This window comes from Sphingomonas sp. Leaf9 (assembly GCF_001421355.1).
GTDB lineage: Bacteria > Pseudomonadota > Alphaproteobacteria > Sphingomonadales > Sphingomonadaceae > Sphingomonas.
In genome coordinates this window covers 224,926-340,268 of the sequence record NZ_LMKC01000003.1, presented here as the reverse complement: position 1 = coordinate 340,268, position 115,343 = coordinate 224,926, and the positions used below count along the sequence as shown (strand labels likewise).

General features: G+C 66.5%; 99 protein-coding genes, 2 tRNA genes and 1 pseudogene (2 of these 102 only partly in view). 40 read left to right on the top strand and 62 right to left on the bottom strand.

Translation table 11 applies throughout. From position 1 onward, the window contains the following. From ASE58_RS09475 to ASE58_RS09435, 9 genes are all read right to left on the bottom strand, one after another. Positions 1-51, bottom strand: the start of a protein-coding gene (locus ASE58_RS09475; RefSeq protein ID WP_055820358.1) for a FemAB family XrtA/PEP-CTERM system-associated protein. 999 nt of this gene lie to the left of the window's left edge; the window shows 51 of its 1,050 coding nt (coding positions 1-51); it begins with the start codon at positions 49-51; the stop codon falls past the left edge of the window. Further along, positions 48-887 carry an XrtA system polysaccharide deacetylase gene (locus tag ASE58_RS09470; RefSeq protein WP_200909330.1) on the bottom strand — a complete coding sequence of 280 codons (840 nt, stop codon included), beginning with the start codon at positions 885-887 and terminating at the stop codon, positions 48-50. The genes ASE58_RS09475 and ASE58_RS09470 overlap by 4 nt, the downstream gene beginning before the upstream one ends. 19 nt (positions 888-906) lie before the next feature. Next, on the bottom strand, positions 907-2,079 hold the full coding sequence (locus tag ASE58_RS09465) for an ExeA family protein (protein ID WP_055820352.1): 1,173 nt from the start codon (positions 2,077-2,079) through the stop codon (positions 907-909). Positions 2,080-2,326: 247 nt separating this feature from the next. Continuing rightward, positions 2,327-3,934 carry a hypothetical protein gene (locus ASE58_RS09460; protein WP_055820350.1) on the bottom strand — a complete coding sequence of 536 codons (1,608 nt, stop codon included), beginning with the start codon at positions 3,932-3,934 and terminating at the stop codon, positions 2,327-2,329. Next, positions 3,931-4,848, bottom strand: a complete 918-nt coding sequence (locus ASE58_RS09455; protein ID WP_055821054.1) for an AAA family ATPase — start codon at positions 4,846-4,848, stop codon at positions 3,931-3,933. The genes ASE58_RS09460 and ASE58_RS09455 overlap by 4 nt, the downstream gene beginning before the upstream one ends. A 14-nt stretch (positions 4,849-4,862) precedes the next feature. Then, on the bottom strand, positions 4,863-6,386 hold the full coding sequence (locus ASE58_RS09450) for an XrtA system polysaccharide chain length determinant (RefSeq protein WP_055820347.1): 1,524 nt from the start codon (positions 6,384-6,386) through the stop codon (positions 4,863-4,865). Position 6,387: 1 nt separating this feature from the next. Next, positions 6,388-6,987 (bottom strand): XrtA/PEP-CTERM system exopolysaccharide export protein, encoded by a 600-nt coding sequence (locus ASE58_RS09445; RefSeq protein WP_235513551.1) that lies wholly within the window; start codon positions 6,985-6,987, stop codon positions 6,388-6,390. A 174-nt stretch (positions 6,988-7,161) separates the two neighbouring features. Beyond that, positions 7,162-8,394: a pyridoxal-dependent decarboxylase, exosortase A system-associated gene (locus tag ASE58_RS09440; protein ID WP_055820340.1), complete on the bottom strand. Its 1,233-nt coding sequence runs from the start codon at positions 8,392-8,394 to the stop codon at positions 7,162-7,164. Then, the gene (locus ASE58_RS09435; RefSeq protein WP_055820336.1) at positions 8,391-9,893 is read right to left on the bottom strand and encodes an AMP-binding protein; all 1,503 of its coding nucleotides are present in this window, start codon (positions 9,891-9,893) and stop codon (positions 8,391-8,393) included. The genes ASE58_RS09440 and ASE58_RS09435 overlap by 4 nt, the downstream gene beginning before the upstream one ends. Before the next feature lie 264 nt (positions 9,894-10,157). On the opposite strand from ASE58_RS09435, the gene ASE58_RS09430 reads away from it, so the two are divergent. The 3 genes from ASE58_RS09430 to ASE58_RS09420 are packed head-to-tail and all read left to right on the top strand — an operon-like array spanning position 10,158 to position 11,886. Beyond that, positions 10,158-10,430, top strand: coding sequence for an acyl carrier protein (locus ASE58_RS09430; RefSeq protein WP_055820334.1), 273 nt, complete (start codon positions 10,158-10,160; stop codon positions 10,428-10,430). After that, a complete protein-coding gene (locus ASE58_RS09425; RefSeq protein WP_055820330.1) occupies positions 10,427-11,095 on the top strand; it encodes a hypothetical protein in 669 nt (222 codons plus the stop codon). Before ASE58_RS09430 ends, ASE58_RS09425 begins: the two co-directional genes overlap by 4 nt. Next, positions 11,080-11,886 carry a hydrolase 1, exosortase A system-associated gene (locus ASE58_RS09420; protein WP_055821050.1) on the top strand — a complete coding sequence of 269 codons (807 nt, stop codon included), beginning with the start codon at positions 11,080-11,082 and terminating at the stop codon, positions 11,884-11,886. The genes ASE58_RS09425 and ASE58_RS09420 overlap by 16 nt, the downstream gene beginning before the upstream one ends. On the opposite strand, the gene metH is transcribed toward ASE58_RS09420, so the two are convergent. From metH to ASE58_RS09400, 4 genes are all read right to left on the bottom strand, one after another. Then, the gene (gene metH / locus ASE58_RS09415) at positions 11,840-14,530 is read right to left on the bottom strand and encodes a methionine synthase (protein WP_055820326.1); all 2,691 of its coding nucleotides are present in this window, start codon (positions 14,528-14,530) and stop codon (positions 11,840-11,842) included. The genes ASE58_RS09420 and metH overlap by 47 nt on opposite strands. 176 nt (positions 14,531-14,706) lie before the next feature. Next, a complete protein-coding gene (locus ASE58_RS09410; RefSeq protein ID WP_055820324.1) occupies positions 14,707-15,756 on the bottom strand; it encodes a homocysteine S-methyltransferase family protein in 1,050 nt (349 codons plus the stop codon). A 12-nt stretch (positions 15,757-15,768) separates the two neighbouring features. Beyond that, positions 15,769-16,710 (bottom strand): methylenetetrahydrofolate reductase, encoded by a 942-nt coding sequence (gene metF, locus ASE58_RS09405; protein WP_055820320.1) that lies wholly within the window; start codon positions 16,708-16,710, stop codon positions 15,769-15,771. After that, entirely contained in the window at positions 16,707-17,660 is a 954-nt protein-coding gene (locus ASE58_RS09400; RefSeq protein ID WP_055820318.1) for an ArsR/SmtB family transcription factor, read from the bottom strand. The genes metF and ASE58_RS09400 overlap by 4 nt, the downstream gene beginning before the upstream one ends. Positions 17,661-17,789: 129 nt before the next feature. On the opposite strand from ASE58_RS09400, the gene ASE58_RS09395 reads away from it, so the two are divergent. From ASE58_RS09395 to ASE58_RS09385, 3 genes are all read left to right on the top strand, one after another. Next, positions 17,790-18,131 carry a hypothetical protein gene (locus tag ASE58_RS09395; RefSeq protein WP_082456884.1) on the top strand — a complete coding sequence of 114 codons (342 nt, stop codon included), beginning with the start codon at positions 17,790-17,792 and terminating at the stop codon, positions 18,129-18,131. A 73-nt stretch (positions 18,132-18,204) separates the two neighbouring features. Next, positions 18,205-18,387, top strand: a complete 183-nt coding sequence (locus ASE58_RS09390; RefSeq protein WP_055820316.1) for a hypothetical protein — start codon at positions 18,205-18,207, stop codon at positions 18,385-18,387. Then, positions 18,384-19,340, top strand: a complete 957-nt coding sequence (locus ASE58_RS09385) for an aldo/keto reductase (RefSeq protein ID WP_055820313.1) — start codon at positions 18,384-18,386, stop codon at positions 19,338-19,340. The genes ASE58_RS09390 and ASE58_RS09385 overlap by 4 nt, the downstream gene beginning before the upstream one ends. Before the next feature lie 33 nt (positions 19,341-19,373). Here ASE58_RS09385 and trxB read toward each other — a convergent pair whose 3' ends face one another. The 5 genes from trxB to alaS all read right to left on the bottom strand — a co-directional run bounded on the left by trxB (position 19,374) and on the right by alaS (position 26,054). Next, positions 19,374-20,321 (bottom strand): thioredoxin-disulfide reductase, encoded by a 948-nt coding sequence (gene trxB, locus ASE58_RS09380; protein WP_055820310.1) that lies wholly within the window; start codon positions 20,319-20,321, stop codon positions 19,374-19,376. A gap of 248 nt (positions 20,322-20,569) precedes the next feature. Then, a tRNA-Met gene (locus ASE58_RS09375) sits at positions 20,570-20,646 on the bottom strand. A gap of 52 nt (positions 20,647-20,698) precedes the next feature. Next, positions 20,699-21,214 (bottom strand): 2'-5' RNA ligase family protein, encoded by a 516-nt coding sequence (locus tag ASE58_RS09370; protein WP_055820305.1) that lies wholly within the window; start codon positions 21,212-21,214, stop codon positions 20,699-20,701. After that, entirely contained in the window at positions 21,211-23,136 is a 1,926-nt protein-coding gene (locus tag ASE58_RS09365; RefSeq protein ID WP_443024652.1) for a potassium transporter Kup, read from the bottom strand. The genes ASE58_RS09370 and ASE58_RS09365 overlap by 4 nt, the downstream gene beginning before the upstream one ends. Positions 23,137-23,408: 272 nt before the next feature. Further along, entirely contained in the window at positions 23,409-26,054 is a 2,646-nt protein-coding gene (gene alaS, locus ASE58_RS09360; protein WP_055820302.1) for an alanine--tRNA ligase, read from the bottom strand. A gap of 111 nt (positions 26,055-26,165) precedes the next feature. Between alaS and ASE58_RS09355 the strand changes: the two genes are divergently transcribed. The 4 genes from ASE58_RS09355 to ASE58_RS09340 are packed head-to-tail and all read left to right on the top strand — an operon-like array spanning position 26,166 to position 29,816. After that, positions 26,166-27,500 (top strand): dicarboxylate/amino acid:cation symporter, encoded by a 1,335-nt coding sequence (locus tag ASE58_RS09355; RefSeq protein WP_055820299.1) that lies wholly within the window; start codon positions 26,166-26,168, stop codon positions 27,498-27,500. Next, a complete protein-coding gene (locus ASE58_RS09350; RefSeq protein ID WP_055820296.1) occupies positions 27,500-28,324 on the top strand; it encodes a tryptophan 2,3-dioxygenase in 825 nt (274 codons plus the stop codon). The genes ASE58_RS09355 and ASE58_RS09350 overlap by 1 nt, the downstream gene beginning before the upstream one ends. After that, positions 28,321-29,547, top strand: a complete 1,227-nt coding sequence (gene kynU / locus ASE58_RS09345) for a kynureninase (protein WP_082467856.1) — start codon at positions 28,321-28,323, stop codon at positions 29,545-29,547. The genes ASE58_RS09350 and kynU overlap by 4 nt, the downstream gene beginning before the upstream one ends. 50 nt (positions 29,548-29,597) lie before the next feature. Continuing rightward, entirely contained in the window at positions 29,598-29,816 is a 219-nt protein-coding gene (locus tag ASE58_RS09340; protein WP_055756099.1) for a DUF3072 domain-containing protein, read from the top strand. Between the two features lie 32 nt (positions 29,817-29,848). Here ASE58_RS09340 and ASE58_RS09335 read toward each other — a convergent pair whose 3' ends face one another. The 6 genes from ASE58_RS09335 to ccmC form a co-directional block, all read right to left on the bottom strand. Continuing rightward, on the bottom strand, positions 29,849-30,493 hold the full coding sequence (locus tag ASE58_RS09335) for a hypothetical protein (RefSeq protein WP_055820293.1): 645 nt from the start codon (positions 30,491-30,493) through the stop codon (positions 29,849-29,851). Next, positions 30,490-30,894, bottom strand: coding sequence for a cytochrome c-type biogenesis protein (locus ASE58_RS09330; RefSeq protein WP_055820290.1), 405 nt, complete (start codon positions 30,892-30,894; stop codon positions 30,490-30,492). The genes ASE58_RS09335 and ASE58_RS09330 overlap by 4 nt, the downstream gene beginning before the upstream one ends. Further along, positions 30,891-31,418 carry a redoxin family protein gene (locus ASE58_RS09325; protein ID WP_055821046.1) on the bottom strand — a complete coding sequence of 176 codons (528 nt, stop codon included), beginning with the start codon at positions 31,416-31,418 and terminating at the stop codon, positions 30,891-30,893. The genes ASE58_RS09330 and ASE58_RS09325 overlap by 4 nt, the downstream gene beginning before the upstream one ends. Next, entirely contained in the window at positions 31,415-33,334 is a 1,920-nt protein-coding gene (locus tag ASE58_RS09320) for a heme lyase CcmF/NrfE family subunit (RefSeq protein WP_055820287.1), read from the bottom strand. The genes ASE58_RS09325 and ASE58_RS09320 overlap by 4 nt, the downstream gene beginning before the upstream one ends. Further along, complete coding sequence (gene ccmE / locus ASE58_RS09315) at positions 33,331-33,759, bottom strand: cytochrome c maturation protein CcmE (RefSeq protein ID WP_055820284.1); 429 nt, start codon at positions 33,757-33,759, stop codon at positions 33,331-33,333. The genes ASE58_RS09320 and ccmE overlap by 4 nt, the downstream gene beginning before the upstream one ends. A 100-nt stretch (positions 33,760-33,859) precedes the next feature. Further along, positions 33,860-34,585, bottom strand: a complete 726-nt coding sequence (gene ccmC / locus ASE58_RS09310) for a heme ABC transporter permease CcmC (protein WP_055756883.1) — start codon at positions 34,583-34,585, stop codon at positions 33,860-33,862. 126 nt (positions 34,586-34,711) lie between these two features. Here ccmC and ASE58_RS09305 point away from each other — a divergent pair, with 126 nt between their 5' ends. Next, entirely contained in the window at positions 34,712-35,461 is a 750-nt protein-coding gene (locus ASE58_RS09305; protein WP_055756088.1) for a Crp/Fnr family transcriptional regulator, read from the top strand. Positions 35,462-35,503: 42 nt separating this feature from the next. Here the strand turns inward: ASE58_RS09305 and ASE58_RS09300 are convergent, their stop codons facing one another. Then, complete coding sequence (locus tag ASE58_RS09300; protein WP_055820279.1) at positions 35,504-36,508, bottom strand: ferritin-like domain-containing protein; 1,005 nt, start codon at positions 36,506-36,508, stop codon at positions 35,504-35,506. Positions 36,509-36,526: 18 nt separating this feature from the next. Beyond that, positions 36,527-37,492 (bottom strand): ferritin-like domain-containing protein, encoded by a 966-nt coding sequence (locus ASE58_RS09295; RefSeq protein ID WP_055756083.1) that lies wholly within the window; start codon positions 37,490-37,492, stop codon positions 36,527-36,529. 141 nt (positions 37,493-37,633) lie between these two features. Here ASE58_RS09295 and ASE58_RS09290 point away from each other — a divergent pair, with 141 nt between their 5' ends. Next, positions 37,634-38,359 carry a Crp/Fnr family transcriptional regulator gene (locus ASE58_RS09290; protein WP_055756081.1) on the top strand — a complete coding sequence of 242 codons (726 nt, stop codon included), beginning with the start codon at positions 37,634-37,636 and terminating at the stop codon, positions 38,357-38,359. Positions 38,360-38,366: 7 nt separating this feature from the next. Here the strand turns inward: ASE58_RS09290 and ASE58_RS09285 are convergent, their stop codons facing one another. Continuing rightward, positions 38,367-39,677 (bottom strand): sigma-54-dependent transcriptional regulator, encoded by a 1,311-nt coding sequence (locus tag ASE58_RS09285; protein ID WP_055820275.1) that lies wholly within the window; start codon positions 39,675-39,677, stop codon positions 38,367-38,369. Further along, positions 39,674-41,437 (bottom strand): sensor histidine kinase, encoded by a 1,764-nt coding sequence (locus ASE58_RS18440; protein ID WP_268795069.1) that lies wholly within the window; start codon positions 41,435-41,437, stop codon positions 39,674-39,676. Before ASE58_RS18440 ends, ASE58_RS09285 begins: the two co-directional genes overlap by 4 nt. A 192-nt stretch (positions 41,438-41,629) precedes the next feature. Here ASE58_RS18440 and ASE58_RS09275 point away from each other — a divergent pair, with 192 nt between their 5' ends. From ASE58_RS09275 to ASE58_RS18310, 4 genes are all read left to right on the top strand, one after another. Further along, positions 41,630-42,970 (top strand): dicarboxylate/amino acid:cation symporter, encoded by a 1,341-nt coding sequence (locus ASE58_RS09275; RefSeq protein WP_055756076.1) that lies wholly within the window; start codon positions 41,630-41,632, stop codon positions 42,968-42,970. An 84-nt stretch (positions 42,971-43,054) separates the two neighbouring features. Beyond that, the gene (locus ASE58_RS09270; protein WP_055820270.1) at positions 43,055-44,554 is read left to right on the top strand and encodes an alginate export family protein; all 1,500 of its coding nucleotides are present in this window, start codon (positions 43,055-43,057) and stop codon (positions 44,552-44,554) included. 74 nt (positions 44,555-44,628) lie between these two features. Next, positions 44,629-46,242, top strand: a complete 1,614-nt coding sequence (locus ASE58_RS09265) for an NAD-dependent malic enzyme (RefSeq protein ID WP_082467852.1) — start codon at positions 44,629-44,631, stop codon at positions 46,240-46,242. 115 nt (positions 46,243-46,357) lie between these two features. After that, on the top strand, positions 46,358-46,732 hold the full coding sequence (locus ASE58_RS18310) for a hypothetical protein (RefSeq protein ID WP_055756071.1): 375 nt from the start codon (positions 46,358-46,360) through the stop codon (positions 46,730-46,732). A 36-nt stretch (positions 46,733-46,768) separates the two neighbouring features. Here ASE58_RS18310 and ASE58_RS09255 read toward each other — a convergent pair whose 3' ends face one another. Then, positions 46,769-46,969 carry a hypothetical protein gene (locus ASE58_RS09255; RefSeq protein WP_082456876.1) on the bottom strand — a complete coding sequence of 67 codons (201 nt, stop codon included), beginning with the start codon at positions 46,967-46,969 and terminating at the stop codon, positions 46,769-46,771. Positions 46,970-47,012: 43 nt separating this feature from the next. Next, positions 47,013-49,220 carry a TonB-dependent receptor gene (locus ASE58_RS09250; RefSeq protein WP_055820267.1) on the bottom strand — a complete coding sequence of 736 codons (2,208 nt, stop codon included), beginning with the start codon at positions 49,218-49,220 and terminating at the stop codon, positions 47,013-47,015. A gap of 88 nt (positions 49,221-49,308) precedes the next feature. Here ASE58_RS09250 and ASE58_RS09245 point away from each other — a divergent pair, with 88 nt between their 5' ends. After that, complete coding sequence (locus ASE58_RS09245) at positions 49,309-51,759, top strand: sulfite reductase flavoprotein subunit alpha (RefSeq protein ID WP_055820264.1); 2,451 nt, start codon at positions 49,309-49,311, stop codon at positions 51,757-51,759. A gap of 13 nt (positions 51,760-51,772) precedes the next feature. Here the strand turns inward: ASE58_RS09245 and hspQ are convergent, their stop codons facing one another. Then, positions 51,773-52,147, bottom strand: coding sequence for a heat shock protein HspQ (gene hspQ, locus ASE58_RS09240; RefSeq protein WP_055820261.1), 375 nt, complete (start codon positions 52,145-52,147; stop codon positions 51,773-51,775). Positions 52,148-52,279: 132 nt separating this feature from the next. On the opposite strand from hspQ, the gene ASE58_RS09235 reads away from it, so the two are divergent. Then, positions 52,280-52,369: transfer RNA gene (locus tag ASE58_RS09235), tRNA-Ser, on the top strand. Positions 52,370-52,448: 79 nt separating this feature from the next. Continuing rightward, positions 52,449-52,901, top strand: a complete 453-nt coding sequence (locus ASE58_RS09230) for a tRNA (cytidine(34)-2'-O)-methyltransferase (protein ID WP_055820258.1) — start codon at positions 52,449-52,451, stop codon at positions 52,899-52,901. 39 nt (positions 52,902-52,940) lie between these two features. Here the strand turns inward: ASE58_RS09230 and ASE58_RS09225 are convergent, their stop codons facing one another. Next, complete coding sequence (locus tag ASE58_RS09225; protein WP_055820255.1) at positions 52,941-53,795, bottom strand: fumarylacetoacetate hydrolase family protein; 855 nt, start codon at positions 53,793-53,795, stop codon at positions 52,941-52,943. Between the two features lie 163 nt (positions 53,796-53,958). Here ASE58_RS09225 and ASE58_RS09220 point away from each other — a divergent pair, with 163 nt between their 5' ends. From ASE58_RS09220 to glgX, 6 genes are all read left to right on the top strand, one after another. Then, positions 53,959-54,921 carry an alpha/beta hydrolase gene (locus tag ASE58_RS09220; protein ID WP_055820252.1) on the top strand — a complete coding sequence of 321 codons (963 nt, stop codon included), beginning with the start codon at positions 53,959-53,961 and terminating at the stop codon, positions 54,919-54,921. A gap of 104 nt (positions 54,922-55,025) precedes the next feature. Continuing rightward, positions 55,026-57,455, top strand: coding sequence for a glycogen/starch/alpha-glucan phosphorylase (locus ASE58_RS09215; RefSeq protein ID WP_055820250.1), 2,430 nt, complete (start codon positions 55,026-55,028; stop codon positions 57,453-57,455). Then, on the top strand, positions 57,452-59,602 hold the full coding sequence (gene glgB, locus ASE58_RS09210; protein WP_055820247.1) for a 1,4-alpha-glucan branching protein GlgB: 2,151 nt from the start codon (positions 57,452-57,454) through the stop codon (positions 59,600-59,602). Before ASE58_RS09215 ends, glgB begins: the two co-directional genes overlap by 4 nt. 22 nt (positions 59,603-59,624) lie before the next feature. Next, the gene (gene glgC / locus ASE58_RS09205) at positions 59,625-60,884 is read left to right on the top strand and encodes a glucose-1-phosphate adenylyltransferase (protein WP_082467850.1); all 1,260 of its coding nucleotides are present in this window, start codon (positions 59,625-59,627) and stop codon (positions 60,882-60,884) included. A 152-nt stretch (positions 60,885-61,036) separates the two neighbouring features. Further along, the gene (gene glgA / locus ASE58_RS09200; RefSeq protein WP_055820241.1) at positions 61,037-62,452 is read left to right on the top strand and encodes a glycogen synthase GlgA; all 1,416 of its coding nucleotides are present in this window, start codon (positions 61,037-61,039) and stop codon (positions 62,450-62,452) included. Next, positions 62,449-64,218 (top strand): glycogen debranching protein GlgX, encoded by a 1,770-nt coding sequence (glgX, locus tag ASE58_RS09195; protein WP_055820238.1) that lies wholly within the window; start codon positions 62,449-62,451, stop codon positions 64,216-64,218. The genes glgA and glgX overlap by 4 nt, the downstream gene beginning before the upstream one ends. Here glgX and ASE58_RS09190 read toward each other — a convergent pair. From ASE58_RS09190 to ASE58_RS09165, 6 genes are all read right to left on the bottom strand, one after another. After that, positions 64,205-65,710, bottom strand: a complete 1,506-nt coding sequence (locus ASE58_RS09190; RefSeq protein WP_055820235.1) for an MFS transporter — start codon at positions 65,708-65,710, stop codon at positions 64,205-64,207. The two genes, glgX and ASE58_RS09190, sit on opposite strands and share 14 nt — an antisense overlap. Before the next feature lie 143 nt (positions 65,711-65,853). Next, entirely contained in the window at positions 65,854-67,899 is a 2,046-nt protein-coding gene (locus tag ASE58_RS09185; RefSeq protein ID WP_082467848.1) for a glycoside hydrolase family 97 protein, read from the bottom strand. A 29-nt stretch (positions 67,900-67,928) separates the two neighbouring features. Then, complete coding sequence (locus ASE58_RS09180) at positions 67,929-69,551, bottom strand: alpha-glucosidase family protein (RefSeq protein WP_055820230.1); 1,623 nt, start codon at positions 69,549-69,551, stop codon at positions 67,929-67,931. Then, positions 69,551-71,338, bottom strand: a complete 1,788-nt coding sequence (locus ASE58_RS09175) for an alpha-amylase family glycosyl hydrolase (protein ID WP_443024656.1) — start codon at positions 71,336-71,338, stop codon at positions 69,551-69,553. Before ASE58_RS09175 ends, ASE58_RS09180 begins: the two co-directional genes overlap by 1 nt. Beyond that, positions 71,338-72,858: a tryptophan halogenase family protein gene (locus tag ASE58_RS09170; protein WP_055821040.1), complete on the bottom strand. Its 1,521-nt coding sequence runs from the start codon at positions 72,856-72,858 to the stop codon at positions 71,338-71,340. The genes ASE58_RS09175 and ASE58_RS09170 overlap by 1 nt, the downstream gene beginning before the upstream one ends. 58 nt (positions 72,859-72,916) lie before the next feature. After that, positions 72,917-75,670 (bottom strand): TonB-dependent receptor, encoded by a 2,754-nt coding sequence (locus ASE58_RS09165; protein ID WP_055820225.1) that lies wholly within the window; start codon positions 75,668-75,670, stop codon positions 72,917-72,919. Positions 75,671-75,854: 184 nt separating this feature from the next. Here ASE58_RS09165 and ASE58_RS09160 point away from each other — a divergent pair, with 184 nt between their 5' ends. Next, positions 75,855-76,877: a LacI family DNA-binding transcriptional regulator gene (locus ASE58_RS09160; RefSeq protein ID WP_055820222.1), complete on the top strand. Its 1,023-nt coding sequence runs from the start codon at positions 75,855-75,857 to the stop codon at positions 76,875-76,877. 289 nt (positions 76,878-77,166) lie between these two features. Here the strand turns inward: ASE58_RS09160 and ASE58_RS09155 are convergent, their stop codons facing one another. From ASE58_RS09155 to ASE58_RS09130, 6 genes are all read right to left on the bottom strand, one after another. Then, positions 77,167-78,057, bottom strand: a complete 891-nt coding sequence (locus tag ASE58_RS09155) for an SMP-30/gluconolactonase/LRE family protein (protein ID WP_055821038.1) — start codon at positions 78,055-78,057, stop codon at positions 77,167-77,169. Position 78,058: 1 nt separating this feature from the next. Then, on the bottom strand, positions 78,059-78,853 hold the full coding sequence (locus ASE58_RS09150) for an SDR family NAD(P)-dependent oxidoreductase (RefSeq protein ID WP_055820219.1): 795 nt from the start codon (positions 78,851-78,853) through the stop codon (positions 78,059-78,061). Between the two features lie 23 nt (positions 78,854-78,876). Beyond that, the gene (locus ASE58_RS09145) at positions 78,877-80,016 is read right to left on the bottom strand and encodes a fumarylacetoacetate hydrolase family protein (protein ID WP_055820215.1); all 1,140 of its coding nucleotides are present in this window, start codon (positions 80,014-80,016) and stop codon (positions 78,877-78,879) included. A gap of 12 nt (positions 80,017-80,028) precedes the next feature. After that, positions 80,029-81,810 (bottom strand): IlvD/Edd family dehydratase, encoded by a 1,782-nt coding sequence (locus ASE58_RS09140; RefSeq protein ID WP_268795067.1) that lies wholly within the window; start codon positions 81,808-81,810, stop codon positions 80,029-80,031. Between the two features lie 56 nt (positions 81,811-81,866). Further along, a complete protein-coding gene (locus ASE58_RS09135) occupies positions 81,867-83,276 on the bottom strand; it encodes a sugar porter family MFS transporter (protein WP_082467844.1) in 1,410 nt (469 codons plus the stop codon). Between the two features lie 134 nt (positions 83,277-83,410). Further along, complete coding sequence (locus tag ASE58_RS09130; RefSeq protein ID WP_055820209.1) at positions 83,411-84,466, bottom strand: LacI family DNA-binding transcriptional regulator; 1,056 nt, start codon at positions 84,464-84,466, stop codon at positions 83,411-83,413. Positions 84,467-84,738: 272 nt separating this feature from the next. Here ASE58_RS09130 and ASE58_RS09125 point away from each other — a divergent pair, with 272 nt between their 5' ends. Beyond that, positions 84,739-87,033 (top strand): glycoside hydrolase family 3 N-terminal domain-containing protein, encoded by a 2,295-nt coding sequence (locus tag ASE58_RS09125; protein ID WP_082467930.1) that lies wholly within the window; start codon positions 84,739-84,741, stop codon positions 87,031-87,033. A gap of 1,127 nt (positions 87,034-88,160) precedes the next feature. On the opposite strand, the gene ASE58_RS09120 is transcribed toward ASE58_RS09125, so the two are convergent. The 5 genes from ASE58_RS09120 to ASE58_RS09100 form a co-directional block, all read right to left on the bottom strand. Then, positions 88,161-88,532: a tetratricopeptide repeat protein gene (locus tag ASE58_RS09120; protein ID WP_235513549.1), complete on the bottom strand. Its 372-nt coding sequence runs from the start codon at positions 88,530-88,532 to the stop codon at positions 88,161-88,163. A gap of 150 nt (positions 88,533-88,682) precedes the next feature. After that, positions 88,683-89,111 carry an ExbD/TolR family protein gene (locus ASE58_RS09115; RefSeq protein ID WP_055820200.1) on the bottom strand — a complete coding sequence of 143 codons (429 nt, stop codon included), beginning with the start codon at positions 89,109-89,111 and terminating at the stop codon, positions 88,683-88,685. A gap of 12 nt (positions 89,112-89,123) precedes the next feature. After that, positions 89,124-89,609, bottom strand: a complete 486-nt coding sequence (locus ASE58_RS09110; RefSeq protein ID WP_055820197.1) for an ExbD/TolR family protein — start codon at positions 89,607-89,609, stop codon at positions 89,124-89,126. A gap of 75 nt (positions 89,610-89,684) precedes the next feature. Beyond that, the gene (locus ASE58_RS09105; RefSeq protein WP_055756014.1) at positions 89,685-90,479 is read right to left on the bottom strand and encodes a MotA/TolQ/ExbB proton channel family protein; all 795 of its coding nucleotides are present in this window, start codon (positions 90,477-90,479) and stop codon (positions 89,685-89,687) included. An 86-nt stretch (positions 90,480-90,565) separates the two neighbouring features. Beyond that, entirely contained in the window at positions 90,566-91,258 is a 693-nt protein-coding gene (locus tag ASE58_RS09100; protein ID WP_055820194.1) for an energy transducer TonB, read from the bottom strand. A 223-nt stretch (positions 91,259-91,481) separates the two neighbouring features. On the opposite strand from ASE58_RS09100, the gene ASE58_RS09095 reads away from it, so the two are divergent. After that, on the top strand, positions 91,482-92,342 hold the full coding sequence (locus ASE58_RS09095; protein ID WP_055820192.1) for a hypothetical protein: 861 nt from the start codon (positions 91,482-91,484) through the stop codon (positions 92,340-92,342). Positions 92,343-92,349: 7 nt separating this feature from the next. On the opposite strand, the gene ASE58_RS09090 is transcribed toward ASE58_RS09095, so the two are convergent. Next, positions 92,350-93,099: an SDR family oxidoreductase gene (locus ASE58_RS09090; protein WP_055820189.1), complete on the bottom strand. Its 750-nt coding sequence runs from the start codon at positions 93,097-93,099 to the stop codon at positions 92,350-92,352. Continuing rightward, complete coding sequence (locus ASE58_RS09085) at positions 93,096-93,467, bottom strand: dihydroneopterin aldolase (RefSeq protein WP_055756007.1); 372 nt, start codon at positions 93,465-93,467, stop codon at positions 93,096-93,098. The genes ASE58_RS09090 and ASE58_RS09085 overlap by 4 nt, the downstream gene beginning before the upstream one ends. A 141-nt stretch (positions 93,468-93,608) precedes the next feature. On the opposite strand from ASE58_RS09085, the gene ASE58_RS09080 reads away from it, so the two are divergent. The 4 genes and pseudogenes from ASE58_RS09080 to ASE58_RS09070 all read left to right on the top strand — a co-directional run bounded on the left by ASE58_RS09080 (position 93,609) and on the right by ASE58_RS09070 (position 96,456). Then, positions 93,609-94,106: a GNAT family N-acetyltransferase gene (locus ASE58_RS09080; RefSeq protein WP_055820186.1), complete on the top strand. Its 498-nt coding sequence runs from the start codon at positions 93,609-93,611 to the stop codon at positions 94,104-94,106. A gap of 41 nt (positions 94,107-94,147) precedes the next feature. Beyond that, a pseudogene (locus ASE58_RS17905) lies at positions 94,148-94,711 on the top strand (DUF1285 domain-containing protein); the annotation flags it as partial. Positions 94,712-94,756: 45 nt separating this feature from the next. Further along, positions 94,757-95,263, top strand: a complete 507-nt coding sequence (locus ASE58_RS17900; protein WP_082467924.1) for a CoA pyrophosphatase — start codon at positions 94,757-94,759, stop codon at positions 95,261-95,263. 32 nt (positions 95,264-95,295) lie between these two features. Beyond that, positions 95,296-96,456, top strand: coding sequence for a CCA tRNA nucleotidyltransferase (locus tag ASE58_RS09070; RefSeq protein ID WP_235513592.1), 1,161 nt, complete (start codon positions 95,296-95,298; stop codon positions 96,454-96,456). On the opposite strand, the gene ASE58_RS09065 is transcribed toward ASE58_RS09070, so the two are convergent. The 3 genes from ASE58_RS09065 to ASE58_RS09055 form a co-directional block, all read right to left on the bottom strand. Then, entirely contained in the window at positions 96,426-98,102 is a 1,677-nt protein-coding gene (locus ASE58_RS09065; RefSeq protein WP_327196337.1) for a putative bifunctional diguanylate cyclase/phosphodiesterase, read from the bottom strand. The two genes, ASE58_RS09070 and ASE58_RS09065, sit on opposite strands and share 31 nt — an antisense overlap. 128 nt (positions 98,103-98,230) lie before the next feature. After that, complete coding sequence (parC, locus tag ASE58_RS09060; protein WP_055820180.1) at positions 98,231-100,483, bottom strand: DNA topoisomerase IV subunit A; 2,253 nt, start codon at positions 100,481-100,483, stop codon at positions 98,231-98,233. A 60-nt stretch (positions 100,484-100,543) separates the two neighbouring features. After that, the gene (locus ASE58_RS09055) at positions 100,544-101,125 is read right to left on the bottom strand and encodes a TetR/AcrR family transcriptional regulator (RefSeq protein ID WP_156347681.1); all 582 of its coding nucleotides are present in this window, start codon (positions 101,123-101,125) and stop codon (positions 100,544-100,546) included. A 144-nt stretch (positions 101,126-101,269) separates the two neighbouring features. On the opposite strand from ASE58_RS09055, the gene ASE58_RS09050 reads away from it, so the two are divergent. The 3 genes from ASE58_RS09050 (at position 101,270) to purC (ending at position 103,867) form a co-directional block, all read left to right on the top strand. Further along, positions 101,270-102,133, top strand: coding sequence for an alpha/beta hydrolase family protein (locus ASE58_RS09050; protein ID WP_200909329.1), 864 nt, complete (start codon positions 101,270-101,272; stop codon positions 102,131-102,133). 74 nt (positions 102,134-102,207) lie between these two features. After that, positions 102,208-102,993 (top strand): hypothetical protein, encoded by a 786-nt coding sequence (locus tag ASE58_RS09045; protein ID WP_055820174.1) that lies wholly within the window; start codon positions 102,208-102,210, stop codon positions 102,991-102,993. Positions 102,994-103,087: 94 nt separating this feature from the next. Next, positions 103,088-103,867 (top strand): phosphoribosylaminoimidazolesuccinocarboxamide synthase, encoded by a 780-nt coding sequence (purC, locus tag ASE58_RS09040; protein WP_055755990.1) that lies wholly within the window; start codon positions 103,088-103,090, stop codon positions 103,865-103,867. A 61-nt stretch (positions 103,868-103,928) separates the two neighbouring features. Here the strand turns inward: purC and ASE58_RS09035 are convergent, their stop codons facing one another. Genes ASE58_RS09035 through ASE58_RS09020 form a run of 4 tightly spaced genes read right to left on the bottom strand, consistent with a single transcriptional unit; the run spans position 103,929 to position 107,353 of the window. Beyond that, positions 103,929-105,731 carry an acyl-CoA dehydrogenase C-terminal domain-containing protein gene (locus ASE58_RS09035; protein ID WP_055820172.1) on the bottom strand — a complete coding sequence of 601 codons (1,803 nt, stop codon included), beginning with the start codon at positions 105,729-105,731 and terminating at the stop codon, positions 103,929-103,931. 4 nt (positions 105,732-105,735) lie between these two features. Continuing rightward, positions 105,736-106,179: a MerR family transcriptional regulator gene (locus ASE58_RS09030; protein ID WP_055820169.1), complete on the bottom strand. Its 444-nt coding sequence runs from the start codon at positions 106,177-106,179 to the stop codon at positions 105,736-105,738. Between the two features lie 31 nt (positions 106,180-106,210). Next, positions 106,211-106,675: an EF-hand domain-containing protein gene (locus ASE58_RS09025; RefSeq protein ID WP_055820166.1), complete on the bottom strand. Its 465-nt coding sequence runs from the start codon at positions 106,673-106,675 to the stop codon at positions 106,211-106,213. Between the two features lie 39 nt (positions 106,676-106,714). Beyond that, entirely contained in the window at positions 106,715-107,353 is a 639-nt protein-coding gene (locus tag ASE58_RS09020; protein ID WP_055755982.1) for a squalene/phytoene synthase family protein, read from the bottom strand. A gap of 109 nt (positions 107,354-107,462) precedes the next feature. Here ASE58_RS09020 and ASE58_RS09015 point away from each other — a divergent pair, with 109 nt between their 5' ends. From ASE58_RS09015 to ASE58_RS09005, 3 genes are read left to right on the top strand one after another with little or no spacing between them, the layout of a single operon-like run. After that, complete coding sequence (locus ASE58_RS09015; RefSeq protein WP_055755981.1) at positions 107,463-109,439, top strand: TadE/TadG family type IV pilus assembly protein; 1,977 nt, start codon at positions 107,463-107,465, stop codon at positions 109,437-109,439. Beyond that, the gene (locus tag ASE58_RS09010; protein ID WP_055820162.1) at positions 109,436-110,020 is read left to right on the top strand and encodes a TadE/TadG family type IV pilus assembly protein; all 585 of its coding nucleotides are present in this window, start codon (positions 109,436-109,438) and stop codon (positions 110,018-110,020) included. Before ASE58_RS09015 ends, ASE58_RS09010 begins: the two co-directional genes overlap by 4 nt. Then, positions 110,011-110,715, top strand: a complete 705-nt coding sequence (locus ASE58_RS09005; RefSeq protein WP_055820159.1) for a TadE/TadG family type IV pilus assembly protein — start codon at positions 110,011-110,013, stop codon at positions 110,713-110,715. The genes ASE58_RS09010 and ASE58_RS09005 overlap by 10 nt, the downstream gene beginning before the upstream one ends. Positions 110,716-110,763: 48 nt before the next feature. Here the strand turns inward: ASE58_RS09005 and ASE58_RS09000 are convergent, their stop codons facing one another. The 3 genes from ASE58_RS09000 to ASE58_RS08990 all read right to left on the bottom strand — a co-directional run bounded on the left by ASE58_RS09000 (position 110,764) and on the right by ASE58_RS08990 (position 113,712). Beyond that, positions 110,764-112,203, bottom strand: coding sequence for a pyruvate dehydrogenase complex E1 component subunit beta (locus ASE58_RS09000; protein ID WP_055820156.1), 1,440 nt, complete (start codon positions 112,201-112,203; stop codon positions 110,764-110,766). Between the two features lies 1 nt (position 112,204). Further along, entirely contained in the window at positions 112,205-113,254 is a 1,050-nt protein-coding gene (pdhA, locus tag ASE58_RS08995; protein ID WP_055820153.1) for a pyruvate dehydrogenase (acetyl-transferring) E1 component subunit alpha, read from the bottom strand. A 101-nt stretch (positions 113,255-113,355) separates the two neighbouring features. Continuing rightward, a complete protein-coding gene (locus ASE58_RS08990) occupies positions 113,356-113,712 on the bottom strand; it encodes an FtsB family cell division protein (protein WP_055755971.1) in 357 nt (118 codons plus the stop codon). Positions 113,713-113,775: 63 nt separating this feature from the next. Between ASE58_RS08990 and ASE58_RS08985 the strand changes: the two genes are divergently transcribed. Beyond that, positions 113,776-114,144: a tRNA-binding protein gene (locus ASE58_RS08985; protein WP_055820149.1), complete on the top strand. Its 369-nt coding sequence runs from the start codon at positions 113,776-113,778 to the stop codon at positions 114,142-114,144. A gap of 156 nt (positions 114,145-114,300) precedes the next feature. Beyond that, on the top strand, positions 114,301-115,026 hold the full coding sequence (locus tag ASE58_RS08980) for a hypothetical protein (RefSeq protein ID WP_055820144.1): 726 nt from the start codon (positions 114,301-114,303) through the stop codon (positions 115,024-115,026). Between the two features lie 61 nt (positions 115,027-115,087). On the opposite strand, the gene eno is transcribed toward ASE58_RS08980, so the two are convergent. Further along, positions 115,088-115,343, bottom strand: the final stretch of a protein-coding gene (gene eno / locus ASE58_RS08975; protein WP_055755964.1) for a phosphopyruvate hydratase. 1,019 nt of this gene lie beyond the right edge of the window; only the last 256 of its 1,275 coding nucleotides appear in the window; its start codon lies off the right edge, out of view; it ends in the stop codon at positions 115,088-115,090.

The window sequence follows — 115,343 nt, the reverse complement described above, 5'->3', positions numbered from 1 at the left end:
CGCCGCACGCTCCGCCGGATTGGCCAGATCGGCCCGCCGGACGACGGTCACAACGAAACCGCGCGCTCGGCGACGATCCGGTCGGCCCGGCCCCAGTCATGGTGCGCCATCAGCCGTTCGAGCTTCCCCGCCATCGCCCCCAATCGCGAATAATGCCGCACCTTCGACTTCAGCGGTGCATTCCACACGCGCGGCTGACCGGGGTCGATCTCCCACGGGTGGAAATAGAAGATCGCCGGATGTGCGTCCGCACGGTTGCTGCGCACCACCGCATCCTCGACCACCCGGTTCGGCAACAGCCGGAAAAAGCCCCCGCCCGCCGACACTTCGCGCCCCAGCACCTTCGCCAGCGTGATCGGCCATTCGATCAGGTCCGATCCCGCGACCGGCCGGTGCAGCATCCGCGGCGCATCCACCCAGCCATAATGGTCATGGGCGATCGGCGCGACCGACGAGGAATAGGCATAGCCTTCCTCCGCCAACACATCATGCGCCCACGGCGTCCGCCGATCGATCGAGAAGCTCGGCGCGCGATACCCCGTCACCGCCTGCCCCCCGGCGTCTTCCAGCGCTGCCCTGGCGCGGGCCAGATCGGCGCGAAATTCCTCGGCGGTGAAGGTAAAGACCCGCTTGTGGTCCCAGCCATGGCTCGCCAGCTCATGCCCGCCATCGACGATCCGCCGCATCAGCGCCGGAAAGCGATGCGCCACCCAGCCGAGCGTGAAGAACGTCGCCTTGACCCCGCTGGCGGCGAACAGGTCGAGCACCGCATCGGTATTCGCCTCCACCCGACATTCCAGCGCGTCCCACTCGCCCCGGTCGATGACCGTTTCGAACGCGCCTACCTGGAACCAGTCCTCGACATCGACCGACATCGCGTTGCGCATGGCAGGGGGCACGCCGCGTTCAGCCGGCGGCGCGGATCGACGACAGGTCGGGGCGGCGCTGCTCGCCCTCCACCCAGTCGACCAGCAGCGTCAGCACCCGGCGCAGCGCCGCATCCTGGTCCTCCAGCCGTTCCTCCAGCGCCGCGATCCGCGCGACCAGCGCCTCGCGATCGGCCGTATCCACCGGCGCGAGCGCGGGTGCATCGGCGACAGCCGCACTCCAGCTCGGCGCATCGACCACCGACAGGTGGATCGGGCGCGGCGGCATCGGTGGCGGCGGCGGGGTCATCGGCAGCGGATCGGCGTCGACGATCGGCATCGCCTCGGCAACCGGCGCCGCCTCGACGCGAGCGGCAGGCTCAGGCGCAGTCGCCCCCATCCCGTCGCCGTCCAGATCCTCGATCACCTGTTCGATGTCCAGCGATCCGAACTCTTCGATCCCCTCGATCGCGCCATAGAGCAGCACGCGCCCGGCCAGCTGGTTCAACCGGCGCGGCACGCCGCCCGACCAGCGGTGCAGCGCGGCCAGTGCGTCCATGCTGAAGCTCGGCGTGCCGTTCCACCCGACGACCGCGAGGCGGTGTTCGAGATACGGCCCAACCTCCTCGACGCCCATCGGGTCGAGGTGGTGCATCGCGATCACCCGCTGGCGCAGCTGCTCCAGCCGATCCGACCCGTGCAGCCGCTGGCGAAATTCCGGCTGGCCCAGCAGGAAAATCTGCAACAGCGCATAGCCGCCCGCCTGAAAATTCGACAGCATCCGCAGCTCTTCGATCGACCCGACCGGCAGCGACTGCGCCTCGTCGATCACCAGCAGCGTCCGCCGCCCCGACCGCGCGACATTGTGCAAGCCCCGCTCGATCCCTTCGAGCAACTGTGCCTTGGTCAGCCCGTGATGGTCGACGTCGAGGCCTGCGGCGACCAGCCGCAACAGGTCGTCCGCCTCGATCTGGGTCGTGACGATGCGGATGACGTTCAGCCGTTCGGGATCGATCGTCTCCATCAGGTGACCGAGCAGCGTCGTCTTGCCCGTCCCCGGATCGCCGGTGATGACGATGAAGCCCTCGCCCTGGCTTAACCCATAGCCCAGATACGCCATCGCTTTGCGATGGGTGGCGGTGTCGAACCAGAAGGCCGGATCGGGCGTCAGCTGGAACGGGCGACCGGTCAGGCCATAATGATTGTCGTACATCATCGTCTCCAATGGAGGGCTTGTACCCGCCAATCGGTTGAATGTTCGTTTAAATCGGGCGAATTTACCTTGTTCCGTTCCCGGCCGGTAGGGGTAGCCGCCTGCACGAACGACGTTGGCGATAGACTCGCCCACCCCTCCGTCACCCCGGGCTTGACCCGGGGTCCCGCTTCTTCTTCGACGGCGGGTAAACAGCGGGCCCCCGGATCAAGTCCGGGGTGACGGTAGGAAATTCTACCTGTCGAACCTAGAACCGGAACCCCACCGCCAGCAACGCCTGCGCGATCAAATCCGACTGGCTGCGTTCGACATCATAGCCGTACACGCCGGCGGTAAGGCTGCCATAGGCCCGGCCGAAGCTGCGATAATAACCGCCCTGCGCACCGCCGCCCCATGCGTCCAGCCCGCCCTCGATCCCGCTCGCGAAGTAATTGGCGTACAGGTCGGCGCTGACCGACGACCGGCTGTCGAGCGCCCATTGGCCGAAGCCCTGGACATAATAGCTCTCGTCGCGCGTGCGATAGATGACCGCACCCGGCACCGGCGGGACATAATAGCGCCGGCTGGCATAGCCCGCGCCCAGCCCCAGCCGGGTCGGCCCACGCGTGATCGAATAGACCGCATCGATCCCCTGCGCACGGAACGTCGCCGCACTGACCGACTGGAACACCGGGGTCAGGCAGCCACCGGCATTCGACGCGCCCTCGGGCGTCACGCCGCCACCGAACACGCACCCGCCATAGCGCGCACCGAACGGGTCCTCGCCGCCGATGTAATTGATCGGCAGCTGCGACAGCGATCCGGTCAGTTGCCGCCCGAACGTGGTCACGCTGTCATATACGCCGACCTGCACCGCCGATGCCGGGCTGACCTGCCATTGCAGCGACCCGGTATAGCTCATCGCCCCGTACCGCCGCCCCAGCCGCGCCTCTAGCGCGGTGCGCGGGGACGGCCGCCATAATACGCCCGCGTCCCAGATGATGCCGTCGGTGTCGTACGCGATGCGCGGTGCCGATGCCGGATCGGTCACGAACCGCCCCGCCCCATCGGTCACCGGAATATTATTCGCATCGACCAACGGATCGCGCTGCGTCACCTCGATCTTTTCATATCCGACGCCCCCGACCGCGGCGAGGGTCGGCGTGATCGGCAAAACCGCATCGACCCGGCCATACGCGCCCTCGAACTTCTGGTCGAGCTGCCCGGCATCCTCACTAACCCATGCGCCCGACACGGTGAAGCCTATCGGCAGCAGCGTGCCCGCGCGCGTGCCGGCGCTGGCCATCACCAGATGGCTGGTCGCCTCGTCATAATAATCCAGCCGCCGCTGGCCCGGTGCCAGGTTGACGACGCCCGGCGTCTCCGCCTTCACATAGCCGAACTGATAGGTGCCGTTGACCGCGAACGGCCCGACCCGCGTATTGATGCTCGGCCCGGCGTACAGGCCATAGACCTGCGCGGTGTTGACGTTGCTGGCATTGACCAGCGAGCCGAAGCCTCCGCCGCGCGTATCGCCCTGCGCCCGCGTGGCGATCGCGCCGCCCTCCAGGTTCAGCCAGCGGGTGATCTGCACATTGGCGCGCGCCAGCCCCGAATGGACGTCGCCGCTGCCGAAGTTATCGCCCCAGTCCAGCAGCCGCTGATACTGGTAATTGGCCTGCACCTGCACCCGCTGCGTCGTGATCGTCGCATCGACCCCGGCGGTCAGCTGGGTAAAGGTAACGACGTCGCCATCGTTCAGATCGGCGAGCAATGTCTGCCCGACCTCGACATAGGGCGACACCTCGACGCGCTGCGCCAGCGCCGGGCTTGCCGACGCCACGACCGCCACCGGCAGGGCCACCCACCGCATCATTCCTGATCCTGCCCGTAATAACCGAAGCGCGCGCCCTCCGCCCGGTACGTCGTCGCGTTCAGCAGCAACTGGATATCGTCGCATCCATCCAGCAGCGCGACCGCTTCGCGCAGGTCGGATTCGCTGCTGCGGTCGGCGCGGACCACCAACACCGTCTGCCCGACCAGCGACGCCAGCACCGCCGCCGGCGATGCGGCAAGGGCCGGGGGCGAATCGAAGATGACGATCCGGTCGGGATCGGCGGTCAGCAGCCGCTGCATCACATCCTGCGCATGGTCGCTGCGCAGCAATTCGGTGTCGGCATTGGTCCGCTTGCCCGCCGGCAGCACCGACAGCTGCGGCACGTCGGTCGGGATCACCAATGTCTCGACATCGATCGCCGGATCGCCCAGCGCGTCGAGCAACCCCTTGCCCGCCGGCAGGCCTAGCCGGTCGAGAATGTCGGGCTTGGGGAAATCGGCATCGACCAGCAGGATCTGCAGGTCGCGTTCCGCCGCCAGCGACAGCGCAAGGTTGATCGCGCAGAACGTCTTGCCATCGCCCGGCTGTGCCGAACACACTAGGATCATGCGCGCGGCATCGGGATCGCGCTTCTCGATATCGGCGGCGGTGGTCAGCAGCTGGCGCTTCACCAGCCGGAATTCCTCGGCCAGCGCGGTAACCGGGCCGCCGGGCACCAGCATTCCTGCCTCGGCCAGCATCTCGCGATCGATCCGCGCCGGATCGACCGGGCGGATGCGCGCGGACGGCATCTTGCGGGGACTCGCCTTGGCAACCGGCGGCACGACCGGCGGCGCCGGCGGCAGGTCGGGCATGGCGACCGGCGGCAGGTCGGGCTTCGGCCCCAGCTGCCAGCGATCCGCCGCGCGCTCCAGCAACGACGCGCGTATGGCCCGGTGCGATTGATCGTTCACCTTGTCATCCCCACTCACGCCACCAGCCCGCGCCGGGCGAATTCCATGCCCAGCAACAACACGAATGCCGCAACCAGCGCGCCCGCGCCACCCGCGAACAGCTTCAACCGCTGCTTGCGTGTCGCCCGTACCGTGTCGGTCACCACCTCACCGATCGACCCCAGCACCGGCATCCCGCTGATCTTCTCCAGCTTCTGCGCGGTGGCAAAGCTGGTCTTCAGCCGGCTGAGCGCAAAGGCCAGTGCAACGCCCGCGCCGATGCCCACGACCAGCACGCCCAGCAGCAGCAACGGCCGGTTCGGCGCGGTGGGCTTGCTGGGTTGGGTGGGCGGATCGATCACGTTGAACTGTACCGCGTCGGTATCGGTCTGCACGCTGCTGCGCAGGCGCACCTGTTCGCGGTCCTGGAACAGCGAGTCATATTGCTGTTTCAGCGACGCGATGTCGCGGTCCAGCTGCGACTGCTGCGCCGCCGCCTGCGGATCGGCCGCGATCTTGGCCTGCAGCCCGTTCAGCTGGCTTTCGATCTGGTTCTTGCGCTGCTGCAATTCGGCCACCCGCGCCTGCCGGTCGCCCTGCGTCGCGCGCAGCTGCAGGTAGAACGGGTTGGGCGACGCCGCCGTGCCCCCGCTGACCCCGCCACCCTCGCCGCGCGCCGCCGCGCGGGCGGACGCCAGCTGGCGATTGAGCGCCACCATGTCGGGATGCTGATCGGTCCAGCCGCGGCTGCGCCCCTCGGCAATCTGCCCCTCGATCGCGTTCAGCCGCGCGCGTGCCGGCCCGACCATCGCCGTCCCCGCCGTGCCGGGCAGCGTCGCGGCGGTCCCCGCCATCTGCGCATTGGCCGCGCTCAGGCTGGTCTGCGCCGCCGCCAGGTCGCCGTCGATCTGCGCCAGCTCGCTGCGCGCGTTCGACATGCGATCGTCGAGCGATCCGGTGCCGGGCAGCATCGCCATATACTGCGCCTGGAACGCCTGCCGCCGCGCCTCGGCATCGGCCAGCTGCTTCTGCCGCTGCGACAGCTGCTGGTCGAGGAACCGCAGCGACTGCACCGTCGCATCGCGGTCGCTCGCCAGGTTATCCTGCACAAAAATGTCGATCATCTTCTGCACGACTTCCCGCGCGACCTTCGGATTGCCCGACGTCGCCGAAATCTCGAACAGATTGTCCTGCTGCTGCGTCAGCTTGATCGCGTTCTGCAACGACGCGATCCGGTCGGCGACGTCACGGTCATTGGCGACCGTTTCGTTCAGCGACGTACCGCGCACCACTTTTTCAAGGTTCACCGCCGACGTCAGCGTCTGGCGGATACGGTCGATATTCTTCGCCTGATCATTCTGCGCGACCGCCGCCTCGGCGCCGGGCAGCACCTGCCGCATCTGCACCATGACCCGCGCGGTCGATTGATAGCTGTTGGGAATCTGGCTGACCGCCAGCCACCCGGCGAGGCACACGACCCACGCCACCGCCAGCGCGATCCAGCGCCGCTGCCAGACCGCGTGGAGGATCAGCTTCAGCTCGTTATACAGCCCATCCATCTCAGAACATGCTCTCTGGAATGATGATGACGTCGCCCGGCTGCAACTTCACGTTCGCGCTGGCATCGCCATTCTTCAGCAGGCTGGAGATACGTAAGCCAAATTCCGACTGCTTGCCCGTCGCCCGGTCGTACCGCACCAGCCGCGCCCGGTTGCCCGACGCATATTGGTTGAGGCCCCCGACCGCGATCATCGCGTCGAGCAGCGTCATATTGGCCCGGTACGGGATCGATGCCGGTTTTTCGGTCGCCCCCACCACGCGCACCTGCTGGCTGAAGGTGCCGGAGAAATTCTCGACGATCACCGAAACCAGCGGGTCCTTCACATATTCGCCCAGCGCCAGCTTCAGATCGTCGGCCAGCATCGCCGGCGTCTTGCCGGTGGCGGGCATGTCGTTGATGAGCGGCGTGGTGATCCGCCCGTCGGGGCGCACCTGCACCTTGGTCGACAGTTCGGGGTTGCGCCACACGAAGATGCTCAGCTGGTCGAGCGGCCCGATGACATAGGCCTCGCCCGGCGCTTCCTTCGCCTGCACGAACGGTGCGGGCGGCAATTCGGGGCGCGTCGCCCCACCGGCGCACCCGCCCAGCAAGGCCGCCATCGCCACACCCGTTCCAAAACCATGCCTGCGACGCATTACATTACCTCGTTCCGAACGAGCGCAGCCGCATCGGGACTGCGCAGGACCGCCCCTGCTATGCTGCCAAAGGGGTAAAGATAGGGTTGAGTATAGCGAACTTCCGCCGCCCCGCATCCCATAAGGCGTACCGTTCGATCAGTCCCGCAATGGGACAAGGACCTCGCGCGCCGGCGGATGGCCCAGAAACGCCGCCGGGCTGGCCGTCGCACCGTAAGCCCCCGCCTGGAACAGGACGATCGTATCGCCGACCGCCACCTCGGGCAGCGCCACCCGGTCGGCCAGCCGGTCGAGCGGGGTGCACAGGCACCCGACCACCGACGCAGTCATGACCGGCGCGGCAGCCATCCGCTCGGCCACCGCCACCGGATAATTGCGCCGCACCACCGTCCCGAAATTGCCGCTGGCCGCCAATTGATGATGCAGCCCGCCATCGACCACCACGAACGTCTCGCCCCCGCTGTCCTTCACATCGACGACGCGCGTGCAATACACCCCCGCCTCCCCCACCAGCCAGCGGCCCAGCTCCACCGCAAAGCCGGTATCGGCCAGCACCGCGCCCCGCCGGTCCAGCGCCGCGCCCAGCGCCTGCCCGATGCCCTCGACATCGACCGGGGTATCGCCCGCGAAATAGGGGATGCCGAACCCGCCGCCCAGATTGACGAACGCCGGCGCCGCGCCCGCTTCCTCGCCCAGCCGCTCGGCCAGCGCCAGCGTCGCGGCCTGCGCCTCGATGATCGCGGCGCTGTCCAGCGTCTGCGATCCGGCAAAGATGTGGAAGCCGTGCCAGTCCGCGCCCGCCGCGACCAGCCGCCGGACCAGCGCCGGCACCCACACCGCATCGATGCCGAAGGGCGACGCGCGCCCACCCATCCGCATCCCCGACCCGCGCAATTCGAAATCGGGGTTCACCCGAACGGCGATGCGGGGACGCCGCCCCAGCCGATCACCGATCGCCAGCGCCCGATCGGCCTCGCCCTCCGATTCGACATGCAGCGTCGCCCCTGCCGCAATCGCCTGCGTCAGCTCATCGTCGCGCTTGCCGGGTCCCGCAAAGCTGATCGCCGCAGCCGGCTTGACGGTCAGCGCCAGCGCAAGTTCGCCGCCCGACGCCACGTCCAGCCCGTCGACCAATGCCGCCATCGCCGCCAGCACGTCACGGTGCGGATTGGCCTTGATCGCATAATGCACGCGCACCTGCTCGGGCAGCGCCGCGCGCAGCCGCGCGACCCGCGCCGCCATTGCCCCGCCGTCATACAGGAACGCCGGGGTATCACCCGCCCGTTCGAGCAGTTCGGCGAAATCCACGCCGCCGACCGTCAGCCGCGACTGTCCGGCAAAGCCCGCCGGGATCGGCCCGACCGGCTTCACGACTGCACCGCCGCTTGTGCCAGCGCGCGCACCGCCACCCGGTCCAGCTTGCCGTTGGCATTGCGCGGCAACGCCTCGACCCAGACATAGTGCGACGGCTGCTGAAAACTCGGCAGTTCGCGTCGCAGCCGCGCCCGCACCAGCGCCTCGGCATCCGCCACCAACGCCCGCGCGACCACCGTGATCGCCTGCCCCTGCCGTTCGTCGGGCAGGCCGACCGCGACCGCCTCCGCCACTTCGCCGCCCGCCAGCACCGCTTCCTCCACTTCGGTCGGGCTGATCCGGTTGCCCGCCACCTTCATCATCTCGTCATCGCGCCCGACGAAGCGCAGCAGCCCATCGCTGCCCAGCGCCACCGTGTCGCCCGACCACACCGCCATGCCGCCACTATCCATCCATTCCGGGGCCGGCCGAAACCGCGCCGCCGTCCGCGCGGCATCGCGCCAATAGCCTTGCGCAACCAGCGGCCCGGCATGGACCAGCTCGCCCGCCTCCCCGGCATCCGCCCGGCTGCCATCGGCGCGCACCACCGCCACCTCGGCAAAGGGGATCGCCGACCCGATCGCATCGGGATGTGCATCGATCAGCGCCGGATCGAGATAGGTCGATCGAAACGCCTCGGTCAGCCCGTACATCGCATAGAGATCGGCGCCGGCGAACCGCTCCCGCAGCGCCCGCACCATGCGCGGGGTCAGCGCTCCACCCGAATTGGTCAGCCGCTTGAGCCGCGCCGCCGTGTCCGCCGGCCAGTCCACCTCCAGCAATTGCGTCCACAGCGGCGGCACCCCCGCCAGCGTCGTCACGCCGAACCGCTCGACCGCCTTCACCACGTCGCGCGCGGTTAGGTAATCGAGCGGAACCACCGCCCCGCCCGCGGCCCACGTCGACAATAGCTGGTTTTGCCCATAGTCGAAGCTGAGCGGCAGCACCGCGAGTACCCGGTCGTCGGGGGTCAAGCGCAAATAGCTTGCCACCGAGACTGCCCCGAGCCACAGATTGGCATGGCTCAGCATGACGCCCTTCGGCCGGCCGGTCGAACCGGACGTATAGAGAATGGCCGCCAGAGCACGGGAATCATAATCCTGGGGTCGGACGGAATCGCCCTCCGGCGGCTCGGTCAACACCCGGCACCCGTCCGGCACATCGCCCGCCTCCAGCGCCGCGACCCGCGCCCCTTGCGTCACCAGCACCGCCGCACCGCTGTCCGACAGGATATGCGCGACCTGTGCCCGTTTGAGCGCCGGATTGACCGGCACATGCACCAGCCCCGCCCGCGCCGTCGCCAGCGGCATCAGGCACGCGGTGCGCGTCTTGGGCAGCCACGTCGCCACCCGTGCGCCCGGCGCAAGGCCCAGCGCAACCAGCCCCCCCGCCATCCGCGCTACCGCCGCCTCCAATGCGGCAAAGCTCAGCGCGCCCTCCCGATCGATCAGCGCCGGCGCCTGCGCCGCCCCCAGCGAAGGCAGATGATCGATTGTCCGGGCACGCGGAAATTCCATGTCGCCTCCTAGCGCCGATCCGACGCCAGATACAGGGGGTGCCCCCCCCCACCCACAACGTCACCTCGGGTCAAGCCCGGGGTGACGAAGCGGGCGACGCGACCGTCGCCCCTCGCACCCAACCCGACCCGACCCCTGCGCAGGCAGGGGTCCAGAGCCACGGAAAGCACCATCAGCGTCCAGCAGGCCCGCCCCCGGACACAGCCCGCTTGGCAGCACCCCCAACACCCCCTAAACCGCCCAGGTAACAGGGGGAGTGTACGGGTGATCCAGACGGGTACGGGTTCGATCGAGGAAACGGTGCGCGGGGTATTGCGCGACGTGCTCGGCCTGTCGGACGAACGCGCGGCGGCGTTCGAGGATGCCACGCCGCTGTTCGGTGCGCTCCCCGAACTCGATTCGATGGCGGTGGCCGGTGTCCTGACCGAATTGGAGGATCGCCTCGGCATCCTGATCGAGGATGACGATATCGACGGCGACACGCTGGAAAGCTTCGGTTCGCTGGTCGCCTTCGCCCGCGCCAAGGTTCCCGCTTGATCGACCGCTACGACTGGCCCGGCGGGCAGGAGGCGCTGTGGCGCTTCGGCCCTGCCGAGGGGCCGGTCGTGATGCTGCTGCAGCCCCCGTTCGAGGAGGCGAACCGCACCCGAACCTTCGCGGTCGGGCTGCTCCGGGCGCTGGCGACGCGCGGGATCGCGTCGATCCTGCCCGACCTGCCCGGACAGGGGGAAAGCCTGCTTCCGACCGAGGCCGCAAACCTTGCCGACTGGCGCGCCGCCGTCACCGCGCTGGTCGCGGCGAGCGACCGTCCGGTGATCGGCGCCGCGATCCGCGCCGGGGCGTTGTTCGACACCGACGCCGACCTCGCCGGGCGCTGGCACCTCAGCCCCCAGTCGGGCGCCGCGCTGGTCCGCGAGCTCGCCCGCATCGCTCGTCCCGTCGGCATCGATCGCACCGCGCCGGTGGTGGAGATCGCTGGCAACCGCATCGCCACCGCGCTGCTCGACGAACTCGACGCCGCGACGCCCTGCGACGCCCATCCCCGCCGCATCGTCCGCCTCGGCACCGATCCGGAGGATGCCGACCTGCGCATCGACGCCGCGCCGCTATGGCGTCGCGCCGAACCGGGCGACGATCGCGTGCTCGCCGAACAGCTTGCCGACGACCTCTTCGCATGGAGCCGCGCATGCGTCGGCTGGTGACCTTTGCCTGCTTAAGCGAGACGCTGGCGGGCACGCTGGACGACGCGGCCGGTACCACCGGTCTGCTGATCGTGTCGGGCGGCAACGAACTGCGCGTCGGCGCGCATCGCGGGCAGGCGCTGCTTGCCGCCACGATTGCCGCCGCCGGCTATCCGGTGCTCCGGTTCGATCGGCGCGGTATCGGCGATTCGACCGGGGTGAACGAAGGCTTCCGCGCGAGTGGCCCCGACATTGCCGCCGCGGCCGCGGCCTTGCGTGAACACACCGGCGTCACGCGGATCGTGGCGTTCGGCAATTGCGACGCCGCGACCGCGCTGGCGCTGTTCCATGGCGATGCCGGTATCGACCGCCTCGTTCTCGCAAACCCCTGGATCGTCGAGCCTTCCGGCGACCTGCCCCCCCCGGCGGCGATCCGCGCAACCTATGCCGCGCGGCTGTCCTCACCCGCCCAATGGCGGCGGCTGCTGACCGGAGGCGTCAACTTCCGCCGCCTGGCGCAAGGATTGGCAGTGCTGGCAAAGCGTCGCCCGGCCCAGACCGAACTCGTCCTCACCTTCACCACCGCCCTGTCCTCGGGAACGCCCACCGACATCCTGCTCGCAACCCGCGATCACACGGCGGTGGCATTCCTCGATGCGTGGCACCTTCGCCACCTTGCCGCCATGCACCACCGCGACAGCGACAGCCACAGCTTCGCCCGCCCCGGCGACGCCGACTGGGTGCGTGACCGGCTGCTCGACGCGCTCAGTCGAGATTGGGCCGCAGCCACCGCTCCGCCTGCTCGATGCTGACGCCCCGCCGCGTCGCATAGTCCTCCAGCTGGTCGCGCCCGACCCGCGCCACCCCGAAATAGGCGCTGTCGGGGTGCCCGAAATAGAAACCCGACACAGCGGCGGTGGGTAGCATGGCAAAGCTGTCGGTCAGCGTGATCCCCGTGGCTTCCGTCGCGCCCAGCATGTCGAACAGGATCGGCTTCTGGCTATGGTCGGGACATGCCGGATAGCCCGGCGCGGGACGGATGCCGCGATACTGTTCGCGGATCATCGCCTCGTTGGTCAGTTGCTCGTCCGGCGCATAGCCCCAGAGGTCGGTGCGGACATGGTGGTGCAGTCGCTCGGCAAACGCCTCGGCCAGACGATCGGCCAGCGCCTTCAGCAAGATGTCCTGATAATCGTCATTCTCGGCCTTGAACCGCGCGATATGCGGGTCGATCCCATGGATGCCGACCGCGAAGCCGCCCATCCAGTCGCCCGCCGGATCGATGAAGTCGGCGAGGCACATATTCGCCCGCCCCTCACGCTTCTTCACCTGCTGCCGCAGGAACGGCATCCGGATCGCATGGGTGGCATGGGTCGTCTGCATCGGCGTCGCAAAGTCGTGCGGCACGCCCGACAGCGGCGAGACCCGCCCGGCCTCCATCGCCGGCTCCAGCTGCTCGGCGGGTACGTCGAGGATCACATCGTCCCCGTCGCGCCGGCAATGCCACAGCGCCGCAACCCCACGCGCCGTCAGCCATTTCTCGGCGATGATCCGGTCCAGCATCTCCTGCGCATCGGCGTAGAGCGACGTCGCGCTCTCGCCCACCACCTCGTCGGTCAGGATCGCGGGGAAGTTGCCGGCCAATTCCCATGCGCGAAAGAACGGCGTCCAGTCGATATAGTCGCGCAGGTCGGCGAGGTCCCAGTCGTCGAAAACATGCCGCCCCGGCCTGGCCGGAGCCGCCGGCTTCTGGGCGAAATCGACAACGGCGGCGTTGGCCCGGGCCTCGGCGATCGGGGCTAGGTCGCTCTGCCCCTTGCCGGCGCGCGCGATGCGTACCGCCTCGTAATCCGCGGCGACCTGCGCGACATAGGCGTCGCGGCCGGTGTCGCTGACCAGCGTCGTCGCGACACCCACCGCGCGCGACGCGTCGAGAACGTGGACGATCGGCCCGTCATAGGCCGGCGAGATGCGCAGCGCGGTATGCACCTTAGACGTGGTGGCACCGCCGATCAGCAGCGGCATGGTCATGCCCGCGCGCTTCATCTCCTCGGCCACCGTCACCATCTCGTCCAGCGACGGGGTGATGAGGCCGGACAGGCCGATCATGTCGGCGTCATTCTCGTTCGCAGCTTCGAGGATCTTCGTCCACGGCACCATCACGCCCAGGTCAACGACATCGAAGCCGTTGCACTGCAGCACCACGCCGACGATGTTCTTGCCAATATCATGCACGTCGCCCTTCACGGTCGCCATGATGATCTTGCCCTTGCCCTTGGCACCGGGCTCCTTGGCGGCCTCGATGAAGGGCAGCAGGTGGGCGACGGCCTTCTTCATCACCCGCGCCGACTTGACGACCTGCGGCAGAAACATCTTGCCCGACCCAAACAGATCGCCAACAACATTCATCCCGTCCATCAGCGGCCCTTCGATCACCTCGATCGGCCGGGCGAATTGCTGGCGGCATTCCTCGGTATCGTCGACGACATGCGCGTCGATGCCCTTCACCAGCGCATATTCCAACCGCTTGACGACCGGCAGCGAGCGCCACTCGGCCGCCGCCTTTTCGGCGACCGCATCGGTGCCCTTGTACTTCTCCGCCAGCGCGATCAGCCGTTCGGTCGCATCCGGATCGCGATTGAGGATGACGTCCTCGCAGGCGGTGCGCAGTTCCGCATCAATCGTGTCGTACACGTCGAGCTGCCCGGCATTGACAATCCCCATGTCCATCCCCGCCGGAATGGCGTGATAGAGGAAGATCGAATGCATCGCGCGCCGCACCGGCTCGTTCCCGCGAAAGCTGAACGACAGGTTCGATAGTCCGCCCGAGATATGGCAGTGCGGACAGCGCGCCTTGATCTCACGGCAGGCCTCGATGAAGTCGACGCCGTAGTTATTGTGCTCCTCGATCCCCGTCGCCACCGCGAAGATATTGGGGTCGAAGATGATGTCCTCGGGCGGGAAGCCGATGCCGGTGAGCAGCTTGTACGCGCGCTCGCAAATCTCAACCTTGCGCGCCTGCGTGTCGGCCTGCCCCACCTCGTCGAATGCCATGACGACGACCGCCGCGCCGTAATTCATGCAGATGCGGGCATGGTGGAGAAACTGCTCCTCGCCCTCCTTCATGCTGATCGAATTCACGATCGGCTTGCCCGACACGCATTTCAGCCCCGCCTCGATCACGTCCCACTTCGAACTGTCGACCATCACCGGGATGCGGGCGATGTCCGGTTCGGCCTGGATCAGCTTCAGGAACGTCGTCATCGCGTGGTGCGCGTCGAGCAGCCCCTCGTCCATGTTGACGTCGAGGACCTGTGCCCCGCTCTCGACCTGTTGCAGCGCGACCTCGACCGCGGCGGCATAGTCGCCCGCCATTACCAGCTTCTTGAAGCGGGCAGAGCCGGTCACGTTGGTGCGTTCGCCGATATTGACGAAATTGGTCGAGGCGTTGGTCATATTCTCTCTCGATCCTTCCCGGCATGGAAAGGGGGACCGCCGCCGACAGGCGGTGGTGGAGGGGGGTCTCCACGGACGAGACGGTAGCGACGGCGGAGACCCCCCTCCACCATCCTGCGAATGGTCCCCCTCCCAGTGGCCGGGGAAGATCTGCTGCCCCCTCCCGGCGGCGGCCCTTACGCCGCCATCGTGAACGGTTCCAGCCCGGCGAGGCGCGTCTGCACCGGCACGTTGGGTACCTTGCGCGGTACGACGCCGCGCACGCGTTCGGCCATCGCCTTGATATGCGCCGGCGTCGATCCGCAGCAGCCGCCCAGCACATTCACCTGCCCGTGATCGGCCCAGTCACCGACCAGCGCCGCCGTCGTCGCCGGTGCCTCGTCATAGGCACCCAGTTCGTTGGGCAGGCCGGCATTGGGATAGACCATGATAAGCGTGTCGCAGATTTCGCTCAGCGTCTTCACATGCGGGCGCAGCTGCTCCGCGCCGAACGAGCAGTTCAGCCCGATCGTCACCGGCTTCGCATGGCGGATCGCGTGCCAGAATGCCTCGACGGTATGACCCGACAGGTTGCGGCCCGACAGGTCGGTCAGCGTCATCGACAGCATGATCGGCAGGTCCCGGCCCAGCGCCTGCCCCGCTTCGATCGCCGCCAGCACCCCGGCCTTCGCGTTCAGCGTGTCGAACACCGTCTCGATCAGCACGAAATCGATGCCGCCCACGACCAGCGCGTCGATCTGTTCGCGGTACACGCCCTTCAGATAGTCGAAATCGATCTCGCGATAGCCAGGATCGTTGACGTCCGGGCTGAGCGAGAGCGTCTTGTTGGTCGGCCCGATCGCGCCGGCCACGAAGCGCGGGCGACCATCGCGCGCGGCATAATCGTCGGCCAGACGGCGGGCGATCTTCGCGCTCTCGATATTGATGTCGGCAACCAGCGCCTCCGCGCCATAATCGGCCTGGCTGATGAGGTTTGCGCTGAACGTATTGGTCGATACGATATCCGACCCGGCGTCGAGATAGGCGCGGGTGATCGTCTCCGGCACCTCCGGCTTGGTGATCGCCAGGATATCGTTATTGCCCTTCTGGTCGTGACCCAGCGTCAGCGCGCCGGCATAATCGGCCTCGGACAATTTCCAGTTCTGGATTTCGGTGCCGAACGCACCATCGGTGATGAGGACGCGCTGGGCGGCTTCGGCGTTAAGCCGTTCGCGGGCATTGGTCATGGCAGTTTCCCCTCAGGCCGCCGCGGCGACCGGCGTCGCCTTCGGCCGCAGCCCCAGCAGGTGGCAGATGGCGTAGGACAGTTCGGCGCGGTTGAGCGTGTAGAAATGAAAGTCGCGCACGCCGCCGGCATACAACTTGCGGCACATTTCCGCCGCAACGGTCGCGGCGACCAGCGCGCGGGCACCGGGATGGTCATCCAGCCCTTCGAACAGGCGGTCCATCCACGCCGGGATCGATGCGCCGCACATATCCGCGAACTTGCGCACCTGCGCCACGTTCGACACCGGCAGGATACCCGGTACGAGGTCGGCATTGATGCCGGCCGCCGCCGCCGCGTCGCGGAAGCGGAAAAAGGCTTCGGGCGTAAAGAAGAACTGCGTGATCGCCCGGGTCGCCCCCGCATCGATCTTGCGCTTCAGATTATCGAGGTCCGCGGCCTTATGCTCCGAATCCGGGTGACATTCGGGATAGGCCGCGACCGAAATCTCGAACGGATGCAGCTTCTGCAGCCCCGCAACCAGCGCGGCGGCATTTTCATAGCCGTCGGGATGCGCGACGAACTTCTGCCCCATGGTCGGCGGATCGCCGCGCAGCGCTACGATGTGACGCACCCCGGCGGCCCAATATTCCTGCGCGACCTGATCGATCTCGGCGCGGCTCGCCTCGACACAGGTCAGATGTGCAGCAGCGGGCATCGACGTATCACGCGCGATGCGAGCGACGGTCGCATGGGTCCGCTCACGCGTCGATCCACCGGCGCCATAGGTGACACTGACGAACTTCGGCGCCAGCGGTTCGAGCGCGCGCACGGTGTCCCACAGCGCCGCCTCCATCTTCTCGGTCTTGGGCGGAAAGAATTCGAAGCTGACCGCGCAGTCGCCCGCCAGATCAGCGAACAACGGCGCGTCGAGCGCGCGGCGCGCCTCTTCGAGATCGGAAATCGTAGGAGTCATGCCGCCTTCACCTCTTGTACGTCATAGGCGCGCCGCGCCATCCACAGCTTCACCGTCAGCTCGCCGCCGCCCAGCGTCTCGATCGACACCGGCGACAATCCGGTTTCCGCGAACCAGCGCCGCATCTGTTCATCGGAAAAGCCCAGCCGCGCATGGGCATCGCGCACCCGCAATTCCTCACGCTCGTGCGGCGCGAAATCGCAGATCAACAGCCGCCCACCGGGCCGCAGCACCCGTGCCGCCTCCGCAATGGCGGCGCCTGGATGCTGTACGAAATGCAGGACGTGATGCAGCACGGCCGTGTCCGCCGCACCATCGCCCAGCGGCAGCGCCTGGATATCGGCCTGCCGCAGCTCGGCATGGTCCAGCCCGCGCTCGGTCAGCTTGGCACGGGCCAGCCGCAGCATTTCCGACGACCGGTCTATCCCGATCGCCTGATCCGATTGCGGCGCGAACAGCTCCAGCATCCGCCCGGTGCCCGTGCCGATATCGACCAGCATCCCGATCCGCGCACTGCCCAGCGCTGCGAGCATCGCCCGTTCGACCTGTTCCTCGGCGACGTGGAGAGAGCGGATCGCGTCCCACTCGCCGGCATGCGCCTCGAACCACGCGGCGGCGGCGATGGCCCGATCGGCCCGCACTTCGGCGAGCCGCGCGCTGTCCGCGTCGCGCCAAGGATCGTCGGCCGCCACCCATGCGTCGAGCGCTGCCAGCAACGGTCCCACGATCGCCGCCTGACCCAGGGCAACGAAAACCCAGCTGCCCTCCTTGCGCCGGATCGTCAGCCCGGCATCGCACAGGATCTTGATATGGCGACTGACGCGCGGCTGGCTCTGCTCTAGCACCTGCGCCAGTTCGCCGACCGACAACTCCATCGACCGCAACAGCCACAGCACCCGCAAGCGGGTCGCGTCGCTGGCCGCGCGCAATATGTCGAGAGCCGGTGTCATGTCGCATGATATAAAGAAATCTTTATATCAGGTCAATTGGCGATAAGCTGCGTCGGACATGGCGACTTTGATGCAACCGCAATGGTGATGGCGCGTTGTGCGCCCGATCATAACGGAAGGGAAACCGCCATGAAGAAGCTCATTCTGCTGCCGCTCGCCGCAGCCGCATTCTCGATCGGTGCCTGCAGCCAGAAGGCGCAGAACGAAACCGGTGAGGCGGCCGATGCCGTTGCCGCCGACGTGAATGCCACGATGGGCGAAGCCGTCAGCGACGTGAAGACGGCCGGCGACCGTGCGTTCGGTGCCGCCGAGAACGCCGCCGACCGCGCAGGCGACAAGATCGAAAACGCTACCGACCGCGCCGGTGCGGCGATCGATCGCGGCGCAGCCAAGGTCGATGCGGCCACCGACAACGCCCAGCGCGAAACCGGTGAAGCACTCGAAAATGCCGGTCGCGACCTGAAGCGCTGATCGCATTAGGTTACGAAAAGGAGGCCGCGTCCCGATGCAACGGGGCGCGGCCTTTTTCGTTGGGAGACTATCGATGCGCCCTGCCCTTATCCTGATCGCGCTATTCCTTGCCGGATGTAGCGGCTCCGACGACCGATCCGCACCGGGCGGCGTAACGCAGGGTGAGGCGGCGGCGCTGAACGATGCCGCCGCGATCCTCGACAACGCCGCGCTCGACGCAAACGCCACCGCCCCCGATCCGAAGGAACGTCCATGACCGATATCCCCCACCGCACGCTGGGCGCGACCGACCTCGCAACACCGCCGATGATCCTCGGCGGCAATGTGTTCGGCTGGACTGTCGATCGCGACGCCAGCTTCCGCATTCTCGACGCCTTCGTCGATGCCGGGGGGACGATGATCGATACCGCCGACGTCTATTCGGCATGGGTCGACGGGCATCGCGGCGGCGAATCGGAAACGATCATCGGCGAATGGCTGCGTCGATCGGGCAAGCGCGACCAGGTGCTGATCGCGACGAAGGTCGGGATGCTTCCCGGCGATGGTGGCGAGAAACTTGCCCCGGCGCACATCGCGGCGGCGGCGGAAGCATCACTGCGCCGGCTCGGCACCGATCGGATCGATCTCTATTACGCGCATCAGGATGACGAGGACACGCCGCAGGCGGACTATCTCGCAGCGTTCGGCCGGTTGATCGATGCGGGCAAGGTTCGGGTGCTGGGCGCCTCCAACTTTCGCGCGATGCGGCTGAAATCCGCGCTTGATCTGGCAACGGCGGAGGGGCTGCCCCGCTTCCACGTGTTGCAGCCGGAATATAATCTGGTGAGCCGGCACAAATATGAAGGCGAGCTGCAGAATCTCTGCGTCGAACATAATATCGGCGTTGCGCCCTATTATGGCCTCGCCTCGGGCTTCCTGACCGGGAAATACCGCTCGGAGGCCGACCTTCAGAAGAGCGTGCGGGGCGGCAACATGGCGAAGCTGCTGGCCGGCAAAGGAGCGGCCGTGCTGGCCGCCATGGATGCCGTCGCCGCCGAAACCGGCGCCACGCTGGCCCAGATCGCGCTGGCATGGCTGGCGGCGCAGGAGGGCGTGACTGCCCCGATTGCGAGCGCCACCAGTGTCGAGCAGTTGCAGGAACTGGTCGACGCGTGGCGGCTTTCCCTCACCGCCGAACAGCTCGCCCGCCTGACCGACGCGGGCGCCTGAAGCGCAGGGCCGGGCTGCGCGCCCGGCCCTACCTCACTCGGCTGCTTCCGCCACGCCCTCGAACTCCGCGGCCTGGAGGAATCGTTCCGCGTCCAGCGCCGCCATACAGCCGGTGCCGGCTGCGGTCACCGCCTGGCGATATACCTTGTCCATCACATCACCGCACGCGAACACGCCCGGAACGCTGGTCCGGGTCGATCCGGTCTCGACCGCGATATAGCCGTCGTCGTCGAGCGCGAGGTGCCCCCGGAACAGTTCGGTCGCCGGGTGATGGCCGATCGCCACGAAGCCGCCATCGACCTCCAGCATCGATAGCTCGCCGGTCACCGTGTCCTTAAGTTCGATCCCGACCAGCCCGTGCGGTTCACCGCCGCCGACGAAGCGCTCGACCTGCTTGTTCCACAGCACGCTGATCTTGTCGCTGGCGAACAGCCGCTGCTGCAGGATGCGTTCGGCGCGGAAGCTGTCGCGGCGATGGATGATCGTCACGTCGTCGCTGTGGTTGGTTAGGTACAGTGCCTCTTCAACCGCGGTATTGCCGCCGCCGATCACCGCAACCTTCTTGCCGCGATAGAAGAAGCCGTCGCACGTCGCGCAGGCCGACACGCCTTTGCCCTTCAGCAGTTCCTCGCTGTCGAGCCCCAGCCAGCGCGCCTGCGCGCCTGTGGCGATCACCAGCACCTCACCCTCGTACACATCGCCGCTGTCGCCGGTCAGGCGGAATGGGCGCTGCGATACGTCGACATCGACGATCGTGTCCCACATCATCCGCGTGCCGACATGCTCGGCCTGCGCCTGCATCTCGCCCATCAGCCACGGCCCCTGTACGACGTCGCGGAAGCCCGGATAGTTTTCGACATCGGTCGTGGTCATCAACTGGCCGCCAGGCTGGATGCCCTGCACCACGATCGGCTCCATGCCCGCGCGTGCGCCATAGATGGCGGCGGAAAGGCCCGCCGGTCCCGAACCGAGGACGAGCATGCGGGTGTGGTGCGTAACAGCCATGAGATCAGATTCCGTTCGAAGCGAGCGGCACGTCTATGCCGGTAGCGGGGTCGAACGCAACATGGGGACACTCCGCTAGCGCACAAGCCGCGCGCTGATCGCACGGGAAAACCCGCCGTGCAGGACGTCATCGCAGGGTGAGGGAACGAAGCAAAAATCGCGATTTCCGCTCAGGTCGGCAACGCTCCGATGGCGGCGACCGAGGGCACGAATGCCGTGGCGGGTGGTAGCGAAGGAGGGATTTGAACCCCCGACCCCAGGATTATGATTCCCGTGCTCTAACCAACTGAGCTACTTCGCCCCGCCGTTTCCCCATCGGGGAGGCGGCCCTATACGAACGCGAATCGCGTCGGTCAAGCGAACTTGTGTCGGGAAAGTTCTTCCCATGGGCCGCCGCGATACCACCAGCTTGCCAGACCGGCGATTTTCAATGGCCTGGGGCTGAATCCGGCCGACAGTTCGGCCAGCAATGCCCTAGCGGCGGCGGGTTCGACCTTGTTCTGGATCGTGACGTGCGGACGCCAGCCGGCGCGGTCCTGCGGCGTCAGCATCGATGCGAACGCATCGGCCAGTTCGGCGCGCACCGATTCGAGTTCGGGCGATTCGATGCGATAGGCGACGCCGCGCCCCAGATTCATCAGCCCGCCGACCCGCGCGACCGGCGCGGCCACGCCGCGCGTCAGCGCATTCAGTCGCTGCTTCAGTTCCGGCCCCAGTTCCGGGGCGAGGTGATGGAACATCGTGCAGTGTGCCGCCAGCACGTTGCGTTCGGCCGGGAAATAGGCGCGACGTTGCCGATCGAACCACGCCTGATCCTCATGCCCGAACAAGGCGGTCACGACGATCGGCGCGGGTCCGGGCGGCGTCAAATCTCCACCTGGCTGCCGAGTTCGACCACGCGGTTGGTCGGCAGGCGGAAGAACTCCATCGCGCTTTCGGAATTCTGCAGCATCCACGCGAACAGCTTTTCGCGCCAGATCCTCATGCCCGGCCGCGACGACGGCAACAGCGTCTGGCGGGCGAGGAAGAAGCTGGTGTCCATCATGCGGAAGTCACCGCCACAGCATCCCACCGCCTTCAACGCGCCGGGCACATCGGGGTCCTGCATGAACCCGAATTTCAGGATCATGCGGTGGAAGCCCTGACCCAGATCCTCGTTCTTCGTGCGAAGCTCCGGATCGACATAAGGCGTGTCGGCGATCTTGACGGTCAGCAGGATGACGCGCTCGTGCAGCACCTTGTTGTGCTTCAGGTTGTGCAGCAGCGCGTGCGGCACGCCATCCGGCGTCGAGGTCATGAAGACGGCGGTGCCGGGCACGCGCGTCGCGCTACTGGCCGCCGACTGGATGAAGACCTTGATCGGCATCGCCGCCTCACGCATCCGCTCGATCATCAGCTTGCGCCCCTTGGCCCAGGTCGTGAGCAGGACGAAGACGATGAGCCCGACCAGCAGCGGGAACCACCCGCCATCGGGCACCTTGGTCAGGTTCGACGCGAAATAGGCGCCGTCGATGCACAGGAAGATCGCCATGAACGCGGCGACCGCCGCGACCGGCCAGTTCCACACCCGCTTCACCAGCACCGCGATCATGCAGGTGCTGATGAACATCGTGCCGGTCACCGCAATGCCGTAGGCGGCGGCGAGGTTCGACGATTCCTGAAAGCCGAAGATCAGCAGCAGGACCATGACCAGCAGCGCCCAGTTGACCGCCGGAATATAGATCTGCCCCGCCGCATCGGCGCTGGTATGTTCGATCCGCAGGCGCGGCATGAGGCCGAGTTGCACGGCCTGCTGCACCACCGAGAACGCACCGGTAATCACCGCCTGGCTGGCGATGATCGTCGCCAGCGTGGCGAGGATGACCAGTGGGAGACGGAAATCCTCCGACGCCATGAAGAAGAACGGGTTCGACGCCGCATCGGGATTTTCGAGCAGCAGCGCGCCCTGCCCAAGATAATTGAGCATCAGCGCGGGAAATACGACATAGAGCCACGCGACGGAGATCGGGCGGCGGCCGAAATGGCCCATGTCGGCGTACAGCGCCTCGGCCCCGGTCACCGCCAGCACGACGGAGCCGAGCGCGAGGAACGCCATGATCCCGTCCTGCGCGAAGAATCGCACCGCCCAGATCGGATTCAGCGCCTGGAAAATATCGGGCCGTTCGAGAATGTTGAGCACGCCCAGAAACGTCAGCGTCGCGAAATAGGCGATCATGATCGGCCCGAACAGCCGCCCGACGCTGGCCGTCCCGACCGCCTGCAGCCAGAACAGCCCGATCATGATGACCACCGCGATGGGAATCACGAACGCGTTGAAGCCGGGATTGACCGTCGCCAGCCCCTCCACCGCCGACAACACCGACACTGCCGGCGTGATCATGCAGTCGCCGAAGAACAACGCGGTCGCCAGTACCCCGAGGATGACGAGGCTGGACGTCCAGCGCCCGCCCCCGCTCTTGCGCTGGATCAGCGCGAGGAGCGCGAGGCTGCCGCCTTCGCCGTTATTGTCGGCGCGCATGATGATGAAGACGTATTTCAACGTCACGATCAGCATCAGCGACCAGAAGACGAGACTGACCACGCCGAAGATGTTCAGCTGGTCGACCGGCAGCCGGTGATGGCCGACGAACGTCTCCTTCATCGCATAGAGCGGCGAGGTGCCGATATCGCCGTACACGATGCCGAGCGCGCCGAGCGAGAGCTTGGCGAGCGACTGACGCGGACCATGATGGCCCGCGCCCGTATCGGGCAGGTCGGTGGCTTCCGATGAAGCCTCTCGGGAGAAGATCACGGGCGCGGGAACCGCGCCAAGGAGGCAACGAGTTTGGTCATGTCGACCGCGTCCCAGTGGTTCAAGGCCGGGCCGTTAGCACGCGCAATATGGCTGTGCAATCGTCCACGGTGGATGGTGAGGGCTGCATGGAAGATGAACGGAAGCATCCTCCGTTCCGGCACGCCATCTTTTCGGAGAAAAAGCGGCGACCTTTGATGCGCTCGGCGTCTGGCAGACACCGTACGTCACCCCGGCCATGCACCGGGGTGACGAAGAGCGTGGCGAGCCGATCAGCCCGCCAACAGCGCGCGAATCGCGGCAAGCGCGTCTTCGCCCTTGCTGCCATCGGGCCCGCCGCCCTGCGCCATGTCCGGGCGACCGCCGCCGCCCTGCCCGCCCAGCGCCGCGACCGCCGCCTTGACCAGATCGACCGCGCTGATGCGGCCGGTCAGGTCGCTCGACACGCCGACGCCGACCGAGGCACGACCATCGTTGACCGCCACCAGCGCGACCACGCCCGACGGCACGCGCGCGCGCGCTTCGTCGATGGTGCCGCGCAGGGCCTTCGCATCGAGGCCGTCGATCACCTGGCCCAGGAACGCGACGTCGCCGACCTGTTCGGGACCGGCCGGTGCCGCGCCGGCACCGCCGCCCATCGCCAGCGCCTTCTTGGCCTCGGCCAGTTCGCGCTCCAGCCGGCGACGATCCTCAACCAGCTGCGCAACACGTGCGGGTACTTCATCCGGGGTCGCCTTGAGCGCGGCCGCCGCCTCACGCAGCTTGGCGTCGCGATTGCCGAGCCACTGACGCGCAGCCTCGCCGGTCAGCGCCTCGACGCGGCGGATGCCGGAGGATACCGCCCCTTCGGACACGATCTTGAACAGGCCGATCTCGCCCAGTGCATTGACGTGGGTGCCGCCGCACAATTCGATCGAATAGGTGCCCTCTGCATCCTGTCCCATCGACACGACGCGCACCTCGTCGCCATATTTCTCGCCGAACAGCGCCATCGCGCCCATTTCAATCGCATCGTCGGGGGTCATCAGCCGGGTCGTCACCGCCCCGTTGCCACGCACCTGCGCGTTGACGTCCGCCTCGACCAGCGCCAGCGCATCGGCGGCAATCGGCGAAGGCTGCGAAAAGTCGAAGCGCAGGCGCTCAGGTGCGACCATCGACCCCTTTTGCGCGACATGGGTGCCGAGCCGTTCGCGCAGCGCCTCATGCAGCAGGTGCGTCGCCGAGTGATTGGCGCGAATCTGGGCACGGCGCACGGTATCGATGGTCAGCGCGACGCTGTCGCCGACCTTCAGCGAGCCTGCCTCGATCGTCACGACATGGGCGTGGAGCTTGCCGAGCTGCTTGGCGGTGTCGGTGACAGTCGCCTTCAGCCCCGCGTCGGTCGCCATGGTGCCGGCATCGCCGACTTGGCCGCCGCTCTCGGCGTAAAAGGGCGTCTGGTTGGTCAGCACCAGCACCTCGTCGCCGGCCGCCGCCGATTCGACGCGCGCGCCGTCCTTGACGATAGCGACGACCTGCCCCTCGCCCGCCTCGACCGAATAGCCGATGAATTCGGTGGCGCCGGCGGTTTCGAGGACGTCGAACCAGACGTCGTCCGATGCCTTGGCCCCCGAGCCCTTCCATGCGGCGCGGGCAGCACGCTTCTGCTCGGCCATCGCCGCGTCGAAGCCCGCCCGGTCGACGCCATAGCCCTGCGCACGCAGCGCATCTTCGGTCAGATCGTAGGGGAAGCCGAAGGTGTCATAGAGCTTGAACGCGGTCTCACCAGCCAGCGTCGCGCCATCCGCCAGATCGGCGGTCGCTTCGTCGAGGAGCTTCAGCCCCTTGTCGAGCGTGCGGCGGAACTGGGTTTCCTCCTGTTGCAACGTCGCTTCGATCAGCGGCTGAGCGCGGACCAGTTCGGGGTACGCCGCGCCCATTTCGGACACCAGCGACCCGACGAGGCGGTGCATCAACGGTTCCTTCGCGCCCAGCAGATGCGCGTGGCGCATCGCGCGGCGCATGATGCGGCGCAGGACATAGCCGCGCCCTTCATTGGCGGGCAGCACGCCGTCGGCGACAAGGAAGCCCGATGCGCGCAGGTGATCGGCGATGACGCGGTGGCTGGCCTGCGTCGGCCCTTCGGCGCGGGTCGAGGTCAGCTCGCACGACGCGGCGATCAGCGCCTTGAACGTGTCGGTGTCGTAATTGTCCGACACGCCCTGCATGACGGCGGCGATACGCTCCAGCCCCATGCCGGTGTCGATCGACTTCTTGGGCAATTCGCCGACGATCTCGTTCGCGTCCTGCTCGAACTGCATGAACACGAGGTTCCAGATTTCGACGAAGCGGTCGCCATCCTCATCCGGGCTGCCGGGAGGGCCGCCGGGGATATGGTCGCCGTGATCGTAAAAGATTTCCGAACAGGGCCCGCACGGGCCGCTGTCGCCCATCGCCCAGAAATTGTCCTTGGTCGGAATGCGGATGATCTTGTGATCGGGCAGCCCGGCGATCTTCTTCCACAGCGCGAACGCTTCGTCGTCGGTGTGATAGACGGTCGCGGTCAGCTTGTCCGCCGGGATACCCCAGTTGCGGGTCAGCAGGGTCCAGGCGTTCAGGATCGCCTGTTCCTTGAAATAGTCACCGAACGAGAAATTGCCGAGCATTTCGAAGAAGGTGTGGTGCCGCGCGGTATAGCCCACATTGTCGAGGTCGTTATGCTTGCCCCCGGCACGCACGCATTTCTGCGACGACGTGGCCGTCACATACGGCCGCGTTTCCAGGCCGGTGAACACGTTCTTGAACGGCACCATCCCCGCATTGACGAACATCAGCGTCGGGTCGTTCTGTGGAACGAGCGGCGCGGAGGCGACGCGGGCATGGCCGGCCTTCTCGAAAAAATCGAGGAACGAGCGGCGAACATCGTTGGTCGAGGTCATTTCGGCTCGATACGCAGCAGCGCGCCACTTGCCAAGATGCCCGAATGCACCGGGGGTTGACCCGGACGAAACATTCCCCTCCCTTTGCGCGCAAACGAACAGGGACGACGCATGGCCAAGCGGCTCACGACTTTCATTCTCATCGCGCTGGTGTCGGGCCTCGTGCTCGGCTGGGCGCTGAACGCCGGGCTGGACGATGGCGGCGGGTCGGGCACCGCGCTGCTCAAGAATATCGCCTATTACCTGTCCGCCGTGACCACCGTGTTCCTGCGGCTCATCAAGATGATTATCGCGCCGTTGGTGTTTTCGACGCTGGTCGTCGGCATCGCGCATATGGGCGACAGTTCGTCGCTCGGCCGCGTCGGGCTGCGGTCGTTCGGCTGGTTCGTGATGGCGAGCTTCATCTCGCTGATGCTGGGCCTGTTGCTCGTCAACCTGTTGCAGCCGGGCGTGGGGCTGGGCCTGCCGGTGCCGCCGGTCACCGCCGATACCGGCGTCGCCAAGCCCGCGTTCGATTTCGTGAAGTTCGTCGGCCACATCTTCCCCGCGTCGGGGGTCGAGGCGATGGCGACCAACGAGATTCTGCAGATCGTCATCTTCTCGCTCTTCATCGGCGTCGCGCTGACCGCCGTGGGCGACAAGGGCAAGCCTCTGGTCCGCGCGCTCGAAGGCCTTGTCGCCGTCATGTTGCAGGTCACCGATTACGTCATGCGCTTCGCCCCGTTCGCGGTGTTCGCGGCGGTGACGGCGACGCTGGCCGAGCGAGGGCCGGGGATCATCGGTGACCTCGCCTATTTCATGGGCAGCTTCTATCTTGGCCTCGCGACGCTGTGGGCGGTGCTGATCGGCCTCGCGTTCCTCATCATCGGGCCGCGGGTGAAGATGCTGCTGCGCTATCTGCGCGATCCGATCCTGCTCGGCTTTTCGACCGCATCGTCGGAGGCCGCCTATCCGCGCACCCTCGAAGCGCTCGACCGGTTCGGCGTGCCGCCGCGCATCGCCAGCTTCGTGCTGCCGCTCGGCTATTCGTTCAACCTCGACGGGTCGATGATGTACATGACCTTCGCGTCGATCTTCATCGCGCAGGCATATGGCATCGACCTCAGCTGGGGTCAGATGATCCTGATGCTGCTGGTCCTGATGATCACGTCGAAGGGGATTGCCGGCGTGCCGCGTGCCAGCCTGGTCGTGATCGCCGCGACGCTCGGCATGTTCAACATTCCCGAAGCCGGACTGCTGCTGATCCTGGCGATCGACCATTTCCTCGACATGGGCCGCACCGCGACCAACGTCGTCGGCAACGCCATCGCCGCGAGCGTCATCGCCAAATGGGAAGGCGGGTTCGATACCCCCGAATCGCCGGTGATCGAACCGTTGCCCACGCCCTCGGGCCATCCGCGCACCGATGCGCCCGACAGCTTCCGTGACATCGGCGGGCCGCAATAATGGAAAGCCGCGAGGCGGATCGGCCCGCGCCGCCGGAACGCGGGCCGACCTATACCAGCTATCTGCAGCTCGACACGCTGCTGGAATGCCAGGCCCCGCTGTCTGACACGCATGACGAATTGTTATTCATCGTCATCCACCAGGCGTCCGAGCTGTGGATCAAGCTGTGCCTGCACGAGCTGGAGGCGGCGCGGCAGGCGGTGATCGCCGACCGGCTGGGCAGCGCGTTCAAGATGATGGCGCGGGTCGCCCGCGTGCAGCAACAGCTGATCCAGAGCTGGGAAGTGCTGGCGACGATCACCCCGGCGGATTATTCGGCAATGCGGGGGAAGCTGGGCGGCAGTTCGGGCTTCCAGTCGGTCCAGTACCGACAGCTCGAATATATGCTGGGTGCCAAGAAGGCCGGGATGCTGGCCGCGCATGACGGCGACGCGTCGGCACAGGCCGTGCTGACCGACTCACTGGCACGCACCAGCCTGTACGACGAAGCGCTGCGGCTGCTCGCCCGGCGTGGGTTCGACATTCCTGCCGACCGGCTGGAGCGGGACTTCACCCAAGCCTATGTCGCATCGCCCGCGGTCGAGGCGGCGTGGCAGGCGGTATACCGCGACCCCGATCGCTGGTGGGACCTGTACGAACTGGCCGAAAAGCTCGTCGACCTCGAATATCGCGTACAGCTGTGGCGGTTCGGTCATCTGAAGACGATCGAGCGGATCATCGGCTTCAAGCGCGGGACCGGCGGTACGGCGGGCGTCCCCTATCTGGCGAAGGTGATCGACGACGTGTTCTTTCCCGAATTGCTGGCCGTGCGGGTCGCGTTGTGAGGTCGCTGGCTGAAGCAGAGGCGCTCGACGCCGCCGATCCGCTGCGCGGGTGTCGTGACCGCTTCGTCTTGCCCGAGGGGGTGATCTATCTCGACGGCAATTCGCTGGGCGCGCTGCCCCGCACCACGCCGGCGCGGTTGCAGGCGGTGGCGACCGGGGAGTGGGGCGAAGGGCTGATCCGCAGCTGGAACGCGCATGACTGGATCGGCGCGGCGCGGCGGATCGGGGGTGCCATCGCACCGTTCATCGGCGCGCGGGCACACGAGGTGGTGGTGGCCGATTCGACTTCGGCCAATCTCTACAAGCTGCTGGTCGCGGCGTTGAAGGCCCGGCCGGATCGCAAGACGATCCTGTCCGAACCGGGCAATTTCCCGACCGACCTCTACATGGCGGACGGCGCGGCGTGGAGCGTCGGCGATGCCCGCGTGCGCACGGTCCCGGTCGACGAGATCGTAGCGGCGATCGACGATGACGTCGCGGTCGTGCTGCTGACCCATGTCCATTACAAGAGCGGCGCGATGCTCGACATGGCGCGCATCACCGCCGCCGCGCAGGCCAGGGGTGCGCTGGTGCTGTGGGACCTCAGCCACAGCGTCGGCGCGGTGCCGGTCGACCTGAACGGTTGCAACGCCGATCTGGCGGTCGGCTGCGGCTACAAATATCTGAACGGTGGTCCCGGCGCGCCGGCGTTTCTGTATGTGGCGGAGCGGCATCAGGCGACGCTGCGGTCACCCCTGTCCGGCTGGATGGGCCATGCCGCGCCGTTCGACTTCGCCGACGAGTACGCGGCGGCAGCCGATATCTCGCGCTTTCAATGCGGTACCCCGTCGATCCTCGCACTCGCTGCACTCGAAGAGGGCATCGCCCAGTTCGAGGGCGTCGACCGCGATGCGCTGATCGCGAAGTCGCGCGCGCTGGGCGATGCCTGTATCGCGCTGGTCGAGGCGCAGTGCCCCGAACTGACGCTCATCAGCCCACGTGACGCGACGCGCCGCGGCAGCCATGTGTCGTTCCGCCATCCCCAGGCCTATGCGATCTGCCAGGCGCTGATCGATCGCGGAGTCATCGGCGATTTCCGCGCGCCCGACGCGCTGCGGCTGGGCTTCGCGCCGCTCTACATCGGGTTTGCCGATCTGTGGCGCGCGGTCGATATACTGGCGGACGTGCTGGACCATCGCCGCTGGGACGATCCCAAATATCATGCGCGCAACGCCGTGACCTGACGGAACGAATTGGGAACGGATCGGTTGGTCGCGGTGAAAGGAATTCACCCGTGACCGACCATCCGAACCCCAAGAGCGAACCCTTTTCCAACGCCGAAAAGGACCCGGACGACTGGACCACCGGCGACGAAAAGATGACCGGCGCGCAGGCGTCCTATCTGAAGACGTTGAGCGAGGAAGCCGGCGAGCCGTTCGATGATTCGCTGACCAAAGCCGATGCGTCGAAGGCGATCGATGCATTACAGGCCAAGACCGGGCGCGGTGCCTGAACCATCTTCGCGGTTGGGTGGCGGCTGCCGCCCTACCGCGTAGGTGCCGCCGGGCGCATCGCCATCAGCCGGTCGAGCAGCACCAGCCGCATCGCGAAATCCTCGCGGTACGATGCTTTCTGCGGTGCACGGGCGAGCGCCGCCAACCATGCCCGTTTGGCACCGGGCAGATCGCCGGTCTGGATCAGCGCCATCCCGTAATAAAAATAGGGACCGGGATGATCGGGCGCGGCGGCAATGCCACGGGCAAAGGCGGTGCGGGCGGCGGGCGAAAGCACCTGCCCACCGTCATGGGCGAGGATCGCGGTGCCCAATCGGGTCCACAACCGTCCACTTTGCGGCGCACGCTGCAACCCGCCCAGCACCGCATTCGCCGCCGCCTGCGTCGCCCCGGCACGCGCCAGCCCATCGGCGGCCACGGCATAGGCATAGTCGTAGGTAAAACGCCCCCAGATCGCGTCGCGCAGATCGTCGGCGGCGATGTCGGGTGCCTGTACGACCCGTTCGGCGGCGCGCGGCACGCCGGGCAGCGTCGGCCGCCCCTGCCACGCATAGCCCGCCGCGCCCAGCATCAACGCCGCGCCGACAAAGCCCCAGAGCGGCTTTGCAACCCGCATCACGATCAGCAAGGCAAAGATGGCGAGCAGCAACAGGGCAAGGATCAGCCAACCGTTCATCGCCGCCGTCCCTTCAGGCTGCGGCGCGCCAGCAGTCCGCCGATGACGAGCAGGACCAGCGGCGCCAGCCACAACGGCCCCGTCGCGCCCGACAGCGGCGGGTCGTAGCTGACATATTCGCCATAGCGTTCGATCAACCAGTTGCGCACCGCGACCGGCTGCTCCCCCGCCCCGATCCGCTGCCGCACCAGCGCGCGCATGTCGGCGGCCATGTCGGCATCGCTGTCGGCGATCGACTGGCCCTGACAGACCAGGCAGCGCAGCGTTTCCATCAACGCCTTGGCGGATCGTTCCTGCGCCGGATCGGCCAGTTGCGTGTCGGCCAACGCGGGTGGCGGCACGCGCGACTGTCCGAACGCCGGCGCGGCGATCAGCAACGCAAGGGCGAGCACCGCCCTCATCGTGCGGCCTTCAGCTTGTCGAGCAGCACCGGCACATCGCCATCGGTGATCGCACCGATATGCTGGTGGGCGATCCGCCCCTGCCCGTCGATGACGAAGGTTTCGGGCACGCCCGACGATCCGAGCGCGAGCTGGACCGAACTGTTGCGGTCGTCGCCGATCGCGGCAAAGGGATCGCCATTGGTCGACAGGAAGCGGGCGACGTCCGCCGGCGTGTCGCGGATCGCGATGGCGTCGATCGTCGCGCCGGCCTGTGCCAACTTTGCCAGTTGCGGCGCTTCAGCGGCGCAGGGCACGCACCAGCTGCCAAAGACGTTGAGCAGCCGGGGCTCGCCGGCCCGGAACGTCGCGGTGGCGAGACCCGGCTTGCCCGGCGCGGCAGGCGGCAGGCTGAACGCGGGCAACGGCTTGCCGACGAGGCGCGAGCGCACCTGTCGGTCGGCGGGTTGCGACAACATCCACGCGAACAGCCCGGCGATCGCGACGAAGGCGAACAACGGTATCCAGAGCAGGCGGCGCTTCATCGCGCCCTCCGCCGCCGCACGCGCCCGACCAGCGCGATCGCGCCGCCCAGCGCGATCAGCCCACCGCCGGCCCAAATCAGCGTGACGAACGGCTTCCACCACAGCCGCAACTGCCGCCGCCCGCCCACATCGTCGCGGCCGAGCACGGCATAGAGCTGGCCATCCCAATAGGTCGCGAGCGCGGCCTCGCTGGTTTCGGTCGGCGGATTGGCGAAGAAACGCTGTTCGGGCCGCATCACGAATGCCGCGCCGGCACCCCGCACGACGGTCATATGCCCCTGCACCGCCGACCAATTATCGCCGACCACCGGCTTGATCCCGTCGAAGCGCACGTCGAACGGGCCGACCGCGTGATGCTCGCCGGGCGCGGCGGCGACCAGCCGTTCCTGCGTAAAGGCGCTGTCGCTGGCCATGCCCGCCAGACTGACCGCGATGCCCAGATGCGCGACGACCATGCCCCAGATCGGCAGCGGCGTACGCCACGGGCTGCGCCCGACCAGCGGCAACACGCTGGCGACCGCCAGCCCGGCGGCCAGCGCCAGCCCAAACTTGGGCAGCCAGCCGCTATCGACCCACAGCATCGCGGCGAGGAAGACGGCAAGCGTGATCGCCCCCGGCACCGCGACCCGCCGCAGCACCGCCGTCCCCTGATCCCGCCGCCAGCGCAGCAGCGGCCCGACTGCCATCCCTGCGACCAGCAACAGCGCGATCGGCCCGGCGGCACGATTGAAGAACGGCGGCCCGACCGACAGCTGCACGCCGAACGCCTCCGCGACCAGCGGATAGAGCGTACCGATCAGGACGATGCCGAGGATGACCGACAGCAGCAGGTTGTTGAGCACCAGCCCGCCTTCACGGCTGACCGGTTCGAACAGCGCCCCTTGTCGCACGGTACCGACCCGAAACGCGAACAGCGCCAGCGCCCCACCGATATAGAGGATCAACAGCGCGAGGATAAACCCGCCGCGCGTCGGATCGACCGCAAAGGCGTGCACGCTGGTCAGGATGCCCGATCGAACGAGGAAGGTGCCGACCATCGACATGGAGAAGGCGACGACCGACAGCATGATCGTCCATGCGCGCAGACCGTCGCGGGTGGCCAGCACCGTCACCGAATGCAGCAGCGCGGTCGCCGCCAGCCATGGCATCAGCGAGGCATTCTCCACCGGGTCCCAGAACCACCAGCCCCCCCAGCCAAGTTCGTAATAGGCCCAGTAGCTGCCCGCGGTGATACCGATGGTCAGGAAAATCCATGCCCCCAGCACCCATGGCCGCATCGCCCGCGCGAAATCGCGCCCGACGTCGCGGGTGACCAGCGCCCCGACCGCGAAGGAAAATGCGACCGACAGCCCGACATAGCCGAAGTACAGCGTCGGCGGGTGGAAGGCGAGGCCGGGGTCCTGCAGCAGTGGGTTAAGGCCCAGCCCGTCGCGCGGTACCAGCGACAGGCGCGCAAATGGATTGGAGGCGAACAGCAGGAAGGCGTAGAAGCCGGCGGCGATCGCCGCCTGCGCGGCCAGCGTCGCGGCATGGGTGCGCGTCGCTAGCAACCGTTCGAACAGCGCGATCCCCGCCCCGGCCAACGCCAGCACGGTGACCCACAGCAGCATCGACCCTTCGTGATTGCCCCAGGTCGCGGCGACCTTGTACAACAGCGGCTTGGCCGAATGGCTGTTTTCGGCGACCAGCAGCACCGACAGGTCGGTGCGCGCGAATAGTGCGATCAGCGCGGCGAACGCTCCGGCGGCGAGCACGCCCTGCGCCACCGCAACCGGCCGCACCGCCGCCAGCAGGTCGCGCACGATCGCCGGCGGCTCGGCCGCGCGCGACGACAGTGCGATGGCGGCCATTACCAGTTGCAGCACCGCCATCGCCGCCGCCAGCCATAGGGCGGCAAGACCCGCTTCGGCGATCACGGCTCGATACTTTCGCTCTTGTGCATCTTGCCGGCGACCTGCGGCGGCATGTAGCGCTCGTCATGCTTGGCCAGCAGATTGTCGGCGACGAACCCGCCGCCCTGCACGAAGCGCCCTTCGGCCACGACGCCGGAGCCTTCGCGGAACAGGTCGGGGACGATCCCGGCGAAGCGGACGGGCACCGTCGCCTTGCCATCGGTCACGATGAAGCGGATCGTCACGCCATCGCTCGCCCGCTGGACCGAACCGGCGGCGACCATCCCGCCCAGCCGCACAGGCTTGTCGATCGGTGCGGCGGCAGCATCGGCGGGGGCATAGAAGAACGCCGCCTCATCGCCCAGCGCCGACATGGCGAGCAGCACCGCGCCGATGATCGCGACCACCGCCAGCAGTGCCAGCGTCATGCGTTGCCGTTTCGGGCTCATCCCCGCTCCGCGCGGCGCATCGCCACCCAGGACGCGAGGGTGATGGCCGCGATCCCGCCCAACGTGACGACATAGGCGGCGGTGATGAAGGCCCAGTGATTCATGCCGCCGCCCGCCGGCGCATCCGCGCCTCCGCCTTGATCCGCGCCAGATCGGTGCGCATCCGCATCAGCACGATGCCGCCGAACAACAGGCTGGCCCCGCCGGCGGTAAAAAACAGCGGCCACAGGATCGCCGGATCGATGGTCGATTTGGTGAGGGTAATGCTCGGCCCCTGGTGCAGCGTCCGCCACCACAGCACCGAATAGCGGATGACCGGCAGCAACGCGGTGCCGGCGATCCCGAACAGCGCCGGAATACGCCCGTCGCCGTCGCGATCGGCATCGGCGCGGGCGAGCGCCAGATAGGCGAGATACACGAAGAACAGCAGCAGCATCGACGTCAGCCGCCCATCCCACTGCCACCATGTTCCCCAGGTCGGCCGCCCCCAGATCGATCCGGTCAGCAGGCACAGCGCGGTGAACAGCGCGCCGGGCAGCGCGATCGCGCGGGCGGCGACGGCGGCCAACGGGTGCCGCCACACCAGATAGACGATGCTGGCGACGGCAAGGCTGGACCATCCGCCCATCCCCAGCCATGCGGCAGGCACATGGACATAGAGGATGCGAACGCTGTCCCCCTGCAGATAATCGGCCGGGGTCTGCGTCAGCCCCGCCCAGCAACCGAACGCGAACAGCGCCAGCCCCGCCCACACCAATATCGGCGTCAGCGGACGGGCGATCGCAAGGAATCGGCGTGGATTGGCAAGGGCGTGAAGGCTGGGCACGGTCGCGCCCTGTCTATGCAAGGTGCAGGCAAACGGCAATGCGGATCGCGCCCTTTGGTGCAACGGGGGATCGCGACAGGTCGGTTCGCATTTGCCTTGTCATCGACGTCGTGGAAAACGTGGCATATGACGATCATAGCGAATGGCGCTGCCGGGCGCCCGGAAATCTCCGCCCCCGGCGAAAACCGGTTACTGGCTGCGTTGAGCCCGGCCGACCGGGCGCTCCTCGATCCGGCGATGGAGCGGGTATCGGTCGTCGTCGGCGACACGCTGCTCAGCGTCGGCGAACCGATCGAGCATGTCTATTTTCTCGAAGGGGGCATCGCCGCCGTGCTCGAGGTGATCGACGGCGAACGGCAGCATGCCGTCGGGCTGCTCGGGGCCGATGGCTATGTCGGCTGGCCGATCCTGCTGGGCGACGATCGTTCGCCGCACGACGTGGTGCTGCGCGCCGAACCGGGCACGGCGCTCAGGATATCGGCGGCGCGATTGCTGGCGGCGACGGAACAGAGCGATACGCTCCGCGCGGCGATGCTGCGCTTTATCCAGGTGTTCCTGATCCAGATGGGGCGCACCGTGGTGTCGGCGCTGTCGCATCCGGTCGAGCGGCGGCTGGCGCGGTGGATCCTGCTCTACCATGACCGGGTCAGCGGTGACGAAATCTCGATGACGCATGAGGAGTTTCGCCTGATGCTGGCTGTCCGGCGCAGCAGTATTACCGACGCTCTGCACAAGCTGGAGGAAACCCGCGCCATTCGGTCGATACGCGGGCGAGTGATCGTGCGCGACCGCGACAAATTGCTGGAGATGGCGGCAATGACCTATGGCCCGCCCGAAGAGGCCTATCAGCGGCTGGTCGTCACACCGACATCATAACGGGGAAGGCGGCGCCCCGGAAACCGGAACGCCGCCTGTCCGTCAGTTAGACGCGCTCGAGCGGATCGTCCCGTTGACGCCGTTCGGGAAGAACCCGCCCGCCGTCTTGGCCGTCCGGTCGAGATAGACGATGTTCAGCACCTGGCCCGGCGTCCGGCTGAACGCGATGCCGCTGCCATCGGTCGGCACGATGTTCGACGCGGTGGCGTTGCCACTGCCGGTCGCGCGGATGCCCTGATCGAGATCGCTGCTGCCGTCGAGGCTGTCGCGCGCCGTCGAGATTGCTTCGGTCGCGTCGATCAGCGACGGGGTCGCCACGCCCTTGCGATACAGGACCGTCCGGACCAGCCCGGCATGATAGGCCTCTGCCGCATGGATGCCGGCCGCCGCTTCGAGGAAGGTCTTGTTGCTGATGAAGCCGACCGCGCCCTTGTAAGCGGTGACGCCGACATCCTCGAAGATGAACGCGCCAAGTAGGAAGTTCTCGTCGGTTGCATAAACGTCGAAAGCCGCACCCGATCCGATCAGCCCGGCGGCGCGTGCCGCGTTCGAAAAGGCACTGGTTGCGGTCACGCCGATATCGATCGCCGGCTGCGCGACCGCCGACGACCCGAGCGCACTGCGCAGGAAGTTGACGTGCGCGATTTCGTCCGCGGCAATTTCACGGGCGTAGCGCGCGACCAGCGGATCGGTGAAGTTCACCTGCCGCCCGCCGGACACCGTGCCCTGCGTTCCCGTTCCGCTCAGGCTGCTGTTGGGCAGGCCCGCGCCGGTTGCGGCAAACGAATAGAATTGCGCCTCCAGATATTCGAGATTCAACGCGAAGTTCAGCACGTCCGCATCGGTCAGCGCCGTGGTGGCGGTCGGCGTCGGGGTCGGGGTGGGTCCGGGGGTGATGAAACCGCCGCCGCTGTCGCTGCACGCCGACAGCACCGTCGCGCCCGCCGTGGCGATCGCGGCACCACCGGCATAGCGCATGAAGTCGCGACGCGCGTTGCGCCGCTGGTCGCAGGCTTCGAGTACCTGCAGGATCGGATCGTTATGCATGATGTCTCTCCGTCAGGTTCAGTTGGCAGCGCTGGCGCGGATGGTGCCGTTCACCCCGTTGGGGAAGAAACCGCCGCCATTCACCTGGGCGTTGTTGAGATAGACGATGTTGAGCGTCTGTCCGGCCGACCGGCTGTATGCGATACCGTTGGTGTCGAGCGGCACGATGTTGCTGGCGTTCGGGTTGCTCGACAGCGGCGAGAGGCCCTGATCGAGATCGGTGCTGCCATCGAGGCTGTCGCGCGCGTTCGAAATTGCATCGGTCGCTTGGATCAGCTGCGCCGATGGGGTTGCGATCCCCTTGGCATAGAGCGTCGTGCGGACGATCGCGGCGTGATAGGCCTCGACCGCGAGGATGCCGGCGGCAGCCTCAAGGAACGTCTTGCTGCTCAGCAGCGGGGCGGCGCCCTTGTAGGCCGTCACGCCGACATCCTCGAAGATGAATGCGCCGAGCAGGAAATTCTCGTCGCTGGCATAGGGATCGAAGGTCGCCCCGGCGCCGATCAGGCCCGCTGCGCGCGCGGCAGAGGAGAAGGCGCCGGTCGCCGACGCGCTGATGTCGATCGCTGGCTGGGAGACCGCTGCGGTGCCAAGTGCGGTGCGGAGGAATTCGACGTGCGCGCGCTCGTCGGCGGCGATTTCGCGGGCATATTGCGCGACCAGCGGATCGGAGAAGCTGACCTGGCGACCACCCGTGACCGCCCCTTGCGTGCCGGTGCCCGTCAGGATCGAATTGGGCAGCCCGCTGCCGAACGCCGCGAAATAATAAAACTGCGCCTCAAGATATTCGAGGTTCAGCGCAAAATTCAGGATGTCCGCGTCGGTCGGCCCGGTCTGTGCCTGCGCGTCGCTTGCCTGGGTCATGACGAAAGCGGCGCCGCCAACCGCAGCAGCACCGCCCAGCATCTTGAAGAAATCGCGCCGTTCCTCACGCCGCTTCGCACGCGCATCGAACGCGTGCGTCACCAACATCTGCTCGTCCATGACACCTTCTCCCTGGATCGTTGTGACGACCTAACGAACCGAAGAAGACAAACGAGCCATAACGCATGACGGACGTACGGTTCCGTACAGGGTGCATTCGATGGCTGGATTGCGTCAAATCTTGCAGGCAAAAGACGTGAAATGGCGTTTGCAGTGAATATCGATCGCGTGGGTGAGGTGTGTACTACCCTGCCCACGACGGACAACAGGCTGTTGGGTGCCATGCGCCCCGACACCCGGCGCAAACTTGCGGGCGTCGCCTATCGTGTCGCGTTGCAACCCGGCGAGATTCTGACGCGCAGCGGCGAGGCGATCGACCGGCTGGTGTTCCCCGAAGGAGCGCCGGCGATGCTTTCGCTGTCGACCGGCGGATCGTCGCAGGATGTCGGGATGATCGGACGCGACGGAGTCGTCGGCTGGTCGCGCCTGTTCAGCGATCAGCCCACCCCATTCACCGCCCGCGCGCATATCCAGCCGGGCAGCGCCATCGTCATCCCCGCAACCGCCGTCGTCGAGGCTGCGAACGAAGACAATGCGCTGCTGAAGGCGATCCTGACCTTTGCTCAGCGCTTTTCGATGCAGATGGCACGGACGCTGGCATCGGCGCTGCGCGACATACCCGAGCGCCGCATCGCCCGGCTGCTGCTGATGATCGATGACCGGATCGATGGCGACACCATGTCGGTGACCCATGCGTCGATCGCGTCCACGCTGAACCTGCGGCGTGCGACCGTTACCGATTGCCTCCACATCCTGGAGGGCGAGCATATGGTGCGGTGTTCGCGCGGGCGGATCGTGATGCGCGATCGTGCTGCGCTGGAGGCGCGTGCCGGCCTCGCCTATGTCTCGGACGACGGGCTGGACTGATCCCCGATTATTGGCCGCGCAGGCTGCGCAGGTCGATGCCCAGCCGCTGGACCTTGTAATAAAACGTCTTGCGCGGGATGCCGAGACGCTCGATCGCCGCGCCGATTTCTCCGCCCGTCGCGGCGATCGCCGACAGGATCGCTTCCCGTTCGAATGCGGCGATCCGTTCGGGTAGCGGGCGCGTCGCGTCGGTGCCGGCCTCTCCTGCCCCGGTTCCCTCCAGCCCCAGCACGAACCGGTCGGCGAAATGGGCGAGTTCGCGGACATTGCCCGGCCAGTCGTGGCGCGCCAGCAGGTCGCGGGCAGCATGCGTCAATGCCGGCACGTCACGCCGCAGCCGCTTTGCCGACAGGTCGACCAGATGCGCGAACAGTAGCGGCACGTCGTCGCGCCGTTCGCGTAATGGGGGCATCCGCAGCCGGACGGCGGCAAGGCGATACAGCAGGGCCGGTGCGATGGCGTCGGGGCCGCGCTGCCCCTCCTCCGCCGCCGTGGCGATGACGCGGATATCGACCGGCACCGCATCGCGCGGACCCCGGATCGCGCGATCCTCGATCAACTGGGTCAGGCGGCCCTGCAATCCGCGTGACGCCTGATCGATATCGTCGAGGAACAGCGTGCCGCGTTGCGCACCGACGATCCCGCGATCGCCGACGCTCGCGAACAATTCGTCCTCGATCGCCTGTCCGGGCAGCGCGGCGCAGGCGATGGTCAGGAACCGGTGCCGCGCACGGCGGCCAGCGCCGTGGATCGCGCGGGCGAACAATTCCTTGCCAGTGCCGGTTTCCCCCTCGATCAGCAGGTCGATATCGGCATCGGCGAGGACCGGGATCATCTCGCGCAGGCGGGTGATCGCGGGCGAGCGGCCGACCAGCGCCGTGTCCTCCCCGCTCGCCGCCTCGGCCCGCAACCGCCGGTTGTCGAGCGCCAGCGACCGGGCCGCCATCGCGCGGGTCGCCGCCGCGATCAGCGCGTCGGGATCGAACGGCTTGGACAGGAAGTCCCATGCCCCGCCCTTGATCGCATCCACGGCGGTTTCGACATCAGCATGGCCGGTGACCAGCACGACCGGCAGCGTCGGGTCGCGTTCGCGCAAGATCCGGAACAGCTCGATCCCCGACATGTGCGGCATCCGCACATCGGTGACGACGATCCCGTCGAAATCGGCGTCGATCGCGAGCAGGGCCGGGGGTGCGGCGGGAAAGGCGACGACATCAAACCCGGCCAGCGTCAGCAGCTGCGCGGTCGATATCCGCAGGTCCTCGTCATCCTCGACCAGCGCGACGCGGCCGCCACGGGGGTTGTCCGACCCGCTCATGCCACGCGCCGCAACGTCACTTCGAACCGCGCTCCCTGTTCCGACGGCAACGACCGCAACGTGCCGCCCAGATCGGTCATGATATCCTGCGCGATCACCAGCCCCAGCCCCAGACCGGCCGCGCGGCTGGTGACGAAGGGCGTGAACATCCGCTCCGCCACGGCCGGATCGATGCCCGGCCCGTTGTCGGCGACGATCAGCGACACGGTGTGCGGTTCGATCCCCAGCTCGATGGCGATGCGCGGTTCCGGGGTCTCGCTCAGTGCCTCGGTCGCGTTCTGGAGCAGGTTCACCAGCACCTGTTCCAACCGCACCCGGCCCGCGACGACCAGCAGGTCGTCGGGCACCGGCGGGAGGACCAGGGCAACCTCCGACAGCCTTTCCTTCAGGATCAGGCGCGCGCCGTCGATCACGTCGATCAGGCGCACCGGCCCGATCGTCCCGCTGCCCTTGCGCGCGAAACCGCGCAGTTCGGCGGTCACCAGCCCGATCCGGTCGGTCAGCCGGGCGATCGCGCCCAAATTGTCGTCGACCGCCGAATGATTGCCACGTGTCAGCAGCTGGCGCGCCGTCGCCACATAGTTGCGGATTGCTGCCACGGGCTGCGCGGTTTCATGCGCCACGCTGGCGGTGATCTGCCCCAGCGCAGCAAGCCGGTTGGCCTGTCGCAGCCCCTCGCGCAGTTCGGCGGCCCGGGCTTCGGCGGCGGTGCGCTCCTCGATCTCGTCGCGCAGTTCGCGGGTCCGGTCGGCAACCGCCGCTTCCAGCTCGACCGTGCGCAGCGCCCGACGCCGCGAGCGTTCCCACAGGCCCCACAACGCCCCTACCAGCGCCAGCGTGACCGCCGCCGCCGCCAGCGCGCTGGTCCGTGCCGCGCCGCCGATCGCCGGTGGCAACGGCATCGCCAGGTGCACCTGCCACCCCTCGTCGCCGGGCGCGGTCACCGCGTGCTGCATCGTCCGGCGCTGGCCATTGAGGCGCAGTTCGTCGTCGATGATCGCGAACGGCGGCTGCTTGAGCGCTGCGGCACCACTGTCCGCGCGAACCGCCGCGGCGACCGATGGTGCGATCTGCCGTGTGGTCGCGAACCGCCAGCGCGGATCGCTGGAAATCAGCACCACCCCGGCGGCATCGGTGACGAACGTAATTCCGCCCGCCGCGCGCCATTCACCCTCGATCCGGTCGAATTCCAGCTTCACAACGACCACGCCCCCCTCGGGCGTGCGGCGGCTGAGATAGAGGCCCGGACGATGGCTGACCGTGCCGAGCGCGAACTGGGTCCCGGCCCCCGTCCGCACCGCGTCGCGATAATAACGGCGAAAGCTGTAGTCGTTGCCGACGAAGCTCTGCGGCTCCGCCCAGTTGCTCGCCGCGATCGCCCGCCCGTCGCGCCCGACGACATAGATGACGCTGGCCGAGGTCGAGCGTGCGAGGGCGGTCAGCTTCCGGTCGAGCGCCCGCCGTGCCGCATCGCCGCCGCGCACCGCCGCAACGACGTCGCGATCATCGGCCAGCGCCAGCGGCAACAGGCGGAACCGGGCGATCTCACTGGTCAGCAGCACCTGCCGCAGCCGGGCATCGCTCTCGATCTCGGCGAGCGACTCGGCCTGCGCGCGGCGTTCGACCACGCGCCCGACCAGCGCGGCGGCAGCGATGCTCAGCAGGAAACCGCCAAGGATCCACCCGATCCACCATGTCCGCGCCCCGCCCTGCATGACGCAGTTGTAGGTGCGCCGTCCGCCATGTGCAACAATTTGCACCTTTGCCGCCGCAAATGGCGAAAAACTGGCCATTTTTGCCACGCCCGGAATATTTTATTATGCAATATCAATACCATGGATACAGCGATTGCGTTTGTGACAACAAGGGATGCAGCGGATTAAACCATTCCTGTCGCGCCGACCGCCAGCAAGAGCCGGGCCGGGCGCTTACAGAGGATGAAAGGTCGCCGCATGAAATTTGCAACCGACGCCGCCCACCCGCCCGTGCCGCCCGCCGCGAAGCCATGGTACCGGCATCTTTATGCCCAGGTGCTGATCGCGATCGTCGCCGGCGTGCTGCTGGGCCACTTCTACCCGTCGACGGGTGAAGCGCTCAAGCCGATCGGCGATGCGTTCATCAAGCTGGTGAAGATGATTATCGCCCCGGTCATCTTCCTGACCATCGTCACCGGCATCGCCGGCATGCGCGACCTCGCCAGCGTCGGCCGCGTGGCGGGCAAGGCATTCGCCTATTTCCTGACCTTCTCGACCCTCGCGCTCATCATCGGCATGATCGTCGGCAACGTCGTCCAGCCGGGCGCGGGGCTGAACATCGATCCCGCGACGCTCGATACGTCGAAGGTCACCGAATATGCCGCCAAGGCGCATGATACGACGATCACCGGCTTCCTGACCGGGATCATCCCCGACACGTTCCTGTCGGCGCTGACCGAGGGCAACATCCTCCAGACGCTGTTCGTCGCGATCCTGTTCGGCATCGGCCTCGCCATGATCGGCGACAAGGGCGAACGCGTGCTCGACGCGCTGAACGACATCTCGATCGCCTTCTTCAAGGTCGTCGCGATCGTCATGAAGGCCGCTCCGATCGGTGCGTTCGGCGCGATGGCGTTCACCATCGGCAAATACGGCATCGGCACGCTGTTCAGCCTGGCGGCGCTGGTCGGCACCTTCTACCTCACCGCCTTCCTGTTCGTCACGATCGTGCTGGGTGCGGTCGCGCATTTCTGCGGCTTCTCGATCTTCAAGCTGATCTCGTACCTGAAGGCCGAACTGCTGCTGGTGCTCGGCACCTCGTCGTCGGAAAGCGCCCTGCCCTCGCTGATCGAAAAGATGGAGCGCGCCGGCATTCCGAAGTCGATCGTCGGCCTGGTCGTGCCGACCGGCTATTCGTTCAACCTCGACGGCACCAACATCTACATGACCATGGCCGCGCTGTTCATCGCCCAGGCGTGCAACGTGGACCTGACGCTCAGCCAGCAGATCCTGCTGCTCGCCGTCGCGATGCTGTCGTCGAAGGGTGCGGCGGGCGTGACCGGCGCGGGCTTCATCACGCTGGCCGCCACGCTGTCGATCGTCCCCTCGGTGCCGGTCGCCGGCATGGCGCTGATCCTGGGTGTCGACCGCTTCATGAGCGAGTGCCGCAGCCTGACGAACTTCATCGGTAACGCGGTGGCAACCGTTGTCGTCGCAAAGTGGGAAGGCAAGCTCGACAAGCACCAGTTCGACGAGGCGCTGGCCGGTCGTGCGGTGCGCGTCGACCAGATGCCCGAAGGCGCGGTTGCCGCCGAGTAATTCCCGTAAGGGCCGGTTCCGGCACAGCCCCGGACCGGCCCCTGCCGACCAGCGCCCTTCGAGGGCGGACAAAGGTATGCCGAGATGAAGACCCTTTTGCGGCTCTGCGCCGCCACCCCGCTGATCGCATCGGCGATCGCCCCCATCGCGGCCCGTGCCGCCGAACCCGCCGCCCCCGCCACGACCCAGCTCGCCGATCGCGGCAATGCCCGCCCGATCGCGCAGGAATATCCGACCGCCGGGGTTGGCGACGGCATCACCGCCGGCGGCTACAACCAGTCGCGCTGGGCCGAGGACTGGACCAAGTATCGTGATCCCAAGAAGCGCGACGACGTGCTCGACCGGCTGAAGTACATCCCGATCGCCGGCGACGACGTGTACCTGACGCTGTCGGGCGAGTTCCGCTACCGCGTCAACCTGACCACCAATCCCAACCTGCGCGACCGCGAAGCGCAGCGGCAGGACATCAACCGGATCGTCGGCGGTGCCGACCTGCATCTGGGCGATCATGTCCGCCTGTACGGCGAACTGGCCCATGCCGGCATGTCGGGCCGCAACCTGGGCGTAAAGGCGGGACAGCTGCACAACGACCTGGTGGTGCAGCAGAGCTTCGTCGACGTGACCGGCACGGTCGGCGGCGTCGACCTGGGCGTGCGCTATGGGCGACAGACCTTTGCCGACGGCCCGAACCTGATGGTCGTGCCGCGCGACAACAACACGATCTTCTTCGTCTATAACGGCGTGCGCGCCTGGGCGAAGGGTGACAAGATTCGCGGCGACGTGTTCGATTTCAAGACGACCCGGCTGGGCGTCGGCGGCACCGGCGACGATATCGTCGACGACAATCGCCGCTTTTCGGGCGGGACCGCCGGGTTCGTTCTGCCGAAGTCGCTGCTGGGCGGGTCGAACCTCTATTTCGATCCGTTCTTCTGGCGGCTGCGCAACAGCAACGCGACCTGGGGCACGCGCACGACCGAGGAAGTGCGCAAATTCTACGGCCTGCACCTCTATGGCGATAGCGGCCAGGTGAACATCGACTGGACGGTCAACTATCAGGGCGGCGAGTTCGACAACCGCCCGATCTCGGCATGGCTGGTCCTGCTCCAGCAGACGTACAAGGTCGGCAAGTCGAAGACGGCGCCGCGCGTCGGCTTCCACTTCGATTATGCCAGCGGCGGCGGGGCCTATGGCAACGGTACGCTGAAAACCTCGCTCGCGCCGTTCGGCAACAACATCTATTACAGCTACCAGCTGTATTCGACGCCGACGAACCTGATCGCCTTTGCACCGAGCGCCCAGTTCCAGCCGACGCCGAAGCTGCGCATCGCGACCGAATATCAGCTGTCGTGGCGCGACAGCCTGAACGACGCGGTGTACCGCGCCAACGGACAGGCCTTTGCCGGCACGCAGCTCGGCAATGCGCGCAAGGTCGCCGATACGATCCGCTTCCAGGCGATCTATGCCGTCAGCCCGCGCGTCAGCCTGACCGCGCGCTACGAGCATCTGATCGCCGGCCCGGCACTGACCGATGCGAACTACAAAAGCTCCGACTTCCTTGCAGGCTGGATCAGCTTCCGCTTCTGAGTTCCCTGAGCAACCTTCTCGCCCCGGCGGCTTCCGCCGGGGCGTTTTCGTCTTTTGAATCGAAGGGTCCGATCATGTCCCCCGCCGCCCACGCCGCCGCCCGCGCGCTGCTCGCCGATCCGCTGACCAACAAGGGCACCGCCTTTACCGAGGCGGAGCGCGACCAATGGGGGCTGCACGGCCTGCTCCCGCCGCATGTCGGGACGCTGGACAGCCAGATCGAGCGGCGGCAGCGCGCGCTTGCCGGAATGCCCGATGATTTCCACCGCTACAGCTTCCTGCGCGAATTGCAGGATTCGAACGAAATCCTGTTCCACGCGATGGTGCAGCGCGACCTGCCGGCGATGCTGCCGCTGGTCTACACCCCGACCGTCGGCGAAGGGTGCGAGCGGTTCAGCGATATCTGGCGGCGGCCGCGCGGGCTGTTCCTGTCGTGGCCCAATCGCCAGCGCATCGCCGAAATCCTCGCCGATCCCGCGCTCGACCGGGTGAAGGTGATCGTCGTCAGCGACGGCGAGCGCATCCTGGGCCTGGGCGATCAGGGGGCGGGCGGCATGGGCATCCCGATCGGCAAGCTGGCACTCTATACCGCCTGTGCCGGCATCCATCCGTCGGAGGTGCTGCCGATCCTGCTCGACGTCGGGACCGACAACGCCGCGCGGCGCGAGGACCCGCTCTATGTCGGCTGGCGTCACCCGCGCATCCGGGGAGCCGAATATGACGCGTTCGTCGAGGATTTCGTCAGCGCCGTCGCCGACCGCTTCCCCGGCGTACTGCTGCAATGGGAGGATTTCGCCGGGCACAACGCGTACCGTCTGCTGGAGCGGTATCGCGACCGGCTGCTGAGCTTCAACGACGATATCCAGGGTACCGCCGCGACGGCGGTCGGGACGCTGCTGTCGGCAATCGGGCGTACCGGCGTTCCGCTGTCCGAACAGCGGATCCTGCTGTTCGGCGCGGGGGCTGCCGGATGCGGCATCGCCGACATGCTGGTGCAGGCGTTGCAGGCCGATGGCCTGTCCGCCGAACAGGCCCGCGCGCATATCTGGGCAGTGGACCGCGACGGGCTGATCCTGTCCGACATGGATGATCTGTCGACCGGGCAGCGCACCTATGCCCGCGATCCCGCAGAGGTGGCGGACTGGACCCGCACGTCGCATGGCGCGATCGACCTGTTCGATGCGGTCGCCAACATCCATCCGACCGTCCTGATCGGTGCCTCGGGCCAGCATGGCGCGTTCGGCGAAGCGGTCGTGCGCACCATGGCCCAGTCGGTCGAGCGCCCGGTGATCTTTCCGCTCTCCAACCCGGTCTCACGCGCCGAGGCGCATCCGGTCGACCTTGCCCGCTGGAGCGCAGGGCGCGCGGTGATCGGCACCGGCAGCCCGTTCGGCATCGCCGATGTGACGCAGGTGAACAACGTCTATATCTTTCCGGGCGTCGGGCTGGGGGCGCTCGCGGCACAGGCGCGAACGATCACCGACACGATGTTCATGGCCGCCGCCCGTGCGCTGGGCGCGATGGGGGGCGATACGACGCTGCTGCCGCCGATCGAGCGGCTGCGCGACGTGGCGCTCGACATCGCGGTCGTGGTCGCGGCACAGGCGGTGGCGGACGGCGTGGCCGCCCCCGGCGTGGTGATCGATCGCGACACCATCGCCGCGCAGATGTGGCAGCCCGCCTATTGATCGCCAGAGCGAATCGGGAACCATCGACCCGCGTGGAGTCTTTCTGACTGCTGTCAATCCTGTCCAGCAGGGGTTCAGGCGAATCCCGGCAAGACAGCGGCAGAGAGGAAGCATCATGAAGAAGTTGATGAATATTTTTGCCGGCATCGGCCTGACCATCGCCGGCCTGACCGCCGTTCCCGCCGTCGCCGACGCACAGCCGGGCCGCCACGGGTACCGCGACCACGGTCCCCGCGCGCATCACGACGACCGCCGCTGGGACGATCGCCGCCATTGGGACAATCGTCGCGGCTGGGACAACCGTCGCGCGTATAACGACCGTCGTCGCTGGGACGAGCGTCGCCGGTGGGACGCACGCCGCGGTGACCGCTATGGCTATCGCGGCGAACGGGTCGTTCCCGGCTGGTCGCGCGAAGCCGCCGCGATGGGCGTCGATTATCGTGGCCCCTGCCGCTACGTGATCCGCAACGGCCGCCGCGTCTGCGGTTAAGCGAAACGCCCCCTTCCGGCCCGTGCCGGGAGGGGGTTATTTCTTGGGCGTGACCCACACCGATACCGGCACCACGACCTTGCCCGGTGCCGGCTTGCCCACATCCACCCGGTCGGCGGTGACTAGTTCGCCGGTTTCGAGGTTGAACGAGGCCCAGGGCTTCGGCATCCGGCCAAATGTCATCTTCTGGATCGGCTGGCCGGTAGTCGAATTCATGATGGTGGCAATAACAGGCATGGCCCGCGCCTAGCCGCCGCCCCGCCCCGCTGTCCAGCCCGACTCAGAACCGCATGTCCCAGCCCAGCGTGAACGTCCGCCCGCGCCCGGCGAAGAACGCGAAATTGTCGTTCGGCAGGCGGGTGTCGCTGCTATAGTCGATATAGGAGCGGTCGAAGATGTTCTGCGCGCTGAGCGAAAGCCCGCCAAACTTCGTCTGGTACCGGATCGATGCGTCGGTGACGTCATAGCCACCGAAATTGTTGTCCGGGCTGGGGTTCACCTTCCCCCGGAAATTGCGCGACAGATAGAATTGCGTCTGCACCCGCGCCGTCACCGGCCCGCTCGCCAGATCGGCGGCCAGGTTCAGCCGGTCGGGGGAGATATTGGTTCCGTCCAGATCGGTATCGACCACGCCATCCGCCGGACTGCGGTCGCTGTCGTAGCGGCCGAGGATATGGGCATAGCCGGTCGAGACGCGGAGACCGGGCAGCGGCGTCTGCACCGCCAGATTCACCTCCAGCCCCTCGATCTCCACCCGCTGGCGCTGCACTTCGAAAATGCCGTTGCCCTGCGCGACCAGCAATTGCCCCCGGTCGCTCGACGACCAGAAATAGGTTGCGCCGGCGTCCAGCGGCCCGCGCTTCACCTCGACGCCGACCTCCCGGTTGTTCGACACGACCGGCTGGATGTCGAGGAAGCTGTCCAGCCGGACGCCCGGCGTCGAAATCGCGCGGGTGATGCGCCCGATATCGGCCATGGTGAACCCTTGCGCATAGCTGGCATAGGCGCGGACCCCGGCCAGCGGCTCGACGATCAGCCCGCCGTTGAACAGCACGTCGCTGAATTTGGGCGCGCCCCCGGTCACAGCGACGCCGCCAAAGGTCGTGGCATTCCTGCCATCATAGGTGGTCGATGCCAGCGTGCGGAAATCGTCGATGCGGACCTGCACATTCTCCCACCGCGCGCCGCCCGCCACGCGAACCACCCCGTCGGCGAGCTTCAGATTGCCCTGCACGAACGGCGCAAGGCTGCGGAAGTCGGCGGGCGGCACCCAGATGCGGTTGGTGGCGATCAGCCGCTGCTCGGTCTTGTCGAACAGCGCGTCGAACCCGATCGTCGCGACCAGCGCCTCGAACCCCGGCACGGCGCGTTCATAGCTGGCCTTCGCGCCCAGCTTGCGCGAGCGGTTTTCCGACTGGTCGAACAGCGTGCCGACCGGCGCGATCGCCGGGTCCTGAAACGTCGCCTGGATCGCGACCTCGCCGCCGAACGTGTCGTGGGTGCGGTTGAAGAACAGCTGCGTGACCAGGTTCCCGCCCAGCATATCGCTGTCGGTGTAGGACAGCGACAGCGCCTCCGCCCGGTTGGCGGCGGGCCGCCCCGGCGGGGTTCCGCGCACCGCGCTGGTCGGCACGCCGGTGCGGCGATTGCCAGCGACCGCGAGGTAATCGCCATCGCCCTTCAGCTCGAACCGGTTGGCGATCAGGTCGAGCCGCCCGGTCGCGCCGACCTCCATCCCCAGCCGCGCAAAATAATCGGTCGCGCGCGAATCCTGCGTTTCGCCTTGCGTCAGGTTGATGCCGACCCGCCGGTCCTGCGCGTCATAGAACGCGCCGCGCCGTTCATGGCTGGCCCCGATCGTGGCATCGAACCGGCCCGATTTCGACTGGACCAGCCCGGCGACCTTGCCACCGAAGCCATCACGCTCGAACCCGTCCGATGCCGTGCCCTGCACCAGCGCGCGACCGCTGACGCCCTCCCGTCGCGGGGCGCCGACCGTCACCTGGTTGACGATACCGCCGGTGCCGCCGACGCCCTGCAACGCGTTCGATCCATAGATCAGCTCGACCCGATCGATGAAGAAGCCATCGATGGTGAAGCCATCGCGGCTGCCGTCGCGCAAGGGGGTCGTCTGCGGAATGCCGTTGATCGCATAGAGTGGCGAGCGTCCGCGCAGCGTCTCCCCCGCGCCCGACAATTTGCCGCGCGTGGGCGAAAAGCTTGGGGTCAGTGTCGCGACGGCATCGGTGATGCTGCCCGATATCGCGATCTGCTGGTCAATCGCCTGCTTGTCGAGGATGTCGATGGTCAGCGGCAGCGCATTGGGCGGCAGGATGGTACGCGCGGCGGTAACGACGATCTCTTCGTCGGCCGGCGGGGCTTCGGCGGTGGGCGACGCCGGGTCGGTGCCCTGCGCCATCGCCGGTATCGCCAGCAGCGCCAGACCCGCTACACTTGCCATCAACGGCAGGCGCGTGTTGCACCCCATTGTCATTTCCCTTGCGTAATATTGACCCCGAACTGTCGCGCCGCTAACGCGATCCATTATCAATATCAAGTCTGTTTGAGCCTGCCGCATGACCCGGAACATCCTGTTTCAGATTCACTGGTTCCTCGGCATCACCGCCGGCCTCGTGCTGGCGGTGATGGGCGTGACCGGTGCGACGCTGAGTTTCGAACCGGAAATCCTGGCAGCGCTGAACCACGACCGTCCGGCGGCGGTATCGGCGCAGCGCCTGACGGTGCCGCAGCTGATCGCACAGGTTGAGCGTCAGCGTCCCAACGCAAAGATCACCCGCCTCACCATTCCGACCGTACCCGACGAGATGACCACGGTGTCCTATCAGCGGGGCACGTCAAAGGACCGTGTGGTCGAGCATATCGACCCGTTTACCGGCACCCTGCTCGGCGAACCGCGCGGGGCGGAGGTGCTGGAGGTGATCGAGCACCTGCATCGCTGGCTGGCGCTGCCGGGCGAAGGCAATGGGATCGGGCGGCAGATCACCGGCTTTTCGGCGATCGCGCTGATCTATTTCGCGCTGTCCGGCCTGTATCTGCGCTGGCCCAAGCGACCGCTCGACTGGCGTAACTGGTTCGTGCTCGACCTGCGCAAGACGGGGCGCAACCTGTACCGGATGCTGCATGCCGTCATCGGCGGCTGGGTGCTGCTCTTCTACCTCGTCAGCGGCTTTACCGGGCTGTGGTGGTCGTACGACTGGTATCGACAGGGCGTCCGTGCGTTGCTGGTCGCCGAAGCGCCGACCGAAAAACATGACGGGCCAAAGGACGCACCGGTCGATCTGGCGCGCGCATGGGACGGCTTCGTCCGCGCGACCGGCGGTCGTTCCTATGATCGCATTACGATGAGCGTGCGCGACTATGGCGAGGTGCAGTTCCGCGCCAAGCTGCCGGATGCGCGGCACGACCGGGTAAGCGACGAACTGACCATCGACGGCAGAACCGGCGCAGTGATCGACGATCAGCCCTATGCTACCCGGCCGCTGGGCGAGGATATCGTCACCAGCGTGTTCGAAATCCATCGCGGTGCCTATTTCGGGATCGTCGGGCGGATCGCGATGCTGCTGGCCAGCCTGACCATGCCGCTGTTCACCATCACCGGCTTCCTGCTCTATTTCGCGCGTCGCCGGCGCAAGGCGGCGCTGGCACAGGTCGTCGCCGATGCCACCGACGTGCCCGTCGAACAGGCAACGACGCTGGTCGCCTATGCCAGCCAGACCGGATCGGCCGAGCGTATCGCCCGGCTGACCGCCGACGCCCTGCCCCACGCCGCCGCGCTGCCGATCACATCGCTCGACCATGCCACGCTGGCGCGCGCCAGCCGGTTGTTCGTCGTCGCCAGCACCTATGGCGAGGGCGAGCCGCCCGACAATGCGCGGGGGTTTGCCCGGACGATGGAGCGCGATGCGCCCGACCTGTCGCATCTCGACTATGCCGTCATGGCGCTCGGCGACCGCGAATATGCCGAGTTCTGCGCCTTCGGCCACCGGGTCGATCGCTGGCTGCACGACCACGGCGCCACCCGCCTCTTCGACGCGGTGGAGGCGGACGGCAACGATGACGATGCGCAGCGCCAATGGCAGCACCAGCTGGCCGGGCTTGGCGGGCGTACCGATCAGCCCGATTGGGCCCCCGCCGCGATGGAGGACTGGCGGCTGGTCGACCGCCGCCTGCTGAACTCCGGCAGCCTAGGGGGCGAGGCGTGGCAGATTACGCTGGCACCGGTCGCGAACGCCGCCCAGTGGATGCCCGGCGATATCATCGAAATCCTGCCGCAGCAGGATGTGCGGAGGGTCGATGCCTATCTGGCCGCGACCGGTCTGGCCGATACCTCCGACAATCGCGCGATGCTGATGACCAGCATCCTGCCGACCGGTGCGGGCGACGTCGCCACCCGCAAGCCGATCGGGCACCGCGAATATTCGATCGCGTCGATCGCCGAATCGGGCCGGGTCGAGCTGATCGTCCGGCGCTGCACGGCGAGCGACGGCTTTGACGGGCTGGGATCGGGCTGGCTGTGCCATGGCGCACCGCTTGGCGGTATCGTGCAGGCGCGGGTGCGATCGAACCCGGCGTTCCACCCGCCCGCCGACAACAACATCCCGTTGATCGTGATCGGCAACGGGACCGGTCTTGCCGGCCTCCTCGCCCATCTGCGCCACCGCGCGGCATTGGGAGGCGCTCCGGCGACGCTCTATTGGGGTGAGCGGCATCCTGCGCAGGACGACTTCCTCGCCGACGAGCGACAGGCGCTATGCGACGCGGGTGTCCTCGCCGACCAGCACATTGCCTGGTCACGCCGGCCGGGCGGCTATCGCTATGTGCAGGATGCCGTGGGGGCGCATGCGGACGCGATTCGGTCGGCGATCGATGCCGGCGGGGCGATCTATGTCTGCGGCAGCGTGCAGGGCATGGCGCCCGGCGTCCATGCCGCGCTGGCCACGATCCTCGGCGAATCGCTGCTGGAGGAGATGCTCGGCGACGGTCGCTATCGCCGGGATATCTATTGAACGGTGCCGCCCCTCAATGCCGGTGTTCGCGGCGCAACTGGTAGCGGCCATCGGCGTAATCGTCGAACAGCCCCCGGATCGCGGGATGGTCGACCGGCTCCTCGCTGTCGTCGACGATCAGGTTCTGCTGGCTGACATAGGCGACATAGCTCGCCTCGGCATTTTCGGCGAGCAGGTGGTAGAAGGGCTGGTCCTTCCGCGGCCGCGCATCGGCGGGGATCGATTCATACCATTCCTCGCTGTTCGCAAAGACCGGATCGATATCGAACACGACCCCGCGAAAATCGAACAGCCGGTGACGCACGACCTCCCCGATCGAGAAACGGGCATGGGCGATCGGCGGCAACGGGGTACCAAGGTCGAGCAGCGGGGCGGAAATGGCCTTCATGCAAAATAATCTAGGGTCGATGTGCGTTTGCAGCAAGGATGCGCTTGCACATCCCGAATCCTTGGGCTAACCGGCCTCCCTCGCTGACCAACGTGCCGCGTCAAACACGGCATATGAGCGGAAAACCTCTGCGGAGAGGTGGCAGAGTGGTCGATTGTACCGCACTCGAAATGCGGCGTGCCTTTACGGGTACCGAGGGTTCGAATCCCTCCCTCTCCGCCACTTACCTGACAGTCCGAACCACGCGCCGCCCTGCAACGGGCCGCTTGCGCATCGCGTTCGTCCGCGCCAAGCAGCGGCGATGCGTATCGCGCTTTATGAACCCGAAATCGCGGGCAATGTCGGGGCCGTGCTGCGGCTGGGGGCCTGTCTGGGCGTCGCGGTCGACCTGATCGAGCCGCTGGGCTTTGCATGGGACGATCGCCGCGTGCGGCGGACGGCCATGGACTATATTGACCATGTGTCGGTAACGCGCCACGCCGACTTCGCCGCGTTCCAGGCGGCGCGGGCCGGCGCGCGGCTGATCCTCTTCACGACCAAGGCGACGCGGTCCGCCTATGACTTCCGGTTCGAGGCCGACGACGTGCTGCTGTTCGGCAAGGAAAGCGCGGGCGTGCCGCAAGGCGTCGCCGATCGCTGCGACATCGGCCTGCGCCTACCGATCCGGTCAGAGGTCCGCTCGATGAACCTCGCCACGGCCGCCGCGCTGGCGCTGGGCGAGGCGCTGCGACAGGCCGACGCGCTGCCGAAATAGGAAGCGGGCGCCGGTCCCGCGACCGGCGCCCCTGCCCCGTCACCCCAGAACGGCGTCGCCCAGATGTCGCCATTCGACGACCTGCTGCGTCTGCTCGCCCAGCCCGGCGATGCCCAGCGTCATCGTGTCGCCGGCCTTCAGATAAATCGACTGCGGCTTCTTGCCCTCGCCCACACCCGGCGGGGTGCCGGTAATCATCAGGTCGCCGGGATAAAGGGTGATATATTCGCTGACATAGGAAATCAGCTCGGCCACGTCGAAGATCATCGTCCGCGTGTTCCCGGTCTGCATCCGTTCGCCGTTCACGTCGAGGAACATGGCGAGGTCCTGCGGATCGGCAATCTCGTCGGGGGTCACCAGCCACGGGCCGACCGGGCAGAAGCTGTCATGCCCCTTCCCCTTCGACCATTGCGTGCCGCGCTGCTTCTGGTTGAAGCGTTCCGACACATCGTTGGCGATGGTGTAGCCGGCGACGTGGGCAAGCGCGTCTTCCTTGCTGACATAGCGTGCGGTCTTGCCGATCACGACGGCCAGTTCGACTTCCCAGTCGGCATGGGTCGATCCGCGCGGCAGCATCACCTCGTCGTTCGGGCCGGTCAGCGACGACAGCGCCTTCATGAACATCATCGGCTCGCTCGGCACCGGCAGGTTCGATTCGGCGGCATGGTCGGCATAGTTCAGGCCGATCGCCACGATCTTGCCGATCCCCTTGACCGGCACGCCATGGCGGGGCGCACCGTCGACCACGGCCAGGCTGTCGATATCGACCGACAGGTCGCGGATCGTGTCGACGGTGATGTCGTCGATCACGCCCGACAGGTCGCGGATACGGCCATCGGCATCGACCACGCCCGGCTTTTCCGCGCCCCGTTCCCCATAGCGACAAAATTTCATTGCACGTCTCCCGAAGATTCGCAGCGCCCGCGCGGTGCCGTTTCGTCGTTTCCCCTCGCTCCGCGCCCGAACCACGTCAAGCGGTGGTGACGGGCCTCGACGGATAGTCATCGGCCCGCCATGTTGCCCGCGTAACGGCCATGGGGATGAGCAGAGAACGCGAATGACGACCGGCACGGGCACTCTACTGGGCCGCCGCGCTCTGATCGGCGGAGGTGTCGCAGCGGGCCTCGCCGCGACGCTGCCGGCGCGGGCCGCCGCGACGCTGCAATTCCGCCCGATCTGGCCGAGCGGCCCGCCGGGCAGCGCGGCGGTGCATGTCGTCGAGCAGGAAGTACCACGATCGGCGACCGGCCCGGCGGACGATACCGCCTTCGTGCATGTCCGTACCCCGGCGCTGGTCCATGCCGTGCCGGCGCGACCGAATGGCGCGGCGATCCTGCTGATCCCCGGTGGCGGCTATCGACGGGTAGCGGTGGGGCACGACGGACGCGACATGCTGCAATTCTTCGCCGATCGCGGCTATCACGCCTATCTGCTGAAATATCGCCTGCCGAGTGATCCCTGGGCCGGTGGACCCGATACGCCGCTTCAGGACGCACAGCGGGCGTTGCGGATCATCCGGGCGGAGGCGACGGCGAACGGCGTCGACCGGGATCGGATCGGCGTGATGGGGTTTTCGGCGGGCGGGCACCTTGCGGCGATGCTGGCCTATCGTACCGATGCGACCTACCGCGCCGCCGATTCCGTTGATGCGCAGCCGCTGCGTACGCGGATCGCGTGCCTGCTGTATCCGGTTGCGTTGATGGGGGCCGCCGGGACCCATCGGGCATCACAGGACCAGTTGCTCGGCCCGAACGCCCCGCCGGAACAGGCCGCCTATTACCGCACCGACGCGCGGATCACCGCCGCCAGTCCGCCCACTTTCCTGACCCATGCGATCAACGACGGGATCGTCGCGGTCGACAACACGCTCGCGCTGCTCGCCGCGCTGCGCCGGTCGAAGGTCGCGGCGGAGGCGTATCTGCCCGAGCTGGGCGGGCACGGCTTCGGCGTGTTGCGCGACGGCCGCGCCGCGCCATGGACCGCCCTGTTCCTCGAATGGGCCAGACGACACGGTTTGTAAGGATTTGACTGTCACCGGAACGACCCGGTTCGCGCATACGTATTGCGCGTGACAAGCGTTCGACATTCGATACTGTCGTTCGTATCCCGTTTCGAGGAATCCGCGTGACCCAGCCTGCCCTTGCCGCCGTTGCTCCGACCACGCCGCCCCTTGCCGATGCCATCCTCGAAACGCTGGTCCACCGGATCGGCAAGGATGCGCAGGCCGCGCTGCCGCATGACTGGCTGGCCGCGACCATCCTGACCGTGCGCAACGACATCATCGAACGCTGGATGGCGTCGAGCAAGCAGGCCCATGCCGCCGGTGCCAAGCGGGTCTATTATCTAAGCCTCGAATTCCTGATCGGGCGGCTGCTGCGCGATGCGATGGCGAACCTGTCGCGCACCGACGAGGTGCGCGAGGCGCTGACCTCGCTCGGCGTCAACCTCGCCGACCTGGAGGGCGAGGAACCCGACGCGGCGCTCGGCAACGGTGGTCTCGGCCGGTTGGCGGCGTGTTTCATGGAAAGCCTCGCGAGCCTCGACCTGCCCGCCTATGGCTATGGCATCCGCTATGTGAACGGCATGTTCCGCCAGCGGATCGACAATGGCTGGCAGGTCGAACTGCCCGAAACCTGGCTGCGCCATGGCAATCCGTGGGAGTTCGAACGCCGCGAGAGTGCCTATCGCATCGGCTTTGGCGGTGAAGTCGTCGGCGACGAGAATGGCGACATCCATTGGATGCCGGGCGAAAGCGTCGAGGCGGTCGCGGTCGATACGCCGGTGATCGGGTGGCGCGGGGCGCGAGTGAACACGCTGCGCCTGTGGACCGCGCGGGCGCGCGATCCGATCCGGCTCGACCGGTTCAATGCGGGCGACCACGAAGGAGCGCTGGCCGCATCTGTCCGCGCCGACACGCTGGTCCGCGTCCTCTATCCGGCCGATTCGACCCCGGCGGGACAAGAGCTGCGGCTGCGGCAGGAATATTTCTTCTCCTCCGCCTCGATCCAGGACATCGTTCGCCGCCACGTCCAGTATTTCGGCGACATCCGCACCCTGTCGGACAAGGCCGCGATCCAGCTGAACGACACCCACCCGGCGGTGTCGGTCGCCGAGTTGATGCGTATCCTGATCGACGACCACGCGCTCGATTTCGACGGCGCGTGGGAGATTACGAAGGCGACGTTCGGCTATACCAACCACACGCTGCTGCCCGAAGCGCTGGAAAGCTGGCCGCTGCCGCTGTTCGAACGGCTGCTGCCGCGCCACATGCAGATCGTCTATGCGATCAATGCGAAGGTGCTGCGCGAGGCACGGGCACAGGGTCAGGACGACGGCGCGATCGCCGCGATCAGCCTGATCGACGAAGGCGGCGAGCGGCGGGTGCGGATGGCGAACCTGGCATTCACCGGCAGCCATAGCGTCAATGGCGTGGCTGCGCTCCACACCGACCTGATGAAGCAGACGGTGTTCGCCGACCTCCACCGCCTCTATCCCGACCGGATCAACAACAAGACCAACGGCATTACGCCGCGCCGCTGGCTGTTCGAAAGCAATCCGGGGCTGACATCGTTGATCCGCGAGGCGATCGGCGACGGCTTCCTCGACGATGCGACGAAGCTCGCCGAGCTGAAGCCCTTCGCCACCGACGCCGCGTTCCGCGAGAAGTTCGAGGCGGTGAAGCGCGCGAACAAGGTCCGCCTGTCGCAGCATCTGCGTGAGGTGATGGGCGTCCGGCTCGACCCCGACGCGATGTTCGACGTGCAGGTAAAGCGCATCCACGAATATAAGCGCCAGCTGCTCAATATTCTCGAGACGGTGGCGCTGTACGATCAGATCCGCAGCCACCCGGACAAGGACTGGACCCCGCGCGTGAAGCTGTTCGCGGGCAAGGCCGCGTCGAGCTATCACAACGCCAAGCTCATCATCAAACTGGCGAACGATGTGGCGCGGCGGGTCAATGCCGACCCGGCGGTACGCGGGCTGCTGCGCGTCGCATTCGTGCCCAACTACAACGTCTCGCTCGCCGAACTCATCATGCCGGCCGCCGACCTGTCCGAACAGATCAGCACGGCGGGGATGGAAGCGTCGGGCACCGGCAATATGAAGCTGGCGCTGAACGGCGCGCTGACCATCGGCACGCTCGACGGTGCCAACGTCGAAATCCGCGATCATGTCGGTGCCGACGACATCGTGATCTTTGGCCTGACCGCCGATGAAGTCGCCGAAAAGCGTGCCAGCGGCTATAATCCGCGCGACGCGATCGCCGCCTCGCCCGAGCTGCAACAGGCGTTGTCGGCGATCAAGGGCGGCGTGTTCAGCCATGACGAACCGGGCCGCTATGCCGGGCTGATCGATGGCCTCGAAAACAGCGACTGGTTCCTGTGCTGCGCCGATTTCGACAGCTATGCGCAGGCACAGCGGCAGATCGACACGCGGTGGAGCGACCGTGCCGGGTGGAACGCCAACGCGATCCGCAATGTCGGTGGGGTTGGCTGGTTCTCGTCCGACCGCACGATCGGCGAATATGCCCGTGATATCTGGAAGGTGATGTGACGCCCGGCGACGACGCCATCGCCGCGCTGCTCGGCGGGCGTCATGCCGATCCGTTCGCGTTGCTCGGTCCCCATGCCGGGCCGGCGGGTACGTTCGTGCGCGCGTGGCTGCCCGGTGCGCAAAAGGTGCTGGCGCACGACCTTTCGGGCAAGGTGCTGGGCGAACTCAAGCCCGTCGGCGACGGTATCGTCGAGGGGGTGATCGATGCCCCGCCCCAGCCACTCTGGTATTATGCGCGCGGTGGTGGTGGCGAATGGTGGGTGAAGGACCCTTATTCGTTCGGCCCGGTCCTGGGGCCGACGGACGATTTCCTGCTGGCGGAGGGCACGCACCTGCGCCTCCACGACAAGCTCGGCGCGCATCCGATCCGGCACGAAGGCGCCGATGGTATGCACTTCGCGGTGTGGGCGCCCAATGCGCAGGTCGTCAGCGTCGTCGGCGACTGGAATATGTGGGATGCCAAGCGCCATCCGATGCGGCGGCGCGGCGATGCGGGGGTGTGGGAAATCTTCCTGCCCGATGTCGGCCCGGGTCAGGCGTATAAATTCGCGATCATCGGCCCGGATGGCGAGCGCCTGCCGCACAAGGCCGATCCCTTCGCGTTCGAAAGCGAACTGCGCCCGGCCACCGCATCGCGCACCGCCGCCCCGCTCGACCATGACTGGCGCGACGCGGCGCACCGCGAGCATTGGGCATCGATCGATGCACGCCGCGTGCCGATCTCGATCTACGAAGTCCATGCCGGCAGTTGGCAGCGTGGCGACGATGGCTGGTTCCTGCCGTGGGACCAGCTGGCCGACCGGCTGATCCCCTATGTCGTCGATCTGGGCTTCACCCATATCGAATTCTTACCCGTCAGCGAGCATCCCTACGACCCGTCCTGGGGATACCAGACGACCGGGCTGTACGCGCCCTCCGCCCGGTTCGGCGATCCGGCCGGGTTCGCGCGGTTCGTCGATGGCGCGCACAAGGCCGGGGTCGGCGTACTGCTCGACTGGGTGCCGGCGCATTTCCCGACCGACGCGCATGGCCTGGCGCGTTTCGACGGCACCGCGCTCTACGAACACGAAGATCCGCGGCTTGGCTTCCACCCCGACTGGAACACCGCGATCTACAACTTCGGTCGCCGAGAGGTGTCGCAGTTCCTGGTGAACAACGCGCTGTTCTGGGCCGAACGCTATCATGTCGACGGCCTGCGGGTCGATGCGGTTGCATCGATGCTGTACCGCGACTATTCGCGCAAGGCAGGCGAATGGATTCCGAACGCCGATGGTGGGCGCGAGAATTGGGAAGCGGTCGAGTTCCTCCGCGACACCAACCGCGCCGTGTACCGCGAACATCCCGGTTTCTTCACCATTGCCGAGGAATCGACGTCGTGGCCCGGCGTGTCGAAACCGGCCCATGAAGGCGGGCTGGGCTTCGGGTTCAAATGGAACATGGGTTTCATGCACGACACGCTGTCGTACATGGCGCGCGAGCCGGTGCACCGGGCGCACCATCATGACGAAATCACCTTCGGCCTGACCTATGCCTTCAGCGAGAACTTCGTCCTGCCGCTGAGCCATGACGAGGTGGTGCATGGCAAGGGGTCGTTGCTGACCAAGATGGCCGGTGACGATTGGCAGAAATTCGCCAACCTGCGCGCCTATTACGCGCTGATGTGGGGCTATCCGGGCAAGAAGCTGCTGTTCATGGGGCAGGAGTTCGCCCAGCGTCGCGAATGGTCGGAAGAGCGCGCGCTCGATTGGGAGTTGATGGAGGCGCCCGCACATCGCGGCGTCGCCACGCTGATCCGCGATCTCAACCGGTTGTATAGTGAGACACCGGCATTGCACGCGCGCGATTGCGAGGGCGACGGCTTCTGCTGGGCGGTGGTCGACGATGCGGCCAATTCGGTCTTCGCGTGGGAACGCCGCGCGCCGGGCGAGCCGCCGGTCCTGGTCGTCAGCAACCTGACGCCGGTAGTGCGCGAGGGTTACCGCGTGCCGGTGTCGGCGAACGGAACGTGGCGCGAAGTGCTGAACAGCGACGCAGCCGTCTATGGCGGTGGCGGCATCGGCAATCTGGGCGCGGTTACCGCCGCCGACGGCACGGTCACGCTGACCCTGCCGCCGCTGGCGACGATGTGGTTCGAATATAACGCGTAAGTTTTTTGGGGGAGAGTACTGCGTGGAGAGGCGAGGACAACCATTGGCGCGTGACGCCATGGCCTATGTATTGGCGGGCGGCCGGGGCAGCCGCCTGTTCGAGATGACCGACACCCGTGCCAAGCCGGCGGTCTATTTCGGGGGCAAGAGCCGGATCATCGACTTCGCGCTGTCGAATGCGATCAATTCGGGCATCCGCCGCATCGGCGTGGCGACGCAGTACAAGGCGCACAGCCTGATCCGCCATCTCCAGCGCGGCTGGAACTTCCTGCGTCCCGAACGCAACGAAAGCTTCGATATCCTTCCGGCAAGCCAGCGGATCAGCGAGTTCCAATGGTATGAAGGCACCGCCGACGCGGTGTTCCAAAACATCGACATCATCCAGAGCTATGGTCCGGAGTACATGGTCATCCTTGCCGGGGACCATATCTACAAGATGGACTATGAACTCATGCTCCAGCAGCATGTCGACACCGGTGCCGACGTGACCGTCGCCTGCATGGAGGTGCCGCGGGCCGAAGCGGTTGGGTTCGGCGTCATGCATGTCGATGCGAACGACCGGATCATCGATTTCGTCGAAAAGCCGAAGGACCCGCCGGCGATCCCCGGCAATCCCGACATGGCCCTCGCCAGCCTCGGCATCTACGTCTTCCGTACCAAATTGCTGTTCGAACAGCTCCGCCGCGATGCGGATGCGGAAGGGTCGAGCCGCGATTTCGGCAAGGACCTGATCCCCTGGCTGGTCGAACATGGCCATGCGCAGGCACACCGTTTCTCCTCCTCCTGCGTTCGCAGCCCGGAAGAACCGCGTGCCTATTGGCGCGACGTCGGCACGGTCGATGCCTATTGGGAAGCGAACATCGATCTGACCGATGTCGTGCCGCAACTCGACCTGTACGACCGCAGCTGGCCGCTGTGGACCTATTCGGAAATCACCCCGCCGGCCAAGTTCGTCCATGATATCGACGGACGGCGCGGCAGCGCGGTGTCGAGTCTGGTCGCGGGCGACTGCATCGTGTCCGGATCGACCGTGCATCGCAGCCTGCTCAGCACCGGGGTCCGCGCGCACAGCTTCAGCAGCATCGACGAATCGGTGATCCTGCCGATGACCCGGATCGGGCGGAATGCGCGGCTGACCCGCTGCGTGGTCGATGCCGGCGTCACCATTCCCGACGGGCTGGTGATCGGCGAGAACCCGTTGCTCGACGGCCACCGCTTCCGCCGGACGGAACGTGGCATCTGCCTGATCACCCAACCGATGATCGACCGGTTGGAGGTTTGATGCAGCCGATGCATATCCTCCCCGGCACGGGGAGGGGGACCATGCGCAGCATGGTGGAGGAGGCTGGCCTGCTCCACAGCGCGCCTTGTGTGCGGACATCCCCCTCCACCGTCCTGCGGACGGCCCCCCTCCCCATACCGGGGAGGATCTAGATGCGCGTTCTTTCCGTCGCTTCCGAAGCCTATCCGCTCGTCAAGACCGGCGGCCTTGCCGATGTCGTCGGGGCCTTGCCCGCCGCGCTCGCCCCGCACGGGATCGTGACGACCACGCTGCTGCCGGGCTACCCATCGGTCGTGAGGTCGCTCGGCCGGGCCAAGGCGGTGCGCCGCTGGGAAGACCTGCTGGGGGTCCCGGCCCGTTTGCTGGGCGGAAAGATCGATGGCCATCCGCTGCTCGTGCTCGACGCGCCAGCGCTGTTCGCGCGCGACGGTGGTCCCTATGGCGATGCGACGGGCCGTGATTGGGACGATAACTGGCGCCGCTTCGCTGCGCTCGGCCGGGCGGCGGCGGACCTCGCGCCGCAGTTCGACCTGGTCCATGCCCATGACTGGCAGGGGGCGATGGCGCCGGCCTATCTGCGCTATGACGGCGCGCGCGTGCCGAGCGTCCTGACGATCCACAATATCGCGTTTCAGGGGCGCTATGATGCCGCCGTCTTCGCCGACTTGGGGCTGCCCGACAGCGCCTTCGCGCTCGACGGAATCGAATATTATGGCGGGATCGGCCTGCTTAAAGCGGGCCTCGCCTCCGCCGACGCCATCACTACCGTATCGCCCAGCTATGCCGAGGAAATCCGGCGGGGCGAATTCGGCATGGGGCTGGAGGGATTGATCGAGGCGCGGCGCGACCGGGTGTCGGGCATCGTCAACGGCATCGACCCGGCGGTGTGGTCGCCGGAAACCGACGCCGCCCTGCCCGCCCGCTATACCGCGCGCACCCTGCCCCGCCGCCGCACCAACAAGCGCGCGGTCGAAGCCGCGTTCGGCCTCGAACCCGGCGACGGCCCGATCTTCGTCGTGGTCAGCCGGCTGACGTGGCAGAAGGGCATGGACGTGCTGGCCGGCGAACTCGATGCGCTGGTCGCGATGGGGGGCCGGCTCGCGCTGCTCGGCTCGGGCGACGCCGCACTGGAACAGGCGTTCGTCGCTGCTGCCACCCGCCATCCCGGACGGATCGGCGTTCGCATCGGCTATGACGAAGGCGTCTCGCATCTGTTGCAGGGTGGCGGCGATGCGATCCTGATCCCGTCGCGCTTCGAACCCTGCGGCCTGACCCAGCTCTACGGCCTCGCCTATGGCTGCGTGCCGGTCGTTGCGCGCACCGGCGGGCTGGCCGACACGGTGATCGACGCGAACGAGGCGGCGGTGGCGGCGGGCGTCGCGACCGGGGTCCAGTTCGGGGCGGTCACGCCGGACGGGCTGGCACAGGCGCTGCGGCGAACGATGGCGCTCTATGCCCGGCCCGATTGCTGGACGACGCTGCAGAAGCAGGGAATGCGCGCGGACTTTTCCTGGACACGCAGCGGCGCGCGCTATGCCGAGCTCTATCGGGGCCTGTTGGCCGCATGACGCCGGGTGCCTGTGCGATCCCCGGCGGCACGCGCTTCGCCGTTCGAGCGCGCGAAGCGGCGGGCGTCTGGCTGTGCCTGTTCGATGGCGATGCCGAACGCCGCGTGGCGATGGCGCGCGACGGCGACTGGTTCGTGGCGGAGGTTGCCGGCGTAGGTCCCGGCCAGTGCTATGGCTATCGCGCCGAGGGCGAATGGGCACCCGATCGGGGCCGCTGGTTCGATCCGGCCAAGCTGCTGGTCGATCCCTATGCCGTCGAACTCGACCGCCGCTTCGCCTACGACCCGATCCTGTCGGCGTATGGCGAGGACACCGCCGGCATCGTGCCCCGTGCGATCGTTCCGGCGCTGTCCGCGGCTGCCCCGGTCGAACGGCCGCTGATCGATCCGGCGCGGCCGATTTATGAACTGAACGTCCGCGCCTTCACGATGCAGCATCCCGACGTGCCCGAGGAACAGCGCGGAACGATCGCCGCCCTCGCCCATCCCGCGATTATCGCCCATCTGCAAAAGATCGGCGTCGGCACCGTCGAGCTGATGCCGATTGTCGCCTGGATCGACGAACGCCATTTGCCCCCGTTGGGCTTGCGCAATGCCTGGGGCTACAACCCCGTCGTGCCGATGGCGATCGATCCCGGTCTCGCCCCCGGTGGCGTCACCGAACTGCGCGACACGATCGCCGCGCTCCACGCCGCCGGGATCGGCGTCGTCCTCGACCTGGTGTTCAACCATAGCGGGGAAAGCGACCGCGACGGGCCGATCCTGTCGCTGCGCGGGCTGGACGATCGCAGCTATGCGCATGCTCCAGACGGCAGCCTCATCAACGATACCGGCACCGGCAATACGCTGGACGCGGGCGATGCCGGGGTGCGCGATCTTATCCTCGCCTCGCTGCGCCATTTCGCGGCGCTGGGCGTCGATGGCTTCCGCTTCGACCTCGCCCCGGTCATCGCGCGTTCGCCCGGTTTCGATCCACAAGCCCCGATCTTTGCCGCGATCGCCGCCGACCCGCTGCTGCAACACAAGGTGATGATCGCCGAGCCGTGGGACATCGGACCCGGCGGCTATCAGCTGGGCAATTTCCCACCCGACTGGCTGGAATGGAACGACCGCTACCGCGACGATGTACGCCGCTTCTGGCGCGGTGATGGCAGCGTCGGGCAGTTGGCGACGCGGCTGATGGGATCGGCCGATATCTTCGGCCCCGTCACCCGCAGCGTCCATTTCCTTGCGGCGCATGACGGCTTCACCCTCGCCGATCTCGTGTCGCACGTCGATCGCCATAACCATGCCAATGGCGAGGATAATCGCGACGGGCATGGCGACAACCTGTCGTGGAACCATGGGATCGAGGGGCCAAGCGACGACCCTGCCGTCATCGCCGCGCGCACCGCCGATCTGCGCGCACTGCTCGCCACCTTGTTCGCGACGCGCGGCTATATCCAGCTGACCGCCGGCGACGAATTCGGCCGATCGCAGCGGGGCAACAACAACGCCTATGCGCAGGACAATGCGATCGGCTGGGTCGACTGGCGCGCGCGCGACGTGGCGCTGGAGGAGCATGTCGCGACGCTGGCTGCGTGGCGGCGCGATCGTCCCGCCGTGTTCGACACCGATGTGCCGCAGCAGGCGACGTGGCTGGCACTCGATGGCGCACCGATGACGGCGGAAGCGTGGGAAGCGCCCGACTGCCCCGGTTTCGAACTGCACCTGCCGGGCGCGACGATCCGGGTGGATCGCCCCGCCCGGAGCGTCACGCTGCGATAGGTTCGCGCACCCGCAGCATCGCCACCGCCGCCAGCGCCATCACGGTCGCCGCGACCAGCATCGTCGTGGCCGGCTGGGCCGGGAACCACGTCTTGATGACGCCGCCCATGACGGTCGCGACGATAAGCTGCGGCAGGACGATGAAGAAGTTGAAGATGCCCATATACACGCCCAGCTTGCGCTGCGGCAGGGCGTTGGCGAGCAGGACATAGGGCATGGTCAGCACCGATGCCCACACGATGCCGATGCCGATCATCGGCACGATCATGCCCAGCCGGTCATGCGTCAGGTAGATGCCGATATAGGCCGCCGCCCCGATAATCAGGCACAGCATATGCGTCCGCGCCGCCCCGATGCTGCGTGCGAGCAGCGGCAGCGCGAACGCCGCGACAGCCGCCACGCCCGAATAGATCGCGAACAAGACGCCGACCCAGCTGCCCGCCTGGTTATAGCCGTCCGATGCCGGATCGACCGTGCCCCACACCTGCTGCGCGATGACCGGCGTCGTATAGACCCACATGATGATCAGCGCGCCCCAGGTGAAGAACTGCACCAGCGCCAGCCGCCGCATCGTGTCGGGCATGGTGGCGAGGTCGCCGATGATGTGGCTGAGCACATTGTCTCCGCGCCCGGTCCGCACCAGCGCCGCCGACACCATTTGCGCCACGCCGTAGAGCGCGATGCCGGCCGCGACAAAATACGCCTCGCGCCCGCTTTCCAGCGCGCCGCTCGCCTCCGCCCATGCGATCAGCGCGGCGACGATCACGCCACCGACGATCCACATCGGGCCACGTGCCGGCACGACCGGCGGGGCGGTATCGACCGGCTCCTCGGTTTCCTCGCCGAACGCCGCCAGCTCTGCCGGGCTGTATTCGCGCACGCTCAGCACCGTCCACAGCACCGCCGCCAGCAGCATCGCCCCGCCGAAATAGAAGCCATAGCGTACTGCATCGGGCACCTGCCCGGCTGGTGCTATGTTGCTGACGCCGAAGACATTCTCCAGCACATAGGGCGCGATGCTTGCGACGACGGCCCCCGCACCGATGAACCAGGTCTGGAACGCATAGCCCGCCGGTCGCTGTTTCGGCGCCAGCATGTCGCCGACGAACGCGCGGAACGGCTCCATCGACACGTTCAGCGACGCATCGAGAATCCATAGCGTGATCGCCGCCGCCAGGATGGTCGGCGAATTGGGCATGAAGAACAGCGCGCAGGTGCACAGGATCGCACCGACCAGGAAATAGGGTCGCCTGCGCCCCAGCCGCCCCCAGGTGCGGTCGGAATAATGGCCGATCAGCGGCTGGACCAGCAACCCGGTCAGCGGGGCGGCGATCCACATCAGCCCCAGCTGATCGATCGGCGTGCCCAGCGACTGGAAAATGCGGCTGGCATTCGCATTCTGCAGCGCAAAGCCGATCTGGATGCCGAAGAATCCGAACGAGATATTCCAGAGCTGGGCAAAGCCGAGCGTCGGGCGGGTGTTGGTCGTCATAAATCCTCCCCGTTCGCGGGGAGGGGGACCGTCCGCAGGACGGTGGAGGGGGATCGCCCCACCCGCCACCGTAGCGTTGCGGGGCCCCCCCCTCCACCACCGCGTTCCGCGGCGGTCCCCCTCCCCGTGCCGGGGAGGATCGTTTATCGCTTCTTCGGTGCCACGAAACGGATCGCCTCGCCACCGCCGGGTGCCAGTGCGATCGTCAGCGTGTCGCCCTTCTTCACCTGCCGCTGTTCGATGGTGATCGAATGGCGCGCATCGGTGCGATAGTCAGCACCCGGACCGTCGCGATAGATTTCGGCGGTATAGGTCTTGCCCGCATCGAGGAAGTCGAGCTTCACCGTGCTGCTGCGCGCTTCCTCGTCCCCGATCGCGCCCAGGAACCAGTCGTTGCTGCCCGCCGCCTTGCGCGCGATCGTTGCATAGTCGCCGACCTCGCCGTTCAGCACGCGGGTGTCGGACCAGTCGGTCGGCACGTCGCGGATGAACTTGAAGGCGGCGGGATAGCGCGCGTAGTTTTCCGGCGTATCGGCGGCCATGACGACCGGCGAATAAAGCGCGACGTACAGCGCGAGCTGCTTGGCGATGGTCGATTGCAGGAACACGCCGGGGCTGCCGGTCAGGCTCAGCACACCCGGCGTGAAGTCCATCGGCCCGCCCAGGAACTGGGTAAAGACCATGTTCGATTCATGCTCGGGCGGATTGTTGTTGCCGCCGCCCCACGCATTATACTCCATGCCGCGCCCGCCTTCGCGGGCCAGCCAGTTGGGATAGGTGCGGCGCAGGCCGGTGTCCTTGACCGGTTCATGGCTGTCGATCGACACCTTGTACCGGGCCGCGGCGTTCAGGACGCGCTGATGGTGGTTCACCATCCACTGCCCCTCATGCCATTCGCGATGCTTCGACCCGTCGGCATCGACGCGTTCGATCTGGCCGGCATCGGTGACATAGCCGGTCTTCACGACCCGCTCGCCATGGTCCGCCGCCCATTTGAACGCGGTGTCGAGCTGCCGGTCATAATTGCTGACCGACCCGCCGGTCTCGTGGTGCCCGATCAAGCGAACGCCCTTCGACTTGGCGTAGGCCGCAAGACCCGCCGCGTCGAAATCCTCGGTCGGCTGGCTGAAGTTCATGTCGTTGCCGTTGCCGAACCAGTCGCCGTCCCAGCCGACATTCCACCCCTCGACCAGCACGCCCTGAATGCCATTGGCGGCGGCAAAGTCGATATAGCGGCGGACATTGGCGGTGGTGGCGCCGTGCTTGGGCCCCCGCGCCCAGCTCCATTCGCCCTTGATCATGTTCCACCACACGCCGACGAACTTGCCCGGCTGGATCCAGCTCGACGTATCGCCCAACTTGTTCGGCTCGTTCAGGTTCAGCCCGATGCGGCTGGCGTTGTAGAGGCCCGGTGCATCGTCGGCGATGGCGATGGTCCGCCACGGGGTCGAGAAGCCGGCGGCGCGCGACACCTTGGGACCAGTCGATCCCGGCGTCAGCACCGCACGGAACGTGGTGCCCTCTGCCCGCGCCAGGTTCATCGCCGAATAATCGCTCAGCGCCGCTTCATGGATCGCGACGTTGCGACCGCTGGCAAGCTTCACCGTCATCACCGTCTGCGCGGTGCCGACTGCATCCAGCGGCGTCTTGTTGTAGAGATACTCCTCGCGGTTCCATTCGAACGCCGGCTTCCACCATGCGGTGCCCGGTTCGGCAAAGGCGAACTGGGTCAGCTCATCGGCAATATTCACCGTCGTCAGATTGGCCTGCTTGGGCAGGGTGTAGCGAAACCCGACGCCATCGTCGAACAGGCGGAACGTGACCGCCATTTCGCGCTTCAGGTTCTTGGCCTCGCGGAACGTAACCGTCAGTTCGGTGTGGTTATCGCGGATCGTCTTCCATTCACCGAACGGTTGGGTCCAGCTCGTATCGGCGCGGTCGCGCTTCGTGCCCGCAAGCGTCAGCCCGCGCTCGATCTTCGGCGCGTCGGTGAACAGGAAGCCGAGCTTGCTGTCGTTCAGCACGGCGCGACCGTCCTTGGCGATCGAATAGCTCGGCCGCCCTTCGCCATCAAGGCTGACCGCCACGGTCAGCTTGCCATCGGGCGAGGCCGCTCGCGCGACGACTTCGGCAAAGGCGGGCGAGGCCATCGCAGTCACGCCGGCCAGTGCCAGCGCCAGTTTCATCATCCTCATCGCCTTCTCCCTTATATCTGGTATCAGTCGCGCACAGCGACGCGCGCCGCGAACGGGCCGAAGCGGTCCCCGTCGACGTCGCCGATGGTTTCGATCGCGCGCGTGGCTTCGCCGCCGGCAAAGGTCGCAGGTGCGTCGGACAGGTTGAACACGCACAGCAGCCGCTGCCCGTCCAATTCACGCTCGAACGCGAAAATCGCGTCCGATGCCTCGACGATCGTCATGCTGCCCGATCGCAGCGCCGGATGGGCGTTGCGCAGCCCCAGCACCCGCCGGGTAAAGGCCAGCAGCGACTGCGGGTCGTTCGCCTGCCGGTCGACCGCCAGCGCACGGTGCGCCGGGCCGGTCGGCAGCCACGGCTTGCCCGCGCCGAAGCCGAGATTGTCGGCATCGGCCGCCCACGGCATCGGCGTGCGCGCACCGTCACGCGACAGGGTGAGCGGCCAGTTGGCGATGGCTTCGGGGTCCTGCAGGTCCTCGAACGCGATCTCGACCTGCGGCAGCCCCAGCTCCTCGCCATTATACAGGAAGATATTGCCGCGCAGGCAGGCGAGCAGCAGCATCTTGATCCGCCCGAACGCACCGGCATTCGCCGGATCGGTCAGCCAGCGCGAGACGGCACGCGGCGCGTCATGGTTTTCGAACGCCCAGCTCGGCCACGGCGCATCCTCGCCCCAATTGTCGAGCGCGTCGCGCAGGATGCGGGGGCTGAGTTCGGGCGCATAGAGGAAGTCGAAGCCATAGGCGGTGTTGAGCCGATGGTCGCCCGCGCAGAACAGCTTCATCTCACGCGTCGCATCGTCGCCGCCGATTTCGGCGACGGTGAAGCGGTCGCCATAGCTGTCGAGCAGCGCGCGGACCCGTTCGAGGAACGCCGGAATGTCCGGATGTCCCTGATTATACAGCTTGCGCTGGAAATCGAACGGGCGGGTCCGGGTCTTGCCGTTGCTCGGCATCGGCGGATTGTCGCGCAGGTCGGGGTCGTGCATCGCGAAGTTGATCGCATCCAGCCGGAACCCGTCGACACCCCGGTCGAGCCAGAAGCGCGCGGTGTCGAGCAACGCCTGCTGCAACTCCGGATTGTGGCCGTGGAGCTGCGGCTGTTCCTTCAGGAAATTGTGCAGATAATATTGCCCGCGCCGCGCGTCCCACGTCCATGCCGGGCCACCGAACACCGACTGCCAGTTGCTGGGTGGCGAGCCGTCTTCCTTGGCATCGGCCCAGACATACCAGTCGGCCTTGGGGTTGGTCCGGCTCGACCGGCTCTCGACGAACCAGGGGTGTTCGTCGCTGGTATGCGACCAGACCTGATCGATGATGATGCGCAGGCCCAGCGTATGCGCCTTGGCGATCAGCGCGTCGAAATCGGCCAGCGTGCCAAAGATCGGGTCGACATCGCAATAATCCGCAACGTCATAGCCGAAATCCTTCATCGGCGACGTGAAGAACGGCGACAGCCAGATCGCGTCGACACCCAGCGCCGCGACATAGTCGAGATGCGCGGTGATGCCGGGCAGGTCGCCGATCCCATCGCCGTTGCTGTCGGCGAAGCTGCGCGGATAGATCTGGTAAATGGTCGCACCATGCCACCACGGGCGGGCGGCGGCGGGTTCGGGGGCGATCGCCCGGACGGCAGCTTCGGTCATTATCGGGTCTCCGCGGCACATACCGCATAGCCAAGGGCAGGAAGGTCGACGCGGATCGCGCCCGGCGCGGTCACGGTGCCGCAGCGGCCGGCCAGCGCCCTAAACCGGGTAGAGGCGGTGTCGACCTGCACGTTGCGGGTGATCGGCGCATCGGCGGTGTTGAACAGCAACAGGACTTCGGCATTGCTGGTCGGATCGAAGCGCGAGATGGCGAGCAGTCCGGGCTTTTCCTCCCGCGCGCGCAGCAGTTGGCGACCGCGCGTCAGTGCCGGGGTCGCCGTCCTGATCTTCGCCAGTTCGGCGATCTGCCGATACAGCGGATGGCTCGGCGTGAAGTTCGCGGTCGCGGTGGTCGCCTTGGTACCGACCAGCTTGTTGTCGTTGTACGATGCGACTTGCGAGGCGAACATGTCCTCGCGCGCGTCCTGATCGTTGCCGTCGCCGGCAAAGCCCTGTTCGTCGCCGGAATAGATGGTCGGCACGCCGCGCAGGCTCAGCAGCATCGCGTTCGACAGCATCACGCGCTTCAGGATTTCGGCATCGCTCGCCTGCGGCCGCGCCTGTCGCAGATAGAAGGCGAAACGGCCATTGTCGTGGTTGCCGGTAAAGGTTGGCAACTGCCGCGCCGTCGCCTCGCCATTGGCATAGAGGACGTCGCCGTCGAACACCGTTTCGAACACATCGGTGCCCTTGATGCCCGCCACGCTTTGCAGCACGGCTTCGCGGAACGAGAAATCGAGGACGGCCGGGAATTTGCCCGTTTTGGTCCAGGCGGCAAGGCCCCCCGCATCGAGCGACGACAGCGCGACTTCGCCAAAGACGTGAAAGTTGGGAATGCCCCGCGCCTTGGCCCGCGCCTGCATGGCGGGCACGAACGCTGCCCAGAATTCGGGGTTCACATGGCGCGCGGTATCGATGCGATAGCCGTCGATGCCGAACCGGTCGATCCAGCTGCCGAAGATATCGATCATCCCCGCCACGACGCGCGGGTTTTCGGTCATCAGATCGTCCAGCCCAACGAAATCGCCCATCTGCGAGCTTTCGTTGCTGAAGGTCGTGTTCCCGCGATTATGGTAGTAGATCGGGTCGTTGAGCCATGCCGGCACCTTCACCGACCGCTCCGCTGCGGGTACGAACGGGGTATAGGCGAAGGACGGATCGGTCAGCTTCGCGAAATTCTCCGCCGTCTGCACGCCGTCGCCGGCAAAGCCCCGGTTTTTTCCCTTGGCGGCATAGGGATAATCGGCGCGGCTGCGATAGACGCACGCGGTCTGCCCCACGCATTCGCGATACTGGATCACGTCGGCGGTGTGGTTGGCGATGATGTCCATATAGACCTTCATGCCCCGCGCATGCGCCGCATCGACCAGCGCCTTGAACTCGGCATTGGTGCCCAGATGCGGATCGACCTGGGTAAAATCGGTGATCCAATAGCCGTGATAGCCGGCGGATTCGTTGCCCGGCCCGCCCTGCACCGCCTTGTTCTTGAAGATCGGCCCGACCCAGATCGCAGTCGCACCCAGCGACTGGATATAGGGCAGTCGCGCAATCAGCCCTTTCAGGTCGCCGCCATGGTAGAAACCCTTCGACGTCGGATCGAAACCGGTGACCAGCCGGTCGCCGGTCATGCCGCCCCGGTCGTTCGCCGTGTCGCCATTGTCGAACCGGTCGGGCAGGACGAAATAGATCACCTCGTCCTCCGGCGCGCGCGCGCGGAAATCCTGCGCGGCGGCGGCAACGGGCAGTGCGCTGGCCCCAAGGGTCAGGGCGAGGAGCAGGGATCGGATCACGCGGCAACCTTTGCATCGGGCGCCGGGCAGTGGGCGCGCAGGAACTGGTCATGGGTCGGCATCCGCGCGACCGTGGCGGCGACATGTTGCGCCGAGATGTCGAGAAACTGGTCGCGCCGTTCGGCCGGCAGCGCGGCGGCGAGCGGGTGATAGCCCCTGGCCACCACCCCCTGCCCGATCAGCAGCTGCAACCACGCCACTTCGGCAAACAGCTCATGCTCGTCACGCACGATCCGGCCGGATTGCTCGAACAGGGCGATGCGTCCGGCCAGGCTGTCGGGCAACGGCGTCGCGCGGCGCTCTCGCCAGAACGGCTCGTCCCGCCCGTTCAGCGCGTAATGCGCGATCAGGAAGTCGCGGATGCTCAGCCATTCGCGCGCCGACTGGCGGTTGAACTCGGCAATATCGGCCGCGCGTGGGGTAGCGGCCGGCCACAGCGCCAACAGCCGCGCAATGCCCGACTGCACCAGATGGATCGAGGTGGACTCGAGCGGTTCCATGAACCCGGCGGCCAGCCCCAGCGCGACGCAGTTGCCGATCCACGGCGCCTGCCGCCGACCGGTGGTAAAGCGCAGCGGGCGCGGGTCGCCCAGCGCCGCCCCGCCGAGATTGCCCAGCAAGGTCGCCGCAGCCTCGTCATCGGACAAATGCGCGCTGGAATAGACGAGGCCATTGCCGGTTCGCTCCTGCAACGGGATGCGCCATTGCCAGCCTGCCGCCCGGGCAGTGGCGCGGGTATAGGGCGTGATCGGTGCTACCGACGCGCAGGGTACCGCCAGCGCCCGGTCGCACGGCAACAGCGCCGACCAATCGTCCCAGCGATCCCCCGCCATCCGCCCGATCAGCAGCGCGGCGAACCCCGAACAGTCGATGAAAAAGTCGGCCTCGACCAGGCGACCATCGTCCAGCGTGACGCCGGCGATCAGCCCGCTCTCACCGTCCTGCGCGACGTCGACCACGCGCCCCTTGACCCGAACGACGCCCCCCGCCTCGGCCAGCTCGCGCAGATAGGCGGCGTAACGCGCGGCGTCGAAATGATAGGCCCAGGACACACCCGACGGCGCCTGCGGACTGCCGGGATCGCGGTCGAAGCGGTTCTGTGCTGCCGCGACCGCACAGGCGCTGTGCGACCAGAGCGACTGCGGCCGATCCCCGCCGCCCGCCGCCAGCCAGTAATGCTGGAACGGGACCAGCCCGACCGCGCGGCCGATCGTGCCGAATGCATGGAGGTAGCGGCTGTCGGCGCCGTTCCAGCCGGCAAATTCTATGCCCAGCTTGAAACTGCCACCGGTGCGGGCGACGAAATCATCCTCGTCGATGCCGAGATTATGGTTGAACAGGCGCAGCTGCGGGATGGTCGCCTCGCCCACGCCGACCGTTCCGATCGCATCGGATTCGACCAGCGTGACGGCGGTACCGGCGGGCAGGAAGCGGGCCAGCGCCGCCGCCGTCATCCATCCGGCCGATCCGCCCCCGATAATGGCGACGCGCCGTACCGGTTCCTGATCGATCGCCATCCCCGCCTCCATCCGTTCGGCCCGCCCGCCCCGTGCGAGGGCGGGCGGATGCAGTGCATCAGAACCGGAACGATGCCCCGGCCAGGAAGCGCCGGCCATAGCTCTGATAGTCGATCACGGCGAGGTCATATCCCGGATCGACGGTCGAGAAGCGCTCGTCGGTCAGGTTCTGCCCCTGTACGAAGATCGACAGTCCTTCGAGGACGGTGCCCTTCTGGAACTCATAGCCGACCTGCGCATCGATGATCGTCTCGTCCAGCGCGCGGCGGCGCTGGCGATTGCCACCAAAGCCCGACAGTTCGCCGACGAAGGTCGAGCGGTAGCGCGCCGATCCGCGGGTGCTGAAGCCCCACTTCTCGAAATACGCCGTGCCGTTGATGACCCACTTCGAATAGCCAGGGATGTTTTCCGGCGGCGAGTTGGGATCGGGCTTGATCTGCGTCTTGGTCCACGAACCGCCACCGGTCACGCCGAAGCCGTCGAGGAACGACGCGAACGTGCTGAGCGGCAGGGTCGCAGCCAGTTCGACGCCATAGATGCTGCCACCCTCGCCGTTGATCGGCCGGTCGACGCGGCCCAGCGTCGGCGTTCCAGCGGGGGTGCCGGTCGGCGTCGGGAACGCGAAATAATCGAATGGCAGCGTCTGGTTATATACGTAGGACTTCAGGTCCTTGTAGAAGCCCTGCGCCGCGATGTAGCCCGACCGCCCGAAATACTTCTCCAGCGTCAGGTCGAACGAATTCGATCGGATCGGACGCAGCGAGGGATTGCCGCCGCCGCCCGTAATAATCCGTTCGTTCGGATTATAGCCATAGCCCAGCGCGACGCGCATGTCGTCCAGACGCGGACGCTGCACCTGCCGCGCCGCACCGGCACGGATCACCCAGTCGCCGGGCATGCGCAGCGACAGGTTAAGGCTGGGCATGAGGTCCCAATAATCCGCGCCGCGGGTTACCGGCGACAGCGCCCCGTTGGCGGCGATCAGACCCGACGACTTCTGCTCGGTCGCGACTGCCTGCACACCGATGTTGCCGGTGAGCACCGAACCGCCGATGTCCTGGTTGATGTCCGCCTGGGCGTACATCGTCATCAGGTCTTCTTCGATCCGGAACGCCTTTGCCGGAACGTCGGGGCTGGTGTTCGGGTTCAGCTGATAGACCCCGCCCGCCAGAAGGTCGCGCGGATCGTAGCTGAGCATCGGCCCGAGACCCAGGTAGCTGAGGCTCGTCGGCTCCTTCACATACTGATCCGGAATGCGCAGCTGGCGCAGGCCACCGCTCAGCGCCAGTAGCGCTTCGTCGGGAGTCAGCGACTTGTCGCGATCGGTATAGTTCAGCCCGACCTTCACCGCGCTGAAGAAGCTGTCCAGCTCCTTCTCGACCTCGAAGCGATACTGGGCGATCCGGTCCTTGACGATGCGGTCGTTGAAATAGCCGGCCTGCAGGTTGGTCCCGCCCCAGCCGAGCGGATCGGTCAGCAGGATCAGGTTCGGATCGGAATAGTTCAGCGTCGGCTTGAACACGGTGCCGGTCTTGCCGCTGGTGAAGGAGATCGTGTCCTTCGCGCCGACATTCTGGCCGTATCCGGTGCCGGCATAGCTTTCGAGGATGATCTCTTCACGATCGGTCTTCGAATAGCTGGCGTCGAGCGTAGCGTTCCAGCCGTCGTCGCCGCGCCATGCCATGTTGTAGCCGAACGAATACAGCTTCGCCTTGCGCTCGAACGTGTCGTTGCGGACCACGCCCTCGACATTGCCGAAGGTGCCCGACGTGACGAACCCGTCGCTATTGGCGGTGGTGCCGGTCAGCTTCACGCCATTGGCATTGTTCGGATTGTTGAAATCCTGACCATAGCCCAGCGGCAGCTCGATGCCGCGCTTGATCTGGTCGTCGTTGAAGTCCGAATAGAAGCCGTCGACCGTCACGGTCAGGTTCGGCACCGGCCGATACTGCAACGTGCCCGACAGGCCGAGGCGCTTCAAACGGGTCGAGGTAACGTACGACTTCGATCCGCCGATCACGCCCTGCCCGTTGAAACCGGCATAGCCCCAGGCGTTGAATTCCTGGATCTGGTACGGTTCGTCCAGATAGTTGCCCGACAGCGCGATGCCGATCTTGTCGTCGGCAAACTGGTCGATGTACGTGCCGCTGACGCGGTAGCCCTTGTCGCGCGACCCGGCGTTCAGCTTGCCCAGATCGGCATAGGTGCCGCGCGCGCCGATCGAGATCGCCTGGCGGCCATATTCCAGCGGGCGGACGGTGCGCAGGTCGACGGTGCCCGACAGGCCCTGTCCGACCAGGTTCGCCTGACCGGTCTTGTAGACCAGCACCTGGCTCATGATTTCGGCGGGATACTGGTCATATTCGACGGCGCGGTTGTCGCCGGTCGACGTCTGCTCGCGACCGTTCAGCAGCGTGGTCGAGAAATCGGGCGCGAAACCGCGGATCGAGATCGAGTTCGACCGGCCCGAAACGCGCTGCGACGTCAGGCCCGGCAGGCGGGCGATCGATTCCGCGATCGATGCGTCGGGCAGCTTGCCGATATCCTCGGCCGAAATCGATTCGACGACCTGATCGCGATTCTTCTTTTCGGCGACGGCATTTTCCAGGCTGGCTCGGAAGCCGGTGACGACGATATCGACGTCTTCTTCGGCCGCCGGGGTCGCGGTCGGATCGGTTGCGTCCGTCTGCGCCGGTGCGGTCTGCGCGAATGCGGTGCCGGCCCCTGCCAGCAGCCCTGCGACCATCAATGCCGTGATGCTCGACCCCCGCGCCAATTTGGCGCACGTCGACGCTTGCGATGAATACCGCATGATCCAATCCTCCCCAACGATGGTTGATTCCCCGGCTCTTTCGCCCGGTTCGTCCGTACCGTCCTATTGAAACCATTGCGGGTTCTTGAGAAGCGGACAGCATACGTATTCAGTCGACACTTGCCGGTACCGATGCGTCGCCGCTACAACTGCCCGAAATCTGGATCGAAGAGGACAATACGGCATGGCGGCGGGCGACAAGCCGACCTCGTTCGACATCGCCGCATTGGCGGGCGTGTCGCAACCGACCGTCAGCCGGGCGCTGCGCGGCGACCGGACGGTCAGCGCCGCCACCCGCCTGCGGATCGAGGCGATCGCCCGCCAGCTGAATTACAAGGTCGACAAGAACGCATCCGCCCTGCGGCGCGGCAGCACGTCGACGCTGGCGTTGCTGTTCTTCGAGGACCCGGCGCCCGACGGGTCGCGGATCAACCCGTTCTTCCTGTCGATGCTGGGGTCGATCCTGCATACCTGCGGCGCGCGCGGCTATGACCTGCTCACCTCGTTCCAGCAGCTGTCCGCCGACTGGCATGTCGATTACGAGGATAGTCGCAAGGCGGATGGTCTTATCCTGCTCGGCTATGGCGATTTCGACGATTATTCGCGGCGGCTCGACCAGCTGGTGGCGCAGGGGACCCATTTCGTCCGCTGGGGATCGGCCGATCCGGCGCATCCCGGCACTGTCATCGGCTGCGACAATTTCGGCGGTGGGCGCGATGCCGGACAGCATCTGATCGATCGCGGACGCCGCAGCATCGCCTTTCTCGGCGACGCCTCCAGCCATTACCCCGAATCCCGCGACCGCTATCGCGGCCTCGCCGCAACGCTGCAGGCAGCGGGGCTGCCGGTCGATCCGGGGTTGCAGGTCGATGCACTATCGAGCGAGGCGTCGGGATATGATGCCGCCAGCCGTCTACTCGCACGGGGGATCGCGTTCGACGCGATCTTCGCCGCGTCGGACATGATTGCTCTGGGCGCGATGCGGGCGCTCAGCGAAGCGGGGTTGCGTGTACCGGGCGATGTCGCGGTCGTCGGGTTCGACGATATCCCCGCCGCGTCGCTCGCCCAGCCGCCGCTGACCACGATCCGACAGGATTATGCACGCGCCGGGGAATTGCTGGTCGACATGCTGATCCGCCGCATCAACCGGCGGGACACGGCCCCCGCCCTGCTCCCGCCCGAACTGGTGGTGCGCAAGTCGAGTTGAAGGGGTTCAGCCTGCCCACCACGTCACCCCGGGCTTGACCCGGGGTCCCGCTTCTTCTTCCAACGCCGGCCAAAAGCGGGATCCCGGGTCAAGTCCGGGGTGACGATATGGCGAACCTTGTCGCCAAACCTTTAGCAGGATGACTTCACGCTCACACGTTTGTCCTGAGTAGCCACTGAGCTTGTCGAGGGGCGTATCGAAGGACTGCCGACCAAGTGCTTCGATACGGGTCTTCGACTTCGCTCAGCCCCTACTCAGCACGAACGGGCAGGTTTCATGTCATCAAGGTCTAAATTCCGACCGAAATCTCCGTGCCCGCCACCCCCGGCACATCGACCTCGAACTGGAACAGGTTGCCTGCCAGCGGTTGCGCGGCGGCCTGTTCGGCGTCGTGATGCTTGTTGGCGGTCGTGGCGAACACCGTCCGCCGATCCGGCCCGCCGAACGCGATCTTGGTGATCGCATCGACCGGCATCCGCACCGTCTCCAGCAACTCGCCCGCCGGAGAATAGCGACGGATGCCCCAGCCGGCATACAGCCCGATCCACACGCAACCCTCGGCATCGACCGCCGGCCCGTCGGGATAGCCTTCATCGTTCGGGATCGACACGAACAGCCGCCGGTCGGTCAGCAACCCGTCCGCCGCGACGGCGCAGGCATAGACATGCCCGCCCAGCGTATCGACATGGTACAGCGTCCGTCCGTCCGGGCTGACCGCCGGGCCGTTGGTGATCGGCACCGCCGGCGCGGAAGCGACCGTGCGGCCATCGGCATCCAGGCGATAGATCACACCGGTCGTGGCGCGTTCGCCATCGTCCATCGTCCCGAACCACAGCCGCCCCGACGGATCGACCGTCGCGTCGTTCAGCCGGTTGCCCGGCAGGTTCGGTTCGGGATCGACCAGCAACTCGAACCCGCCGGTTACGGGATCGAACCGATGTAGCCCGGTCTGCAACCCGGCGATGAACTTGCCGTCGGCGGAGGGCAGCACGAACCCGCACTGCCCCGGCGCGGCCCAGCTGCGCCGTTCGCCGGTCGCCGGATCATAGCGGTGGACGCGCGGCGTCTTGATACAGCCGAACCATAGCGCCTGGTCGCGATCGACCCAGATCGGCCCTTCCAGCAACGGCGCCGACAAATCCCAGACGCTGACCGGTTCCGAACGCTGCACTGTCGTCATCTTATCGCCACCCTGCATCCACGAAGAAGCTGTGCCCGGTTACCAGCCGCGCATCGTCGGAGGCAAGGAACAGGATCATCGCCGCGATATCGCCCGCGACCAGCCGCCCGTTGAGGCACTGCGCCTTCACGATCTCCGCCTCGCCCTCCGGCGTGTACCATTTCAGCTGGCGCGGGGTGCGGACATTGCCCGGAATGACGCAGACCGACCGGATGCCGTCCCCGCCCAGTTCGCGTGCGAAGCTGCGGGTCAGCCCCTCGATCGCCGCCTTCGCGGTCTGATACAGCGTCAGTTCCTCCAGCGCGAGGTGCCAGCTGATCGATCCCATGTTGACGATCACGCCCTTGCCAGCCGCCTTCATCCCCGGAATGACCGCCTGCGCCGCGAAGAACAGGTGGCGCAGGTTCACGCCCATCCGGTTGTCCCAATAGGCTTCATCGACCTGCTCGATCGAATGGCGGTCGTCGCTGGCGGCGTTGTTGACCAGCACGTCGAACGTGCCCCCGTCCGCAATCGCCTCGGCGATCGCCGCCTTCAGCGCCGCGATGTCGGTCAGGTCGACCCGCTTGAACGTCGGCACCGGGCCGGCGCCGGCCAGTTCCTCGATCAGCGCCAGCGAATCCGCCTCGGCGATGTCGAAGAACGTAACCTGCGCGCCCTGCCGCACGAACCCCTCGACCACGCCCGCGCCGATCCCCGATCCGCCGCCGGTGATGAGCACGCGCTTGCCGGCGAGCGACGGGTAGGAGGCGCGGGCTTCCGGCGCGATTGGGTAGGCGAAATCGTCAGGCGACATGGGGAGTTTCCAGCAGAGAGGGTTCAGGCGGCGATCAGGCCGCGGCGCGCAAGGTTGCGCATCAGGTCGCGAATGCCGAAGCCCCAGGGCTCGGCCGCCTTCGACGTGGTAACAGTGTTGGCCAGCTCACCCAGCGAGGGGGTGGAAATGCGTACCACATCGCCCGGCTTGTGGGTAAAGCCACGGCCGGGTTCGTCGCGATCCTGCACCGGCGCGAACAGCGTGCCGAGGAACAGGACGAAGCCGTCGGGATATTGATGCTCGGACAGCGTCTGGCGCACCAGATCCTCCGGATCGCGGCTGATCTCGCGCATCGTGCTGGTGCCGGTCAGGACATAGCCTTCGGGACCATCGATGCGCAGGTCGACGACGGCATTGCGTACCGTGTCCATGGTGAAATCGCCGTCGAACAGGCGGATGAACGGGCCGATGCCCGTAGAGGCGTTGTTGTCCTTCGCCTTGCCCAGCAGCAGCGCTGAGCGCCCTTCGAAATCGCGCAGGTTGACGTCGTTGCCGAGCGTCGCGCCGACCGCCTTGCCATCGCTGGTCGCGACGATCACGATTTCCGGCTCCGGATTATTCCACGACGAATCCGACCGGATGCCGACCTCGCCACCCCAGCCGATTGTCGACAGCACCGGCGCCTTGGTGAACACCTCCGCATCGGGGCCGATCGCGACCTCCAGATATTGCGACCACATCCCCGCCTCGATCAGCGCGGCTTTCAGCTCGGCGGCTTCGGCCGATCCCGGCTTTACCGAACGAATGCCGCCGCCGATGCGCGCTTCCAGATCGCCGCGAATGCCCTGCGCCGCATCGGCGTCGCCCCGCGCGCGTTCCTCGATCACGCGTTCGAGCGCCGAGACGGCAAAGGTCACGCCCGCCGCCTTCACGCATTGCAGGTCGATCGGCGACAGGATCGGCGGATGCGCGCCATTCGGATCGGCCAGTGCCGCCACGTCGCAAACGACCGGGCCGTCGAGCGTCGCCACGTCGCTGCGTTCCAGCAGGTCGGCGACGGTCGCGGCATGCGCCGATACGTCGATGACCTTGCCCCCCTTCAGCACTACCGGCGTCGGCCCGTCGGGCAGTTGCATCCGGCCGACCAGCAGCGCCTTGTCGTGATCCGCCGGCAGCATCCGCGCGGCATGTTCGGTCTTCATGTCCACCACCCCTTAGTGATTGTGGCGCGGCGTCGTTTCCGACGTCCGGCGATAGTTGAGCGCGAGATCGAGGACGCCGCCGTCACCCAGCTGGCCGACCTTCTCGCGGTAGATTTCTTCCCAAGGCGTCTGGCTGGGCGGGACCGGCGGAATGCCGTCGCCCTTGCGCCGCGCGATTTCCGCATCGTCCACCAGCATGTCGCAGCGACCATGGTTCAGGTCGATGCGGATCGTGTCGCCGGTGCGCAGCCACGCCAGCCCCCCGCCGACCGCGCTTTCGGGCGAGGCGTTCAGGATCGACGGGCTGTCCGACGTGCCCGATTGCCGCCCGTCGCCGATCGTCGGCAGGCTCTGGATACCCCGCTGCAGCAGGGCGGCGGGCGGCTGCATGTTGGTGACCTCCGCCGACCCCGGCCAGCCGATCACACCCGCGCCGCGAATGACGAGGATGCAGTTCTCGTCGATGTCGAGCGCCGGATCGTCGATGCGGTGATGATAGTCGTCCGACCCGTCGAACACGATCGCCCGCCCCTCGAAACAGCCTTCGTTGCCCGGCTGCGACAGATAGCGCGCGCGGAAATCGGGGCCGATCACGCTGGTCTTCATGATCGCCACGTCGAACAAATTGCCCGACAGGACCAGGAACCCGGCCTGTTCCTTCAGCGGCTGATCATAGGGACGGATGACCTCGCGATCGGTCACGACGCGGCTGGCGACATTCTCGCCCAGCGTCTTCCCGGTCACCGTCGCGACGTTGCCGTCGACCTTCCCTGCCGCGATCAACTCGCTCAGCACCGCCGGCACCCCGCCCGCGCGGTGGAAGCGTTCCCCGAGGAACCGCCCGGCCGGCTGCACATCGACCAGCAACGGCAGGTCATAGCCGAACTCCATCCAGTCGGACGGCTTCAGCTCGATCTCGGCATGACGCGCCATGGCGTGCAAATGCGGATGCGCGTTCGAGGACCCACCGATCGCGGTGATCAGCGCGATCGCGTTGAGGAACGACTGGCGCGTCAGGATTTTCGACGGACGCAGGTCGTCATAGGCCATCTCGACGATACGCTTGCCGGTCTCGTACGCGATCTGGCCCCGCTCGCGGTACGGTGCGGGGATCGCCGCACAACCGGGCAGCGACATGCCCAGCCCCTCGGCGATGGCGTTCATCGTCGACGCGGTGCCCATCGTGTTGCAATGCCCGGCCGACGGTGCCGATGCGGTCGCCGCCTCCAGAAACTCCTCTTCGGTGATCTCGCCCGCCGCCAGCTTGCGCCGCGACCGCCAGATCACCGTGCCCGACCCGACGAGTTCATTGTCGTGCCAGCCATCCAGCATCGGCCCACCCGACAGCACGATCGCCGGAATATCGACGGTCGACGCCGCCATCAGCGCCGACGGCGTAGTCTTGTCGCAACCGGTCGTCAGCACGACGGCATCGATCGGATAGCCGTTCAGAATTTCGACCAGCCCGAGATAGGCGAGGTTCCGGTCGATCGCCGCGGTCGGGCGGCGGCAATTCTCGAAGATCGGATGGGTCGGGAATTCCATCGGAATACCGCCCGCCGCCTCAATCCCGGCCTTCACCCGCTTGACCGTCTCCAGGTGGATGCGGTTGCACGGCGTCAGGTCCGACCCCGACTGGGCGATGCCGATGATCGGCCGCCCGCTGGTCAGTTCCTTGGGCGTGATGCCGTAGTTCATGAACCGTTCGAGGTAGAGCGCGGCCATGTCTAGGCGGCCGGGCGCGGCGAACCATTCGCGCGAGCGAAACGGGCGGGCGGGAGTGCGGGTCATCATGTCCACTCGATCAGATGAAAAAAGCCCCGCCCGTCGCGAACCGGCGGGGGCCGGGATCAGCCCTGCATGTCCTCCAGCTCCTTGCCCTTCGTCTCATGAATGAACTTCTGGACGAGGAAGAAGCTGATGACGGCACAGGCGCCATAGAAGCTGTAGGTGACGGTCAGGCCCAGCGCCGATGCCATGATCGGAAAGCTCTGCGCGATCAGATAGTTGGCGAACCACTGGGCAAAGCCGCAGATCGCCAATGCCGATCCGCGCATCTGGTTCGGGAACATCTCGCCCAGCATGACCCACATGATCGGGCCCCAGCTGACGTTGAAAAACACGACGTACAGATTGGCCGCGATGAGCGCGACGGTGCCGAGATCGGCCGACAGCTGCAGCTTGCCCGCCGCATCCAGCGTGCCGTTGTGGAAGCAATAGACCAGCGCCCACAGCGTCACCGCCATGCCCGCCGACCCGATCAGCAGCAGCGGCTTGCGCCCGACCTTGTCGACCAGCGCGATGGTGACGAAGCATGCCGCGATCGATACGACGCCCGACAGGATGTTGATCTGAAGCGACTGGCCCTCGGTAAAGCCTGCCAGCTGCCACAGCGTCGCGCCATAATAGAAAATGACGTTGATGCCGACCAGCTGCTGGAACACCGCCAGCACGAGGCCTGCCCATACGATCGGGCGAATGCCGCCCTTCACCGGGTCCATGATGTCGCGCAGCGACGGCTTGTGGTCCTTGCTGAACGACGCCTCGATGTCGCGTACCTTGGCAGCGGCCGCCGCCGGGCCGAACAGCCGGGTCAGCACGATGCGCGCTTCGTCGATCCGCCCCTTCTGCACCAGGTAGCGCGGGCTTTCCGGAATGAAGAGCAACGCTACCAGGAACACGGCGGCCGGAATGGCCTGCATCCAGTACATCCAGCGCCACGCCTCATAGCCGCCCCACCAGATCGAGGTGGAGGCACCGGCCGCTGCGGCGAGGTAATAGTTCACGACGAACGCGGCGGTCAGGCCGGTGATGATCATGATCTGCTGGATGGTGGTCATCCGCCCGCGAATGTTCGCCGGGGCCACTTCGGAGATATAGGCGGGCGACAGCACCGATGCCGCGCCGACCGCCATGCCACCCATGAAACGCGCCACAACGAACAGCAGCTGGACGTGGCTGAACCCCTGGACCAGCGCACCGATCAGGAACAGCACCGCGGCGAGCATCATCACCTTGCGACGGCCCATCGCATCGGCCAGCTTCCCCGCCAGGAACGCGCCGACGAAGCAACCGATCAGCAGCGAGCCGACCGTGAAGCCCAATCCCGCTTCGCTCAGGCCAAAGGCGGTCTTCAGCCCCTCCTGGGTCCCGTTCACCGCACCGCTGTCATATCCGAATAGCAAACCGCCAATCGTCGCCACCGCGACGATGGCGATGACAAGCGCGATGTTCACGCGCTCCCCGCTCGCCTCTGTCATCCCCATCCACTCCCAGGCTCACTGCCGCGCATGACGGCGTGTTAGCGGTAACGGTGGCGAATTATCATGATAATTGCAAGCGCCGCGAGCAACCCGTCGCGTCGATTGCGACGACGCGCGGGCGTGGCCCATCCTCAGCGGGGCGCCGGCCCCGATGATTCGCGCACGACCAGCTTGTGGTCCAGCACCCGATCCTCGTTCTCGCCATCGTCGACACCGGCGCGACGGTCGCGAATCCGCGCCAGCAGCATCTCGACCGCCGCCTCGGCCATGGTCGCGATCGGTTGCCGGATCGTCGTGATCTCCGGCCAGGTCGTCGTGGCCAGCGACGTGTCGTCGAACCCGACGATGCTCAGATCCTCGGGCACATGCAACCCGCGCCGATGCGCCACGCTGATCGCGGCGGCCGCCATGTCGTCGTTGCTGGCAAAGATCGCGGTCGGCCGGTCGGGCCGGTCGATCAGCCCCTCGGCCGCATCAATGCCCGATCGATAGGTGAACAGCCCCTGTTCGACCGGCATGTCGGCCAGCGACAGTCCGGCCCCCTCGACTGCGGCGACGAAGCCGCGCCAGCGCTCGCCGCTCGCCCCGTTATTGGGATTGCCGCGCACGAAGCCGATCCGGCGATGGCCGAGTGCGATCAGATGCTCGGTCATCGCCTTTGCCGCCGCATAATCGTCGATCCGTACCGAAGCCCGCCCCGGCTGCGCCATGCCGACCGCGACCGCGACCGACGGCGTACCCGCCGCGTCCAGTTCGTCCTGCACCAACGCCGCATCCGACAGCGGCGGCGGCAGGATCACGCCCTGCACCGGCGTCGATGCAAAGCGCCGCGCCCCCTCCGCCTGCGCCTCCGGGCTGTCACCGTCGCACGGTTCCAGGACCAGATGACAGCCAACCTTGCGCGCTCCCTCCAGCGCACCGATCAGGAATTGCGAGAGATAGGCCATCGACGGATTGGCATAGAGCAGGCCGATCTGCGCGGCCTCCCCCGCCGCCAGGCTGCGCGCGGCACTGTTCGGCGAATAGTTCAGCTGGTCGATCGCGGCCAACACCGCCTCGCGCGTCGACGGGCGGACATTTGCCCCGCCATTCACGACTCGGGATACGGTCATCGCCGAAACTCCGGCGGTTCGCGCAACATCCTGTATCGTGATGCTGCCCCCGCTGCGGCGACTGGGTTTATCCATGAAAAGTGTTGGCTCCTTCATGACGCTGATTATGGCGCGGCCGTGCCGATTGCAAATCGCGACCATCGGTTGACGCATCGCGGCCGGCTCGATAGCTGATAGCGCTACCAAATACGGTGACGGCATGGCCGGACGCCGAATGTCATGGGAGAGAGATCGTGACCCTTGCGTCCAAGCCCGTTCGCCTTGCGCTCGCCTGCCTGCTGGCGACCGCTGCCACCGGCACCGTCATCGCACAGAACCGCCCTGCCCGTCCCGCTGCCGCCGACAAGATGCTCTACAAAGACGCATCGCAGCCGGTGCAGGCGCGTGTCGAGGACCTGCTGCGCCGCATGACGCTAGAGGAAAAGGTCGCCCAGATGATCGGCATCTGGGAGAAGAAGGGCGACATTCAGGACGCGCAGGGCAATTTCTCGGCGGCAAAGGCCGCCCGCGCCTTTCCCAATGGCTTGGGGCAGATCACCCGTCCGTCGGACAAGCGCGGCGTGACCGTCAGCAACAATGCCGCCGGTGTCGCCGCGGATGCGGTCAATCGCACCGCGCAGGAAACTGCCGACTATATCAACGCCGCGCAGCGCTGGGCCGTCGAGCAGACCCGGCTGGGCATCCCGATGATCATGCATGAAGAGGCGCTGCACGGCTATGTCGCGCGCGGCGCGACCAGCTTCCCGCAGTCGATCGCACTGGCATCGAGCTGGGACCCGGCGCTGGTCGAGCGCGTGTTCGGCGTGGCCGCGCGGGAGATGCGCGCGCGCGGGGCCAACCTCGCGCTCGCCCCCGTGGTCGACGTCGCCCGCGACCCGCGCTGGGGCCGGATCGAGGAAACCTATGGCGAGGACCCGCATCTGGTCGGCGAAATGGGGCTGGCGGCGATCCGCGGGTTCCAGGGCACGACCCTGCCGCTGAAGGCGGACAAGGTCATGGTCACGCTCAAGCACATGACCGGCCACGGCCAGCCCGAAAACGGCACCAATGTCGGCCCGGCCAACATCTCCGAACGGACGCTGCGCGAGAATTTCTTCCCGCCGTTCGAACGCGCGGTAAAGGAACTGCCGGTGCAGGCGGTGATGGCGTCGTATAACGAGATCGACGGCATCCCCAGCCATGCCAACAAATGGCTGCTCGACGACGTGCTGCGCCGCGAATGGGGGTATAAGGGGTCGGTGGTCAGCGACTATTTCGCGATCAAGGAACTCAATACCCGCCACCATCTCTATGGCACCGACATGGCCGCCGCCGGCCGCCGCGCGCTCGACGCCGGGGTCGATATGGAGCTGCCCGATGCGGAGGGCTGGTCGACGCTCGCCGCGATGGTGAAGTCGGGTCAGGTGCCGCAGGCACAGGTCGACAATGCCGTCCGCCGTATCCTGACCATGAAGTTCCAGATGGGGCTGTTCGAAAACCCCTATGCCGACGCCCGCACCGCCGAGGCGAAGACCGCGACTCCGGACGCCATCGCCCTCGCTCGCGAAGCCGCCGTGCGATCGATAGTGCTGCTCAAGAACCAGAACAATCTCCTGCCGCTCGACCCGGCCAGGGTGGGTAAGATGCTGGTCGTCGGTACCCATGCCCGCGACACCCCGATCGGCGGCTATTCGGATGTGCCCAAGCACGTCGTCAGCGTGCTGGAAGGGATGCAGCAGGCCGCCCAGGGCCGCTTCTCGGTCGACTATGCCGAAGGCGTCCGCCTGACCCGCAGCCGCCAATGGGCCGCCGACAAGGTGGAACTGGTCCCGGCCGCCGAAAACGCCCCGCTGATCGAGGAAGCCGTGCGCAAGGCCACGCAGGCCGACACGATCCTGCTGGTGCTGGGCCAGAACGAACAGCTCAGCCGCGAAGCCTGGGCCGACAACCATCTGGGCGACCGGCAGAAGCTCGACCTGATCGGCGAACAGAACGAACTGGCCCGCCGCCTGTTCGCCACCGGCAAGCCGGTGGTGGTGGTCCTGCTGAACGGCGGGCCGCTCGCCGCGACCTATCTCGACGCAACCGCCCCCGCGATCGTCGAGGGGTGGTATCTGGGTCAAGAAACTGGCCATGCCGTGGCAGATGTAATCCTCGGCCGCGCCAACCCTGGCGGCAAGCTGCCGGTATCGGTGCCGCGCAGTGAGGGGCAGCTGCCGATCTTCTACAACCACAAGCCGACCGCACGGCGCGGCTATCTGTTCGACAGCACGGCGCCGCTATACCCGTTCGGCTATGGCCTGTCCTATACCAGCTTCACCGTCGGCGCGCCGCGGCTGGCCAAGGCGACGATCGGCCGCGACGAAACCGTCCGTGTGTCGGTCGATGTTGCCAACACCGGCCGCCGCGCCGGCGATGAGGTCGTCCAGCTGTACGTCCGCGACGATGAAGCGACGGTGACGCGCCCGGTGCTCGAGCTGAAGCATTTCCAGCGCGTCACGCTGCAACCGGGCGAACGCCGGACAGTGACGTTCGACCTAAAGCCGAGCGACCTCGCCTTCTGGAATGTCGACATGCACCGCGTCGTGGAGCCCGGCACCTTCACGATCAGCGCGGGCAACAGCTCGACACAACTGAAGATCGCGACGTTGACCGTTCGCTGACCGATCGTAAGGGCACCAGCCGAACCGTCGACGATGGGCGACGGTTCGGCCAGACCACGAGCGATCCATGGGCAGCTGTTGCGCCGAGCAGCGCGCTGTTCTCCTCGCTCTTAGGAATCTCGGATCACTACCGCTCGAGCAGAATCCTGGTGACTTCCGCCCGTACGGCGTCGGAGTTTTCTCTGTTGGTGCCCGCCTCAAGCCGCATGACGACCAGCCATGGCGAAGAAAGGCTTCAACCCTTGGGGACGGCCACCCAGACCGACTGGCACCAGCGGCGGCCGACCATAGCTTCAACAGATTTGGCGCAGTCGGCGAATGCTCACGAGCATGAGTCGCATCGTGCTTGAACCAACGACAAACCCGCGAGGCGCGGACACCGTACCGGAGTTCCGGAGTCTGGCCAAACTCAAACCACTTCTCCGGCCTGAGCGTACACTGAGGCATACGCCCTCAGATTATCGTAACGCTTATGATGCTTGCCGGCAGGCAGCGGACAGCGCTGAAACTTTAGCGATTTACCCAAATCGCGCTCGTGGAGGCTTTCGCGCCATGCATCTTGAACGCCAGCCAGTCATCGACGCCCCAGGGCGTTAGCCGAGCCAGCGAACGACCGACGCAATCGCGAATAGATATCAAGCCATCAGCGACACATGGCAAAAATTTGGGAAACACTCACCGGCAGGTCGCGCGACAGCCCCTTGCGCCCCAACTCATGCGCCTGCCTTGCGATCCCTGGCGATAAGCTAGTCGGCAACGGCATCAACGGGAGCGTTGTCACCACAACTCCTCATCAACTCCCCATCGCACATACTGCCGATCAATGCCCGTCAGGTTAGAAGCATCGATGACGACATTCCTGCCTTTGTCGCCGTCTACACCGGCGGGCGCCTGCTCACTTCCGACGGTGCTACCGCTTCACTGGCCAACCACTAACGAAAGCCGCCGCGCCGTTTTCGTCATGCCCTCGTAAGGAAGCTCACTGGCTTAGGGAAGATCAAACCAAGCCGAGGTAGCGGCAATGGTATTACGTGACGAACCAGGAAACGCGACCGACTAATTCGCGACCGAATGATGCGTCGATCGATCCGGCATCCCTTCGAGAGCCGAATCGATCGACGCAAAGATCAGCGCGCGGTCAGCTGCATCGAACTCGGCTGGTCGAGCAGGCGGAGGCCGCGGCGGGCGACGTCGTGCGAACTTGCAACCTGCGAGGAGGGCATGACCAGCGACGCGTCCTTGGCGTCCAGCACGCGCTGATACAGCTCGCGTGCTTCGGACGGGCGCTGCGTCATGGCGTAGACGGCGGCGAGGTTCAGCAGCACTTCCGGTTCGCGGCTTCCGGCGCGGGTTTCGCGCTCGAGCGTGCGTTCGGCGGAAAGCAGATTGCCCGACTTGATCGCGGCATGGGCATATTGAGCATCCTGGGCGTTCGCGCTGGTGGCGATCCCCATCACCGCCAGCGCAGAGCCAAGCAGTGCGCGTGTTCCGATTCGCATGACATCATCTCCTGTTTGTTACATCATGATGACATCAATGTTTCATTTTAAAGACGGTTGCACAAGCGCCTTGCCCGCGCGCAGAAACAAAAAAGGGCGACCCGAAGGCCGCCCCTTGATCCGCCGTTCGACCGGCCGAGCGATCAGCGATCAGAAATCGCCGCGATACTGCTCGTTGCCGACGAAGCCGAGCTTCGTCACGTTGGCACGCTTGATGATCGCCAGCACGCCGTCGACCACTTCGTACCGCGCAGTCGCGTCGGGCTGGAAGTGCAGTTCGGGCTGCGGGCTCATGGCCACCGTCTGATCCAGATACTGGGTCAGCGTCACCTCATCGACCGGCGAACCGTTCCAGAGGGTCTGGCCCTGCGCGTTGATCGAGATCTTGTTCTTTTGCGGGTCGATGTTGTCCTGCGGCCGGTTGTCCGGCTGCGGAAGGTCGACCTTCACCGCGTGGCTCTGGATCGGGATGGTGATGATGAACATGATCAGCAGCACGAGCAGCACGTCGATCAACGGCGTCGTGTTCATATCCATCATCGGTTCGTCGTCTGCGCGACCGCCACTGCTCATTGCCATGTCAGGCTACTCCTATTGACGCGCACGCGGCGTGGTGTTCGGGTCTGGTTCCGAAATGAACCCGACCTTGGTGAACCCGGCCGACTGCATCGTGTAGATCGTGCCGCCAATGCAACGATACGGCGTATTCACGTCGCCGCGGATGTGCACTTCGGGCAATTCGAGGCCGGGAGCATTCGGTCCACCCTGGCGGGCAACTTCGTCTTCCAGCTTCTTGACCGCACGAGCGCGCAGTTCGTCCGCCGTGACGCGGGTCAGACCCCAGTATACCGCACACTGGCCATCGAGGCCCTGCACCGACAACGAGACGTTTTCCGGCTTGGTCGTCGTCGGTTCGAACACGACCTTCGGGACCTTTAGGCCGCTCACCTGCTGGACCACGACCGGAACCGCGATCAGGAAGATGATCAGCAGCACGAGCATGACGTCAACGAGCGGCGTGGTATTGATGTCCGAGAGGGGGGCGTCATCGCCGCCGTCGCCAACACTCATCGCCATGAGGCTATCCTATCCACTTCTACTCAATCGAACCGCCGGACCCGATCACGGGCCCGGCGGTGTAGCGCCGTCAGATCAGACGCGCGGTGCGGTCGGCACGCCACCGGCCTGGCCGGCGGTGGTGCTGCCGACTGCCGGCTTGGCGACCGGAGCCGGGCCACGAGCAGCGACGGTCGGACGAACCGCACCGTTCGAAGCAAGGAAGCCGAGCACGTCGTTCGAGAACGACGACAGGTCCTTCTGGATCGACTTGTTGCGGCTCTGCAGCCAGTTGTAGGCGAGAACGGCGGGAACCGCGACGACCAGACCGATGGCGGTCATGATGAGCGCTTCACCGACCGGACCGGCGACGTCACCGATGGCGGCCTGACCCGCTGCACCGATCTTCACCAGCGCGCGGTAGATGCCGACCACGGTACCGAACAGACCGACGAACGGCGAGGTGGCGCCAACGGTCGCGAGGAACGGCAGGCCGCTGTTCAGCTTCGAGTTGATGGCCGATTCCGAGCGGGCGAGCGAGCCGTGCAGCCAGTCGTGTGCTTCGACCGGATCGGTCAGCTTGCCGTGCTGTTCCTGCGCGGCGAGGCCGTCGTCGACGATCTGACGGTAGGCCGAGTTCTTGTCGAGCTTGGCGGCGCCTTCACGCAGCGAGTTCGACTGCCAGAACTGGGCGCGGACGCGCTTCGCCTGGTTCATGATCTTCTGCTGTTCGAACAGCTTGGTGAAGAGGATGTAGAACGAACCGACCGACATGATCACGAGAATGGCCAGCGTGCTGATCGCGATCGCGCCGCCCTGCTGCAGTGCCTCGTAGAAGCCGAAGTTCGGAGCCCCGGCAGGCGCACCGGCGGCAAGGATGGGGGTCAACATCGAATAGTTTCCTTAAGAGCTGATATGTTCTGGAAGAATATTGCCCCGGACGCCCCCGCGACCCGAAGGTCGCGAGGTACCCGGTCTTACCGATCGGCCGGCAGCTGCCAGCGAACGCGACGCGACGAACTCGACCGGATCGCATTGCCGGACTGATCGAGCGCCGGGCTGTACCGACCGCGACGGGTGATCGCGGAGCAGGCGGCGCGATCGAGCGCAGCCGAACCCGACGAAGACGTCACGCGGCAGTTTTCGACGCGACCCTGCGCATTGATGTCCCAAGCGATGCCCGTCACACCCTCGTCGCCGCTGTTCAGCGCGCTGGGCGGATAGTCGTCGTTGGTGATCCACTGCGCCGGATCGCCCTTTGCCCCTGCAGCCTTGCTGACCACGGGTGCCGGCGGCGCCGGAGGCGCAACCGGTGCCGGCGGCGCAGGCGGGCCAGCGGTCGGAATCGGCGCATAGCTCGGCGGCGGCGTCGTCACCGACTGGATCACCACAGGCGGCGGGGCCTGTGTGCGAACGATCGGCGGCGGCGTCACTACCGGCGGCGGCGACTGCGGCTGCGGCTGTTCGGGCGGCGGCGGGGGAGGAGGAATCTCCTCGGGCGGGGGTGGCGGTTCCTCGACGTCGAACGTCTCGGTGTCTTCAACCGCCTTCTTCACATATTTGTAGGCAAGGCCGGAGATGAACGCGTACCCGATCACGACGTGGAGAATCCCCACGATGATCAGCGCGACGATCCGGCCACTACCTGCTTTTTGGTCAGCGTAAGCCATTCAGCAACCAAACTCCTCTAGCCCGGTACATTGGGTCGATCCGCCCGGCCGAAACCGGCGCGCAACGACCGCGTGTCCGGGGCTACGCGGCATTCCGGACCACGATTGTCTATCGCGGCCTTTTAAACGACGCAAACGCTTTGTCGGACGAAACATTCGTACAATCGCCCCATGACCGAAATAAGTCTGTAACCACAGTTTTCCGGGCGGTAAGAGCGAGTGCATGAAACGCACGCCGCTCGCTACCGCAGCAATCTCGCTTTGCATAGTCGCATGTTCACCGGTTTCTGCACGGCAGGGTGGACCCGCTCCTGTTACCGCTACCCCCGACTCGGCGCCGGTTGCCTATGCCCGCCTCGCCCGGCTGGCGCTGGACAGCGACATCGTGCTGGATGCGACGATTCGTTCGGTCGCGCGGATCGCACCGGACGAGGCCCCCGGCCTGGCCGCAGGATATGTGCGTTTCTACGTCACGGCCGATGTCAGCGCCCTGATTCGCGCGACTGGCCCGCTGCCCGCGCGGGTCGGCTATCTGGTCGACGTGCCGTTCGATCCGCGCGGGCGTGCGCCCAACCTCAAGCGGCAGCGGGTCATCGCCTTTGCCCGCGCGGTGGCGGGGCGTCCCGATCAGGTACAGTTGGTTACCCCGGATGCGCAATTCGCGTGGGAGCCGACGCTGGACCAGCGGGTGCGCGACGTGGTGCGCGAGGTGATCGCCCCCGATGCCCCGCCAACGATCACCGGGATCGGCAATGCCTTCCACGTCCCCGGCACCCTGCCTGGCGAAGGCGAGACGCAGATTTTCCTGCAGACCGCGACCGGCACGCCGGTGTCGCTACTGGTCCTGCGCCGGCCAGGCGAGCAGCGCCGCTGGGCGCTGTCGCTGGGCGATATCATCGATGAGGCCGGGGGCGCGCCGAAGCCGGACACGCTGGCCTGGTACCGGCTGGCCTGCGGTTTGCCCGCCGCGCTGCCCGACACCAGCCTGCAGTCGCAGGACGCGGACAATGCGGCGATCGCTCGCGACGACTTCGCGTTCGTACGCGAATCGCTCGGCCAGTGCGAGGACGGGCGGGCCGGCTGACCCCGGCTCAGCGGGCGAGGTGGACGAAATCGCGTTCGAACGACACCAAGCCCGCCCCGCCATCGACGAAGAGCACCTGTCCGGTCGACGCCCCTGCCCCCGCAAGGAACAGGACGGCATCGGCCACCTGATCCACCGTAGGCAGCCGTTCGAGCGGCATTAGCGCGGCCAGCCGATCGACCTGCCCCGCGCTATAATCCTCGGTCGCGAGCGTCAGCCCCGGCGCGACGCCGTTCACGCGCACCCGCGGCGCGAGCGCCAGCGCAAGCGTGCGCGTCGCCTCCCCCAGCGCCTGTTTCGACAGGGTATAGGCCAGCTGGTCGCGATGCGGATGGGCGATGCGCTGGTCGAGGATATTGACCACCGCGCCGCCGCCCTGCGCCGCCAGCGCCGTCGCCAGCACAAATGGCGCGGCGGCATTTACCGCGAAATGCGCCACCAGTGATTCGGCCGTGGGATGGTCGGCATCGTCGGCGCGAAAGCATGAGGCGTTGTTGACCAGCAGGTCGACCCGCCGTCCGAACCGCGCCGCAACGGTGGCGATCAGGCCCGCCGCGACATCGCCCTCGCCCAGATCGGCGGCAAAGACGTGATGCGCCGCCCCCGCCGCCGCGATCGCCGCGACGACGTCCGCATCGGGGTCGCCGGGATGCGATGCATGGAGCGCGACGTCATGCCCGGCCTGGGCAAGCCGCACCGCGATATGCCCGCCCAGCCGCCGGAAGCTGCCGGTGACGAGCGCCAGCGGGCGGCTCACCGCCGGTGCCGGACCATGGTGACGCCGATCGATTCGCCCGCTTCGGCGATGGCGAGTTTCACGATGCGAATCTTCACCCGCTGCACGCGCGGATCGGACAGGAACAGCGTGTCGACGATATGGTCGGCCACCCCCTCGATCAGCGTGAAATGCACGCCGGGCGGGAGCGAGGTGGTCGCCGCTTCCTTCAGGTCCATATAGCTTTTCGACGCCGACAGCGGCGTGTCGGGCGTAAAGCGTTCGGGGCAATCGAGGTCGACCGTCATCGAGATGCGCAGCGGCTGCGGCAGATGGGTTTCCTCGGAATAAATGCCGGTCAGGACATTCACTTCGACATCATGGACTTCTAACTGAAGCGAATCGCGCAAGCGGCACCTGTCATCATCTGGGAATATGCGCGCGATAGCAGAAGGGGGCGGGGACGTAAGCCGCCGCCCGAATCTTCGCTTGTGCCCCGCCCGCGCGGCGGTACAGGCGCCCAGCATCCGACTTGCCGACTGGACCGACCCTTGACCGACCTGTTGCCGCTTGCCGCCGTTCCCGCCGCCGAGGTCGAGGCGTTGCTCGACATCGCCTTCGGTCACGACCGGCGGGGCCGAACGGCGTATCGCGTGCGCGTAAGGCTTTCGCCGATCGCGGCGCTGAGCTTCGCATTGGTCGAGGACGGGCGGCTGGTCGGGTGTATCCAGTGCTGGCCGGTGCAGCTCGACTGCGACGAGGGCGGCGCGCTGCCGCTGGTGATGGTCGGCCCTGTCGCGGTCGCGCCGGATCGGCAGGGCATGGGGATCGGCCATGCGCTGATGCACCGGGCGATCGCGGCGGCCGGGGACGATGCGCCGCTGATGCTGGTCGGCGACGCGCCCTATTATCAGCGCTTCGGCTTTACTGCCGATCGCACCGGCGGATGGCGCATGCCCGGCCCCTACGAGCAGGCGCGGCTGCTGGCGCGGGGCGACATCCCTGTACGATCGGGCATTCTCGCCCCCAGGATCGCGCTCGCGGCCTGACCCCCTTGTCGCGGGCGGGCAGAGCGAGCTAACGGATTTGAATGCCCATGCAGCCCCCCGCCGATTTCGCTTCGCTGTCGCTTGCCGAGGTTGCGCGCCTTGCCGCCGAGGCGAAGCTGCCGCCCGTCGATCGCTGGAACCCCACGCATTGCGGGGATAGCGAGATGCGGATCGCGGCCGATGGCAGCTGGTTCCACCAGGACAGCCCGATCACGCGGGCGGAGATGGTGCGGCTGTTCGCGACGATCTTGCGGCGTGAACCCGATGGCTCGCACGTGCTGGTCACCCCGGTCGAAAAGCTGTCGATCGCGGTCGACGACGCGCCGTTCGTCGCGGTCGAGGCAAAGTTGTCGGGCGAGGGCGAGCAGGGCCGCATCGCGTTCCGGCTGAATACCGAAGAGGTGGCGGTTGCCGACGCCGATCACCCAATCCGGATCAAGGGGACGATGGACGCCCCCCGCCCCTATCTGCGGGTCCGCGGCGGCATGGACGCATTGATCGCGCGAACCGTCTTCTACGAATTGGCCGAACAATTGGTCGAGGGCCCCGAAGGGCGGCGCGGACTGTGGAGCGAAGGCGCGTTCTTCCCGTTCGAACCGGCGGCGCCCGCCGAGCCGCTGCTGGTGGGGGATCTGAACGGCGAGGCGCCGATGCCCGAGGGCGGATGGCGTGCGGCGGCGGTGCTGATCGCCGTGACCGACCGGGCGGACCCCGGCGTGCTGCTGACCCAGCGTACCGACGACCTGCGCACTCATGCCGGGCAGGTAGCGTTTCCGGGCGGCAGCGTCGACCCGAGCGATGCCGGCGCGATCGGCGCGGCACTGCGCGAGGCCGGTGAGGAAATCGCCCTGCCGCCGGGCACGGCGGAGGTCGTGGCGACGCTCGACCGCTATCACACGGTGACCGGGTTCGAAGTAACGCCGGTGCTGGCCACCATTCCTGCCGACTTGCCGCTGGTGCCCCATCCTCGCGAGGTCAACGCGATCTTCGAAGTCCCGCTCGCCTTCCTGCTCGACCGCGCGAACCACGGCCGTGGCAGCCGCTGGCACGAAGGGCGCGAGCGGCATTATTACGAACTGATCTTCGGCGATCGGCGCATCTGGGGTGCGACCGCGGCGATGATCGTCAACCTGGCGCAAAGACTGAGATGGCCGTGACCGAAGCTACCACCCTGCCCCCGGCCGACTGGATGACGCGTCCGGGGCTCGACCGGCTGGCCGCGGCGCTGGGCGAAGGCGCGGCGCGCTATGTCGGTGGCGCGGTGCGCGACACGGTACTCGGGCTACCGGTCGCCGATATCGACGTCGCGACGATCCACCCGCCGCACGAGGTCGTCCGCCGGCTGGAAGCGGCAGGGATCAAGGCAATTCCTACCGGCATCGCACACGGGACGATCACCGCCGTCACCAGCGGCACGGTGGTCGAGGTGACGACGCTGCGCCACGACGTAACCACCGATGGTCGCCGTGCCGAGGTCGCCTTCACCGACGACTGGCAGGCCGATGCCGCGCGGCGTGATTTCACGATGAATGCGCTCTATGCCGATATGGGCGATTACCGGCTGTACGACTATTTCGGCGGCGTCGCCGATCTGCGTGCCGGGCGCGTACGCTTCATTGGCGATCCGCTGCGGCGGATTGCCGAGGATCACCTGCGCATCCTGCGCTTCTTCCGCTTTCTTGCGCGATTCGGCGACGCGCCCGATGCCGACGGGCTGGCGGCTTGCGTCGCGCGGGCGAACGACCTGATGGCGTTGTCGCGCGAGCGGATCGCCGACGAACTGCTCAAGCTGCTGGTCGCGCGCGGAGCCGTCGACGTGCTGCGGCTGATGGTCGGACATGCCATCTGGCAACCGGTCCTGCCCGAACTGGACACCGCCGCCGTCGATCGGCTGGCGGCGCTGGTCGCGGCGGAAGCGACGGGGGGAATCGCGCCCGATCCGATCCGGCGGCTCGCCGCGCTGCTGGACGCCGGCAATGCGGAGGGGGTTACTGCTCGGCTGAAACTGTCCAATGCGCAGCGCAAGCGCATCGCCGTGGCGCTGGGCGACGGGACGGACAGTCCGCGCGCGCTCGGCTATCGACTGGGGATCGAGGGTGCGGTCGATCGGCTGCTGCTGCACGATGACGCGGCGGCAGCGGCGACGGTCGCCGGCTGGACGCGGCCCAGCCTGCCGCTGTCGGGTGGGGCACTGGTCGAACGCGGGCTGGCGCGCGGGCCCGATGTGGCGCGGGCGCTGCGGCAGGTCGAGGATCGATGGATCGCCGAGGGGTTTCCCGACGCGGACCGGACGGCGACGATCGCCGACGAGGTAGTGGCTCAAGCGTTGCGGGCCATCAGCAACGCATAAGCGGCATCGGCATCGACCGGCCGCGAATAGAAATAGCCCTGGCCAAAGGCGCAGCCGAGCGCGACCAGCGTGTGTTCCAGCTCCTGCGTCTCGATCCCCTCCGCCGTGGTGCGCAGGCCGAGCGCCTGGGCGAGACTGAGGATCGCGCGCACGATCGCCACCTTGTCGCGGTCGGCCAGCATGCCGGTGACGAAGCTGCGGTCGATCTTCAGCTTGTCGATCGGCAGCTTCTGGAGATAGGCAAGGTTGGAATAGCCGGTCCCGAAATCGTCCATCGCGATCGATGCGCCCATGTCGCGAAGCGCCAGCATCGTGCGCAGCGTCCGGTCGGGATCGACGACGAACGCACTTTCGGTCAGTTCGATGGTGAAGCGGTCGCCCGACAGCCGATGCTCGGCCAGCACTTCGGCGAACATCGCCTCGACATTGTCGCGCTGCAACTGCACCGCCGACAGGTTCACCGCCATCCGCGCGCCGCAATCGCCGCCGGCCGCTGCATCCCATGCCGCCAGCGTCCGTGCCGCCTCGTCCATCGCCCAGCGCCCGAGCGGTACGATCAGCCCCGATTCCTCGGCGACCGGAATGAAATCGACCGGGGAGATATCCTCCCCCTCCGGCGTGCGCCACCGCGCCAGTGCTTCGAAGCTGCTGATCCGGCCGTTGGACAGGTCGCAGATCGGCTGGAACGCCAGATGGAGTTGCCGGTCCTCCAGCGCATGCCGCAGCCGGGTCTCGATCGAGAACTGGCTGCGCACGATGTCGAACAGATGGGGGCGATAGACTTCGGTCTGCCCGGTGCGCTTCGATCGTTTGACCGCGAACTGGGCGTGACGGATTACGTCCTCCGCCTCGGCATCGGCGTCTTCGCCGAGCGCGATGCCGATCGAACATTCGACGCGGATGCTGAAATCCGACAGCTGGAACGGCTGCACCAGCGCCTGTTGCAGCCGCGACGCCGCGTGCAGCGCATCGTCGGCCCCGTCGCGCAGCCCTAGCAGCACCGCGAATTCGTCGCCGCCGGTGCGCGCCAGCACGTCGCAGCCGCGCAACACTCCCTTTAGCCGGCGGGCGACCGAGATCAGCAATTCGTCGCCCGACAGCGACCCCATGCAGGCGTTGACCCGGCTGAACCGGTCGAGATTGATTGCCAGCACCGCATAATGCGCGCGGTCGCCGGCGGCGACCCGTTCCTCCACCAGATCGCCGAAGCCGGTGCGATTCGGCAGGCCGGTGAGCGAATCGGTGCTCATCTCGCGGCGCAGGCTGGTTTCGGTACGCTGTTCGGGGGTCTGGTCGACCAGCGACATCATGCAGCGGGCGATGCCGGCGGATTCCGGCCGCCGGGCGAGCGTTACGTCATAATGGCGGCTGTCGACCGCATCGCCGAGCCGCAGCCGCATCCGCCGCTGGGTGTCCGCCGACAGCAGGAACGCCAGCACCGCGTCGCCGATTTCGTGCAGCAGCGCCGCGCGCCCCTGGCTGGTGGTGAAACCAGCAGCCCGAAACGCGCTGTTGACCGCTTCGAACACCACCCGGTCGGCATCGGCCGCGACGATCGCGGTCGGTAGCGGCAGCAAATCGAGGATCGGTTCGCGTGGGTCGGCGACCGGCCGATCCGGCGTTGGCGCGACGCAGGCGATAGGCACGCGATTCCCCTGTTCCGGAATCGGAAATGCCTGCGACCTGAATGCCGAAAGTATCTGCCTGCCGAACGCCATCGGTTACCGATATGGCCGATGGAGGTTAAGAGCTTCTGAAACCCGCGGCCGCGCGATCAAAAACGATTATCGCGCGGGAAACCGTTCGGAGGCATCCGTCCGGCGGCACCGCGTGCCGCGCGCCATGGCGACAGGTCGCTTTCGGTACGCATCCGCCCGGTTTCGCCGCCCATCGTCCAGTGTAAACCGTCGGCGAAGCGCAGCGTGCGCGCATCGGACAGGCCACCATCGCGGAAGCGCTGCAATTGCACCCCCTGCCCGCGCGCCATTTCCGCCAGCTCGGCCAGCGGGAACAGCACCAGCTTGCGATTGTCGCCGATCGACGCGACATAATCGTCGTCGGCGGCGATCGGCCGGACGACCTTCAGCTTCGCCCCCGGACGCGGTGCCATCACCTGCTTGCCCTTGCGCGTTTCGGCCAGCACATCGGCCACCCGCACCATGAAGCCCCGCCCGTCGGTCGCCGCCAGCAGCAGCCGTTCGGACGCAGCGGCGCGCGACAGGCCGACGATCCGCGCCTCGCCGTCGAGGTCGATCATCGCCCGCACCGGTTCGCCAAAGCCGCGCCCGCCGGGCAGCTTGTCCGCGCCCAGCGTGTAGAATCGCCCGCCATCGGTCACGAGCAGCAGCTTGTCGGTGGTATGCGCGTGGAAGGCAAAGGCCGGGCCGTCGCCTTCCTTGAACCGGGCGGTGTCCGCCGACGCCAGCTCGACATGGCCCTTCAGCGCCCGGACCCAGCCGCGCTGTGACAGGATAACGGTCAGCGGCTCGCGCTCGATCATCGCCTCGGCCGGAATTTCGCGCGCCGGCGCGGCTTCCTCGACCGTGGTGCGCCGGGCGCCCAGCGCCGTATCTTGGCCATAGCGGTCGCGCATCTTCGTCAGGTCGCGCTTCATCCGCGTCCGCTGCCGCGCTTCACTGGACAGCAGCAGTGTCAGTTCGGCCTGCTCCTTTTCCAGCTTCGCCCGCTCGCCGCGAATTTCCATCTCCTCCAGCTTGCGCAGACTGCGCAGCCGCATGTTGAGAATGGCTTCGGCCTGCCGGTCGGTCAGCGAAAACTCGGCGATGAGCACCGGCTTTGGCTCGTCCTCGCCGCGGATGATCGCGATCACTCGGTCGAGGTTTAGATAGGCGGCGAGATAGCCGTCGAGCAGTTCGATCCGGTCGGCGATCTTCGCCAGCCGATGTTCGCTGCGCCGGCGCAGCACGACGAATTGGTGATCGACCCACGCCTTCAACGCCTCGCGCAGCGGCATCACGCGCGGGGTGCGGTCCTTGTCGAGCACGTTGAGGTTTAGCGGCACGCGGGTTTCGAGGTCGGTCAGGCGGAACAGCCCGTCCATCAGCACCTGCGGGTCGACCGTCCGGCTGCGCGGTTCGAGGACGATGCGAATCTCGGCATCCGATTCGTCGCGGACATCGGTCAGGATCGGCAACTTCTTGTCGTTGATGAGCGCGGCGATCTGCTCGATCAGCTTGCCCTTCTGCACGCCGTAGGGAATCTGGGTGACGACGATCTGCCAGCCGCCGCCCTTTTCCCGCTCGATCTCGTGCCGGGCGCGCACGCGAAAGCCGCCGCGTCCGGTCGCATAGGAATCGCGGATCGCGGCGGGCGAATCGACGACGATGCCGCCGGTGGGGAAATCGGGACCGCGCACATGCGCCAGCACCGCTGCGTCGTCGGCTTCGGGCTGATCGACCAGCACGATCGCGGCGTCGAACAGTTCGGCGGCGTTGTGCGGCGGCACGCTGGTCGCCATGCCGACCGCGATGCCGCTGGCGCCGTTGGCCAGCAAATTGGGGAACATGCCGGGGAACAGCTCCGGCTCCTGCTCCTCGCCGTTATAGGTCGGGCGAAAGTCGATCGCGTCTTCGTCGAGGCCCGCCATCAGGTCGATCGCGACCTGGGTCAGCCGCGCCTCGGTATAGCGGTACGCGGCGGCATTATCGCCGTCAATATTGCCGAAATTGCCCTGCCCGTCGACCAGCGGATAACGCAGCGCGAAGTCCTGCGCCAGGCGTACCATCGCATCATACACCGACTGGTCACCATGCGGGTGATATTTGCCGATCACGTCGCCGACGACGCGCGCACATTTCTTGTACCCCGATGCCGGGTCCAGCTTCAGCAGCCGCATCGCCCATAGCAGGCGACGATGCACCGGCTTCAGCCCGTCGCGGACATCGGGCAGCGACCGCGCGGTGATCGTCGACAGCGCATAGACGAGATAGCGTTCGGACAGCGCGCTGTCGAACGGTGCATCGAACACGCCGATCGGCGTTCCAGGGTCGGTCAGATCACTTGCCATCGCACCTGCGATAGCAGGGGAATGCGCCCCCCGCGAGGGGCGAAATGGAACGAACCGGGATCAGGCGGCCTGTCGTCCCGACTCCCGATCCGCCTGCGGCAGTTTTCCGTCAACCAATGCCCAGATATCGGCGACGATCGAGTGCCATTCGTCACTCTTCATGTCGATCAGCCCGAACAACCGCATCAAAAACGCACCCTCCATCGCGACGAAGGCGAGCCGCAGCCAACGCCCCTCATCGGTCGACAGGTCGATCGCGTCGATACGGTTGCGGTACCAGCGACGCACCTGCGTCATATGCTGCGGCGAATTGAGCAGCGAGACCAGCAGCGTCGGCGCCCCCCGCTTCGACCGGTCCTCGTAATTGGCGCCATAGGCGATATGCGCCCGGACGCGCGATGCCTCGTCCTCGGGAACGGCGCCCAGTTCGATCATGTACTCGGCATATTCCTGCTGCCAGCGTTCGAACATCGCCGCGATCAGCGATTCCTTGCTGCGGAAGCTGTACTGGACACCGCCATTGGTGATGCCCATCCGTTCGGCCACCGCCGCGATGGTCAGGCCCGTCGGCCCCTTTTCCATCGTGACCGCTTCGGCGGCATCCAACAGCTTGTCACGCTCGATCGTACGAATTCTACCCACGGTACACGCCCCCTGCTGCCGTCCACAGGACAGCGCTGCCCTTCCCCACTGCCTCTTACCTCCAACCGCCCGGCAAGTCACAATTTATTATACGATATTACCGTTTGATTGTCGTTTCGCGGCAGCTGTTGCAAAATTGACCATATGACACCGCCCCGCAAGCCCGACATTCCCTGGACCCCGATGGAGTGGCCCGACCTGACCGCGCGGTCGCGGCCCGACCCCGACCATCAATTCCGCTATGGCGACGACAGCCTGCAGGTCGTCGACCTGTGGCTGCCCGCCGGGCGGCCCGCCGCCGGGCGCTGGCCTACGATACTGATGGTCCATGGCGGATGCTGGCAGAGCGCGATCGCCGATCGGCGGCTGATGGACTGGGTGGCGGCGGACCTGCGGGAACGCGGATTCGCGGTCTGGAACATCGACTATCGCGGCGTCGATCGCGATGGTGGCGGATATCCGGGCACCTTCCGCGATGTCGCCGACGCCGCCGACCTGCTTCGCATCCATGCCGATGCGCACGCCCTGAACCTGTCACGAATCGTTGCGCTCGGCCATTCGGCGGGCGGGCATCTGGCGCTGTGGCTCGCCGCGCGCCATCGCCTGCCGGCGGGCAGCATGCTGGCGCAGGGCGATCCGCTGTCGATCGCGCAGGTCGTCAGCCTCGGCGGACTGCCCGATCTCGCCGCGGTCGAGGCGAGCCCCGACAACGGCTGCGGTACCGAGGTAATCATGCAGCTGGTAGGCGATCGGCCCGATCGCTTTGCCGATACCTCGGTCACCTGTCTGCTGCCGCTCGGCGTGCCGATCGATCTGGTCAACGGGCGCGACGACCGCATCGTGCCGGCCCGCATGGCACCAGCCTTTGCCGCCTTGGCGCGCGAGCGGGGCGACACGGTGACGCTGCACGAGATCGCCGACACCGGACATGTCGAACTCATCGCGCCGGACACCGCCGCATGGGACGCGACGGTCGCGATGCTGCACCGGATCATGCCCCCGGCTTGACCAATCGCCATATTTGCGCCACATTTCAGCCTCAATTAAGGCAAAGGTGGCGTATGCGGTACCGAGTTCCTGTTATGGCGGCGTTGATTCTGGCCGGGTGTAGCCAGGCGCCGCAGGATATGTCCGACGAAGCAGCCCCCGGCATCAACGTCACCGCCGCGCCGGGTGTCGCCTTCTCCTACCGCTATGGCTTTCGCCTGCCCGCCGCGCGGATCGCCGCCATCCAGGAAGCGCATGCCGCCACCTGCGAACGGCTTGGCATCGCGCGCTGCCGCATCACCGGCATGCGCTACAGCCGCAGCGAGGAGAACGATATCACGGCGACGCTCGGTTTTTCGCTGGCACCCGACCTCGCGCGTGCGTTCGGCCGGGACGGCATTCGCGGGGTAGAGGCAGCGGACGGCATGCTGCTCGATTCCGAGATCACCGGCGAGGATGCCGGCGCAAAGATCGACCAACTGGCGCAGGCCGGCGCGGCAGCATCCGCCGAACGCGCCGCGATCGACGCCCGCAGCGGCGCCACCACCCGCGAAGCCCGCGCCGAACTGGAACGGCAACGCGCCGCCGCGACCGGATCGGAACGCGAGGCCGCTGCCGCCATCGCCGAACAACGCGCCGCGCTGGCCACGACGCCGGTCGTGTTCGAATATCATTCCGGCCAGGCGATCCGCGGCTTCGACCCGGCATCGCCCTTCACCCGTGCCGCCGACCTCGCGGTCGCCTCGGCACGCTGGACGGTCGGCACGGCGCTTGCGCTGATCGGACTTGCCCTGCCGCCGTTGCTGCTGGCGTTGCTCGGCCTGCTGCTGTGGCGCCGCGTCCGTCCGCTCCTGCCGGTCAAGGCATCGCGCGCGGGCTGATTGCGCGGGCGCGCCCCTTCGGCTATGCGGCGGCTTTCCGCAGGGGGCCGGACACGACTGCTCTGGCCCACGCCGTTTCGTTGAAGGGAATCGCATGGCTCGCCGCCGCCAGATCTACGAAGGCAAGGCAAAGATCCTCTATGAGGGTCCGGAGCCGGGTACGCTGATCCAGTATTTCAAGGACGACGCCACCGCCTTCAATGCCCAGAAAAAGGGTACGATCAACGGCAAGGGCGTGCTGAACAACCGGATTTCCGAGCATGTCTTCACGCTGCTCGGCAATATCGGCGTGCCGACCCACTTCATCCGCCGCCTGAACATGCGCGAGCAGCTGATCCGCCAGGTCGAGATCGTGCCGATCGAAGTCGTGGTGCGCAACGTTGCCGCCGGTTCGATCAGCAAGCGGCTGGGCATCGAAGAGGGGCAGCAGCTCCCGCGCACGATCATCGAATATTATTACAAGGACGACGCGCTCGGTGATCCGATGGTGTCGGACGAGCATATCCTGTGCTTCGGCTGGGCCGCGCAGGACGAACTGCACGAGATGGCCGACATGGCGATCCGCGTGAACGACTTCCTGTCGGGCATGTTCGCGGCGATCAACATCCGGCTGGTCGACTTCAAGCTCGAATTCGGTCGCATCTGGGACAATGATTTCAGCCGGATCATCCTGGCCGACGAGATCAGCCCCGACGGTTGCCGCCTGTGGGACATGACCACCAACGAAAAGCTCGACAAGGATCGCTTCCGCCGCGACCTGGGCGGCGAAGTCGAGGCGTATCAGGAAGTCGCGCGGCGGCTGGGCCTGCTGCCGGAGGGTGCCGATTCGGCGGTCCTCGACCTTGAGACGCATCGCAAGAAGCGCGAGAAGTAAGGCGCTAAAGCCAAAATAGTATCGTACCCCCGCCTGCGCGGGGGTACGTATTTGCTAGGTCCTACCCCCGCGCGAACAGCGCCGGGTCGAGCGCCATGACCGAATCCGCCCCGCCCTCGATCTTGCGACGAAGCGCGCCGGCGTCGGGAACGATCCGCTCGGCATAGAAACGCGCCGTCACCCGCTTGCCCTCGATGAACGCCGGATCGCCCTCGCCCGCCGCCGCCAGCGCCTCCGCCGCGGTCAACATCCGCAGCCACATCAGGCCGGTCGCGACGATGCCCATGATGTGCATGTACGAATGCGCGCCGGCCCCGACATTGTTCGGGTTCTGCATCCCGTTGGCCATGAACCACATGGTCGCGGCCTGCAGGTCCTTGAGGCCCCGCTCCAGCCGCTCGGCGAAATCACGGGTCGCGTCGGCTCCCTTGGCGGCCGCGATCTCTTCGGCGACGATGCGGAAGAAATGCTGGATCGCCCGGCCGCCATTCTGCGCGAGCTTGCGACCGACCAGATCCATCGCCTGCACGCCGTTGGTGCCTTCATAGATCATCGCGATCCGGGCATCGCGGACATATTGCTCCATGCCCCATTCGGCGATGTAGCCGTGCCCGCCATAGACCTGCTGCGCGTTGGTCGCGACGTCATAGCCCTTGTCGGTGCCATAGCCCTTGATGACCGGGGTCAGCAGCCCGACCAGATCGTCGGCCAACTCGCGCGCCGCCGCATCCTCGCTCATATGCGCCAGATCGACCTGCAACGCACCCCACAGGCACAGCGCGCGCAGGCCCTCGGTCAGCGCTTTGCCCTCCATCAGCATCCGGCGGACGTCTGGATGGACGAACAGCGTATCGGCCTTTTCCTGCGGCTGAGCCGGGCCGGTCAGCGCCCGCCCCTGCCGCCGGTCGCCCGCATAGATCACCGCATTCTGGTACGCGGTTTCCGCCACGCCCAGCCCCTGCAACCCGACGCCGAGGCGCGCCGCATTCATCATGATGAACATCGCGGCCAGGCCCTTCGTCTCCTCACCGACCAGCCAGCCCTTCGCCCCGTCATAGTTCATGACGCAGGTCGAATTGGCGTGGATGCCCATCTTGTGCTCGATCGAGCCGCAGCTGACCGGGTTGCGCTCCCCCAGCGATCCGTCGTCGTTCACCAGGAACTTCGGCACGACGAACAGCGAAATCCCCTTCGAGCTTTCCGGCGCGCCCGGCGTCTTGGCGAGGACGAGGTGGATGATATTGTCGGTAAGGTCATGCTCGCCCGACGAGATGAAAATCTTGGTCCCGGTGATCGCCCAAGACCCGTCGTCGTTCGGTACGGCGCGCGTCTTGATGAGGCCCAGATCAGTGCCGCACTGCGGCTCCGTCAGGTTCATGGTGCCGCCCCATTCGCCCGACACCATCTTGGGCACATACATCGCCTGCTGTTCGGGCGAGCCCTTCACCAGCAGCGCGGCAATCGCACCGTGGGTCAGCCCCGGATACATCGCGAACGCCATGTTGGCGGAGATCAGATACTCCTCGAACGCGGTCGCCACGACATGCGGCATCGCCTGCCCGCCAAACTGTTCCGGCGCCGACAACGTGCCCCAGCCCGATTCGACGAACTGGCGATAGGCGTCCTTGAACCCCTCCGGCGTGGTCACGCTGCCATCGGCATGGCGGGTGCAACCCTGCTGATCGCCCGAGGCATTGAGCGGGAACAGCACCTCCGCAACGAAGCGCCCACCCTCTTCCAGCACCGCCTCGACGGTATCGGGCGTGGCATTGGCGAAACCGGGCAACGCGGCATGGTCGCCGATCTTCAGCACATGGTCGAGGATGAATCGGGTATCGCGAACCGGCGGGGTATAGCTGGGCATGGGTTCAATCCTTCTCCGGGGAAACGCCCTCTTGCGGGGCGGTCTGATGGGGTAGCGCCTCGATCGTCGCGACGAATTCGCCCAGTTCGGCGATCGCGGCGTCGATATCGCGGCGCTGGTTTTCGAGCAGGGTGATGCGGTCGCGACACTTCTGCATCGTCACCTGCCGCTGCACGACCCGGCCATCGCCGATATCGTACAGGTCGATCATCTCGCGAATGTCGGCCAGGCTGAACCCGACGCGCTTGCCGCGCAAAATCCACGCCAGTCGCGCGCGGTCGCGCTGCGAATAGATGCGGGCAAGGCCCCGCCGCTCCGGCGCGATCAGCCCTTCATCCTCATAGAAGCGCAGCGCCCGCGCCGTGACGCCGAACTCGTTGCACAGGTCGGTGATCGAGAAGCGGTCGGCCTCGTTCGATTCGGCGATGAGAGCGGGGGAAGCTGCCATGCCAGTAAATTGCCTTACGTTGACGTGAACGTCAAGTCTCTTCCGCAGCTGGGGCCGCGGGCGGACAGTCCGCCCGGCGCTTGGGCTTGCGCTTCACCGCCGTGGTCGCGAACTCGCCGGCATCCAGTGCGCCATCCCGCCCCTTGTCGGCGGTCGCGAACTTGGTCGCCGTCTTTGCCGCCCATTCATCGAAGCTCAGCCGCCCGTCGCCATTGGTGTCGAGCTTCGCATAGGCCTTGCGTCGGGACGCCAGATATTCGTCGCGCGTGATCCGACCGTCGCGATCCTTGTCATAGCGGTCGAAACGCTTCTGCTCGCGCGTGCGTGCCGTCGCGGCGGGGGGATCGTCGGGCAGCGGCGCGTCCGCTTGCGGCAGGGCGGCGGCCATGGCCGGCGGCGGGGGCAGTTTCTCGGTCGCCGCGTCGCTGCGGAATAGGAAGAGCCCCGCCGCGACCAGCGCCAGCGCCGATCCCACCCCTGCCAAGAATCGCCACATCGCCCGTCCCCCTATTGCGCACCCGTTACACGCGAACCGTCACCGTCCGGCAAGCCCGAACCACATCAGCCGCGCGGCGCGCTTCGGCCCGCCCTGCGGCACGCCGTCCAGTTCCAGCCGGGCGGACAGCGCCAACATGCCGAGCGACCGCGCGACTCCGCCAAGCGGCCCGGCCAGCCTGACCCCGGCCTGCCGATCGGCCCGCGCCGCGACGGCGGCATCGCTCTGGTGCCGGGCAAGGTCGAACAGCGCCCATCCCTGCCCCAGCCGCTCGGCCACGGCCGCATCACCACCCAGCATCGCCGCCGCCAGCGCGAACAGCCGCCCGCCGCGTTCCACGGCGAAGCGCTCGAGCGCCGCATCGTCCAGCGCCTCTTCCTCGATCAGCACGTCCCAGCCATCGACGATCCCCGACAGCGCGCGGCCGCTCACCCCCCGCGGAAGAACATCGCGCGACAGTGCCTCCAGCACCGGCATCGCCGGCGGCGCGGCATCGTCCAGCTTCACCAGCTGCTCGCGCCACCATGCCAGCCGGATCTGCCCCAGCGCGGGCTGCGTTGTCGATCGCACCACATCGCCCAGCGCCGCGTCGAGCGCCAGCAGGGCGGACAATGCGGCACGACGACCGTCATCGGGGGCATAGGCCAGCGCGAGGCCGCGTTCGGGATCGTGGTGCATCGCGGCGATCAGCCCGCATCTTAAACATCCGTCAACCCCGCTCGGGCATGAAAGCCTGTGATGTGCGCAGGTCTCGATTCCTGCGCCATGGCAATCGGACTGGGCGGGCATGATCGGATCGGCGGACGGGCGGCACAAGGAACAGGCCGGGGGCATCCTCGGCCGGCTGGCGCGCGACCGCCGCGGCAACACCCTCGCGATGATGGCGATCGCACTGGTGCCGCTGGTCGGGATGGCCGGATCGGCGATCGACACCGCCCGCGTATATTATGTGAAAGTGCGGCTGCAACAGGCCTGCGACGCAGGCGTGCTGGCCGGTCGCAAGTTCATGAACGGCACCGATTTCAACGCCAATGCGCAGCAGCAGGCGCAGGCGTTTTTCGCCAATAATTTCAGGGCCGGGATGATGGGATCGCAATCCCCGTCGTTCGTGCCGGTCAAGACAGCCGAAAACCAGGTGGCCGGAACCGCGAGCGCTACGGTGCCGATGACGCTGATGCGGATGGCCGGCTTCGCACCAGTGAGCCTTTCGGTCGCCTGCGAGGCGAAGCTGGAAATCCCGAACCTCGACATCATGTTCGTGCTCGATACCACCGGGTCGATGGGTGACACCAACCCCGGCGACAGCGCGAATAAGATCACCGGCCTGCGCAAAGCCGTAGTAAATTTCTACGATACGGTTGAGTCGGCAAAGAAAACCGGGACTCAGGTTCGCTACGGCGCAGTCCCCTATTCGTCCAACGTCAATGTCGGCATGTTGCTGAAGCCGGAATGGATTGCCGACCGATGGACATATCAGTCGCGCATTCCTGACGGGACCACGACCAGCAGCTCATCCTACGTCGACAACAATCCCTATGTCTGGGATGGCTGGTCTGGGTGGACGAAGGAAAGTGGCGATAGCGGCCGTCGAATAACAAAGACCGCGGCCGAAACTTGCGCTGTTCCCGGTAATAGCTACAAAGAAACCCCTATCAAATATGATGCTTGGACTGGGCCAGCAGACGGCCGCCAATCCCAATCCAGTCGCTGGAATATTACCGGTAGCAAGTTCACAGGGAACCTTGCGAACGGGATTTGCACCGTTACCGAGGATTGGTTCGACAATACGATCCAGACGAGAATCGACTATCGCAAACCAAACCCGAACAAGGGAAAAACGGTTACCACCAATAAGACCAACTATGTTTGGCAGTATCGTCCGGTCGAATATGACGTGCGTGCCCTGAAGGGTACGGGGTCGACGGTCAGCGGCGGTACGATCAGCGTCCAAGTCGGCGACAATCACACGTTCCGCGATATTTCGTGGGATGCGAGCACGGCGTGCATCGAAGAGCGGCAAACCGTCAAGCAGGATACTTATCCGAGCATCCCCGACGCCGCGTACGACCTCGACGTGGACATGATACCGACATCGGATCCGGCGACGCGATGGAAGCCTTGGCTACCCTATCTGGTGTATGTTCGGAACAATCTCTACGACTGGCAGACAGCGATGGTCAGCACGACCAGCAATCTGCAAAACGTCGGAAGCTACAACACCAATGGCAACCGACTGGCCTATTGCCCGACCCCCGCGAAAAAACTGGCGGTTATGAACCGTGGGAACATGGTCAGCTATGTAAACTCGCTGGCTGTCGGTGGTGGCACCTACCACGATATCGGATTTCTCTGGGGCCTGCGACTGATCTCGCCGAACGGGCTGTTCGCTAGCGAAAATGCGACTGCTGCGAATGGCAGCCAGATATCGCGTCACCTGATCTTCATGACGGACGGGCAGACCGATACCGGCCGACAGATTTACGACGCCTACGGCCTGCCCGCGCTGGACCAGCGTCGTACCAACGGCATGCCGACGGATGATCAGCAGAACACGATCGTGGCCAACCGGCTGGGCGCGCTGTGCGACGTCGCGCGCCGCAAGAACATCACCGTCTGGGTCATCGCGTTCGGCACGACGCTCAGCCCGATGCTGGAGCAATGCGCCGCTGACGGGCGTGCGTTCCAGGCGGCGAATACCGCGCAGCTGAACACCGCGTTCAGCAATATCGCGGCGCAGATCGCCAAGCTGCGGGTATCGAAATGATGCGCCGGGTCCTTGGCGACCGGCGCGGTGCGACGCTCGTCGAATTCGCGCTGCTCGCGCCGGTCATGCTGCTGCTACTGATGGGGCTGTTCGACCTGTGCTACCGCTCCTACGCACAGGCGATCCTGACCGGCGCGGTACAGCAGGCCGCACGGCGCGGCACGCTGGAGGGCAATAGCGGGAACGATACACTGGCCCGGATGGACGCGGCCGTCATCGCCCAGATGCGCCCGGTCGCCAACAACCTGACCTGGCAGAGCAACCGCAAATATTATCGCGGCTTCGCCAGCATCGCCCCCGAGACGTTTGACGACGCCAATCATAATAATCGCTACGATCCCGGCGAATGCTTTTCGGATATCAACGGCAACAAGCGGTGGGATACCGATCCGGGCAATGAGGGACAGGGCGGCGCGAACGACGTCACCGTCTATACCATGCGGGTCACCTATCCCCGGCTGTTTCCGCTGACGGGCCTGATGGGCCTGCCGCCGACGCAGGAAATCTCTTCCTCGACCGCGCTCAAGAACCAGCCTTACGGCTCGCAAGGCGTCAATGCGCCGGAGACGATATGTACCTGATCCCCCGCAATCCCGCACCGGCGCCGGCATTGCTGGCCCGCCTCCGCCAATTCTGGCGGGACCGGCGCGGCGTCGCCATGCTCGAATTCGCGGTGTCGCTGCCGGTCGTGCTGCCGATCGGGCTGTATGCGGTCGAGCTGTGCAATTTCGGCATCGCCCAGCTGCGGCTGAGCCAGGCGACGATGGCGCTGGCCGACAATATCTCGCGCGTCGGGGTCGACACCAACATGGCGACGCAGCAACTTCGCGAATCCGATATCAACGAGGTGATCGAAGGGCTGCGCCAGCAGGCGAAGAACCTGTCGCTGACCGCGAACGGACGCGTCACCATTTCCAGCCTGGAAAAGAAGAACGGCGCGCAGTGGATTCACTGGCAGCGCTGCGTCGGGGTAAAGTCCGGCCCCGGCTATGATTCGAGCTTCGGCAGCGAGGGCGATGGCGGCACGTCCGGCAGCGGGTTCACCGGCATGGGCAGCGGCGGCACGAAGGTCGTGGCACCGGACAATTCCGCGGTGATCTTCGTAGAGGTCAATTACGACTATCAGCCGCTGATCTCGCCCTATTTCCTGGGCGCGCGCAAGCTGCGGCAGACCGCATCGTTCATCGTGCGGGACAATCGCGAACTGCTGACCGGGGTGGTCGATTCAGTGCCGAAAGTGACGCAGCGGATGCTCTGCACCTTCTACACCGAATGACGAAGGGGCCGCTGCGAACCGGTTTTTCCGATCCGCAGCGGCAGCGCCTTACTTGTAGGTGACCTTCTTCACCGCCGCGACCACCTTGTCGCTGGTGATGAGTGCCAGCTTTTCAAGGTTGGCGGCATAGGGCAGCGGGACGTCCTCGTTGGTCACGCGCAGCACCGGCGCGTCGAGGTCGTCGAAGCCTTCTTCCATGACCACCGCGGCGATTTCCGACGCGATCGAGCAGGTCGGCCAACCTTCCTCGACCACGACCAGGCGGTTGGTCTTCTTCAGCGACTTCAGCACCGTCTTGGTGTCAAGCGGGCGCAGCGTGCGCAGGTCGATCACTTCGGCGTCGATGCCTTCGCCCGCCAGCTTCTCGGCGGCTTCGAGCGCGAGGCCGACGCCGATCGAATAGCTGACGATCGTCACGTCCTTGCCCGGCTTCATGATCCGCGCCTTGCCGATCGGCAGGACGAAATCGTCGAGCTTGGGCACGTCGAACGAGCGGCCGTACATCAACTCGTTTTCGAGGAAGACGACCGGATCGGTCGAGCGGATCGCCGCCTTCAGCAAGCCCTTCGCATCGGCCGCGTCATAGGGCGCGATCACGATCAGGCCGGGAACGCTGGCGTACCACGGGCCATAGTTCTGCGAATGCTGCGCGCCGACGCGGCTGGCCGCGCCGTTGGGCCCACGGAACACGATCGGGCACCGCATCTGGCCGCCCGACATGTAGTTGGTCTTGGCCGCCGAATTGATGATGTGGTCGATCGCCTGCATGGCGAAGTTGAACGTCATGAACTCGATAACCGGCCGCAACCCACCCATCGCCGCACCAGTACCGATGCCGGCAAAGCCGTATTCGGTGATCGGCGTGTCGATGACGCGACGGTCGCCGAACTCGGCCAACAGGCCCTGCGTGACCTTGTACGCGCCCTGATATTCGGCGACTTCCTCGCCCATCACGAACACGCGGTCGTCGGCACGCATTTCCTCGGCCATCGCATCACGCAGCGCGTCGCGAACCGTGGTCTTGACCATTTCGGTGCCGGCCGGGATTTCCGGATCGGTCTCGCCTTCCTGGTCGGCGGCGTCGAACAGCTGACGCGCGCCGGTTTCGGCGTGCTGCTGCGACGTTCCTTCGGGCGCGGGCGGGCCCTTGTCGTCGTTCCTTTCGTCGGCCTTCGGCGTCGCGGCGGCGGCTTCGCCAGCGCGTGCTTCCGTCGGCTGGGCCGACTTGGCGGCGTCAACGTCCTCGCCCTCGGCGGCGAGAATCGCGATGACCGCGCCGACCTTCACGTTATCGGTGCCCTCGGCGATCAGGATCTGGGCGATCGTGCCCTCGTCCACCGCTTCGAATTCCATCGTCGCCTTGTCGGTCTCGATCTCGGCCATGATGTCGCCCGACTTGACCGTGTCGCCTTCCTTGACGAGCCACTTGGCCAGCGTGCCTTCTTCCATCGTGGGCGACAGCGCCGGCATCTTCAGTTCGATCGGCATCTCAGTAGGTCTCCACCAGCACGTCGGTGTACAGTTCCTTGGCGTCCGGTTCCGGCGCGCTCTCGGCGAAATCGGCGGCGGCGTTCACCACCTTGCGGATTTCGGCCTCGATCGCCTTCAGCTCGTCTTCCTGCACGCCGGCGGCGTTCAGCTCGCGCTTCAGGCCCTCGATCGGGTCCGAATTGTCGCGCATCGCCTGCACTTCGTCGCGGCTGCGATACTTGGCCGGGTCGGACATCGAATGGCCACGATAGCGATAGGTCTTCATCTCGAGGATGATCGGCCCCTTGCCCGAACGCACCCATTCGAGCGCGGTTTCGGCGGCACCGCGGCACGCCAGCACATCCATGCCGTCGACCTGGACACCCGGAATGCGGAAGCTCTCGCCACGCTTGTACAGCTGGTCCTCGGCCGAAGCGCGGTTGACGCTGGTGCCCATGGCGTACTGGTTGTTCTCGATCACGAAGATGATCGGGAGCTTCCACAGCTCGGCCATGTTGAACGATTCGTACACCTGGCCCTGGTTCGCGGCGCCATCGCCGAAATAGGCCATGCAGACGCCGCCGTCGTTGCTGTACTTGTGCCCGAAGGCCAGCCCCGCGCCCAGCGACACCTGCGCACCGACGATGCCGTGGCCGCCGTAGAACTTATGCTCGGTCGAGAACATATGCATCGACCCGCCCTTACCGCGACTGATGCCAGCCTCACGCCCGGTCAGTTCGGCCATGATGACCTTGGGATCGATACCGTAGGCGAGCATGTGGCCATGGTCGCGATAGCCGGTGATGACCGAGTCCTTGCCGGATTCGAGCGCCGACTGCAGGCCGACCGCAACGGCTTCCTGGCCGATATACAGGTGGCAGAAACCACCGATCAGGCCGAGGCCGTACAACTGCCCCGCCTTCTCTTCGAAACGGCGGATCAGCAGCATTTCCTTGTAGAAGGAAAGCAGCTCTTCTTTCGACGCTTCGTACCGCTTTGGCTCCCCCGGCCGTTCGCGATTGGGAATGACGGGTTCGCTCGTGCGGCCTTGCGCCGGTGCTTTTGCCACGGTTCGGATGCCTCGTTCCTGAAAGGATGGGTTAGGAGCGCCGCCTATGGCGTGATTTCCTGTCCCGCGCAACCAACGCGGCGTACCTGACGCTGCGTAAATCAGTCGTCCAGCCGGATTCCGCAACGCGACCGCGCCGCCGCCTCGCCGGCGATCGGCACGATGAATTCGTCGGGATGCGCGACGTTCAGCTTTCGGCGGACCAGCTCGTCGACCATATCGGGATCGGCGTGGCGCGGATCGAGCAGCTCGACCCGATTGCGCAGGTCGGCGCGCACCTTTTCGAGACACGCATATTGCGCCTTCCGCATGGTCAGCTTGCGCTGATAATCGCGATACGCGAGCACCCCATTCGGCCCCAGGACCGCGTGATAGGCGAAGAACCCCATGACGAGGATCACCAGCGCCGGCCATCCGGCACGCTTGAGCATCTGGCGAAGGGGGGAGGAACGCGGCATGGCGCGTATGTCGGGTATAGGCCCGTTGCACGCAAGCCGTATGTAAAGCCGATCGGAGCCGATATGCACCTTGTCCACGACCCTGCACAGCTGACCGATCCGACCGATTTCGACACGTTCCTGCGCGTCGACATCCGCGTCGGCACGATCGTGTCGGCCGAACCCTATCCGGAAGCGCGCAAGCCGGCGATCAAGCTGGTTATCGATTTCGGCCCGGTGATCGGGCGGAAGCGGTCGAGCGCCCAGATCACCGAACATTACGACTGCGCGGGCCTCATCGGGCGACAGGTCGCGGCGGTGGTCAATTTTCCACCGCGCCAGATCGGGAAATTCGTGTCGGAAGTGCTGACGCTCGGCTTTCCCGACGCGGGCGGCGCTGTAGTGCTTTTCGCCCCCGATCAGCGGGTGCCGGACGGCGGGCGGCTATTCTGACGCCGGTTGTCGCAGCTCAAGAGCCTGCCGTTGGCGTCACGCGGTGGCAATGCCGACCGCCGCCGTCGCTACCGACCGTTCGATCATTCGTCGCTCGACTTACAGCCAACCAACCATGACGATCATTGCGCATGGAAGACAAGGGGGGATGCTGTCGTGAAAATCGGGATGATCGCGGTGACGTTGCTAGCCAGCGGCTGCACGCTGGCGACGATGGAGGGTTTCGAAGCAATCGCGCCTGCCGGGCAGCGGGTCGACATGACCGGCATTCCGGGCTGGCAGGATGGCGATTTCCGGCTGGGCGGCGCGCAGGGTCATGTCCGTCGCCGCGCGGTCGGTGCGACGCGCGAATGGAGCGATGATCCTTGGGGCGAGGTGACACAGGCGGTGGTGGCGCGCACCGGCACCCTGCGCTTCGACCTGTCCGGTAGCGAAACCGATGGCCGGATCGAGGGGCGCTGCCGCTATGGCCGGGTCGAGGGACAACAGCAGAGCGGTGGGTTGAGCGTCAGCGAAACACTCCGCCCGATGCGGCTTGCCTGCGCCTATCGCGTCGATGGCCGCGACGCGGGCGGCATGGACCTGTCCGGCATCCGGCCGCTGCGGCCGACACCGGCCGCACCGCGCCTCGGCACGGTCGACATCGACGGTACGACGCTGACGATCGATTCGCGCCACGCGATGACCGGTGGTCGCCAGCCGCTGGAGGCCCCGATCGGCTATGTCCTGTCCGATCGCAGCGGACGCGTTGTCGGCGCCATCGAAACCAACGGCACCGGCACCCGGCGGCTCATCCTGCCACGCGGGACAGCGGAGCGCCGGGCCGCGATCGCAGCGATGGTGACGCTTGGACTGTTCTGGGACCCCGGCGATACCGATTAGGAGCCCACGAAAAAGGGCGCCGACCTGCGCCGACGCCCCTTTTCTGTAGCACCGTGTCCGATCAGCGCAGAATCGAACGCCCGGCATAGCGCGCCGCGCCGGCCAGCTCTTCCTCGATGCGGATCAGCTGGTTGTACTTGGCAAGCCGATCCGAGCGCGCCAGCGACCCGGTCTTGATTTGACCGCAGTTGGTCGCAACGGCGAGGTCGGCGATGGTCGAATCCTCGGTCTCGCCCGAACGGTGCGACATGACGGCGGTGTAGCGGTTGCGATGCGCCAGGTTCACCGCTTCCAGCGTCTCGCTCAGCGTGCCGATC

Excerpts from the sequence above, each read along its gene's own strand:
- ASE58_RS09015 (WP_055755981.1), top strand. The coding sequence starts at position 107,463 with ATGATCGGATCGGCGGACGGGCGGCACAAGGAACAGGCCGGGGGCATC.
- ASE58_RS09465 (WP_055820352.1), bottom strand. The coding sequence starts at position 2,079 with ATGTACGACAATCATTATGGCCTGACCGGTCGCCCGTTCCAGCTGACG.
- alaS (WP_055820302.1), bottom strand. The coding sequence starts at position 26,054 with ATGACCTCGACCAACGATGTTCGCCGCTCGTTCCTCGATTTTTTCGAG.
- parC (WP_055820180.1), bottom strand. The coding sequence starts at position 100,483 with ATGGCAAGTGATCTGACCGACCCTGGAACGCCGATCGGCGTGTTCGAT.
- ASE58_RS09270 (WP_055820270.1), top strand. The coding sequence starts at position 43,055 with ATGAAGACCCTTTTGCGGCTCTGCGCCGCCACCCCGCTGATCGCATCG.
- ASE58_RS09110 (WP_055820197.1), bottom strand. The coding sequence starts at position 89,609 with ATGGCGATGAGTGTTGGCGACGGCGGCGATGACGCCCCCCTCTCGGAC.
- ASE58_RS09155 (WP_055821038.1), bottom strand. The coding sequence starts at position 78,057 with ATGACGACAGTGCAGCGTTCGGAACCGGTCAGCGTCTGGGATTTGTCG.
- ASE58_RS09295 (WP_055756083.1), bottom strand. The coding sequence starts at position 37,492 with ATGGACGAGCAGATGTTGGTGACGCACGCGTTCGATGCGCGTGCGAAG.
- ASE58_RS09410 (WP_055820324.1), bottom strand. The coding sequence starts at position 15,756 with ATGACCAATGCCCGCGAACGGCTTAACGCCGAAGCCGCCCAGCGCGTC.
- ASE58_RS09350 (WP_055820296.1), top strand. The coding sequence starts at position 27,500 with ATGGAAAGCCGCGAGGCGGATCGGCCCGCGCCGCCGGAACGCGGGCCG.
- ASE58_RS09010 (WP_055820162.1), top strand. The coding sequence starts at position 109,436 with ATGATGCGCCGGGTCCTTGGCGACCGGCGCGGTGCGACGCTCGTCGAA.
- glgX (WP_055820238.1), top strand. The coding sequence starts at position 62,449 with ATGACGCCGGGTGCCTGTGCGATCCCCGGCGGCACGCGCTTCGCCGTT.
- hspQ (WP_055820261.1), bottom strand. The coding sequence starts at position 52,147 with ATGAAGGCCATTTCCGCCCCGCTGCTCGACCTTGGTACCCCGTTGCCG.
- ASE58_RS09250 (WP_055820267.1), bottom strand. The coding sequence starts at position 49,220 with ATGGGGTGCAACACGCGCCTGCCGTTGATGGCAAGTGTAGCGGGTCTG.
- ASE58_RS09030 (WP_055820169.1), bottom strand. The coding sequence starts at position 106,179 with ATGGCAGCTTCCCCCGCTCTCATCGCCGAATCGAACGAGGCCGACCGC.
- ASE58_RS09290 (WP_055756081.1), top strand. The coding sequence starts at position 37,634 with ATGGCGTTTGCAGTGAATATCGATCGCGTGGGTGAGGTGTGTACTACC.
- ASE58_RS08990 (WP_055755971.1), bottom strand. The coding sequence starts at position 113,712 with ATGCCGCGTTCCTCCCCCCTTCGCCAGATGCTCAAGCGTGCCGGATGG.
- ASE58_RS09145 (WP_055820215.1), bottom strand. The coding sequence starts at position 80,016 with ATGAAGACCGAACATGCCGCGCGGATGCTGCCGGCGGATCACGACAAG.
- ASE58_RS09435 (WP_055820336.1), bottom strand. The coding sequence starts at position 9,893 with ATGGAATTTCCGCGTGCCCGGACAATCGATCATCTGCCTTCGCTGGGG.
- ASE58_RS09385 (WP_055820313.1), top strand. The coding sequence starts at position 18,384 with ATGACCGATATCCCCCACCGCACGCTGGGCGCGACCGACCTCGCAACA.
- ASE58_RS09025 (WP_055820166.1), bottom strand. The coding sequence starts at position 106,675 with ATGTGGCGATTCTTGGCAGGGGTGGGATCGGCGCTGGCGCTGGTCGCG.
- ASE58_RS09355 (WP_055820299.1), top strand. The coding sequence starts at position 26,166 with ATGGCCAAGCGGCTCACGACTTTCATTCTCATCGCGCTGGTGTCGGGC.
- ASE58_RS09285 (WP_055820275.1), bottom strand. The coding sequence starts at position 39,677 with ATGAGCGGGTCGGACAACCCCCGTGGCGGCCGCGTCGCGCTGGTCGAG.
- ASE58_RS09105 (WP_055756014.1), bottom strand. The coding sequence starts at position 90,479 with ATGTTGACCCCCATCCTTGCCGCCGGTGCGCCTGCCGGGGCTCCGAAC.
- ASE58_RS09130 (WP_055820209.1), bottom strand. The coding sequence starts at position 84,466 with ATGGATAAACCCAGTCGCCGCAGCGGGGGCAGCATCACGATACAGGAT.
- ASE58_RS09445 (WP_235513551.1), bottom strand. The coding sequence starts at position 6,987 with ATGGCGGCCTTGCTGGGCGGGTGCGCCGGTGGGGCGACGCGCCCCGAA.
- ASE58_RS09020 (WP_055755982.1), bottom strand. The coding sequence starts at position 107,353 with ATGCACCACGATCCCGAACGCGGCCTCGCGCTGGCCTATGCCCCCGAT.
- ASE58_RS09390 (WP_055820316.1), top strand. The coding sequence starts at position 18,205 with ATGCGCCCTGCCCTTATCCTGATCGCGCTATTCCTTGCCGGATGTAGC.
- ASE58_RS09395 (WP_082456884.1), top strand. The coding sequence starts at position 17,790 with ATGAAGAAGCTCATTCTGCTGCCGCTCGCCGCAGCCGCATTCTCGATC.
- ASE58_RS09095 (WP_055820192.1), top strand. The coding sequence starts at position 91,482 with ATGAAACGCACGCCGCTCGCTACCGCAGCAATCTCGCTTTGCATAGTC.
- ASE58_RS09100 (WP_055820194.1), bottom strand. The coding sequence starts at position 91,258 with ATGGCTTACGCTGACCAAAAAGCAGGTAGTGGCCGGATCGTCGCGCTG.
- ASE58_RS09275 (WP_055756076.1), top strand. The coding sequence starts at position 41,630 with ATGAAATTTGCAACCGACGCCGCCCACCCGCCCGTGCCGCCCGCCGCG.
- ASE58_RS09160 (WP_055820222.1), top strand. The coding sequence starts at position 75,855 with ATGGCGGCGGGCGACAAGCCGACCTCGTTCGACATCGCCGCATTGGCG.
- ASE58_RS09035 (WP_055820172.1), bottom strand. The coding sequence starts at position 105,731 with ATGCCCAGCTATACCCCGCCGGTTCGCGATACCCGATTCATCCTCGAC.
- ASE58_RS09450 (WP_055820347.1), bottom strand. The coding sequence starts at position 6,386 with ATGGATGGGCTGTATAACGAGCTGAAGCTGATCCTCCACGCGGTCTGG.
- ASE58_RS09165 (WP_055820225.1), bottom strand. The coding sequence starts at position 75,670 with ATGCGGTATTCATCGCAAGCGTCGACGTGCGCCAAATTGGCGCGGGGG.
- ASE58_RS09150 (WP_055820219.1), bottom strand. The coding sequence starts at position 78,853 with ATGTCGCCTGACGATTTCGCCTACCCAATCGCGCCGGAAGCCCGCGCC.
- glgA (WP_055820241.1), top strand. The coding sequence starts at position 61,037 with ATGCGCGTTCTTTCCGTCGCTTCCGAAGCCTATCCGCTCGTCAAGACC.
- ASE58_RS09230 (WP_055820258.1), top strand. The coding sequence starts at position 52,449 with ATGCGTATCGCGCTTTATGAACCCGAAATCGCGGGCAATGTCGGGGCC.
- ASE58_RS09265 (WP_082467852.1), top strand. The coding sequence starts at position 44,629 with ATGTCCCCCGCCGCCCACGCCGCCGCCCGCGCGCTGCTCGCCGATCCG.
- ASE58_RS09070 (WP_235513592.1), top strand. The coding sequence starts at position 95,296 with ATGACGCGTCCGGGGCTCGACCGGCTGGCCGCGGCGCTGGGCGAAGGC.
- metF (WP_055820320.1), bottom strand. The coding sequence starts at position 16,710 with ATGACTCCTACGATTTCCGATCTCGAAGAGGCGCGCCGCGCGCTCGAC.
- ASE58_RS08985 (WP_055820149.1), top strand. The coding sequence starts at position 113,776 with ATGCACCTTGTCCACGACCCTGCACAGCTGACCGATCCGACCGATTTC.
- ASE58_RS09335 (WP_055820293.1), bottom strand. The coding sequence starts at position 30,493 with ATGAACGGTTGGCTGATCCTTGCCCTGTTGCTGCTCGCCATCTTTGCC.
- ccmE (WP_055820284.1), bottom strand. The coding sequence starts at position 33,759 with ATGAGCCCGAAACGGCAACGCATGACGCTGGCACTGCTGGCGGTGGTC.
- ASE58_RS18310 (WP_055756071.1), top strand. The coding sequence starts at position 46,358 with ATGAAGAAGTTGATGAATATTTTTGCCGGCATCGGCCTGACCATCGCC.
- ASE58_RS09400 (WP_055820318.1), bottom strand. The coding sequence starts at position 17,660 with ATGACACCGGCTCTCGACATATTGCGCGCGGCCAGCGACGCGACCCGC.
- ASE58_RS09185 (WP_082467848.1), bottom strand. The coding sequence starts at position 67,899 with ATGATGAAACTGGCGCTGGCACTGGCCGGCGTGACTGCGATGGCCTCG.
- ASE58_RS17900 (WP_082467924.1), top strand. The coding sequence starts at position 94,757 with ATGCCCGAGGGCGGATGGCGTGCGGCGGCGGTGCTGATCGCCGTGACC.
- ASE58_RS09300 (WP_055820279.1), bottom strand. The coding sequence starts at position 36,508 with ATGCATAACGATCCGATCCTGCAGGTACTCGAAGCCTGCGACCAGCGG.
- ASE58_RS09305 (WP_055756088.1), top strand. The coding sequence starts at position 34,712 with ATGACGATCATAGCGAATGGCGCTGCCGGGCGCCCGGAAATCTCCGCC.
- ASE58_RS09005 (WP_055820159.1), top strand. The coding sequence starts at position 110,011 with ATGTACCTGATCCCCCGCAATCCCGCACCGGCGCCGGCATTGCTGGCC.
- ASE58_RS09330 (WP_055820290.1), bottom strand. The coding sequence starts at position 30,894 with ATGAGGGCGGTGCTCGCCCTTGCGTTGCTGATCGCCGCGCCGGCGTTC.
- purC (WP_055755990.1), top strand. The coding sequence starts at position 103,088 with ATGGCTCGCCGCCGCCAGATCTACGAAGGCAAGGCAAAGATCCTCTAT.
- ASE58_RS09255 (WP_082456876.1), bottom strand. The coding sequence starts at position 46,969 with ATGCCTGTTATTGCCACCATCATGAATTCGACTACCGGCCAGCCGATC.
- ASE58_RS09050 (WP_200909329.1), top strand. The coding sequence starts at position 101,270 with ATGACACCGCCCCGCAAGCCCGACATTCCCTGGACCCCGATGGAGTGG.
- ASE58_RS09125 (WP_082467930.1), top strand. The coding sequence starts at position 84,739 with ATGCTCTACAAAGACGCATCGCAGCCGGTGCAGGCGCGTGTCGAGGAC.
- ASE58_RS09420 (WP_055821050.1), top strand. The coding sequence starts at position 11,080 with ATGCGTCGGCTGGTGACCTTTGCCTGCTTAAGCGAGACGCTGGCGGGC.
- ASE58_RS09460 (WP_055820350.1), bottom strand. The coding sequence starts at position 3,934 with ATGATGCGGTGGGTGGCCCTGCCGGTGGCGGTCGTGGCGTCGGCAAGC.
- metH (WP_055820326.1), bottom strand. The coding sequence starts at position 14,530 with ATGACCAACGCCTCGACCAATTTCGTCAATATCGGCGAACGCACCAAC.
- ASE58_RS09140 (WP_268795067.1), bottom strand. The coding sequence starts at position 81,810 with ATGATGACCCGCACTCCCGCCCGCCCGTTTCGCTCGCGCGAATGGTTC.
- ASE58_RS09470 (WP_200909330.1), bottom strand. The coding sequence starts at position 887 with ATGCGCAACGCGATGTCGGTCGATGTCGAGGACTGGTTCCAGGTAGGC.
- ASE58_RS09190 (WP_055820235.1), bottom strand. The coding sequence starts at position 65,710 with ATGACGACCAACACCCGCCCGACGCTCGGCTTTGCCCAGCTCTGGAAT.
- ASE58_RS09115 (WP_055820200.1), bottom strand. The coding sequence starts at position 89,111 with ATGGCAATGAGCAGTGGCGGTCGCGCAGACGACGAACCGATGATGGAT.
- trxB (WP_055820310.1), bottom strand. The coding sequence starts at position 20,321 with ATGCTCGTCCTCGGTTCGGGACCGGCGGGCCTTTCCGCCGCCATCTAT.
- ASE58_RS09245 (WP_055820264.1), top strand. The coding sequence starts at position 49,309 with ATGACCCGGAACATCCTGTTTCAGATTCACTGGTTCCTCGGCATCACC.
- ASE58_RS09220 (WP_055820252.1), top strand. The coding sequence starts at position 53,959 with ATGACGACCGGCACGGGCACTCTACTGGGCCGCCGCGCTCTGATCGGC.
- ASE58_RS09170 (WP_055821040.1), bottom strand. The coding sequence starts at position 72,858 with ATGGCGATCGATCAGGAACCGGTACGGCGCGTCGCCATTATCGGGGGC.
- ASE58_RS09225 (WP_055820255.1), bottom strand. The coding sequence starts at position 53,795 with ATGAAATTTTGTCGCTATGGGGAACGGGGCGCGGAAAAGCCGGGCGTG.
- ASE58_RS09000 (WP_055820156.1), bottom strand. The coding sequence starts at position 112,203 with ATGCCGATCGAACTGAAGATGCCGGCGCTGTCGCCCACGATGGAAGAA.
- ASE58_RS09120 (WP_235513549.1), bottom strand. The coding sequence starts at position 88,532 with ATGCGAATCGGAACACGCGCACTGCTTGGCTCTGCGCTGGCGGTGATG.
- ASE58_RS09045 (WP_055820174.1), top strand. The coding sequence starts at position 102,208 with ATGGCGGCGTTGATTCTGGCCGGGTGTAGCCAGGCGCCGCAGGATATG.
- ASE58_RS09135 (WP_082467844.1), bottom strand. The coding sequence starts at position 83,276 with ATGACAGAGGCGAGCGGGGAGCGCGTGAACATCGCGCTTGTCATCGCC.
- ASE58_RS09325 (WP_055821046.1), bottom strand. The coding sequence starts at position 31,418 with ATGAAGCGCCGCCTGCTCTGGATACCGTTGTTCGCCTTCGTCGCGATC.
- ASE58_RS09180 (WP_055820230.1), bottom strand. The coding sequence starts at position 69,551 with ATGACCGAAGCTGCCGTCCGGGCGATCGCCCCCGAACCCGCCGCCGCC.